General features: G+C 70.8%; 102 protein-coding genes, 2 tRNA genes and 1 pseudogene (1 of these 105 only partly in view). 47 read left to right on the top strand and 58 right to left on the bottom strand.

From position 1 onward, the window contains the following. Together MKK58_RS21080 and MKK58_RS21075 are read right to left on the bottom strand one after the other, a co-directional pair. On the bottom strand, positions 1-381 hold the 5' portion of the coding sequence (locus MKK58_RS21080) for a 3-oxoacid CoA-transferase subunit B (protein ID WP_243914511.1). It extends 279 nt beyond the left edge of the window; the window shows 381 of its 660 coding nt (coding positions 1-381); it begins with the start codon at positions 379-381; its stop codon lies off the left edge, out of view. A gap of 24 nt (positions 382-405) precedes the next feature. Continuing rightward, positions 406-1,134, bottom strand: a complete 729-nt coding sequence (locus tag MKK58_RS21075) for a CoA transferase subunit A (protein WP_243914509.1) — start codon at positions 1,132-1,134, stop codon at positions 406-408. A 372-nt stretch (positions 1,135-1,506) separates the two neighbouring features. Between MKK58_RS21075 and MKK58_RS21070 the strand changes: the two genes are divergently transcribed. Beyond that, the gene (locus tag MKK58_RS21070) at positions 1,507-3,366 is read left to right on the top strand and encodes an AsmA-like C-terminal region-containing protein (RefSeq protein ID WP_243914507.1); all 1,860 of its coding nucleotides are present in this window, start codon (positions 1,507-1,509) and stop codon (positions 3,364-3,366) included. A gap of 13 nt (positions 3,367-3,379) precedes the next feature. On the opposite strand, the gene MKK58_RS21065 is transcribed toward MKK58_RS21070, so the two are convergent. Genes MKK58_RS21065 through MKK58_RS21050 form a run of 4 tightly spaced genes read right to left on the bottom strand, consistent with a single transcriptional unit; the run spans position 3,380 to position 6,825 of the window. Then, positions 3,380-4,153, bottom strand: a complete 774-nt coding sequence (locus MKK58_RS21065) for an ABC transporter permease (protein ID WP_243914501.1) — start codon at positions 4,151-4,153, stop codon at positions 3,380-3,382. After that, positions 4,150-5,037, bottom strand: a complete 888-nt coding sequence (locus MKK58_RS21060) for an ABC transporter permease (RefSeq protein ID WP_243914500.1) — start codon at positions 5,035-5,037, stop codon at positions 4,150-4,152. Before MKK58_RS21060 ends, MKK58_RS21065 begins: the two co-directional genes overlap by 4 nt. Continuing rightward, positions 5,034-6,116, bottom strand: a complete 1,083-nt coding sequence (locus MKK58_RS21055; protein WP_243914499.1) for an ABC transporter ATP-binding protein — start codon at positions 6,114-6,116, stop codon at positions 5,034-5,036. Before MKK58_RS21055 ends, MKK58_RS21060 begins: the two co-directional genes overlap by 4 nt. A 16-nt stretch (positions 6,117-6,132) precedes the next feature. After that, on the bottom strand, positions 6,133-6,825 hold the full coding sequence (locus MKK58_RS21050) for a Crp/Fnr family transcriptional regulator (RefSeq protein WP_055952878.1): 693 nt from the start codon (positions 6,823-6,825) through the stop codon (positions 6,133-6,135). 181 nt (positions 6,826-7,006) lie between these two features. On the opposite strand from MKK58_RS21050, the gene MKK58_RS21045 reads away from it, so the two are divergent. From MKK58_RS21045 to MKK58_RS21020, 6 genes are all read left to right on the top strand, one after another. After that, entirely contained in the window at positions 7,007-8,881 is a 1,875-nt protein-coding gene (locus tag MKK58_RS21045) for an ABC-F family ATP-binding cassette domain-containing protein (RefSeq protein WP_243914498.1), read from the top strand. Positions 8,882-9,322: 441 nt separating this feature from the next. Further along, positions 9,323-10,306 (top strand): alpha/beta fold hydrolase, encoded by a 984-nt coding sequence (locus MKK58_RS21040; RefSeq protein ID WP_243914497.1) that lies wholly within the window; start codon positions 9,323-9,325, stop codon positions 10,304-10,306. A gap of 71 nt (positions 10,307-10,377) precedes the next feature. Next, positions 10,378-10,812 carry a GlcG/HbpS family heme-binding protein gene (locus MKK58_RS21035; RefSeq protein WP_243914496.1) on the top strand — a complete coding sequence of 145 codons (435 nt, stop codon included), beginning with the start codon at positions 10,378-10,380 and terminating at the stop codon, positions 10,810-10,812. Between the two features lie 4 nt (positions 10,813-10,816). Further along, positions 10,817-12,418, top strand: a complete 1,602-nt coding sequence (locus MKK58_RS21030; protein WP_243914495.1) for a peptide ABC transporter substrate-binding protein — start codon at positions 10,817-10,819, stop codon at positions 12,416-12,418. Then, the gene (locus MKK58_RS21025; protein WP_243914493.1) at positions 12,415-13,338 is read left to right on the top strand and encodes an ABC transporter permease; all 924 of its coding nucleotides are present in this window, start codon (positions 12,415-12,417) and stop codon (positions 13,336-13,338) included. The genes MKK58_RS21030 and MKK58_RS21025 overlap by 4 nt, the downstream gene beginning before the upstream one ends. Next, complete coding sequence (locus MKK58_RS21020; RefSeq protein ID WP_243914490.1) at positions 13,335-14,417, top strand: ABC transporter permease; 1,083 nt, start codon at positions 13,335-13,337, stop codon at positions 14,415-14,417. Before MKK58_RS21025 ends, MKK58_RS21020 begins: the two co-directional genes overlap by 4 nt. A 3-nt stretch (positions 14,418-14,420) precedes the next feature. On the opposite strand, the gene MKK58_RS21015 is transcribed toward MKK58_RS21020, so the two are convergent. Then, positions 14,421-14,714, bottom strand: coding sequence for a hypothetical protein (locus tag MKK58_RS21015; RefSeq protein WP_243914488.1), 294 nt, complete (start codon positions 14,712-14,714; stop codon positions 14,421-14,423). A gap of 131 nt (positions 14,715-14,845) precedes the next feature. Here MKK58_RS21015 and MKK58_RS21010 point away from each other — a divergent pair, with 131 nt between their 5' ends. Next, positions 14,846-16,336, top strand: a complete 1,491-nt coding sequence (locus MKK58_RS21010; protein WP_279578488.1) for an MFS transporter — start codon at positions 14,846-14,848, stop codon at positions 16,334-16,336. 97 nt (positions 16,337-16,433) lie between these two features. Then, positions 16,434-16,739: a hypothetical protein gene (locus tag MKK58_RS21005; RefSeq protein WP_243914486.1), complete on the top strand. Its 306-nt coding sequence runs from the start codon at positions 16,434-16,436 to the stop codon at positions 16,737-16,739. Between the two features lie 4 nt (positions 16,740-16,743). Here the strand turns inward: MKK58_RS21005 and MKK58_RS21000 are convergent, their stop codons facing one another. Further along, the gene (locus tag MKK58_RS21000; RefSeq protein WP_243914809.1) at positions 16,744-17,196 is read right to left on the bottom strand and encodes a nucleoside deaminase; all 453 of its coding nucleotides are present in this window, start codon (positions 17,194-17,196) and stop codon (positions 16,744-16,746) included. A 193-nt stretch (positions 17,197-17,389) separates the two neighbouring features. Between MKK58_RS21000 and MKK58_RS20995 the strand changes: the two genes are divergently transcribed. From MKK58_RS20995 to MKK58_RS20980, 4 genes are all read left to right on the top strand, one after another. Continuing rightward, positions 17,390-17,593, top strand: coding sequence for a CsbD family protein (locus tag MKK58_RS20995; RefSeq protein ID WP_056474959.1), 204 nt, complete (start codon positions 17,390-17,392; stop codon positions 17,591-17,593). 719 nt (positions 17,594-18,312) lie between these two features. Then, positions 18,313-20,238 (top strand): pseudouridine synthase, encoded by a 1,926-nt coding sequence (locus MKK58_RS20990; RefSeq protein ID WP_243914808.1) that lies wholly within the window; start codon positions 18,313-18,315, stop codon positions 20,236-20,238. Then, positions 20,235-20,792, top strand: a complete 558-nt coding sequence (rsmD, locus tag MKK58_RS20985; protein WP_243914484.1) for a 16S rRNA (guanine(966)-N(2))-methyltransferase RsmD — start codon at positions 20,235-20,237, stop codon at positions 20,790-20,792. Before MKK58_RS20990 ends, rsmD begins: the two co-directional genes overlap by 4 nt. Before the next feature lie 59 nt (positions 20,793-20,851). Beyond that, positions 20,852-21,985: a spore photoproduct lyase family protein gene (locus MKK58_RS20980; RefSeq protein ID WP_243914482.1), complete on the top strand. Its 1,134-nt coding sequence runs from the start codon at positions 20,852-20,854 to the stop codon at positions 21,983-21,985. On the opposite strand, the gene MKK58_RS20975 is transcribed toward MKK58_RS20980, so the two are convergent. After that, a complete protein-coding gene (locus MKK58_RS20975) occupies positions 21,973-22,395 on the bottom strand; it encodes a winged helix-turn-helix transcriptional regulator (RefSeq protein ID WP_243914481.1) in 423 nt (140 codons plus the stop codon). The genes MKK58_RS20980 and MKK58_RS20975 overlap by 13 nt on opposite strands. A gap of 76 nt (positions 22,396-22,471) precedes the next feature. Here MKK58_RS20975 and MKK58_RS20970 point away from each other — a divergent pair, with 76 nt between their 5' ends. After that, complete coding sequence (locus tag MKK58_RS20970) at positions 22,472-23,083, top strand: FMN-dependent NADH-azoreductase (RefSeq protein ID WP_243914480.1); 612 nt, start codon at positions 22,472-22,474, stop codon at positions 23,081-23,083. 494 nt (positions 23,084-23,577) lie between these two features. On the opposite strand, the gene mutL is transcribed toward MKK58_RS20970, so the two are convergent. Continuing rightward, positions 23,578-25,512, bottom strand: a complete 1,935-nt coding sequence (gene mutL, locus MKK58_RS20965) for a DNA mismatch repair endonuclease MutL (protein ID WP_243914479.1) — start codon at positions 25,510-25,512, stop codon at positions 23,578-23,580. A 68-nt stretch (positions 25,513-25,580) separates the two neighbouring features. After that, positions 25,581-26,609 carry an SIS domain-containing protein gene (locus tag MKK58_RS20960; protein WP_243914476.1) on the bottom strand — a complete coding sequence of 343 codons (1,029 nt, stop codon included), beginning with the start codon at positions 26,607-26,609 and terminating at the stop codon, positions 25,581-25,583. A gap of 266 nt (positions 26,610-26,875) precedes the next feature. Here MKK58_RS20960 and MKK58_RS20955 point away from each other — a divergent pair, with 266 nt between their 5' ends. After that, complete coding sequence (locus tag MKK58_RS20955; RefSeq protein WP_243914474.1) at positions 26,876-28,609, top strand: outer membrane beta-barrel protein; 1,734 nt, start codon at positions 26,876-26,878, stop codon at positions 28,607-28,609. 27 nt (positions 28,610-28,636) lie between these two features. Here the strand turns inward: MKK58_RS20955 and MKK58_RS20950 are convergent, their stop codons facing one another. The 5 genes from MKK58_RS20950 to MKK58_RS20930 form a co-directional block, all read right to left on the bottom strand. After that, positions 28,637-29,245: an AprI/Inh family metalloprotease inhibitor gene (locus MKK58_RS20950; RefSeq protein WP_243914472.1), complete on the bottom strand. Its 609-nt coding sequence runs from the start codon at positions 29,243-29,245 to the stop codon at positions 28,637-28,639. Between the two features lie 151 nt (positions 29,246-29,396). Continuing rightward, a complete protein-coding gene (locus MKK58_RS20945; RefSeq protein WP_243914470.1) occupies positions 29,397-30,641 on the bottom strand; it encodes a cytochrome P450 in 1,245 nt (414 codons plus the stop codon). Beyond that, positions 30,638-31,960, bottom strand: coding sequence for an NAD(P)/FAD-dependent oxidoreductase (locus MKK58_RS20940; protein WP_243914468.1), 1,323 nt, complete (start codon positions 31,958-31,960; stop codon positions 30,638-30,640). Before MKK58_RS20940 ends, MKK58_RS20945 begins: the two co-directional genes overlap by 4 nt. Further along, the gene (locus MKK58_RS20935) at positions 31,957-32,223 is read right to left on the bottom strand and encodes a ferredoxin (protein WP_243914466.1); all 267 of its coding nucleotides are present in this window, start codon (positions 32,221-32,223) and stop codon (positions 31,957-31,959) included. Before MKK58_RS20935 ends, MKK58_RS20940 begins: the two co-directional genes overlap by 4 nt. Positions 32,224-32,323: 100 nt before the next feature. Continuing rightward, positions 32,324-33,112, bottom strand: coding sequence for a DUF3750 domain-containing protein (locus MKK58_RS20930; RefSeq protein WP_243914464.1), 789 nt, complete (start codon positions 33,110-33,112; stop codon positions 32,324-32,326). Positions 33,113-33,288: 176 nt separating this feature from the next. Between MKK58_RS20930 and MKK58_RS20925 the strand changes: the two genes are divergently transcribed. Together MKK58_RS20925 and MKK58_RS20920 are read left to right on the top strand one after the other, a co-directional pair. Next, on the top strand, positions 33,289-35,427 hold the full coding sequence (locus MKK58_RS20925) for a TonB-dependent receptor (RefSeq protein WP_409565283.1): 2,139 nt from the start codon (positions 33,289-33,291) through the stop codon (positions 35,425-35,427). 117 nt (positions 35,428-35,544) lie between these two features. After that, positions 35,545-35,808: a hypothetical protein gene (locus MKK58_RS20920; protein ID WP_243914461.1), complete on the top strand. Its 264-nt coding sequence runs from the start codon at positions 35,545-35,547 to the stop codon at positions 35,806-35,808. A 94-nt stretch (positions 35,809-35,902) separates the two neighbouring features. Here the strand turns inward: MKK58_RS20920 and MKK58_RS20915 are convergent, their stop codons facing one another. Both MKK58_RS20915 and MKK58_RS20910 read right to left on the bottom strand, forming a co-directional pair. Further along, positions 35,903-36,277 (bottom strand): DUF6481 family protein, encoded by a 375-nt coding sequence (locus MKK58_RS20915; protein ID WP_243914459.1) that lies wholly within the window; start codon positions 36,275-36,277, stop codon positions 35,903-35,905. Positions 36,278-36,489: 212 nt separating this feature from the next. Further along, positions 36,490-36,699, bottom strand: coding sequence for a cold-shock protein (locus MKK58_RS20910; RefSeq protein WP_243914457.1), 210 nt, complete (start codon positions 36,697-36,699; stop codon positions 36,490-36,492). 592 nt (positions 36,700-37,291) lie between these two features. On the opposite strand from MKK58_RS20910, the gene MKK58_RS20905 reads away from it, so the two are divergent. Together MKK58_RS20905 and MKK58_RS20900 are read left to right on the top strand one after the other, a co-directional pair. After that, complete coding sequence (locus MKK58_RS20905; protein WP_243914804.1) at positions 37,292-39,211, top strand: autotransporter assembly complex protein TamA; 1,920 nt, start codon at positions 37,292-37,294, stop codon at positions 39,209-39,211. Then, positions 39,211-43,581, top strand: coding sequence for a translocation/assembly module TamB domain-containing protein (locus tag MKK58_RS20900; protein ID WP_243914456.1), 4,371 nt, complete (start codon positions 39,211-39,213; stop codon positions 43,579-43,581). Before MKK58_RS20905 ends, MKK58_RS20900 begins: the two co-directional genes overlap by 1 nt. A gap of 49 nt (positions 43,582-43,630) precedes the next feature. On the opposite strand, the gene MKK58_RS20895 is transcribed toward MKK58_RS20900, so the two are convergent. After that, positions 43,631-43,831 carry a hypothetical protein gene (locus tag MKK58_RS20895; protein ID WP_243914455.1) on the bottom strand — a complete coding sequence of 67 codons (201 nt, stop codon included), beginning with the start codon at positions 43,829-43,831 and terminating at the stop codon, positions 43,631-43,633. A 126-nt stretch (positions 43,832-43,957) separates the two neighbouring features. On the opposite strand from MKK58_RS20895, the gene MKK58_RS20890 reads away from it, so the two are divergent. Continuing rightward, positions 43,958-44,461 (top strand): peptide deformylase, encoded by a 504-nt coding sequence (locus MKK58_RS20890; RefSeq protein ID WP_243914453.1) that lies wholly within the window; start codon positions 43,958-43,960, stop codon positions 44,459-44,461. A gap of 86 nt (positions 44,462-44,547) precedes the next feature. Continuing rightward, positions 44,548-44,973 carry a hypothetical protein gene (locus MKK58_RS20885; protein ID WP_243914452.1) on the top strand — a complete coding sequence of 142 codons (426 nt, stop codon included), beginning with the start codon at positions 44,548-44,550 and terminating at the stop codon, positions 44,971-44,973. A 319-nt stretch (positions 44,974-45,292) separates the two neighbouring features. Here the strand turns inward: MKK58_RS20885 and MKK58_RS20880 are convergent, their stop codons facing one another. The 10 genes from MKK58_RS20880 to MKK58_RS20835 all read right to left on the bottom strand — a co-directional run bounded on the left by MKK58_RS20880 (position 45,293) and on the right by MKK58_RS20835 (position 51,390). Then, positions 45,293-45,502, bottom strand: a complete 210-nt coding sequence (locus MKK58_RS20880; RefSeq protein ID WP_243914451.1) for a hypothetical protein — start codon at positions 45,500-45,502, stop codon at positions 45,293-45,295. Positions 45,503-45,662: 160 nt separating this feature from the next. Continuing rightward, positions 45,663-46,337: an HAD family hydrolase gene (locus MKK58_RS20875; protein WP_243914450.1), complete on the bottom strand. Its 675-nt coding sequence runs from the start codon at positions 46,335-46,337 to the stop codon at positions 45,663-45,665. A 74-nt stretch (positions 46,338-46,411) separates the two neighbouring features. Continuing rightward, positions 46,412-46,696, bottom strand: a complete 285-nt coding sequence (locus MKK58_RS20870) for a hypothetical protein (RefSeq protein ID WP_243914447.1) — start codon at positions 46,694-46,696, stop codon at positions 46,412-46,414. Positions 46,697-46,930: 234 nt separating this feature from the next. Then, entirely contained in the window at positions 46,931-47,374 is a 444-nt protein-coding gene (locus MKK58_RS20865; RefSeq protein ID WP_243914446.1) for a DUF2934 domain-containing protein, read from the bottom strand. An 83-nt stretch (positions 47,375-47,457) separates the two neighbouring features. Next, positions 47,458-47,718 carry a hypothetical protein gene (locus MKK58_RS20860; RefSeq protein WP_238281508.1) on the bottom strand — a complete coding sequence of 87 codons (261 nt, stop codon included), beginning with the start codon at positions 47,716-47,718 and terminating at the stop codon, positions 47,458-47,460. A gap of 105 nt (positions 47,719-47,823) precedes the next feature. Beyond that, positions 47,824-48,225, bottom strand: a complete 402-nt coding sequence (locus tag MKK58_RS20855; RefSeq protein WP_243914444.1) for a hypothetical protein — start codon at positions 48,223-48,225, stop codon at positions 47,824-47,826. Beyond that, positions 48,222-48,773 carry a hypothetical protein gene (locus MKK58_RS20850; protein ID WP_243914442.1) on the bottom strand — a complete coding sequence of 184 codons (552 nt, stop codon included), beginning with the start codon at positions 48,771-48,773 and terminating at the stop codon, positions 48,222-48,224. Before MKK58_RS20850 ends, MKK58_RS20855 begins: the two co-directional genes overlap by 4 nt. 99 nt (positions 48,774-48,872) lie before the next feature. After that, positions 48,873-49,328 (bottom strand): hypothetical protein, encoded by a 456-nt coding sequence (locus tag MKK58_RS20845; protein ID WP_243914438.1) that lies wholly within the window; start codon positions 49,326-49,328, stop codon positions 48,873-48,875. Positions 49,329-49,375: 47 nt separating this feature from the next. Then, positions 49,376-50,647, bottom strand: coding sequence for a class I SAM-dependent RNA methyltransferase (locus MKK58_RS20840; protein ID WP_243914437.1), 1,272 nt, complete (start codon positions 50,645-50,647; stop codon positions 49,376-49,378). Further along, a complete protein-coding gene (locus MKK58_RS20835) occupies positions 50,644-51,390 on the bottom strand; it encodes a TlyA family RNA methyltransferase (RefSeq protein WP_243914436.1) in 747 nt (248 codons plus the stop codon). The genes MKK58_RS20840 and MKK58_RS20835 overlap by 4 nt, the downstream gene beginning before the upstream one ends. Positions 51,391-51,633: 243 nt before the next feature. On the opposite strand from MKK58_RS20835, the gene MKK58_RS20830 reads away from it, so the two are divergent. Further along, positions 51,634-53,181 carry a CHAD domain-containing protein gene (locus MKK58_RS20830; RefSeq protein ID WP_243914435.1) on the top strand — a complete coding sequence of 516 codons (1,548 nt, stop codon included), beginning with the start codon at positions 51,634-51,636 and terminating at the stop codon, positions 53,179-53,181. Between the two features lie 21 nt (positions 53,182-53,202). Here the strand turns inward: MKK58_RS20830 and rlmB are convergent, their stop codons facing one another. Further along, complete coding sequence (gene rlmB / locus MKK58_RS20825; protein WP_243914434.1) at positions 53,203-54,030, bottom strand: 23S rRNA (guanosine(2251)-2'-O)-methyltransferase RlmB; 828 nt, start codon at positions 54,028-54,030, stop codon at positions 53,203-53,205. Between the two features lie 159 nt (positions 54,031-54,189). Between rlmB and MKK58_RS20820 the strand changes: the two genes are divergently transcribed. Further along, positions 54,190-54,265: transfer RNA gene (locus MKK58_RS20820), tRNA-Glu, on the top strand. A gap of 497 nt (positions 54,266-54,762) precedes the next feature. Here MKK58_RS20820 and MKK58_RS20815 read toward each other — a convergent pair. Then, on the bottom strand, positions 54,763-56,133 hold the full coding sequence (locus MKK58_RS20815) for an FAD/NAD(P)-binding protein (protein ID WP_243914433.1): 1,371 nt from the start codon (positions 56,131-56,133) through the stop codon (positions 54,763-54,765). A 302-nt stretch (positions 56,134-56,435) separates the two neighbouring features. Here MKK58_RS20815 and MKK58_RS20810 point away from each other — a divergent pair, with 302 nt between their 5' ends. The 5 genes from MKK58_RS20810 to MKK58_RS20790 are packed head-to-tail and all read left to right on the top strand — an operon-like array spanning position 56,436 to position 61,285. Beyond that, positions 56,436-57,656: an acyl-CoA dehydrogenase family protein gene (locus tag MKK58_RS20810; RefSeq protein ID WP_243914432.1), complete on the top strand. Its 1,221-nt coding sequence runs from the start codon at positions 56,436-56,438 to the stop codon at positions 57,654-57,656. A 26-nt stretch (positions 57,657-57,682) separates the two neighbouring features. Further along, positions 57,683-58,786, top strand: a complete 1,104-nt coding sequence (locus tag MKK58_RS20805) for an LLM class flavin-dependent oxidoreductase (RefSeq protein WP_243914431.1) — start codon at positions 57,683-57,685, stop codon at positions 58,784-58,786. Beyond that, the gene (locus MKK58_RS20800) at positions 58,786-59,742 is read left to right on the top strand and encodes an ABC transporter substrate-binding protein (RefSeq protein ID WP_243914430.1); all 957 of its coding nucleotides are present in this window, start codon (positions 58,786-58,788) and stop codon (positions 59,740-59,742) included. The genes MKK58_RS20805 and MKK58_RS20800 overlap by 1 nt, the downstream gene beginning before the upstream one ends. 29 nt (positions 59,743-59,771) lie before the next feature. Continuing rightward, positions 59,772-60,308 (top strand): cupin domain-containing protein, encoded by a 537-nt coding sequence (locus tag MKK58_RS20795; protein ID WP_243914429.1) that lies wholly within the window; start codon positions 59,772-59,774, stop codon positions 60,306-60,308. A 14-nt stretch (positions 60,309-60,322) separates the two neighbouring features. Further along, the gene (locus tag MKK58_RS20790; protein ID WP_243914426.1) at positions 60,323-61,285 is read left to right on the top strand and encodes an aliphatic sulfonate ABC transporter substrate-binding protein; all 963 of its coding nucleotides are present in this window, start codon (positions 60,323-60,325) and stop codon (positions 61,283-61,285) included. Positions 61,286-61,349: 64 nt separating this feature from the next. On the opposite strand, the gene MKK58_RS20785 is transcribed toward MKK58_RS20790, so the two are convergent. Both MKK58_RS20785 and MKK58_RS27010 read right to left on the bottom strand, forming a co-directional pair. Continuing rightward, on the bottom strand, positions 61,350-61,634 hold the full coding sequence (locus MKK58_RS20785; RefSeq protein ID WP_243914424.1) for a hypothetical protein: 285 nt from the start codon (positions 61,632-61,634) through the stop codon (positions 61,350-61,352). A 107-nt stretch (positions 61,635-61,741) separates the two neighbouring features. Next, positions 61,742-62,860, bottom strand: coding sequence for a helix-turn-helix transcriptional regulator (locus tag MKK58_RS27010; RefSeq protein WP_243914422.1), 1,119 nt, complete (start codon positions 62,858-62,860; stop codon positions 61,742-61,744). Positions 62,861-63,133: 273 nt separating this feature from the next. Here MKK58_RS27010 and MKK58_RS20775 point away from each other — a divergent pair, with 273 nt between their 5' ends. Continuing rightward, on the top strand, positions 63,134-65,386 hold the full coding sequence (locus MKK58_RS20775) for a Hint domain-containing protein (protein WP_243914420.1): 2,253 nt from the start codon (positions 63,134-63,136) through the stop codon (positions 65,384-65,386). Between the two features lie 50 nt (positions 65,387-65,436). On the opposite strand, the gene MKK58_RS20770 is transcribed toward MKK58_RS20775, so the two are convergent. Further along, a complete protein-coding gene (locus MKK58_RS20770; protein WP_243914418.1) occupies positions 65,437-66,702 on the bottom strand; it encodes a D-serine ammonia-lyase in 1,266 nt (421 codons plus the stop codon). A gap of 38 nt (positions 66,703-66,740) precedes the next feature. Further along, the gene (locus MKK58_RS20765; RefSeq protein ID WP_243914417.1) at positions 66,741-67,205 is read right to left on the bottom strand and encodes an Lrp/AsnC family transcriptional regulator; all 465 of its coding nucleotides are present in this window, start codon (positions 67,203-67,205) and stop codon (positions 66,741-66,743) included. A 156-nt stretch (positions 67,206-67,361) separates the two neighbouring features. Here MKK58_RS20765 and MKK58_RS20760 point away from each other — a divergent pair, with 156 nt between their 5' ends. Further along, on the top strand, positions 67,362-68,372 hold the full coding sequence (locus MKK58_RS20760; RefSeq protein ID WP_243914416.1) for a 1-aminocyclopropane-1-carboxylate deaminase: 1,011 nt from the start codon (positions 67,362-67,364) through the stop codon (positions 68,370-68,372). Between the two features lie 6 nt (positions 68,373-68,378). On the opposite strand, the gene MKK58_RS20755 is transcribed toward MKK58_RS20760, so the two are convergent. Then, positions 68,379-69,287 carry a LysR family transcriptional regulator gene (locus MKK58_RS20755; RefSeq protein WP_243914415.1) on the bottom strand — a complete coding sequence of 303 codons (909 nt, stop codon included), beginning with the start codon at positions 69,285-69,287 and terminating at the stop codon, positions 68,379-68,381. Between the two features lie 154 nt (positions 69,288-69,441). Between MKK58_RS20755 and MKK58_RS20750 the strand changes: the two genes are divergently transcribed. The 6 genes from MKK58_RS20750 (at position 69,442) to MKK58_RS20725 (ending at position 77,648) form a co-directional block, all read left to right on the top strand. After that, positions 69,442-70,968: an ABC transporter substrate-binding protein gene (locus tag MKK58_RS20750; RefSeq protein ID WP_409565281.1), complete on the top strand. Its 1,527-nt coding sequence runs from the start codon at positions 69,442-69,444 to the stop codon at positions 70,966-70,968. Positions 70,969-71,195: 227 nt separating this feature from the next. After that, the gene (locus MKK58_RS20745; protein WP_243914414.1) at positions 71,196-72,110 is read left to right on the top strand and encodes an ABC transporter permease; all 915 of its coding nucleotides are present in this window, start codon (positions 71,196-71,198) and stop codon (positions 72,108-72,110) included. Further along, on the top strand, positions 72,107-73,060 hold the full coding sequence (locus MKK58_RS20740) for an ABC transporter permease (protein ID WP_243914413.1): 954 nt from the start codon (positions 72,107-72,109) through the stop codon (positions 73,058-73,060). The genes MKK58_RS20745 and MKK58_RS20740 overlap by 4 nt, the downstream gene beginning before the upstream one ends. 42 nt (positions 73,061-73,102) lie before the next feature. Beyond that, positions 73,103-74,524 carry a M20 family metallopeptidase gene (locus MKK58_RS20735; protein WP_243914411.1) on the top strand — a complete coding sequence of 474 codons (1,422 nt, stop codon included), beginning with the start codon at positions 73,103-73,105 and terminating at the stop codon, positions 74,522-74,524. Positions 74,525-74,526: 2 nt separating this feature from the next. Continuing rightward, entirely contained in the window at positions 74,527-76,137 is a 1,611-nt protein-coding gene (locus MKK58_RS20730) for an ABC transporter ATP-binding protein (protein WP_243914409.1), read from the top strand. Positions 76,138-76,235: 98 nt separating this feature from the next. Next, on the top strand, positions 76,236-77,648 hold the full coding sequence (locus MKK58_RS20725) for an FAD-binding oxidoreductase (RefSeq protein WP_243914408.1): 1,413 nt from the start codon (positions 76,236-76,238) through the stop codon (positions 77,646-77,648). A gap of 28 nt (positions 77,649-77,676) precedes the next feature. On the opposite strand, the gene MKK58_RS20720 is transcribed toward MKK58_RS20725, so the two are convergent. The 21 genes from MKK58_RS20720 to MKK58_RS20620 form a co-directional block, all read right to left on the bottom strand. Beyond that, positions 77,677-77,838, bottom strand: coding sequence for a hypothetical protein (locus MKK58_RS20720; protein ID WP_243914407.1), 162 nt, complete (start codon positions 77,836-77,838; stop codon positions 77,677-77,679). After that, on the bottom strand, positions 77,835-78,899 hold the full coding sequence (locus tag MKK58_RS20715) for a phytoene/squalene synthase family protein (protein ID WP_243914406.1): 1,065 nt from the start codon (positions 78,897-78,899) through the stop codon (positions 77,835-77,837). The genes MKK58_RS20720 and MKK58_RS20715 overlap by 4 nt, the downstream gene beginning before the upstream one ends. Beyond that, positions 78,892-80,418: a phytoene desaturase gene (locus MKK58_RS20710; RefSeq protein WP_243914405.1), complete on the bottom strand. Its 1,527-nt coding sequence runs from the start codon at positions 80,416-80,418 to the stop codon at positions 78,892-78,894. The genes MKK58_RS20715 and MKK58_RS20710 overlap by 8 nt, the downstream gene beginning before the upstream one ends. Before the next feature lie 55 nt (positions 80,419-80,473). Further along, complete coding sequence (bchO, locus tag MKK58_RS20705; protein WP_243914404.1) at positions 80,474-81,379, bottom strand: alpha/beta fold hydrolase BchO; 906 nt, start codon at positions 81,377-81,379, stop codon at positions 80,474-80,476. A gap of 10 nt (positions 81,380-81,389) precedes the next feature. After that, entirely contained in the window at positions 81,390-83,129 is a 1,740-nt protein-coding gene (locus MKK58_RS20700) for a magnesium chelatase subunit D (protein WP_243914403.1), read from the bottom strand. Then, a complete protein-coding gene (gene bchI / locus MKK58_RS20695; protein WP_279578486.1) occupies positions 83,126-84,292 on the bottom strand; it encodes a magnesium chelatase ATPase subunit I in 1,167 nt (388 codons plus the stop codon). The genes MKK58_RS20700 and bchI overlap by 4 nt, the downstream gene beginning before the upstream one ends. 55 nt (positions 84,293-84,347) lie before the next feature. Further along, a complete protein-coding gene (hemA, locus tag MKK58_RS20690) occupies positions 84,348-85,565 on the bottom strand; it encodes a 5-aminolevulinate synthase (protein ID WP_243914402.1) in 1,218 nt (405 codons plus the stop codon). 105 nt (positions 85,566-85,670) lie between these two features. Further along, the gene (gene puhE / locus MKK58_RS20685) at positions 85,671-86,486 is read right to left on the bottom strand and encodes a putative photosynthetic complex assembly protein PuhE (protein ID WP_243914400.1); all 816 of its coding nucleotides are present in this window, start codon (positions 86,484-86,486) and stop codon (positions 85,671-85,673) included. Between the two features lies 1 nt (position 86,487). Beyond that, positions 86,488-87,525, bottom strand: coding sequence for a magnesium-protoporphyrin IX monomethyl ester (oxidative) cyclase (gene acsF, locus MKK58_RS20680; protein WP_243914801.1), 1,038 nt, complete (start codon positions 87,523-87,525; stop codon positions 86,488-86,490). Between the two features lie 47 nt (positions 87,526-87,572). Further along, entirely contained in the window at positions 87,573-87,872 is a 300-nt protein-coding gene (locus MKK58_RS20675; RefSeq protein WP_238277135.1) for a hypothetical protein, read from the bottom strand. Then, positions 87,872-88,471 carry a photosynthetic complex assembly protein PuhC gene (puhC, locus tag MKK58_RS20670; RefSeq protein ID WP_243914397.1) on the bottom strand — a complete coding sequence of 200 codons (600 nt, stop codon included), beginning with the start codon at positions 88,469-88,471 and terminating at the stop codon, positions 87,872-87,874. The genes MKK58_RS20675 and puhC overlap by 1 nt, the downstream gene beginning before the upstream one ends. Positions 88,472-88,475: 4 nt before the next feature. Next, entirely contained in the window at positions 88,476-89,153 is a 678-nt protein-coding gene (gene puhB / locus MKK58_RS20665) for a photosynthetic complex putative assembly protein PuhB (RefSeq protein WP_409565289.1), read from the bottom strand. Positions 89,154-89,188: 35 nt separating this feature from the next. Beyond that, positions 89,189-89,965 carry a photosynthetic reaction center subunit H gene (gene puhA, locus MKK58_RS20660; protein ID WP_243914395.1) on the bottom strand — a complete coding sequence of 259 codons (777 nt, stop codon included), beginning with the start codon at positions 89,963-89,965 and terminating at the stop codon, positions 89,189-89,191. Positions 89,966-89,977: 12 nt separating this feature from the next. Beyond that, positions 89,978-91,396 carry an MFS transporter gene (locus MKK58_RS20655; RefSeq protein WP_243914394.1) on the bottom strand — a complete coding sequence of 473 codons (1,419 nt, stop codon included), beginning with the start codon at positions 91,394-91,396 and terminating at the stop codon, positions 89,978-89,980. After that, positions 91,393-92,094 (bottom strand): magnesium protoporphyrin IX methyltransferase, encoded by a 702-nt coding sequence (bchM, locus tag MKK58_RS20650; RefSeq protein WP_243914392.1) that lies wholly within the window; start codon positions 92,092-92,094, stop codon positions 91,393-91,395. The genes MKK58_RS20655 and bchM overlap by 4 nt, the downstream gene beginning before the upstream one ends. A gap of 14 nt (positions 92,095-92,108) precedes the next feature. After that, positions 92,109-93,002 (bottom strand): ferredoxin:protochlorophyllide reductase (ATP-dependent) iron-sulfur ATP-binding protein, encoded by an 894-nt coding sequence (bchL, locus tag MKK58_RS20645; protein ID WP_238277080.1) that lies wholly within the window; start codon positions 93,000-93,002, stop codon positions 92,109-92,111. Beyond that, complete coding sequence (locus MKK58_RS20640) at positions 92,999-96,709, bottom strand: magnesium chelatase subunit H (RefSeq protein WP_243914390.1); 3,711 nt, start codon at positions 96,707-96,709, stop codon at positions 92,999-93,001. Before MKK58_RS20640 ends, bchL begins: the two co-directional genes overlap by 4 nt. Next, positions 96,684-98,228, bottom strand: a complete 1,545-nt coding sequence (gene bchB / locus MKK58_RS20635; protein WP_243914388.1) for a ferredoxin:protochlorophyllide reductase (ATP-dependent) subunit B — start codon at positions 98,226-98,228, stop codon at positions 96,684-96,686. Before bchB ends, MKK58_RS20640 begins: the two co-directional genes overlap by 26 nt. A 4-nt stretch (positions 98,229-98,232) precedes the next feature. Next, positions 98,233-99,510 (bottom strand): ferredoxin:protochlorophyllide reductase (ATP-dependent) subunit N, encoded by a 1,278-nt coding sequence (locus MKK58_RS20630; RefSeq protein ID WP_243914387.1) that lies wholly within the window; start codon positions 99,508-99,510, stop codon positions 98,233-98,235. Next, a complete protein-coding gene (bchF, locus tag MKK58_RS20625; RefSeq protein WP_243914386.1) occupies positions 99,507-100,010 on the bottom strand; it encodes a 2-vinyl bacteriochlorophyllide hydratase in 504 nt (167 codons plus the stop codon). The genes MKK58_RS20630 and bchF overlap by 4 nt, the downstream gene beginning before the upstream one ends. Positions 100,011-100,198: 188 nt before the next feature. After that, positions 100,199-100,684: a hypothetical protein gene (locus MKK58_RS20620; protein ID WP_243914385.1), complete on the bottom strand. Its 486-nt coding sequence runs from the start codon at positions 100,682-100,684 to the stop codon at positions 100,199-100,201. Between the two features lie 54 nt (positions 100,685-100,738). Between MKK58_RS20620 and MKK58_RS20615 the strand changes: the two genes are divergently transcribed. The 10 genes and pseudogenes from MKK58_RS20615 to MKK58_RS20570 form a co-directional block, all read left to right on the top strand. Beyond that, positions 100,739-101,203, top strand: a complete 465-nt coding sequence (locus MKK58_RS20615; protein ID WP_243914384.1) for a B12-binding domain-containing protein — start codon at positions 100,739-100,741, stop codon at positions 101,201-101,203. 73 nt (positions 101,204-101,276) lie between these two features. Then, positions 101,277-102,725 carry a transcriptional regulator PpsR gene (gene ppsR, locus MKK58_RS20610; protein ID WP_243914383.1) on the top strand — a complete coding sequence of 483 codons (1,449 nt, stop codon included), beginning with the start codon at positions 101,277-101,279 and terminating at the stop codon, positions 102,723-102,725. Positions 102,726-102,829: 104 nt separating this feature from the next. Continuing rightward, positions 102,830-103,711 carry a chlorophyll synthase ChlG gene (gene chlG, locus MKK58_RS20605; RefSeq protein WP_243914382.1) on the top strand — a complete coding sequence of 294 codons (882 nt, stop codon included), beginning with the start codon at positions 102,830-102,832 and terminating at the stop codon, positions 103,709-103,711. Beyond that, complete coding sequence (locus MKK58_RS20600) at positions 103,711-105,057, top strand: BCD family MFS transporter (protein ID WP_409565288.1); 1,347 nt, start codon at positions 103,711-103,713, stop codon at positions 105,055-105,057. Before chlG ends, MKK58_RS20600 begins: the two co-directional genes overlap by 1 nt. Before the next feature lie 21 nt (positions 105,058-105,078). Continuing rightward, positions 105,079-106,311: a geranylgeranyl diphosphate reductase gene (locus tag MKK58_RS20595; RefSeq protein ID WP_243914378.1), complete on the top strand. Its 1,233-nt coding sequence runs from the start codon at positions 105,079-105,081 to the stop codon at positions 106,309-106,311. Beyond that, entirely contained in the window at positions 106,308-106,805 is a 498-nt protein-coding gene (locus MKK58_RS20590) for a TspO/MBR family protein (protein ID WP_243914377.1), read from the top strand. The genes MKK58_RS20595 and MKK58_RS20590 overlap by 4 nt, the downstream gene beginning before the upstream one ends. 5 nt (positions 106,806-106,810) lie before the next feature. Then, the gene (locus MKK58_RS20585; RefSeq protein ID WP_243914376.1) at positions 106,811-107,116 is read left to right on the top strand and encodes a hypothetical protein; all 306 of its coding nucleotides are present in this window, start codon (positions 106,811-106,813) and stop codon (positions 107,114-107,116) included. Positions 107,117-107,165: 49 nt separating this feature from the next. After that, positions 107,166-108,749 carry a c-type cytochrome gene (locus MKK58_RS20580; protein ID WP_243914371.1) on the top strand — a complete coding sequence of 528 codons (1,584 nt, stop codon included), beginning with the start codon at positions 107,166-107,168 and terminating at the stop codon, positions 108,747-108,749. Between the two features lie 114 nt (positions 108,750-108,863). Continuing rightward, positions 108,864-108,940: transfer RNA gene (locus MKK58_RS20575), tRNA-Arg, on the top strand. A 222-nt stretch (positions 108,941-109,162) separates the two neighbouring features. Next, positions 109,163-109,561, top strand: a pseudogene (locus MKK58_RS20570) (transposase); the annotation flags it as partial. Positions 109,562-109,610: 49 nt separating this feature from the next. Here the strand turns inward: MKK58_RS20570 and MKK58_RS20565 are convergent. Then, positions 109,611-110,423, bottom strand: a complete 813-nt coding sequence (locus MKK58_RS20565; protein ID WP_243914369.1) for a FadR/GntR family transcriptional regulator — start codon at positions 110,421-110,423, stop codon at positions 109,611-109,613. 235 nt (positions 110,424-110,658) lie between these two features. On the opposite strand from MKK58_RS20565, the gene MKK58_RS20560 reads away from it, so the two are divergent. Further along, positions 110,659-111,600, top strand: a complete 942-nt coding sequence (locus tag MKK58_RS20560) for a dihydrodipicolinate synthase family protein (RefSeq protein WP_243914367.1) — start codon at positions 110,659-110,661, stop codon at positions 111,598-111,600. Positions 111,601-111,885 lie beyond the last annotated feature (285 nt).

The following is a 111,885-nucleotide window of genomic DNA, read 5'->3' as shown; positions in this document are numbered from 1 at the left end:
GCCCATGCCCTTCACCATCTTGCCCGGGATCATCCAGTTGGCCAGATCGCCGTTCTCCGCCACCTGCATGGCGCCGAGGATCGACAGGTTGATGTGCCCGCCCCGGATCATCCCGAAGGACTCGGCCGAGGAGAAGTAGCTGGTGGTCGGCAGCGCGGTGATCGTCTGCTTGCCGGCGTTGATGAGGTCGGCGTCCTCCTCGCCCTCGTAGGGGAAGGGGCCCATGCCGAGCATGCCGTTCTCGGACTGCAGCTGCACCGACATCCCGTCCGGAATGTAGTTCGAGACGAGGGTCGGGATGCCGATGCCGAGGTTCACGTAGAAGCCGTCCTGCAGCTCTCGTGCGGCGCGCTCGGCCATCTGTTCGCGGGTCCAGGCCATGATGGTTCTCCTTGAGCTCGGCTCTCAGACGGCGGCGACGGGCACGGCGGGCTCGCCGCGCTTGCGGGTGGTGCGCTGCTCGATGCGCTTCTCGCGCACCGGCACGTGGACGATGCGCTTCACGAAGATGCCGGGGGTGATGATGGTGTCGGGGTCGATCTCGCCGGGCTGCACGAGGTGCTCGACCTGGGCCACGGTGATCCTGGCGGCGGTGGCCATCATCGGATTGAAGTTCCGCGCCGTCTTCCGGTAGATCAGGTTGCCCTCGGTATCGCCCTTCCAGGCATGCACGATGGCCAGATCCGCGAACAGGCCACGCTCCATCACGTACTCTTCGCCGTCGAATTCGCGCACGTCCTTGCCCTCGGCGATCAGGGTGCCGACGCCGGTCTTCGTGTAAAAGGCCGGGATACCGGCGCCACCGGCGCGGATGCGCTCGGCCAGGGTGCCCTGGGGGTTGAACTCGATGGCGAGCTCGCCGCCGAGATACTGCCGGGCGAATTCCTTGTTCTCGCCCACATAGGAGGAGATCATCCGGGCGACCTGGCGGGTCTCCAGGAGCTTGCCGAGGCCGACGCCGTCGATGCCTGCGTTGTTCGAGACCACCGTGAGGTCCTTCACGCCCGAGTCGCGGATCGCATCGATCAGCGCATCCGGGATACCGCAGAGGCCGAAGCCGCCGCACATGATCATCATGCCGTCCTTCAGCACGCCGGACAGCGCCGACGCTGCGTCCGAATGTACCTTCTTCATGGAAGCCCTCCTGTCCCGTCTTCGTCTTCGTCCGCGCGACCGTCACGTGAAAGCCGGGTCCTGCCAAGCCCTTGCGGCAGTGCAACGGTTACATTTCTCGCGCCGCCGCATGCCGATCGGCAGGATCGTGCCGGATCGTCCCGGCCCGTCTTTGCGCCGGTCCCGGCCTCCCGCACAAGCCGTTCGAGCGATCTCGCCCGTGGATGGCGATTCCGTGCGAACCGGCCTCGGGGAGACAAGCGGGCGCGCCCGGGATATCAGGAGAGTGATCGCCGGGCCTCTCCCGCGCCGCCGCGGCCATGCCGCCGGGCGCCTCGTCCCCATCGACGATCGCGCGGACCATCGCGCGGGTGGGTTGCCGGATGGAGTGGAATGCCGCTGCGCCGCATCATAACAGGCTTCGGTTCCGCGGCGCTCGCGGCCGGCCTCATCTGCGCCTGCCTGCCCTGGTCGGTCGCCCTGCCGGACCTGAACCGGTTCGTAGCGCGGGACCTCGCGCGCGCCTACGGCGTCGTGCTGAACGCAGCCGACGCCGTCGAGATCACGCTCCTGCCCCTGCCCCGCCTCGGCTTTCGCGCCGTACGCCTGACCTCGGGCAGCCCGGAGGGGCCCGTCCTCGCGGAGGGCGGAGCCCTCTCGCTCCAGCTCAACGTCGTCGCCCTGCTCGCCGGGCGCATCGACGTGAACACCATCGCGTTGGACGGCGCCACGATCCGGCTGCCGACGGGGGCCGGGGACACCCGCTGGGCCGAGCCGGTCCGTCTGCTCGAGGCGCGCCTCGGGACGGACGGATCCGCGCATCCGCGCCGGATCAGCATATCCCGCGCGGTCGCCACGGGCAGCGACCCGCGGGACGGCACGCCGCAGACGGCCCGTGACATCGATCTGTCCTTGTCCTGGCCGCACTGGAGTTCTCAGGCTGACCTCAGCGGGCGCTTCTCCTGGAACGCTGGGCCGGCCCGGTTCACGGTGACGGGCCTGCGCCCGGTCGACCTGCTGGGCGGCGATGCCAGTCCGTTCGCCCTCACGGCGAGCTGGGCGGCGGGCAACCTGGCGGCCGAGGGCAATGGCCGCATCGACGCAGACGGCATCCGGATGACCGGACGGGGCACGTTCCTGACGCGGTCCCTGCCCGAGACCCTCGCCTGGGCCGGGGGGGCGGTCGCCCTCGCGCCCTTCGTGGAGGGGTTCGGCCTCGATGGCAGCTTCGAGGTGGACGGCCGCCAACTTCTGCTGCCCAACGTCCAGGTGACGTTCGGAGCCAACCGGCTGGAGGGCGCCGGATCGGTCGACTTCGACCGGAACCGGCCCGCGATCCAGGCGACGCTCGCCGCCGAGAGCCTGAACCTCGCTCCCGTCCTCGCCGACGTGCTGCGGATGTTCGGCCTCGATGCCGGCGAAGGGGCGGGTTCCGACTGGCGGACGCGAAGCCTCGCCCTGGCGCCGCTCACGGGCGGCGACCTCGACTTGCGGCTCTCGGCGGGGGCTGCGCGCTTCGGACCGATCCTCACCGAGGATGTGGCTGCGAGCGTCCTGGTACGGGCCGGGAACATCGAGGCCGCCCTGAATCGCGCGACCCTGGCGGCCGGGACCCTGAAGGGTCGCCTCGCCCTCACCGCCTCCCCGGCCGATCCCGCGATCACCGAGATGCGGGCCCAGGGTGCGTTCGACGGACTCGACCTCGCCGCGTTCCTCGGAACGCTGCGCCAGGAGAACGGGGTGGCCGGTCGGGCCCAGGGGCAGTTCATGGCCGAAGGCTCCGGCGAGACCGCGGAACGGCTCCTGAGCCATGTGGGCGGGCACGCGGCCCTCGGCGTCGAGGGCGGAACCCTCGTGGGGGTCGACCTCGCGGAGGCCGTCCTTCTCCACGGGGCTCCCGTGCGCCGGGCCGGACGCACGGCCTTCGAGCGCGCGACCCTGAGCCTGCGCTTCACGGACGGCGTCGGTCAGGTCACCGAGGGAACCCTCGAAGGACAGGCCCTCTCCGCCTCTCTGCGGGGTCGGGTCTTCCTCCCCGACCGACGCTGCGAGGCGGTGGCGGAGGTGGTGGCGCGGAGCCCGGCGACGGAGGCCGCGCGGGCGAGGCCGACACGGTTCCTGATCGGCGGCCCCCTCGACGACCTCGCCGTGCGCGGCGTGTCCGCTGACGCCGAACCGGGCTCGCGCGGTGGATCGGTCCTGGCGCCGAACGCCCTGAGGCTCCCGACCGCCGCCCGCGCCTACGCGCCTTGAGCCCGGCGGGCCCTCAGGCCACGCCCCTGCGCCCGGTCAGCCACGAGGCGGTGAGCACGATGGCGGTGACCGTGCCGACGAGGAGCGTCGAGGCGGCGTTGATCTCCGGGTTCACCCCGAGCCTGACCTGGCTGTAGAGCCGCATCGGCAGGGTCGTGGCGCCGGGCCCCGAGACGAAGCTCGCGATGACGAGATCGTCGAGGGAGAGAGTGAAGGCGAGGAGGAAGGCCGCCGCCAGGGACGGAGCGATCAGCGGCAGGGTGACGGTGGCAAAGACCCGGGCGGGATTCGCGCCGAGATCGGCCGCCGCTTCCTCCAGCGACCGGTCGAGGCCCCGCAGGCGCGCCCCGACGATCACCGCCACGAAACCGAGCCCGAGGGTGGCGTGGGCGACCACCAGGGTGAGGAGGCCGCGATCGAGGCCGAAGCCGACGAAGAGCAGCAGCAGCGACAATCCGGTGATCACCTCCGGCATGACCAGGGGCGCGTAGATGAGCCCGGTGAAGAGCCGGCGGCCGGCAAAGCGCCCGCCCCGGTCGAGGGCGAGCGCCGCCAGGGTCCCGAACATTGTAGCGAGAGCGGAGGATGCGAGCGCCACGATGAGGGAGACCCCCGCCGCCTCCCGCAGGGGAACGTCGGCGACGAGCACCCCGTACCAGCGCGTCGAGAACCCACCCCAGACCGTGACCAGGGCCGAGGCGTTGAACGAGTAGATCACCAGGATCAGGATCGGCGCGTAGAGGAAGCCGAGGCCGAGAATCAGGGCGATGCGGTCGAGGGCCCTCACCGGCTGGGCTCCTTCGCGGTCGCCTCGCCATCGCGGAAGAGGATCAGCGGGCCGACCACCAGGACGAGGACGAGGATCGCCACCGCGGAGGCAAGGGGCCAATCGCGGTTGGAGAAGAACTCGCTCCACAGCACGCGCCCGAGCATCAGGGTGTCCGAGCCGCCGAGGAGATCCGGAATGATGAACTCGCCGACCATCGGAACGAAGCAGAGCAGCGCTCCGGCCGCCAGTCCCGGGCGGGCGAGCGGCAGGGTCACGCTCCAGAACACCCGGGCGGGCCCGGCGCCGAGGTCGGCCGCGGCCTCGGGCAGGCGTGGATCGAGCTTGGTCAGCACCGCGTAGAGCGGCAGCACCATGAAGGGCAGGTAGGCGTAGGTCAGCCCGATCAGCACCGCCCCTTGGGTGTTCAGGATCTCCAGGGGCTGCGCGATCAGCCCGAGCTTCATCAGCCCGGCGCTGAGAAGTCCCTCCGGCTTCAGGATCGCGATCCAGGCGTAGATCCGGATGAGGAAGCTCGTCCAGAAAGGCACGATGAGGAGCGCGACCAGGAGCGGCTGCCAGCGCTCGCGCGCGCGCGCCATCGCCAGGGCGATCGGTGTGCCGATCAGCGCCAGGATCGCGGTGGCGATGGCCGCGAGCGTCACCGAAGACAGGGCGGCGTCGCGGTAGAGGGCGTCGCTCGCCAGCGTCTCGAAATTGGTGAAGTCGAGGGCCTCGAGGAAGCTGTCCCAGCCCTCGATCCCCGCGCTCCAGTCGAGCACCGGCAGGTAGGGTGGCTGCGCGGTGGCCGGGGTCGACAGGCTGATCTTCAGGGTCAGGATCACCGGCATCAGCACGAAGGCCGCGAGCCAGAGGGCGGGCAGGACCGGGAGCAGCCGCCTCATGTCGCCGCCGGCATCAGCCAGGCCCGCTCCGGCGGATAGGACAGGTGGACGCTCTCGCCGACGCCGGGGCTCTCCGCATCCGCGGGCGCGCTCACCCGCCAGACCGATCCGTCGGCCATGCGGACGTGGAGCCGGATGCGGTCGCCGAGATAGGTCGTCTCGACCACCTGTCCGGGCAGGGCCGGTTCGTCCCCGGACGGGGCGCGGGCCAGCGCGATCCGTTCGGGCCGCAGGGCGATGACGCCTTCCCCGTCCGCGGCGCCGAGGGCGCGCAGGGGGCCGAGGGCGGTGTCGAGGCCGGCGAGCCCGCCGGGCTCCCGCCCCAGCACCCGGCCGGGGATGAGGTTCACGTCGCCGAGGAGCCCGGCGACGAAGCGGCTGGCCGGGCGCTCGTAGAGGCTCGCCCCGTCGCCGATCTGCACGAGGCGGCCGGCCTCCATCACGCCGATGCGGTCGGCCAGCGCCAGGGCCTCGGCGGGGTCGTGCGTGACCACGATGAAGCTTGTGCCGAGGCGCCGCTGCAGGGCGCGCAGCTCCCCTTGCGTCTCCTCGCGCAGGGCGCGGTCGAGGGCGCCCAGCGGCTCGTCGAGGAGGAGCACCTGCGGGGAGCGCGCGAGGGCCCGGGCCAGGGCCACCCGCTGGCGCTGGCCGCCCGAGAGGGTGTCGGGCCGGCGCGGGCCAAACCCGTCGAGGCGGACCAGGCGCAGGAGCTCGTCCACCCGCGCCTGGCGGACCGCACGCCCGAGGCCGGAGAGGCCGTAGGCGATATTGGCGGCCACGCTCATGTGCGGGAACAGGGCGTAGGACTGGAACATCATGTTGACCGGCCGGCGATGCGGCGGGTCCATGGTGATGTCCGCGCCGCCGAGGTGGATCGTGCCGGCGCTCGGGGTTTCGAACCCGGCGATCAGGCGGAGCAGCGTGCTCTTGCCGCATCCCGAGGGCCCGAGCAGGCAGACGAACTCGCCGGGCTGCAGGGTCAGGTCGAGGTCGGCCACCGCCACGTGCGTGCCGAAGCGCTTGCCGAGGCCGGCGCAGGTGAGCAGGCCGGCCGGGCCAGGAACAGGCGTCGACGCCATGGCGGGTGCCGGGCCCTCAGCTGTCCTCGCGCAGGGCTTCCGCCACGCGGGCCTCAAGGAGGTCGGGCCGGCGGATCACCAGGGCGCCCCGCGTCCGGTCGATGAGGCCGTCGGCGGCCATGACGGTGAATTCCCGCGTCACCTGCTCGCGGCGGCAGCCGATGCGGGCGGCGAGCACGTGGTGATAGGGCGGCGGGGTCACGACCCGTTCGCCGTCGCCGCCGGCGCGGGGGACCGACAGGCGCAGCAACTCGGCATAGAGCCGGTGGCGCAGGTCGAGGAGCGCGTGCTCCATCAGGCGGGTGTTCAGTTCGCGCACGCGCTTGGCCAGCAGGCGGAACAGCCGGTCCGCGATGGCCTCGGAGGCGAAGATGATCTGCCGGAACACGGGGGCGGGCACGACGCAGACCTCGCCGCGGGTCAGCGCGGTCACGTTGGCCGAGCGGCCGATGCCGTCGAGGGCCGCGAGTTCGCCGAAGAAGGCGCCGCCGCGCATCTCGCCAAGAATCACTTCCTTGCCAGATTGCGACCGGTTGAGGATGCGCACCTCGCCGGAGGCGAGGAAGTAGACGTCCGTGGAGACGTCGTCGTAATCGACCAGCACCTCGTTCTCGTCGAAACGGCGCCAGTGGCAGCGCGTCTCATAGACGGACAGCTCGATTCCCGGCTCCTTGAAGAACGGGATTGTCGTCAGCCGTCCTGTGGTCACGCGTCCCGCCCCCTTCGCAATGCGACAGTGATCGATACGCCGCGCAATTCCTGGGTCAAGCTTTCACGACCGCTCGGCCGCCGATAGGCGTGGATGCGAGGTCCGCGCCAACGTCCGGCACCGGCCCAGGGCACCTCACCGGGCGCTTGCCAGTGAGGCCCCGACCCCGCACAAGCGCGCCATGCTCCGCGTCAACGATCTCACCTATCGCATCGGCGAGCGCCTGATTCTCGATGGCGCTACCTTCGTCATCCCGGACCGGGCCCGCGTCGGCCTCGTCGGGCGCAACGGCGCCGGCAAGACCACGCTGTTCAAGGCGATCCTCGGCGAGCTGCCCACCGAGGGCGGTACGGTGTCGATGCCCAAGGGCATGCGCATTGGCGCGGTGGCCCAGGAGGCGCCGGCCGGCCCCGAGACCCTGCACGCTGTGGTGCTGGCCGCCGATACCGAGCGCGCGCGCCTGATGGCGGAGGCCGAACACGCCGACGGCATCCGGCGCGCCGAGATCGAGACCCGGCTGGTGGATATCGAGGCGCATTCCGCCCCCGCCCGCGCGGCGGCCATTCTGCACGGCCTCGGCTTCGACGCGGAGGCGCAAGGCCGCCCCTGCTCGGACTTCTCCGGCGGCTGGCGCATGCGCGTGGCGCTCGCCGCCGTGCTGTTCTCCGAGCCCGACCTGCTACTCCTCGACGAGCCGACCAACTACCTCGACATCGAGGGCACCATCTGGCTCTACGACTACCTGGAGCGCTATCCCCGCACGGCCGTGATCATCAGCCACGACCGCGACCTCCTCGACGAGTGCGTGGACCACATCCTGCACCTCGACCGGGGCAAGCTCAGCATCTACCGGGGCGGCTACACCAGCTTCGCCCGGCAGGTCGCCGAGAAGCGGGTGCTCCAGGCCAAGGCGAAGCAGAAGCAGGACGCCGAACGGGCGCATCTCCAGAGCTTCGTCGACCGCTTCAAGGCCAAGGCGACCAAGGCGCGCCAGGCCCAGTCCCGCGTCAAGCGCCTCGCCAAGATGGAGATCATCGCCTCTGTGATCGAGGACGACGTGCCGGCCTTCCGGCTGCCGAGCCCGGAGCGGCCGCTCTCCCCGCCCATCGTCGCGATGGAGCGGGTGCAGGCGGGCTACCCGGACCGGATCGTGCTCTCGGGGCTCAACCTCAGTCTCGCCCCCGACGACCGGGTGGCGCTGCTCGGCGCCAACGGCAACGGCAAGTCGACCTTCTGCAAGCTGATCGGCGGGCGCCTGCCCCCTTTGAGCGGTGAAATGCGGCGCTCTGGGAAAATGGAGGTCGCCTACTTCGCCCAGCATCAGCTCGACGAGTTGCGCCCGGCCGAGAGTGCCTATGCCCATGTCCGCGACCTGATGCCGGACGTGCCGGAATCCAAGGCGCGCGCGGCGGCCGCCCGCCTCGGCTTCTCGGGCACCAAGTCCGAGACGCCGGTCTCGCAGCTCTCCGGCGGCGAGAAGGCGCGCCTGCTGATGGGGTTGGCCGCCTTCAAGGGGCCGCACCTGCTCATCCTCGACGAGCCGACGAACCACCTCGACATCGAGAGCCGGCAGGCCCTGGTGGAGGCGATCAACGACTACGAGGGCGCCGTCATCCTGGTGAGCCACGACCGCTTCCTGGTGGAGGCCTGCGCAGACCGGCTCTGGCTCGTCTCGAACGGCAGCGTGAAGGCCTTCGACGGCGACATGGACGATTACCGCCGCTACGTCCTCGCCGGGCCGGAGCGCGAAGCCCAGACAAGCGCGGCCGAATCGACCGGCGGCGCCAAGGCGGTGGAGCGCCGCTCCAATGCCGACCTCCGCGTGGCGCTGGCGCCCCTGCGCAAGAAGCTCGAGGGCGTAGAGGCGCGGATGAAGAAGCTCGCCGACGCCATGGCCAAGATCGACGCGGCTTTGGCCGACGGCACCGCCTTCCAGGCCAACCCGGCCAAGGCCGGCGAACTGATGAAGATGCGCTCGGACGCGGCCACGGCTCTGGAGGCCGCCGAGGAGGAGTGGCTGGAACTCAGCGGCGAGATCGAGGGCGCCACGGCCTGAGCGAGGTCAAGTCGCTTCCCGTGGTCCAGCGATGGTCCACAAGAATGCCCCATGTTCGAGAATCCGCGCCCAGCACGCCGTCATCCCGGGGCCGCGCAGCGGAGCCCGGGATCCAGAAACGCAGGTGGCGCAAGACTTTACGCTGTCGGCGGCTCTGGATTCCGGGCTCGCCTTCGGCGCCCCGGAATGACGGTGCGGTGTCGGCTGCCTTTCCGGTGATGGGCGCTACGCAGGCATCCCCCCTCAGACTGCCGAGGCTGGCGGAACCACCCCCACTCCTGACCTCTCCCCGCAAGGGGGAGAGGGACGCGTTGCGGTCTCGGTAAAGCCGGAGCGCTTATCGTACGGCGTCACGAGCCAACGAACCCGCGATCCCCGAATCGGAAACATCCCACGCGTCAGGGCGTTTCCGACCGCGCGCAACTCGAGGGGACCAAGACGATGCCCGATGCCTACCGCCGCCGGCTCGGGCCCCTGCTGGCGCTGCTGCCGTTCGGCGCCGCCGGCGCCTGGATCGCCTATAGCCGCCTCGGCATCGATCACCATCGTCGGATGCCGCCTCCCCTGCCCGGCCGCCAGGAATGTCTCAGCAGCGACGCGGGTGGGCTGACGTTCTACGCGAGCGGACCCGAAGCGGGCGTACCGCTGCTGCTGATCCACTCCGTTAACGCGGCGGCCAACGCCTACGAGGTCCGGCCGCTCTATCTCCACTATGCAAAGGTGCGTCCGGTCTATGCCCTCGACCTGCCGGGCTTCGGCTTCTCCGAGCGCAGCGACCGGGTCTACACGCCGGAACTGATGACGGCGGCGATCCGCGCCATGACGGCCGAGATCCGGCGGAGGCATGGGGGCGCCGCCATCGACGCGGTGGCCCTCTCCTTGTCGGCCGAGTTCCTGGCCCGGGCCGCCATCGAGCGGCCGGGCGATTACCGCAGCCTCGGGCTGATCAGCCCGACCGGGTTCGACAAGCGCTTCGAGCGTCGCAACCCCTCCGGCAGCGACACGGCCCGGGCGATCGCCGCCAATCCCCTCTGGGGCCGGGCGCTGTTCGATCTCCTCGTCAGCCGCCCGAGCATGCGCTTCTTCCTGGAGAAGACCTGGGGCTCGCGCGCCATCGACGAAGGCCTGCTCGAATACGACCAGATCTCGGCCCACCAGCCCGGGGCGGAGTTAGCGCCGTTCTCGTTCCTGGCCGGACACCTCTTCGCCACCGAGACGGGCCGGGTCTATCCTCGCCTCGACCGGCCGGTCTGGATGCTTCACGGCACCCGGGGCGACTTCGTCGATTACCGCCACGCCGACCGCTTTCGTGGCGACCCGGGCTGGACCATCGACGTACTGGAGACCGGCGCCTTCCCGCATTTCGAGCGCCTGCCCGAGGTCGCGGCCCGCTACGACGCCTTCCTGGCGCGGCTGGGGCGCTGAGCCCCTGGCCGCTCGCGCCGCGCCGGGTTAGTCGAGGGGCACGCCCGCTCGCAGAAAAACCCGGAGCCCCGATGTCCGACCTCACCCTCGCCGCCGCGCAGACCATCGTCGCCACCGCCCTGGAGACCGCCCGCGCTCACAAAATGAAACCGCTGGCGGTGGTGGTTTACGATGCGCGCGGCGCCCTCAAGGCGATGGGCGCCGAGGACGGGACCTCCCTGCGCCGGGCCGAGGTGGCCATGGGCAAGGCTAATGGCTGCCTTGCCCTCGGTCTCGGCGGCCGAGCGATCCACAAGCGGGCCGAGGAGCAGGCCTATTTCGTCGCCGCAATCAGCCACCTCGCCGGCCCCGCCGCCCTGGTGCCGGTGCCGGGCGGCGTCCTCATCCGCCGGGGCGAGGCCGTGATCGGCGCGGTCGGCATCTCGGGCGACACCTCGGACAACGACGAGCTCTGCGCGGTGGCGGGCATTGAGGCGGCCGGGCTCACCGCGCAGACCGGCGCCTGAGGCGATGCTCCGCCCGCATCGGCGCCACTGCCTCGTCGGCGGGGCGGCGCTCCTGGCCGCCGGTGGCGTCGGCCGGGCCGCGGCCGCGCCGGCCGATCTCTACCGGCGCGGCAACGATGCGGACCCCGAGACCCTCGACCCGCACAAGTCCTCGACGGTGGCCGAGGCGCATATCCTGCGCGACCTCTACGAGGGCCTGCTCACCTACGACAATCACGGCGCGATCATCCCGGGGGCGGCCACCACCTGGACCGTGTCCGAGGATCGCCTGACCTACGAGTTCACCCTTCGGGCCGACGGGCGTTGGTCGAACGGCGATCCGGTGCGCGCCGCGGACTTCGTCTTCGCCCTCCGGCGCATCCTCGCCCCCGCCACGGCGGCGAAGTACGCCGAAATCCTGTTTCCCCTGAAGAACGCGCGCTCCGTCAACCAGGGCGCGCTGCCGCCCGAGGCCCTCGGCGTCGCGGCCCCGAACGAGCGGCGCCTCGTGCTGACCCTGGAGCAGCCGACGCCCTACCTGCTCGAACTCCTGACGCACCAGACCTCGCTGCCGGTGCATCCGCCCTCGGTGGCGCGCCACGGCGACGCCTTCGCCAGGGCCGCCAACAGCGTGACCAACGGCCCCTACCGCCTGCGGGAGGTGGTGCCGAACGACCGCATCACCCTGGAGCGCAACCCGCATTTCCATGCGGCCGCCACGGTTGCGATCCCCCAGGTGGCCTTCCTGCCGACGCCGGACCTGTCGAGCGCGGTCCGGCGCTACGCAGCCGGCGAGATCGACTCGCTCGCCGACCTGCCGGGCGACCAGATCGCCTCGCTCCAGGCGCGCTTCGGGACGCAGGTGGTGCTCGGTCCCGCGCTCGGGCTCTACGCGCTCGCGGTGAACACCCGCAAGGCGCCCTTCGACGACGTGCGGGTGCGGCGCGCCCTCTCCCTGGTCATCGACCGCGAATTCCTGGCGAGCAAGCTCTGGGGCGAGACCATGGAGCCGGCCTACGCGCTCTGCCCACCCGGCCTCGACCATTACCGCACGCCCCCCGAGACCGCCGGGCGCGAGGTCCTGCCGATCGACCGCGAGGACGAGGCCCGGGCGCTGCTGGCGGCGGCCGGCTTCGGCGAGGGCCGGCCCCTGCGCGTTGAGTACCGGTTCAACACCAGCGACAACAACCGCAACACCGCGCTCGCCATCGCCGACATGTGGCGCGGGATCGGCGTCGTCACCCGCTTCGTCTACACCGACGCCAAGACCCACTTCGCCTATCTCCGCGACGGAGGCGACTTTGACGTGGCGCGCATGTCCTGGATCGCCGACTATTCCGACCCGCAGAACTTTTTGTTCTTGCTGGAAAGCGGCAATGACGGGCTGAACCCCGGTCACTACAGCAACCCCGCCTACGACGCCCTAATGCGCCGGGCGGCGGCCGAGCGCGACATCGCCCGGCGGGCCGACCTCCTCTACGAGGCCGAGGCCGTCGTGGTCACCGAGCTGCCCTGGATTCCGGTGATGCACACCCGCTCGAAGGCGCTGATCGCCCCGCGCCTTGCCGGCTACCACCCGAACCTGCGCAACGCCGCCCCGACGCGCTTCCTGAGGTTGACCGCGTGATCGGCTTCGTCCTGCGCCGCCTCGCCCAGGCGATCCCGACCCTGTTCGCCGTGGTCACCGTGAGCTTCTTCCTGATCCGGCTCGCGCCGGGCGGGCCCTTCGACCTGGAGCGGCCCCTGCCGGCAGCCGCCATGGCGAACCTCGCCCGCGTCTACGGCCTCGATCAACCCCTCCCCGTCCAATACCTGCGCTATCTCGGCGCCCTGCTCACCGGCGATTTTGGACCGTCGTTCTCCTTCCGCGACCTCACCGTCGGCGACCTGTTCGCCCGCGGCCTGCCGGTTTCGATGATGCTCGGCGCCCTCGCGCTGGCGCTCGCCCTGGTGCTCGGCATCGGCCTCGGCGCGCTGGCGGCCTTCCACCGGGGCGGCATGGTCGACCGCCTCGTCGGCCTCACGGCGGGGCTGACGCTGGCGGTGCCGACCTTCGTGGTGGCACCCCTGCTGCAGATCGTCTTCGGCCTGACCTTACGCTGGCTCCCCGTCGGCAGCTGGGAGAACGGCGCGCCGGCCAACCTCGTGCTCCCGGTCATCACCCTGGCGTTGCCCCAGGTCGGGGCGCTTGCCCGGCTCACCCGCGCGTCCTTGGGCGAGGTGCTGGCCGCCCAGCCCATCCGCACCCAGCGTGCCATGGGTCTTCCGCCCCACCGCATCGCCCGCCACGCCCTGCGCGGGGCGCTGCTTCCGGTGGTCGCGATCCTCGGGCCAACGGCGGCCGCCCTGCTCACCGGATCGGTGGTGGTGGAGACGATCTTCGGCCTGCCCGGCATCGGCCGCTACTTCGTCGATGGGGCGCTCAACCGCGACTACACGCTAATAATGGGCACCGTCGTCCTGGTGGCGCTCTTCGTCATCGCCCTCAACCTCGTCGCCGACCTCCTCTCCGCGCTCCTCGACCCGCGCCTGCGGGCGGCCCGGTGAGGCACGCCCTCGCGCGCCTTACCCGCAACAGGGGCGCCCTGGCGGCCCTCGCCGTCCTGGCGCTGGTCGCCCTTGCCTGCCTCGTCGGACCCCTCCTCACCGGCCACGATCCCGCCAGGATCTATTCCGACCTCGTGCGCACCGCGCCCTCGCTCCGGTCCCATCCGCGCCCCGAGGCCATCGCCCCGGCGGTGGAGCGCCTCGCCTTCCGGATGCGGGCGACGGCCGAGGCGATCCGGGTCGAGGACGGAATCCTGCGCGTCACCCTGTCGGCGCCCGCGCCGATCAACGAACGGGCCCTGAGCTACCTGCCGCGCTCGGACCTGTTCGGCCCCGCCACGGTCGTGGCGCGGGAGGCGGAGGGACGCCGCCTCGCCGTCCAGGCACCGGTGCGGCGGCTGTATTTTCCCCTCGGCACCGACGTACTCGGACGCGACCTCCTCAGCCGCAGCCTCGTCGCCGGCCGGATCTCTCTCTTGATCGGCCTCGTCGCCACCGGCGTCGCCCTCCTCATCGGCGTCACCTATGGGGCGGTCGCGGGCTATGCCGGCGGACGGGTCGACGCGGTGATGATGCGCTTCGTCGACGTGCTCTACGCCCTGCCGTTCGTGTTCTTCGTCATTATGCTGCTGGTGTTCTTCCGAGCCGGGCTAGGGCTGATCCTCATCGCCATCGCGGCTGTCGAATGGCTCGACATGGCCCGGATCACCCGGGCGCAGACCCTGTCGCTGCGCAATCGCGATTTCGTGCGCGCCGCCGAGGCGCTCGGCCTCTCGGCCGCCGCGATCCTGCGCCGCCACATCGTGCCCAACACCCTGGGGCCCGTCACGGTGGCGGCGACCCTGCTGGTGCCCCGGGTGATCCTGCTGGAGAGCTTTCTCTCCTTCCTGGGGCTGGGCGTGCAGGAGCCGGCCACGAGCTGGGGCGCCCTCATTGCAGAGGGCTCGCGCGCCATCGAATCTGCGCCCTGGATGCTGGCGGCGCCAGCGGGATTTCTCGTCGCGACGCTGGTGGCCCTGAACGTGCTGGGCGACGGCCTCGCCGATGCCCTCGATCCGCGCCTGTCCGCTGGTCGCTGAGACTCAGCGCGGTCCGGCGAGGCCGGGATAGACCACGCGTACCATGCGGCGCTCGTCGGGGATCTCCGTGGCCGGCCGGCCCTTCGGCTCGGGCTGACCGATGGAACTCGTCGTCGCGACGTCGCTCGCCCTCAGGCGCCAGGCATCGTGCTCGCGCGCGCCGGGCGGCGGTCGGACCGGGCCTGCGCCGTCCGGAATGGTCCGCGCCTGGATGAGCACGACCATGCCGAAGGTCAGGATCGCGGTAGATCCGAGAATCGCGGGCAGGTTGGGAAGAAGATCGGTCAGGCGTGGCATCGAGGCGGCATCCGGCAGAGGCCACACAGTCGAGCGCAGTTCGCTTAACCGAGGCGCGAAGCTTGGCGGAACCCTCACAGTGTCCGGAGGTTTGCCAACAACTGTCGCGAGGCACGGTTAACGAGGATTCGATGGCAACCAAGGCCGTGACGAGCGCAAGCGCAGGTGCGGGAGGCTCCGCGCCGGAGCGGGTCCCGATGGGCACGGTGATCGACACCGACATCTCGGCCCGGCTCGACCGTCTGCCCTGGGGGCGTTTCCACGTCCTCGTCATCGTGGCACTCGGCATCACCTGGGTGCTCGACGGCCTCGAGGTGACCCTGGCAGGCTCCCTGGTTGGCGCCCTGCGGGCCGAGCCCATGAGCTTCACCGAGTTCGACATCGGGCTCGCGGCCAGTTCCTACCTCGTCGGTGCCGTGACCGGAGCGCTCGGCTTCGGCTGGCTCACCGACCGCATCGGCCGCAAGAAGCTGTTCTTCATCACGCTGGCGCTCTACCTCGCCGCCACCGCCGCCACCGGCCTGTCCTGGAACATCTACAGCTTCTGCCTCTTCCGCTTTCTCACCGGCGCCGGCATCGGCGGCGAGTACACCGCCATCAACTCGACGATCCAGGAACTCGTGCCCGCCCGCGTGCGCGGCTGGACGGACCTCGTCATCAACGGCTCGTTCTGGATCGGGGCGGCGATGGGCTCCTTCCTCTCCATCGTCGTGCTGCGCCCGGGAATGATCGACCCGGCCTGGGGCTGGCGCATCGCCTTCTTCGTCGGCGGCGGCATCGGTCTCGTCATCCTGCTCCTGCGGACCTGGATTCCCGAAAGCCCGCGCTGGCTCGCCACCCACGGTTACGTGGCGGAGGCCGACCGCGTCGTCACCAGCATCGAGAAGCGCTTCACCGACGAGGGCCATACCCTGCCGCCCATCGACGAAGCCAAGCGGATGAAGCTGAGGACCCGCAGCCACACACCCCTCAAGGAGGTGTTCGGCACCATGCTGGTCGGCCACCGCAAGCAGACCCTGGTGGGCCTCGCCCTGATGGTGGCGCAGGCGTTCTTCTACAACGCCTTGTTCTTCACCTACGCGCTCGTGCTCCAGCGGTTCTACAACGTGCCGGGCGACCATGTCGGCTGGTACCTGCTGCCCTTCGCCCTGGGCTCTTTCCTCGGTCCGCTGCTTCTGGGCCGCCTGTTCGACACGATCGGCCGCCGCCCGATGATCGCCTTCACGTACGGCATCTCGGCCGTGCTGCTCACCATCACGGGCTACCTGTTCAAGATCGACGTGTTCGGCCCCGTTGGCCAGACGGCGGCCTGGATGGTGGTGTTCTTCTTCGCCTCGGCGGCCGCGAGCGCGGCCTACCTCACCGTCGCGGAGACCTTTCCGCTGGAGATCCGGGCCCTTGCCATCGCGGTGTTCTACGCCCTCGGCACCGGCATCGGCGGCGTCTCCGGCCCGCTCCTGTTCGGCGCCCTGGTGGAGACGGGCTCGCGCGACAACGTGCTGATCGGCTACCTGATCGGTGCCGCCCTGATGGCTGTGGCGGCGGTCGTCGGCGGCCTCTTCGGCACGGCGGCCGAGGGCAAATCCCTGGAGGACGTCTCGAAACCCCTGGCGGCGGCGTAGAAACGCGCTGCCTGGTGCCGGCAAAGCTTGAAACCGCCGGGGATGGTTCGTGTTGATCCGGGCAAAACCCTGTCACGCCCATCCCCGGAAGGACATCATGCGGATCATTCCCACCACGCTCGCGCTGGTCCTGGCCAGCGGCTCCCTCGCGCTCGCACAGGGCAATGCCCCGGCCGAGATCAAGCAGCCCGGCCCACCGCGCATGACGCAGTCCGGTGTCACCGGCGAGCCGGTGGTGAAGCCCGGCGGCATCGACAATGGCGGTCCGGGCTCGATCGGTACCGTGGCGCCGGGGGCCACGGGCGCCTCCAGCGTCTCGAACAATTCCGGGGCCTCCGGTAACGCCGAGCAGAACCAGAAGCCGATCGGCAACACGGGCGGCGGTGGCGGCGGCGGAAGCTGAGGCGTCAGTCTTCGCGGCGCGCGGCGAAGAACGCGCGCAGGAGGCCGGCGGCTTCCGCCTCCCGGAAGCCGCCATAGACCTCCGGCCTGTGATGACAGGTCGGCTGGTTGAACACCCGGGACCCGTGCTCCACCGCCCCGCCCTTCGGGTCGGAGGCGGCGAAGTACAGGCGGCGGATGCGCGCGAATGCGATCGCGCCCGCGCACATCGGACAGGGTTCGAGGGTCACGTAGAGGTCGCAGCCGTTCAGGCGCTCGTCGTCGAGGGCGGTGCAGGCCGCCCGAATCGCCAGGATTTCCGCATGGGCCGTCGGGTCGCGCAGGGCGCGCGGGCGGTTGTGCGCCACGGCGACGACCCTGCCGTCCTTCACCACCACGGCCCCGACCGGCACCTCACCCTCCGCCGCCGCGCGGCGCGCCGCCGCGAAAGCGAGGCTCAACGGATCGTCGGGCTCCATGGGCGAGACGGGAGGGTGCGAGGCCGGCGCGGACATACCCGCGTTCTAGCCCGGCGCGCGAACGCCGGAAACCGACGGCTCTTCGTGTCTGTATGTTACGGGCCGGAACATCGCACCGACGTGGCCGTTGGGAAGGGCACTGCGGCCAAGTCGAACGACGTCGACGCCGCCAACCATGGACGAGGAGCGCACGATGAGCAGCACCACCGACAAGATCAAAGGTCTCGCCAACGAGGCCGTCGGCAACGTCAAGCAGGGCATCGGCAACGTCACCGACAACGACAAGCTCAAGGCCGAGGGCAAGGCCCAGGAGCTGAAGGGCGAGACGCAGAAGACCGTGGGCGATGCCAAGGACGGCGTGAAGAACGCCGCCGACACGGTGAAGAGCAAGCTCTGAGCACGATTTCCGGAGTCTGAGCTCCCGAAACGGCGAGTGGGAAAGGCGGCGCGAGCCGCCTTTTCGCGTTTTTCCGTGAAACGACGGGGGTGCCGCGACGCATTCGCGCGGGATCACTCGCAACACGGCCTGCGCTCTGTTATGGGGCAGGCATGACCGACAAGACTGACGACACGATGGGCGGGGCCGCGGACGCACCTGCCAAGAAATCCCGTTCGAAGACCAAGGCGCCTCCGAAGATTCCGGCTTCAGCGCCGGTGGCTGCCGCGGCTGAGACCGTGGAGCCGGCCGTACTCGAAGACGAGGCGGTGAAGCCCGCCAAGGCTGCGACGAAGACGAAGGCCGGATCGGCCAAGTCGATCACAGCCAAGTCCGAGGTGGTGAAGTCCACCGCTGACAAGCCCGAAGTCGCCAAGCCCAAGACGGCCAAATCCAAAGCGCCCAAGGTTGAGGCGCCCAAGTCGGAGGCCGGCGACGTCGCGTTCGATCTGGCGCCGGTCGAGGCCGCGAAGGCCCAGGCCCCCGAACCTGCGGTACCCGAGCCGAAGGCGCCCGCCGCGAAGCGTGCCCGGACCAAGACCGCCCCCGAAGCGCCCGAACCACAGGTCTCCGAGGCGCCGGCCGCGAAGCCCGAGCCGTCCGAGCCCTGGGCTCCGGCCACGGATGCGGGCATTCCCGGCAACTCGGCCGAGGAAAAGCCGAAGGTCCGCCACGCCGCCATGCCGCGCGCCGCCCTGCCCCGTGGGGGCGATGCGCCCCTGCGCCGCAAGCCTCCCGCGAAGGCCGCGCCGGCGGCGGAATCGGTTGGGAGCGCCCCTGCCGGGGCCTCCTCGGCGGACGGCGCGACGCCCGAGGGCGACCGCATCGCCAAGGCGATCGCCCGCGCCGGCATCGCCTCGCGCCGCGACGCCGAGGCGATGATCGAGCAGGGCCGCGTAACCCTGAACGGCCGGGTGCTGACCTCGCCCGCCATCAACGTCACCCCCGACGACCGGATCACCGTCGACGGCGAGCCGCTGCCCGCCCGCGAGCGCACCCGCCTGTGGATCTACCACAAGCCGCGCGGCCTCGTGACCACGGCCCGCGACCCCGAAGGCCGCCAGACCGTCTTCGACAACCTGCCCGAGGATCTGCCCCGCGTCGTCGCCATCGGGCGCCTCGACATCAACACCGAGGGGCTGCTCCTCCTCACCAACGACGGCGGCCTCGCCAAGGTCATCGCCCACCCGGATACCGGATGGCTGCGCCGCTACCGCGTGCGTGCCCATGGCGACACCAGCCAGGCGGAGCTCGACAAGCTGCGTCGCGGCGTGACCGTCGACGGCATGGATTACGGCCCGGTCGAGGCGACCCTGGACCGCGCGTCCGGCGACAACCTCTGGCTGACGCTTGGCCTGCGCGAGGGCAAGAACCGTGAGGTCAAGGTCATCCTCGAGCATCTCGGACTGGCGGTGAACCGGCTGATCCGCCTGTCGTTCGGGCCGTTCCAGCTCGGCGACCTCGAAGCGGGGCTCGCCGAGGAGATCCGCACCAAGGTCCTCAAGGAACAGCTCGGCCCGGCCCTCTCGGAGCAGGCCGGCGTCGATTTCGAGAGCCCGGTGCGCGAGCCGATCGCGCCCTTCGGTTCGCCCAAGCAGCAGGCCAAGCAGCCCGCCCGCAGCGCCTCGGCCGCCCAGCGCCGCGAGCCGCGCGGCTATGACGACGAGGGGTCGCGCGGCGGAAGCCGACCGATGGCACCGGCCAAGCCCGCCAGGGTGCCGACCGGTGGCAACAGCGCCGGCCCGCGCCGCTCCGTCTGGCGCGCCGAGGACGAGGCCCGTCCGGAGGATGCGCCGCGCCGGGTGAAGATCCCGCGCCGGGGCGCCGACCCGAAGGCCGAGCGCGAGGCCGCGGCCGCACGTGGCCGCGAGCGCGTCGGCGCGATCAGCACGGGCGAGCGCCGCGTGCTGGTGGAGCGCCTGAAGTCGAGCCCGCAGGAGCCGGCGCCCGCCCCGCACCGCCGCGACAGCGCGGCCCGCGCGGAGGCCCCGGCCCGCACGGTTCGGCAGGCCGACGACCGTCCGGTGCGGCGTGGTCCCGACGCGGGGCGCCCGCCCCGCAGTTTCGCCGATGCGGGGCGTCCGCCCCGGAGCTTCGGCAATGAAGGGCGGCCGCCGCGCCGCGATGAGGACCGCCCGCGCGAGGACGGCGCCGAACGTCGTGGCCCGCCGCCCGGCAGCGAGGATCGTCCCCGCGGCCCGTTCCGGACCCAGGCCAGCCGCTTCACGGGCGAGGAGCGCGGCGGCCGGAGTTCGGCCCACCGTGGCGACCGGTCCGACGGAGCGCGCGGCGACAAGCCGAGCGGATTTCGTGGTGACAAGCCGAGCGGTTTCCGCGGCGGCGAACGGACCGGCGGCTTCAAGGCCGGCGGAGCCCGGCCGGAGGGCGATCGCGGCGGCTTCAAGGGCGCCGGCAAGCCGGGCGGCTTCAAGGCCGGTGGCTTCAAGGATGGTGGTAAGCCCGGCGGGGCCGGCAGGTCCGGCAAGCCCGCTGGGGCGGGCAAGCCCGGCGGCTTCAGCCGGGGCGGTGCGGGCGGCGGCAAGCCCGGCGGCTTCAACAAGCCCGGCGGCGGCGCGGGCCGTCCGCCGCGCGGCGGCAGCCGGTGAGGATCGTCGGCGGCGATCATCGTGGTCGCCGCCTCGCCACCCCGAAGACCGACGCGATCCGTCCGACCTCGGATCGCCTGCGCGAGGCAATCTTCAACGTCCTGGCGCATGCCTATGACGACGCGGTCGTCGGCGCACGGGTGCTCGACCTGTTCGCCGGCACCGGCGCGCTCAGCTTCGAGGCCCTGTCGCGGGGCGCGGCCTACGCCCTCCTCGTCGACGAGGGCGCGGAGGCGCGGGCGCTGATCCGCGAAAACATCGAGGCCTTCGGTGCGGAGGGCGCGACCCGGCTGTTCCGGCGCGACGCCACCCGCCTCGGTCCCGCCGGCACCAGCGGCACCTTCACCCTGGTGTTCTGCGATCCACCTTACAACCGCGACCTCGCGCCGGCCGCGTTGACCAGCGCGGCGGAAGGCGGCTGGCTCGCCCCCGGCGCCTTGGTGCTGGTCGAGGAAGCGGCCAGCGTCCAGGTCGCCCTGCCGGCGGGCTTCACGGCGCTAGAACGCCGTGTCTACGGCGACACCGCCCTGGCCTACGCGCGCTACGGCGCCTGAGCGCCGCGAAAGCCGCGCGTGGCGGGGACCCCCGGGCCGTCCCGCCGCGTTCCCCCGGCATGGTCCTCGAAGACGCCCTCACGGATCCCCACGCCGCCGAGCCGGTCGATGCCGCCCCAATCGATGCCCCGCGCGAAACCCGCCTCTGGCGGCCGCGCCGCGTCGTGGTGACGCCGGCCGCCCTAGAGCAGCCCCACGGCCGCGCGATGGTGGCGCGTGCCGAAGGCCTCGGCCTCGCCGTCGAGCGCCTTAAGAGCAATCGGATCCCCGCCACGCGGGACGCCGATCCGCGCCAGGCCTACCGCGAGGCCAAGGCGACCCTCGCCATCGTGGTGGCGCCGCCAACCAAGCTGAAATTGCAGCCGATCCCGCCGAGCGCGGACTGGCGCTTCGATCTGGCCGAGGGCTGCCCGGCCCACTGCCAGTATTGCTACCTGGCCGGGTCCCTGTCGGGGCCGCCGGTGACGCGGGCCTACGCCAACCTCGACGCGATCCTGGGCAATCTCGACGGCTATCTCGGGAACGGCAACGTCACCTCGGCGCAGGCGGCGCGGGCGCGGGAGGGCACGACCTTCGAGGCCTCCTGCTACACCGACCCGCTGGGCATCGAGCACCTGACCGGCTCGCTCTCGGCGGCGATCACGCATTTCGGGGCCTGGGACGCGCCCGTGCAGCTGCGCTTCACGACGAAGTTCGCCGCCGTCGCGCCGCTTCTCGCCCTGCCCCATCGCGGACGCACGCGGGTGCGCGTCTCGGTGAATGCCCGGGCGGCCGCCCGGTACGAGGGTGGCACCGCCAGCCTCGACGCACGCCTCGACGCCCTCGGCGCCCTTGCGCGGGCCGGCTACCCGGTCGGGCTCACCATCGCGCCGATCATGCCCGTGCCGGACTGGCCACAGGCCTACACGGACCTCCTTCGCGCGGCTTCCCGTGCCCTCCAGGGCGTACGCGACCTCGACCTGACGGTCGAACTCATCACCCACCGCTTCACGCCGGGCTCGAAGGAAGTTCTGCAGGGCTGGTATCCCGGCTCCGACCTGCCGATGCGCGAGGCCGAGCGCACCCGCAAGCTCACCAAGTTCGGCTCGGTGAAGTACGTCTATCCAGGTGACCTCATGCAGGCCATGCGGGAGACGATCAGCGCGGCGGTCGCGCGCGAGCTTCCCGGCGCCCGCCTGCTCTACTGGACCTGAGCTTCGCGCGTCTCCGGCGCTGCGTCCGCGCCGTCGAAGCGGGCACGGGCGTGCTGGATCGCCGGCAGGTTCGCGAAGGCCCATGCGCCCAGCGCCTGGACGGGGGCCTGCAGGGAACGGCCGAGGGCGGTCAGTTCATAATCCACCCGCGGCGGAATCGTCGGAGTGACGGTGCGCGTAACGAGTCCGTCGCGCTCCAGGCCCCGCAGGGTGAAGGTGAGCATCCGCTGCGAGATGCCTCCGATCAGACGCTTCAACTCATTGAAGCGGCGCGGTCCGTCCGTCAGCGTCATCACCACGAGGATGCTCCACTTATCGCCGATCCTCCCCAGCACCGTGCCGACCACCCGGCAATCGCCCGGGCGGTGTACGCGGTCCGCCGCAGTGTCGTCGCTGTGCCCCGGTTCCACGTATGTGCCTCCTTGCGCCGCTGCCGATCTGCTCATCTATAGCCACTCGGTACACTTCTGATACCGGGGACCCAACATGAAGCTCCTGCACGTCGACGGCAGCATCCTGGGCGATCATTCCGTCAGCCGCGCCGTCTCGGCCGCGATCGTCGCGCACCTGAAGGCCGGAGTGCCGGCTCTCGCGGTGACCTACCGGGATGTCGCCGCGCAGCCGATCCCGCACCTCTCGGGCGCCTACCTGGCAGGCCAGCAGCCCAACGCTACGAACACCTCCGACATCCAGAACGACGTGGAGCTCGGCCGCACGGTCCTGTCCGAGTTCCTGGCCGCCGACATCGTGGTGATCGGCGCGCCCCTCTACAACTTCACGATCTCGTCTCAGCTCAAGGCCTGGATCGACCGGATCCTCGTGGCTGGCCAGACCTTCAAGTATACGGAGAAGGGCGCGGTCGGCCTCGTGCCGGAGAAGCGCGTCATCGTCGCCGTGGCGCGCGGTGGGCTCTACGGTGAGGGCTCTCCCAGCGCAAAGGTCGAGCATGCCGAGACCTATCTGCGCGTCGTCCTCGGTTTCATCGGCGTGACGAACCCCGAATTCGTGATCGCGGAGGGCATCGCCCTCGGTCCGGAGGCCCGCGAGAAAGCCCTCGCAGGGGCGCTCGAGGCCGCCGGAAAGATTCCGCCGGCCTGAGGCCGCCGGACCGATCGCCGGCAGCTCTCATGTCGTGACCGAAAAAGAGCGAAGCGATTTTCCGCTCTGAGGTCCGGATAAGACCGAAGTCGTTTCCCGGATAACAGCGATCCGAAACGCCGTTTTCCGGGATAACAGCGAAGCCTCGAAAATTACGCCCTTCGTCAGGCTTTTTCCGACGCCCTCGCGCCCTGCGCAAATATCAGCATCCAGAATAACATCGAAGCGATGCCTCCAGGAGTACCGAATAAGAGAGAAGCGAATTCGGTTGGCTTCCAGGCCAAGGGTGAGCCGATGGCATGGCCCACGTCAGCCTGCCCTCAGCCGGTATTCCCGATCTCTTAGGCCATGGCGAGCCAACCGGCGTAACGCTCGAACTCGGTGCAAAGGGGTTGCGCTTGCGGGAATGACCCTGACGAGAGAGCCGAGAGACTGTCCGTCGCCAAAGGGCTGGTCATCCGCGGGTGGCTTCAAACCCGGGTTCGGCTGGCATCTCAGCGGCGGCCGAACAGCCGCTCGATGTCGTGCAGCTTCAGCTCCACGAAGGTCGGGCGGCCGTGGTTGCAGGTGCCCGCGAGGGGGGTCGCCTCCATCTCGCGCAGGAGGGCGTTCATCTCCTCCGGCCGCAGGCGCCGCCCGGCCCGGATCGAGCCGTGGCAGCTCATGCGCGAGAGGATCGCGTCGAGGCGGCGGCCGAGGGGGCCGCCGCCTTCGTCGGTGCCGTCTGGGCTGTCATCCTCGAGCCCGCTCGCGGTGAGCGCGTCGAGGATGTCGGTGACGAGGTTGCGGATTGAGGCGTTGGCCAGGGCGGCGGGCACCGCGCGGACCAGCACGGCGCCGCTGCCGAAGGCCTCCAGGGTCAGGCCGAGCCGGTCGAGGTCGGGGGCGGCGGCCACGAGGCGCTCCGCGTCCCCCGGCGCCATCTCCACCACGTCGGGAATCAGTAGGCCCTGGCGGGCGATGCCGCCGCGGGCCCGTTCGCCCTTGAGGCGCTCGTAGACGAGGCGCTCATGCGCCGCGTGCTGGTCCACCAGCACGAGGCCGTCGGCGGTCTGGGCCACGATGTAGGTCTCGTGCAGCTGCGCCCGCGCCGCTCCGAGGGGATGCGCCACGGCCTCGGCGAGTTCGCCCTCGGGGAGCGCCCGCAGATCCGCCGAGGGGGCCGCGAAATCGTGCCGGAAGGCCGCCTGGGGCGCCTCGGCGAGGCCCGCGAAGGCGGGAGCGCGCGGCGCGGAGACGTAGCCGGACGGCGCCGCGACGGACGGCCATCCCCGGGGTTGCGCGGCGTTCGGCGCCGGGTAGGCGCTCGCACCCGAATGCACGGCGTAACCCGATCCGGGCAGGCTTGATGTGGGGAGGCTCGCCGGGCGCAGGGCATCCAGGGTGCGGGCCGCCCCCGTGGTCGAACCGCGCAGGCCCGCCTGCCGCAGGGTCTCGTGGATCGCGCTGACGATGAGCCCCCGGATCAGGCCGGGGTCGCGGAAGCGGACCTCCGTCTTGGCCGGGTGCACGTTGACGTCGACGAGGGCTGGGTCGCACAGGATCGCGAGCGCCAGGACCGGGTGCCGGTCCGAGCTCATCGTGTCGGCATAGGCGCCCCGCACGGCCCCGAGCAGCAGGCGGTCGCGCACCGGACGACCGTTCACGGTGAAGTGGATCTGGTTGGCGTTGCCCCGGTGGTAGCTCGGCAGCCCGATATGCCCGGCAAGCGCGAGGCCCTCGCGCGCCATGGCGAGCGGCGCCGAATTGGCGGCGAAATCGGTCCCGAACACCCCGGTCAGCCGGCGCAGGGTCGCCGCACTCCCCGTATCGGCCTCGGCCGGGAACACCTGCGGGGGCCCGCTCTCGGAGCGCAGGACGAGGCGGATGCCGGGCTGGGCCACCGCGAGGCGCCGCAGGATGTCGCCGATGGCGGCGGTCTCGGCCCGGTCGGACTTGAGGAACTTGAGCCGTGCCGGCGTCGCGCAGAACAGGTCAGCCACCTCGATGCGGGTGCCGCGTGCGCTGGGCGCGGGGCGGACCTCGCCTTTCACCCCGGCATCCACCGTGAGGGTGGCGCCGGTGTCGGCATCCGCCGTCCGGCTCGTCAGGGTCAGCCGGGCCACGGCGCCGATCGAGGGCAGCGCCTCGCCGCGAAAGCCCAGCGTGTCGATCCGGGTGAGGTCGCCGCCGGGCAGCTTCGAGGTGGCGTGGCGCTCGACCGCGAGGGCGAGGTCGTCGGCGCTCATGCCGGCGCCGTCATCGACCACGCGGATGAGGCGGCGCCCGCCCCCCTCGATGGTCACCTCGATGCTGCGTGCGCCCGCATCGATGGCGTTCTCGACGAGTTCCTTGACGGCGGAGGCCGGCCGCTCGACGACCTCGCCCGCCGCGATGCGGTCGACGAGGATTGGATCGAGGCGGCGGACGGGACGAAGGGGCGTGGCCATACCCGCTCGAGTATAGGAGGCCCGCTCCCCGCCCGAAAGGCTGCCGGCACGAACCGCCGGGGAAAGCTCTAGGCGACGCCCGAGCGCAGCAGGTCGTGGTAGTGGACGAGGCCCACCGGGCATTCGTTCTCGACGACGATCAGAGCGGTGATCTTCATCGATTCCTGGATCTCCAGGGCCTTGGCCAGGAGCGTCTCGGGGGCGACGGTGCGGGGCCGTGCGCTCATCAGCGCCTCGACGGCCAGGCTGTCGAGGTCGGTGCGGAAGACGTTGCGGCGCAGGTCGCCGTCCGTGAGGATGCCGGCCAAGCGCCCGTCGGCCTCCACCACAACCACCGACCCGAAGCCCTTGGCGTCGATCTCCGCGATGGCCGCGCGCATCGGCGTGCCGCGCGCCACCGAGGGCAACTGGGCGCCCGTGTGCATCACCTCGCGGACCTGGCGCAGGGAAGCGCCGAGGCGCCCCCCCGGATGGTAGATCGAGAACTCGCGGGCGGAGAACCCGCGATGCTCCAGTAGCGCCACGGCCAGTGCATCCCCCAGCGCCAGCTGCATGGCCGTCGAGGTCGTCGGCGCCAAGCCGTTCGGACAGGCCTCGCGGGCCTTCGGCAGCGTCAGGCAGACATCCGCCTCGCGCCCGAGCGTCGAGCCGGCATTGGCGGTGATCGCGATGAGGCCGACGCGGTAGCGCTTGGCGTAGGCGATGATGTCGGCGAGTTCCGTGGTCTCGCCCGACCAGGACAGGGCGACCACCACGTCCTCCGGCTGGACCATGCCGAGATCGCCGTGGCTCGCCTCGGCCGGATGGACGTAGAGGGCGGGGGTTCCGGTGGAGGCCAGCGTCGCGGCGATCTTGCGCCCGACATGCCCGGACTTGCCCATGCCGGTGAGGATGGCGCGGCCCTTCGCGCCGGCGATGCGCGCCACGGCCGCGGTGAAGGCCTCGCCGAGGCCGTTGCCGATGGCCTCCATCAGGCAGGCGAGCCCGTCGCGCTCGGTCTCGATGGTGCGCAGGGCCGATGTCACGGCCGCGGAATGCGTGCTCGCGACCGCGGCGAGGTGCGGGCGCTGTGCCAGTGCTTTGTCTGCTGGAGCCATTCCGGGCCCGTATCCTTCGTCTGGTCGCGGGCCGCGCGGCGACCCGGAAAGGAAGGGCTATGGCGCCCGAATGTGGTCGGATGGCGGCTCCGCCCCGCGCGCCGGACGGCGTCGTGGATCGGTCGCCGGCCGGCGTTGACACCCCATTAACCGTGCCGGTTGTAGCCCTGTTAACCATGGCGGTTTCGCTCATCCGGAGCGGAGCGTCCGACGCTTGACGTTCCGATGCGCCGGAAGGCGCCAAGCACAGCGGAAAGACCCGATCCGTGACGCGCTCCGCGCCCAATCCAGGATGGCCGAACCGGAGCCTCGCCGGGCTCGCGGTGACGGCCGCCCTGGTTATCTCGCCGGGCACGCTCCGCGCACAGACCCAGTTCCCCTTCAGTTCCGGCCGGGACGCGCGACCCGACGAGGCCATCCCCGGCGCCAATCCGTTCCTGGCGAACGGCCTGCGCGGCAACACCTTCACGGCCCCGGGCACGACGGGCACCGACGCCACGCGAAGCGACGCCTCGGACAGCCCGACCTCCGGCGAGAACACGGGTGCCCGCGCCCCCACCCGGGCCCTCGCGGGGGCCCGATCGGGCAGTGCCACCGTCTTCAGCGGCACCAGCGGCGCCAATAACCGGGCGCCGACCAACCTGCTGCGCCAGCGCGCGGCGCCCCCGCGCCGGCTCGGCTCGGCGACCGTCCGGCCCACCCGCGCAGTCACGCAGACGAACGCCTACGACCTGCGCCTCACCCCCGTTGTGCGCAACCCGGTCGTGGGCGTGCCGTTGCCGACGCTCCTGCCGGCCGCCGGCGTGCAGACGCCCGGCTTCTTCCTCGGTACGGCCCTGCGCCGGCCGCTCGCCATCGACGAGGCCTATGCGCCGCTGGGGATCAAGGTCGGTACCTTCACGGTCCTGCCGGCGGTCCAGCAGAGCGTCGGCTACGACAGCAATCCGGACCAGATCAACAACCGCTTCGCCAAGCCTTCCCTCGCCCTGCGGACCGACGGCGAATTGCTCTTCCGCAGCGACTGGTCGTCGAGCGAGTTGAGCGGCGATCTGCGCGGCGGCTACAGCGATTATCCCGACAACACGGGCGCGAGCCGTCCCAACGGCGTGGGCGCCACGCGGCTGCGCGTCGACGTCAACCGGGACACGCGCATCGACGTGGAAGGACGTTTCCTCCTCGACACGCAGCGCGCCGGGACGCCCGACCTCGCCGCGGCCGTCACCAGCCGGCCGCTGGTGTCCACCTACGGCACCACGTTCGGCGTCACGGAGCGCTTCAATCGGCTGCAGGTGTCCGTGCGCGGGCTCTTCGACCGGTCCGATTTCGAGGACGCCCAGCTCGCCGGGGGCGCCATCCTGCGCCAGAGCGACCGCAACCAGAACCAGTTCGGCGTGCAACTCCGGGCCGGCTACGAGATCTCACCGGTGATCACGCCGTTCGTCGACGTGCTGGCCGACAACCGCATCTACGACATGCGGGTGGATTCCACCGGGATCCGACGTGATTCCGACGGCGTGACCCTGTCGGGCGGCGCGACCTTCGCGCTGGCCCGGTTCGTGACCGGCGAGGTCTCCGTCGGCCTGCAGCACCGGACCTACGTCGATCCGAGCCTGCGCGACCTCACGGCACCCGTCGTCAACGCAGCCCTGACCTGGATCGCCAGCCCCCTGACGACGGTGCGCTTCAGCGCCCTCACGGGCGTCACCGAGACCACGGTGGTGGGATCCAGCGGTGTCCTGACCCAGTCGGCCACGCTGGAGGTTCAGCACGACCTCCTGCGCAACCTCTCGCTCATCGGCGGCATCAGCTTGCTCTCGAACGACTACGACCGCGTCAACATCAACGAGCGCGGTTTCTCGGCCACCGCGCGCCTGGATTACCGCTTCAACCGCTGGCTCGCCATGCGCGGCAGCTACATCTATCAGCGCCTCGACAGCTCCGTGTCGGGGTCGAGCTTCCACGCCAACACATTCCTGCTGGGTCTGCGGATCAACCCCTGACCGGCGTGACCGGATCGCTCCGGCGGCTCAGCGCACCATCGCCAGAGAGGCGCCGGACTTCGAGAGGGCGCCGTCGAGGGCTCCGCCGCCCTGGCGCAGACGGGCCGTGACGGTTCCGCCCGGCTGGTAGAGGTAGACCTCGCCGTCGCGGTAGTCCCAGGCCGTGACCTTGGCGAGGTCCTTGTTCGGGCAGCTGGACGCGCTGGCTTTGTAGAGATCGAGGGCGGGCGCGCTCGACAGCGAGACCTTGCAGCTCGCCCCGGTTGCATCCTTGGCGTTCCATGTCCCGACCACGGAGGAGCGGCCGCTGGACACGATCGGCGGCGGGGGCGGGGCCACCGGCGCGATGGTGGGGGCGGGCTCGGGGGCGATCACCGGCGTGGCGGGGCCGACGGCGACGTCGGCGCCCACCGGCGGGGAGAAGTCCGCCGGTGCGGCCGTGGCGCCCGGCGGGGGCGCCAGGGGCGCGGAGGTCACGGGTCCCGACGGCATGGCCGGGGCGATCGGCTCCAGGGAGGCCTGCGGGCCCGGGGCGGCGCGGCCCCGCACCGGCCCGTCGAAGCGCTGGGAGGCACAGGCGCCGAGGCCGGCGGTGAGCGCGAGGATAGCGGCTGTCGACAGGAGCGAACGCGGCATCGGCGGCAAATTCCGAACTGGGGTCGGGGCTGATGCCCCTCGTTCGGGTCTGCCTCACCGGCAATTGCGCTGGCCGCAAGGCAACGTGTGGCGCGTTCACGGGAATCCGCTGTCGCGAACCGCGTTTGCGCGCCGGTGTGGCGCCCGCGCCTCAGGGATCGATGCCGTCGATGGCGAGGCGCAGGTGCTTGGGACCGCGCAGGGCCGAGCCCGGCCGGTAGGGCGGCGGGTCCGCGATCAGGCGCGGATTCCTCAGCCGGCGCGCCAGCGCCACCAGGGCGGCCTCGACCTCGAAGCGGGCCAGGGGGGCCCCCACGCAATAGTGCAGGCTGCCGCCGAAACCGAGGTGACGGTTGTCGGTCCGGTCGGGATCGAAGCGCTCCGGTTCGGCATAGACATCCGGGTCGCGGTTGCCGGCCGCGAGCATCAGCACCACGGGCGCGCCCTCGGGAATCGTCACCTCGCCGTGCGGGATCGGGCAGAGTGCCGTCCGGGTCCGGAACTGCACCGGAGGCTCGTAGCGCAGCAATTCCTCGACCACGCGCGGCGCGCGCTCCGGGTCCTCGCGCAGGCGACGCAGTTCCTCCGGGTGGCGCAGGAGCGTGAGCATGCCGTTGGTGATCAGGTTCACCGTGGTCTCGTGGCCGGCGACCAGCATGAGGATCGCGGTGGCGATGAGGTCGAAATCGCCCATGCGGGGGGCGCCGTCCGCGCCCTCGCCCGCCAGTCCCGTCAGCATGTCGTCCTTCGGGTCCCGGCGCTTCTGCGCGATCAGGCCCTTCATGTACTCGGAGATGACGTCGAAGGTGCGGCTGTTCTCGGCCCGGGCCTCGTCGTTCTGGAGGTTGTCGGGCTCCAGAGCTGTAGCGAGCTGCGTCGCCCAGCCGTGGAATTTCTCCTCGTCCTCCGGCGGCACCCCGAGGAGTTCGCAGATGATCGTCACGGGCAGCGGGTAGGCGAGATCGTCGACGATATCGATGGCCCGCGCGTCGCCCAGTTTGTCGAGGATTTCGTCCACCAGTTGGTGCGAGCGCGCGCGCATCGCCTGGACCCGCTGATGCGTGAACTGATGCATCACGGCGGCCCGCAGGGTGTCGTGGTCGGGCGGGTCACGGAAGATGAAAGGCCGGTGCGTGTCCGTGATGTAATCGCGCACGGGCTTCACGAGCCAGTCCTTGAGCGGATTGCCGGTCTTCGGCCGGTCGGCCGGCGGTAGGGTCTCGGAACTCACGCGCGGATCGTGCAGCAGGCTGCTGATCGCGGCGTGGCTCGCCGCCACGTAGGTGCCGTCCTCCTGTCGTGAGACCGGGCATTCCCGCAACGCCGCGAGGAGCGGGTACGGGTCCGGCCGGTTGGCCTCGTCCTTGATCTGGGCGAACAGGGTGTCGTCGCTCATCGTTCGTCCTTGCCGGTCCGCGCGGCATCGCCGGGTCTGGAGCCGTGGGGTTCGGGAAAGCCCGGCGCGAACACCGTGAGGGGGCCCGCATCCACGCCGCCGGCGTCGGGTGGGAAGGGAGCGCCGGCTGCGATCCGCTCGGCATAGGCCGGGAGCCAACGCGCGCAGTCGAAGGAGACCGCCGCGATGCAGCGCCCCGCCTGACCGTAGACGGCGAGGAAACGGCCCTCCTTGGGGTCGCCACGCGCGATCACCACACCGTCCGCGCCCTTGGTCAGCCCCACCGACTTGATGGTGATCCCGCCCTGGCTCGACCAGAAGGCCGGGACATCGGCGTAACGCGCCGGTTCGCACCCCGCGAGGAGACGGCCCGCGTGCTCCCCCTGCGCCACCGCGTGGCCCCAATGCTCCAGGGCGATGCGGTGTCCGGGATAGAGCGGATGCGGAAAGCGCGCCACATCGCCGGCCGCCGCGATGCGGGTGTCGGGTTGCTCGTCCTCATCGAGGACGTAACCCTGAGCATCGCAGTCGAGCCCCCCTTCATCGAAGGCGAGGCCGGAGCCGGCGAGCCAGCCGGTGTTGCGCAACGCTCCAAGCGCAACCACGACGAGGTCGGCCGGAACGGCACTGCCGTCCGCGAGGCGGGCGCGCCGGACCCGGCCTGTGCCGTCGTCCTCCAGGGCCTCGACCTTGGCATTGCAGCGGATCGTGACGCCGCGGGTCTCGTGCAGCGTCTGAACCACCGCGCCGAGATGCGCGCCGAGCACGCTCGCCAGCAGGGCCGGGCCCGTCTCCACCAGGGTGACGGGCAGGCCGAGGTCCCGGCACGCGGCCGCGACCTCGCAGCCGATGAAGCCGCCGCCGATGACGAGAACCTGGGTTGGCCCTGCCGCGAGATCGCGGCGTAGTGCCTGCGCGTCGTCCCGGCCGCGCAGGGTATGCACTCCCGCCAGCCGGCCCTCGGCAGAATTCGGCCAGGCCCGCGCCGAAGCGCCTGTTGCGATGAGGAGGCGGTCGTAAGCGATGGTCTCTCCGCCCCCCAGGGTCACGATGCGCCTCGTGCGGTCGAGGCCGATGGCCGGGGCGCCGAGGCGCCAGTCCGCGTCGAGCGCGACGAGGTTCGGCAATCCGGTGGCATCGGGAGCGACCGCACCGGTCAGCACCGCCTTCGACAGGGGCGGCCGGTCGTAGGGGCGGTGCGGCTCGGCCCCCACGATGGTCAGCGGGCCCGCGAAGCCCGATCGGCGCAGACTCTCGGCGCCGCGCAGGCCTGCGAGTGAGGCCCCCACCACCACGACACGCGCTTCCGAACCGATCATCGGCGCGAAGTCCCGGTGTTCTCGACGCGGATCGCCTGGACCGGGCAGGCGATGCGGGCACGCTCGATGTCGGCGCGCGCGCCCGTCGAGGGCGCGGGATCGTAGTGAAGGGCCTCGCGCCCCTTCAGGACGAAGTGGTCCGGCGCCGCGTAGCAGCACTGGGCATAGGCCTGGCAGAGGTTGAGGTCGACGGTGACCCTCAGGCCAGCGGCGGAGGGCGCCGGGCTCGAGCCCGTCACGGATGGTGCGGAATTGTCGGACATGCCAAGCGGAATGTCGGCGCTCCGCCCAAAGTTCCGCTCCGGCAAAGGGCCCGCTCCGGGGCGGAAGGTCACGGGTGGTGAACGGAGCGAGCTCGCATGGTCATCCCCCCTGCCGCTCGTGCACCGGCTCCCAGTCCGGCCCGATCCGCCCCCAGCCGGGCAGCTTCAGGGCGGGCCGGCGCAGGTCGAGGCCCGCCACCAGCCCCAGGACGTTGACTTCGACCCCCTCGACCCAGCCGACGGTGAGGCCCGCATAGCCACCGAAACCGAGGCGCAGGCCCGTGCCGCTCGGCGTCCGCTCGAGAAGACGCCCGGGCGGCGTCCAGTCCTTGCCGAGGGCGGTCGGGGGCAGCGTCGCCACGGCATCCGGGATGCCGGCGAGGACATGGGCCGCGAAGGTGTTGGAGTTCGGCCCCGGCCAGACGCTGTAGGAACCGGGCGCGCGGTGCGGATAGGCGGCCACGGCTGTTTGGATACCGGGGATCGCCCGGGCCGCCGCCGTACCGTCGAGGGCGAGCACCGTCTCGGGCAGGTTCCCGAACCAGCGCCCGTCGGCGGCCCAGCCGTCCGTGCGCACCGGCAGACCCCAGCCGACGACGTCGTAGCGGGTGTAGCGCGCGGCGCCCGCGGGCTTGATCACGATCCAGCTGTGATGCGCGAAGATCCCGCGCCAGCGTCCGACCCGAGCCGCGTAGACCCGGACCAGGGCCGGATCGCCGGGCACCGGCGTCTTCAGGATCCCGGTGCTCGACCAGTCTGCCGCCGACCAGTCGGGGGAACGTCCGTCGCGCGCCAGCCACCAGAGCGCATGGGTGCCGAGTGGCAGCAGGAACAGAACCAGCAGGACGAAGAGGATTACGCGCAGGGCGAGGAGGAACAGGGCCGACATTCAAGTTGGATGTCGGTGGGCGGGGAGCATCCAGCAAGCGGTGCAACCGTCGCAGGCGCCGTAGGTGGTGCGCCGCCGCAACAGCCCCGGGAGATCGAGCAACGGACCAGCGAGCGGTATTGTAATACTATAACATGTGCGCAAAGAAACATTATAACGTGTTTGTGCGAGGCGTGATGCGGGTTCTGCGACGGAAGGGGATCTGGGCCGGAGCCGCGCTGGCGGGCATCGGTTTCGCGGCGATGCCGGCGAAAGCGCAACGGGCGGAAGCGACCCTGGAGGAACTCAGCGTCACCTCCCCGAGCCCCATCGTCACGCGGCCGGGCTCCGGACCCGCCGCCGGGCCGCCCGTCGGCGTCCTGCCGGTGGTGACGAACACGTTTTCCCCCGTGACGGTAGTCACCGCCGAGCAGATCGCCCGCGACCAGCCGCGCACGCTGGGCGATGCCCTGTCCGATCGTCCCGGCATCTCGGCCTCGACCTACGCGCCCGGCGCGGCGAGCCGCCCGATCATCCGCGGTCTCGACAACAACCGGGTCCGCATCCAGGAGAACGGCGTCGGCATCCAGGACGTGTCGGAGTTGGGGGAGGACCACGGCGTCCCGATCAACCCGCTGGTCGCCAACCGCATCGAGGTGATCCGGGGGCCGGCTTCCCTCCGCTTCGGCTCGCAGGCGATCGGCGGCGTGGTCAGCGCCGAGAACAACCGGGTGCCGACCTACATCCCCGCCAACGGCGTCTCGGGCTCGGCCACCACCGGGTTCTCGTCGGTGGACAACGGCCGCCTCGGCGCCGTGACAGTGGATGGGGGCTCCGGCAACGTGGCGGTCCATGCCGACGGCTTCCGGACCGCGGCCGACAGCTACGCCATTCCCGGCGGCATTCAGCGCAACTCCGCCAACGAAAGTCAGGGCGGCGCGGTGGGCATGTCATTCATCGGCGATCGCGGCTTCGTCGGCCTGTCCTACAGCCATTACGACGCGCTCTACCAGATTCCGGGCGGCGAGGCCGCCGAGAGCCGCACCCGCCTCGATCCCCGCCAAGATCGGCTGCTGGCCCGGGGCGAGTACCGCCCCCTCGACGGCCCCATCGCGGCCGTGCGCTTCTGGCTCGGCGGCTCGATCTACCGCCACGACGAGACCGGCCTCGGCGAGGACGGGGTCGACGGCATCCGCGCCACGTTCAAGAACCGCGAGGCGGAGGGGCGGATCGAGTTCCAGCACGTGCCCGTCGCCCTCCCCTTCGGCACGCTTACCGGCGCCCTCGGCGTCCAGGCCGGGCGGCGTACCCTCGGCACCGCGGGCGAGGCCGGCGGCTTGCTGGCGCCGACCGATTCACGCAGCAACGCCGTCTACCTGTTCGAGGAACTGGCGCTTGGCGGCGGCCTGCGCCTGCAGGCGGCGGGTCGCATCGAGGGCGACCGTTCGACGGGCACCGCCACGGCTTTCCCGGGCGACTACCTGCCCGTGGAGGGCGAGGAGCCCCTCGCCTTCGGGCGCCGCCGGAAGTTCGCTCCGAAGAGCGTCAGCTTCGGCGCCCTGCAGGACCTGCCCTACAGCTTCGTCGCCAGCCTGAACGGCTCCTTCGTCGAGCGCGCGCCCACCGCCTTCGAGCTGTACTCGCGCGGTGCGCATGACGCGACGGAGACCTTCGAGATCGGCGACGCCAACCTGAAGAAGGAGCGTGCGCGGACCGTGGAGGCCAGCATCCGCCGCGCGGAGGGGCCGCTGCGCCTCGACGCGACGGGCTACTACACGCGCTACACCGGGTTCATCTACAAGCGCGACACCGGCATCCGCTGCGGCGATGACTTCGCGTCCTGCGGCAGCGGCGACGAGTTGCAGCAGATCGTCTATTCGCAGCGCAATGCGACCTTTTACGGCGCGGAGATCGGTGCGCAGCTCGATCTGATCCCGGTGGGCAACGGCTTTGCCGGCCTTGACGCGCAGTACGATTTCGTGCGCGCCCAGTTCGACGACGGCACCTTCGTGCCGCGCATCCCGCCCCATCGCCTCGGCGGCGGCGCCTTCGTGCGCGCTGACGGGTGGTACGCCCGGGTGAACCTGCTTTACGCCTTCGCCCATACGGAGACCGCACCGATCGAGACGGTGACACCGGGCTTCGACGACCTGCGCGCGGAGGTGAGCTACACCAAGCCCCTCGATCCGGGTGTCTACGGCATGAGCGAGGTCACTCTCGGCCTCCAGGGCCGCAACCTCCTCGACGACCGCATCCGCAACTCGGCCTCGTTCAAGAAGGACGAGATCCTCCTGCCCGGACGCAACGTGCGCCTCTTCCTCACGGCGCGTTTCTGAAGTCCGGTCGGTCCACCTGGGTGATGGAAAAGATAAAGGCCGACGCCGAGCGCCAAGCGTGCTAGAAGAACTCAACCCCGCACGAGCCCGTGCCTTGGGCAACTCCAAGAGGCCCCAGTGGCAAACGCGTTCAAGAGCGGTGCGTCCCAATCGCGCTCAACCAACGACTTCAACGAACGCGCCAAGCAGCTCTCCGAGCGGCTCGGTGCGATCGAGAAGCCGATCCAGATGAAGCGCGGAAACGCGCCGCGCCGGACCTTCAAGTCGGGTCCCCGCCCCGAGGGCGAGACCGCCGAGCCGGTCGAGGCTCAGACCGAGGGGCATGAGGCCGCCGAGGGCGAGGGCGAGGACGCCGCGTCCGAGAACCGCACCGAAGCCTGATCGGCGCGCACAACATGAAAGGGCCGACGAATCCCGTCGGCCCTGCTCTCGATTCCACATTGTCTCAGGGCGCCCTTCGATGGCGCACCGCCCTTCAGCGACGTGCCTTGGCCTTGCGGGCCGCGTAGCGCGCGTCGCGGGCGGCCTTCTTCTCGGCGAGTTCGGCGGCCTTCCGCTCGGCAGCGGCCAAGGCCTCGGCCTCCTCGCGGGCGATCTGAGCGGCGAGTTCCGCCTCCTCACGCGCGCGTTTTTCCTCGGCTGCAGCCTTCTCGGCGGCGATCCGGGCGGATTCCCGCTCGCGGGCACGCTCTTCGCGGGCGCGGGCGATCTCGGCGCGGGCCTGCGCCTTGGCGATCATCTCCGGGTCATCGGCCGGAGGACGGGCCTTGAATTTTTCCAGCAGCATCTGCTTGGCGCTGAGGGAGTTCTTACGGCGGTCGTCGAAATTCCTGTAGTCGAAGGCGCCCATCTGACCTTTCTCATGTGGTGTGTCGCCCGCATCCGGCGTTGAGCACGCGCGGCATGGGGCCGTGGGAGGAATCAGGTTTTCGGCTGGTCTAGTCTCGCAGCAGCCCAATGCCTGACTGCCTGCCGGGAATCAACAGAAGCCGCCCTTCGGCGAGCGGCTTCCCAGAGATTGTTGAAACGATGCCTCAGCTCCGGGGCATCGCTGGACCGCGATCAGGCGGACTGAAGATTGCCGGCCGATTGCTTGCCGGTGCGGCGATCGTTCTCGATCTCGTAGGAGACCTTCTGACCCTCGATGAGGTTGCGCAGGCCGGCGCGCTCGACCGCGGAGATATGGACGAACACGTCCTTGCCGCCGTCATCCGGCTGAATGAAGCCGTAGCCCTTGGTCTCGTTGAACCATTTCACGGTGCCCGTGCTCATGGTGGTATCCTCCTCGAAGTGTCGTCTCACCAGCCACCGCTTGCCCGTGGCCCGCGTCGAAACGCGCGGCCATCCGTGGCGCAGGGTCGTCGGAATGGGATGGGATCGAAGCCACGCCCGCCACGACGGTCTGCTGGGCAGTCCTGACGAACGACACGTGGGCAACCCGGATGCGGACCGGCCATGATGCGATGGTGATAATTTGGGAATCCTGCGATGCGGGGACAAGGCGCCAGCCCCGGTCGGGTTCCGCGTGGGCGTGCGAAACGACACGGATTGGGCGCACGCGTCACGTGGGCATCCGCGGGATGGCCCTGTGCGGAAGGCCCTGGCAGGATGCCCGCCAAGGTTGCGACCCTGGAGCGTGACCGTTAGTCTGAAAGCCGACACATTTGCGCACGACTGGACTTAACGGCTTGGACACGGCCCGGCGGGATCATGCGCGCCGGGACCAGGACGGGGATCGCATGACCAAGTTCACGACGCGACCGGCCTCAGACCGGATCGCCCATTCGTGAGGCGGATTCGGGGGCGGGTCCACAACACGTCGATCCTGAGGCTCGCGCGCGCCGCGTGGCCGGTCGCTGCCGGTCTGGCCGGCGGCGCGGTTCCGGTCGCGCCGGCTCTGGCGTTCGACCTCTTCGGGCTGTTCGCCTCCGAGGAGGAGCCGCCGGCGCCGAGCGCCGGTGCGCTGCCCTACACGGTTAAGTTCCAGGGAGTCGACGACGAGGACGTCCTGCGCGCGCTCCAGGACACCTCGACCCTCCATCGGCTTCGGCAGGAGGCCCCGCCGGACGGTGAGGGCCTGGTGCGCCGCGCCGAGGCCGATCTGCGCCGCCTGGCCGACGTGCTCTCGGGATACGGCTACTACCAGGGCCGCGTCGCGATCCGGATCGACGGCGTCGCGCTGGCCGGCGAGCCCAGCGTCATCGTGGCCGCTCGCGCGGCGGAGGCGTCGCGTGGGCGCGCCCTCGTGCCGGTGAAGGTCGTGGTCGAGCCGGGTCCCCTCTACACCCTGCGCTCCATCGCGGTGCGCGATCCGCGGGGAACCGCTTTTTCGGAGGAGATCCTGCCCGAGCGTTTCACGCGCGTGGGTGAGGACGTGCCGGCTCGCTCGGCCACCGTGCTGGCCCGCGAGGCCCGGATCGTCGACCGCTTCCGGTCCCTCGGGCATCCCTTCGCCAAGGCCGTCGCGCGCGACCCCGTCGTGGACGACGCGGCCCACGTCATGGACGTGACCTACACGGTCGATCCGGGACCGATCGCGGGCCTCGGCGAGGTGGCGGTGCGCGGCACGAAGGACATCGACCCGGCGGTGGTCCGCTCCTTCATCTACGCGGAACCGGGCGACCCCTACACGCCCAAGGCCGTCTCGGACATCCGCCGCTCCGTGGCCAAGGTTGAAGGCCTCGGCTCCATCCGCGTGCGCGAGGGCGAGGCCCTGGACGGCGCGGGCAATCTGCCGATCTTCGTGGACGTCACCGAGCGCGAGAAGAACCTGATCGGCGTCTCGGCCCGCTTCTCCACGGTCGATGGGCCGGGAATCCGGGCCTATTACGCCAACCGCAACCTGTTCGGGGGCGGTGAGACCCTGCGGGTCGACGCGGACATCTACTACCTCGGCAACGACCTCTACGCGAAGCAGCGCAAGGCCGCCGGCATCGATTCGAACGGGCTCGGCGGCCGGCTCTCCGCCACCTTCGTCAAACCGGCCCTGTGGGGCACCCGCAACGACTTCATCGCCAACGTCTTCGCGGGCCGCGAGGCGCAGCAATCCTACGTCAGCGACGCGGCCGGCGGGACGGTGGCCGTGCGCCACCGCTTCTCGGACACGTTCTTCGCGCAGGTCGGCGTGGACGGTCAGGCCGGGCGCTCGCAGGATGCGCTGGGCAAGGTCGATTACCGTCTGATCGGCGTGCCGGTCTCGGTGTCCTACGATTCCACCGACAACCTGCTCGACCCCACCGAGGGCGTGCGGCTGACCGCTTCGGCGACGCCCTATGCGGGCTTCCTCGGCTCCGACCCGTCGATCTTCGTCGCCAAGGCGCAGGGCTCGACCTACTACGCCTTCGACGACGAGGGCCGCTACATCCTGGCCGGTCGCCTCGGCTTCGGCTCGATCTCGGGAGCGAATCTCGAGGATATCCCGGCCAACATCCGGTTCTTCGCCGGCGGCGGGGGCTCGGTACGCGGCTTCCCCTACCGGACGCTCGGGCCGCGCGGACCGTTCAACCTGCCCATCGGCGGGCGCAGCCTGCTCGAAGCCTCGGTGGAGGCGCGCATCAAGGTCACCGACACCATCGGCGTGGTGCCGTTCATCGACGCCGGCACGGCCTTCGCCGGCAGCCTGCCCGATTTCGACGAGCGCATCCGCTACGCGGTCGGCCTCGGCCTGCGCTACTACACCGGGATCGGCCCGATCCGCGTCGACGTCGCCTTCCCGATGGACCGCATCAAGGGCAATCACGAGCGCCCCGTGGCCCTGTACATCAGCCTGGGACAATCCTTCTGATGGGATTTCGGACCGCACTGAGCCCCTGGGTATCGCCCTTCCCCCGTCTGCGGGGGAAAGCCCGGCTCGCCGCCGCCGTCCTGTGCGTGTCCGTCTTGGCGACCGGTCCGGCCACCCGCACCCGCGCCGACGACGGCGAGAAGACGGTGCTCGGCGGCCTGCTCTCGAAGGCGCTGTCCACGCCTGGCTCCCGCGTCGCCATCGGAGCCGTCGACGGCGCCCTCTCCTCGGACGCCACGATCCGCGACGTGGCCATCAGCGACGCCAATGGCGTCTGGCTGAAGCTCGACCGGGCGCGCCTCGTCTGGCGCCGTCTCGCCCTGCTCTCGGGCCGGCTCGAGGTGGAGACCCTGGAGGTCGGCCGCCTCGAAGTCATCCGGCGGCCCCTCCCTGCCCCGGTCTCGGCCACTCCGGAGCCCGACGGTTCGCTGCTACCGGACCTGCCGGTCAAGGTCGAGGTCAAGGCGTTCAAGCTCGCCGAACTCGTGCTCGGCGAGGCCCTGGCCGGGCAGCCTGCGCGCCTGTCCGCCGCCGGCCGCGCCCGCCTCGGCGCGCCGGCCGAGGGGCTCGACCTCGACCTCAGCGTTCAGCGCCTCGACGCGCAGGGCCGATTCGGCGCCCGCCTGCTGTTCGTGCCGAAGGGTGAGACCCTCGAACTCAAGGCCACCCTGGTCGAGCCAGCCGGCGGCCTGCTCTCGAAGGCGGCGAACCTTCCCGGCACGCCCCCGATCAATCTCGATCTCGACGGGCGCGGCACCCTGGACGCCTGGAATGCCCGCCTCGATTTCGACGCCGGGCCGGAACTCGGCGCCAAGGGCTCGGCCCGGATCTCGCGCATCGGCAGCGAGCGGCGCCTCGCCCTCGATCTCGCCTCGCGCATCGAGGCGCTGCTGCCGGGGCCGGCGGCGGCGATCTTCTCCGGCACCACCAAGCTGGACGGCGGCCTGCGCTTTGCCGACAGCGGCGCCTTCGGCATCGATCGGCTCGAACTCGCCTCCCGCACCGCGCGCCTCGACGCGCGTGGAACGCTCAGCGCCGATCGCGTCGCCGACTTCCTGGTCTCCGCCCGGGCCGTGCCGACCGAAGGCGGTGTGACGCGCGCGGCGGATGCCGAACTCGACAGCCTGGTCTTCGATGGCACGCTGAAGGGGGCGATCGCCCGCCCCACCGTGAACGGAACCCTGAAGGCCGCCGGCCTGCGGGCCGACGGCAGCGCCCTGGAACGGATCGAGGCCGACATCGCGATGCTGCCGGCCGGGCCGGAGCCGAGCGCTGCCCGCTTCGCCCTCTCGGCCAACGCGAAGGTGGATGGCCTGCGTCTCGCCGACCCGGCCCTGCGTCGGGCGATCGGGACGCGGGCGGCCCTGACCTTCCGGGGAACGCTTCAGCCGGACGGCGTCGTCGAGGTGGCCAAGCTCGACCTCGACGGGCCGACCGCGCGGGCCTCCTACGCGGGCAAGGTCGGACAGAACACGCTCACCGGCGTCCTCGACGCCGCGCTCCCGGACCTGACGGCCTTGTCCGAGTTCGCCGGCCGGCCGCTGGCCGGGGCCCTCACGGCGCGCGCCGGCTTGAGCGGCGATCCGGCTCGCAAAGCGGTGACCGCTGATGTCGATCTGCGCACGAGCGGCCTCTCCCTCTCCGTGCCCGCCCTCGATCGAACACTCGGCAACGCTCCGCGCTTCAGCGGCCGTCTCTCGCAGGTCTATGACGGCTACGCCTTCGAGGGCGCCCGCTTCGAGGGTGCCGAGATCGTCGGGCGCCTGGAGGGCCGCGCCACCGCCCGCATCGCCGATGCCAAGCTCGTCGTGGACCTCAAGGACCTCGCGACCCTCGATCCGAAGCTCGCCGGCCGCGCCCTCCTCGACGGGCGCCTCACCGGCACCCTGGAAAAGCCGGACCTCACCGCGACGCTCACCGCTTCCGTGGCGCGCGCGCTGGGGCGCCCCATGCGCGATCTGCGGATCGAAACCGCCGTGAAGGACCTCACGGGCGCCCTCGACGGAACCCTGCGCCTGTCCGGCGATGTCGCGGGCAAGCCCCTGCACGGCGACGCGCACCTCGCCCGTCCTACGCCGGACGCATGGCGTCTCGACCGGCTGGCGTTCCAACTCGGATCGGTCGCGATCAACGGCGATGTGGCCCTGGATGCCCGCACCCTCCTGACGCAGGGGGCCCTGACCCTGTCGGCGGGCAACCTCGACGATCTCTCGCCCCTCGCACTGACACCATTGGCCGGCGCCCTCGATGCCGCCGTGACCTTGTCCCGCGACGGTGGCCGGCAGGATGCGGCGATTCGTGCGAAGGGCGGATCCCTGCGCGTCGGCGAAATCGGTCTGTCGCGACTCGATGCGGACCTCACGGGGCGCGATCTGACCGGGCGGCCCGTCATCGACGGCCGTGTGAACGCCGACCGGCTCGTCGCCGCCGGCCAGAGCCTGGACACCATCCGCCTCGCCGCCACCGGTGCGCCGAACGCCAGCGACATCACGCTCTCGGCCAAGGCGCGCGGGTTCGACCTCGACGGCGCGGCGCGCCTCGTGCCCGGCGAGCGGACCCGGATCGACATCGCGCGGTTCTCCGCCGCACGCGGCGGCGACCGGCTGGCGCTGGCGGGACCCGCGAGCGTTACCCTGGATGCCGGAAGCGCGCTGATCGAGAACCTCGTGGTGGCCGCCGGCAGCGGGCGTGTCAGCCTCTCGGGACGGGCCGGCCGCGACCTCGACCTCAAGCTCGGCATCCGCAGCCTGCCACTGGCGCTCGCGCGGATCGCCTCTCCCAGTCTGGCGCTCACCGGCACCCTCGACGGCGATGCCGACCTGCGCGGTTCCGCGAGCCGGCCGGAGGGCCGCTACGCCTTCACGGTGGCGCGGCTCGTCACGCCCGAAACGCGCAAGGCCGGCCTTCCGCCGATCGAGGCGCGTGCCAGCGGCACGGTCAGCGAGGGCCGCGCCGGGATCAACGGACGCGTCTCGGCCGGGCGCGGCGCGGAGATGACCGTCTCCGGTTCGCTGCCCGTCGCGGCGGGCGGCGCCCTCGCGGTGAAGCTGCGCGGCACCCTCGACGCCGCCTTGGCCAACAGCCTCCTCAGCGTCGGCGGCCAGCGCGTGGCCGGGCGGATCGCCCTCGATGCCGGTGTGACGGGAAACCTCGCGGCGCCGCGGGCCGAGGGTGTCGCCACCCTCACCGGCGGGTCCTTCACCGACCCGCTCCAGGGCATTCGCCTCACCAACATCGAGGGCCGCGTCACCGGGCGCGGCGACACCCTGGTGGTGGAGCGCCTGACGGCGCAGACCCGCAACGGCGGTGTTCTGCGGGGCGACGGCCGTGTGGCCCTGGAGCCCGCCGCGGGTTTCCCCGGCACCATCCGGGTCACTGCCGAGCGGGCCGAACTCGTCTCCAGCCCGCTGATGACGGCCGTGGCCAGCCTGAACCTCGCCCTGACCGGGCCGCTCGCCCGCACGCCGAAGGTTGCGGGACGGATCGATCTCGTCTCCGTCGACGTCTCGGTGCCCGACCGGCTGCCCGCCACCGTACAGCCCCTGCCCGAGATCCGCCGGGTCAACACCCCGCCCGACATCCGCGCCCGCCTCGACGCGCGGGCGGATCGCCGCGCCAAGATCGCGGCCCTCGGGCGCAAGGGTCGGAAGGCCGCGCCGCCCTTCGATGCGACGCTGGATGTCGCGGTGAACGCGCCGAACCGGATCTTCGTGCGCGGGCGCGGAATCGATGCGGAACTCGGCGGATCGCTGCGTCTGACCGGCTCTTCGCGCGATCCCGTGGCCACGGGCGATTTCAAGATGCGGCGCGGCCGCCTCAGCGTCGTCGGCCAGCGGCTCGACTTCACCCGGGGGCGCCTGACCTTCGGCGGCGAGATCGCCACGCCCGAGCTCGACTTCATCGCCGAGACCAAGGCCGCGGAGGTCACCGCCCGCATCGCGGTCACCGGTCCGGCCAACCAGCCGAGCTTCCTCCTCACCTCGGACCCCAGCCTGCCGCAGGACGAGGTGCTGTCGCGCCTGCTGTTCAAGAAGGCGTCCGGCGGCCTCTCGCCGTTCCAGGCGCTGCAGCTCGCACAGGCCGTGGCCCAGTTCTCGGGCGGGGCCGGCGGCGTCGACGTGTTCGAGCAGGCGCGCAAGGGGCTCGGCCTCGACAGCCTCGACGTCTCCACCGGCGCCAGCGGCGGACCGGCGCTCGGGGCCTCGCGCTACCTCAGCGACCGGCTCAGCGTCGGTGTGAAAGCGGGCGCGAAGCCCGCCGACACGGCCGCGACGGTGGATTACGACGTCACGCGCCGGATCAAGATCCAGGGCGAGGCCGGCAGCGACGGCCGCACCGCCGTCGGTGTCGGCGCCGAGTGGGAGTATTGAGCTTGGGTTCCGCCCGCCGCAGCGCGAGCCGGGCGGGCGGCACGCGTCGTCAGCGCATCAGCCAGAGGGATTGGCCGAAGCTGCTCAGGGGGCCGTGAAAATGGGTCACCAGAACGATCGCCCAGAGCGTGCACAGTACTGTGGCGAGGCTGAGGAGGATGACCTCCCCGGATTCACGCCCAGATTCGCGAAAGTGCCGGCTCGGGCTGGCCACGACCTCTCGGTTGCGCTTGGAATGACGATCCGTCATTGCGTCTCCTAATCGGGTTGGCTTCGTACGAGGCGCCGCAAGGCCCGGGCCAAGCCGGCCGTGGCCCCGTCTCTCCGCCCCAATCCTCGCGGGCTCGTGACCGCTCGAACCCTCGGAACGTCAACGGTGTCCGACTCATCCCTGCTGCTCTACCCCGACCCGCGCCTGCGTCTGGTTGCGGCGCCCGTCGAGCACTTCGACGATGGACTCGAGGGGGCCGTGCGGGACCTCGAGGCCGTGATGCGGGCGGTCTCGGCCCTCGGCCTGACGCTCCCCCATATCGGCCGCCTCCAGCGCGTGGTGACCCTGCGCATGGAGCCGGGCGATCCGATCACCGTCTATGTCAACCCTGAGATCGTCTGGGCGTCACCCGAAATCGGACCCCAGACCGAGGGCAGCGTCTCGATGCCGGGCATCATGGACGTGGTCGAGCGCGCCGCCGAAGTCCGGGTGCGATACCGCGATCTGTCGGGCGACGTGCGCGAGGAGGAGGCGGAGGGGTTCCGCGCCGCCTGCCTCCAGCACGAGATCGACCAACTCGACGGCATCTTCTGGATCGACCGCCTCTCGCGGCTGCGCCGGGACCGGGCGATCAAGCGCTTCGCCAAGCTGCGGCGCGTCGAGGGCTGAGCGCCATTCCCCTTCCCCCGGTGGTGCCCTAGAATCCGCGAGGTTCGTCGCGGCCGAGCGAAACGGCATCGCGACAGGGATGCCAGATGTCTCCGCTTCGCTTCCTCGGGCTCGTCCCGCTCCTCGCGGCCTGTATGCCGGCCGTGGCATCCGCCGCTCCGGCCCCGAACCCGATCATCGGGTGTCCCTCCCTGGTCAACCTGCGCATCCTCTTGCGACAGACCAAGTCGGACATACCCGCCGCGGCGGCGCTGCTGGGCAGTGACGGCACGGACCACCTGGGCTGCACGGTACTCGCGCGCGAAGCGGTGACGGCCCTTCAGGAACACCTGACGCTGAACGGCAACGCCTATGACTGCCTCACCCTGCGCAGTACCAGCGTCTGCCACTGGGTCGTGGCCGGCGCGGTGAACCTCAGCGAAGCTCCGCCGAAGGCGCGTGGCGACAAGGGCCGACCGACCGAGAAAGCGGCCCCCGAGAAGGCGCCCGCGCAGGAGAAGGCACGTCGATGAGGACGAGAATTCCGGTGATCCTGAGCGCGATCCTAGCGGCGACGTCAACTCGTGCAGAGGCGCCCGCGGTGATCGCCTGCGAAACGCTGGTGTCGCTGCGTGTCCTCATGGCGGCCGGAGGGCATGATGCCATGGAGGGCGTCCTGCCCCGGCATCCAGGCTGCCGGACAATTTCCAGGGATCGCATCGGAGCGCCCGAACACCGGGCGATGGTGGGCGGGGCACCCTTCGAGTGCCTCGCGGTGGCCGGCGAAAAGGACTGCGCCTGGGTTGTCCCCTGAGCCGCCTGGGGCCTTGGTCGACCCCAGGGTGAAGCGGATCAGACGCTCAAGGGGGCGCCGATGCGAGCGCGCAGCACGTGCCGGAGATTCTCGTTGGCGGAGGCGTCCGCGTCGAGGGCCGCCATCAGGCGCAGCAGCCGGCTGATCGGCGTCGTGCGGTCCTGGACCGCCGACTGGATCTGCACCTGGAGCGGCGGCTGCTCGCCAATACACTCCGACTTCAGGTTCGTTTGGGCCGGCTGGGGCATGGTCCGCGGATCCGAGACGTGATCATGCGCGATCACGGGCGGCTCGCTACGCCATCGGATGCGCCCACGCCAGAGTTTTTTGCCATCTATCCATAGCCGGCACGCAATCCTGCCCTGCGGGCGGGATGAAATACCCATTCCTGTGGACGATCCGCGCGACTTAAACGGCCAGGGGCGAATCGCCGAAGCTGGCGTGAAGATCCTGAGGGTCCTGGTAGATCGCGATGCAGCCAGCACCCTTGAGGTCCGGCTCGGGGAAACCGCCACACCGCACGCCGATGGTGCGCAGCCCGGCCCGCATGGCCGCCTCGGCGTCGTAGGGCGTATCGCCGATCACCAGGACAGCATCCGGCGCGATCGGCGCGAGCTTCTTGAGCGCCGCCTCGAAAATGTCCGGGAACGGCTTCGAGCGCTCCACGTCGTCGGAGCTCACGACGGCATCCACGAGACCCGTGATACCCAGCAGTTCCTGATAATGCTCGACCTCCTCGGCCTTGCCGGAGGAGCCCAGCGCCACGGTGAGACCCTGCGCGCGCAGGTATCGGAACAGTTCGGGGACGCCCGCGAAGGGCTTCACCCGAGACAGGTAATCGCGCTTGAACAGGTCGGAACGGTAGGCTTCGATCTGCTTGCCCTCCCGTTCCACGCGCTCCGCGTCGAGGAAGACCGGCAGCAGCTGTTCGCCGCCCTTGCCGATCTGGCTGCGCGCATCGGCGTGGGACACCGCGACGCCGAAATGCGCGAACGCGTCGACCCAGGCCTGGGCATGCAGGTCCACGCTGTCGAGCAGCGTTCCGTCGATATCAAAGATCACCGCCTGGACGGTCTTTGCCATGGTCTGATCCCGAGCCCTGTACGGTGCTGCCCGGGCAAACGGCCGGTGCGTCCTGCTGTTCCGACGTCAGCCGATCAGCGCGGGAAGATGTGGAGGCCGTCGTCGGGCAGGAGATTGCGGGCGGGGCCGCCCGTCTGCTGGCCGCGTCCCTGCTGATAGTAAGGCAATTCGGGGCGGCGGTCGTTGTCGCTGCCGGAATCGTATTCCCAGTTGCGGCTCCAGGGCGCGCGGCCGCCGACGCCCCCGGTGGCATCCACGTCGAGGACCAGGGGCGCGCCGCGATACGCAGGGCCCGCCACCGCGCCGATGGGCAATCCCGCCAGGCTGACGGCCAGAAGGGTGGAGATCGTGGTCCTCATGGGAGCCTCTCGCGGATCGACGGGCGCGCCGCCATCAAGGGTGGCCGCGCCGAATCACTCTGCGCCGACAACGGCCAAGGTGCTGCTTCGTTCCGGGACGGGACAAGCCGCAGGGGCCAACGGAAAAGCCCGCGCCTCGGGTCTCGAGGCAGCGGGCTTTGCAGATTCGATTCGACGTGATCGGCGAAGGCCGCCGCGCGTCCGCGCGCCGAGACCTTCGCCAGACGGGCAAGCCTAGTGGACGCTGGCGACGGCCTCGGCGCGCGGACGCGCGGCGGCCTTCGGTGCCCGGGCCTTGGCGGCCGGCTCGGCCTTCACCGAAGGGGTCTTGCCGGCGGGGGGCTTGGCCGCGACCGACTTCGCAGACTTTGCCGGCTTCGGCGTGACGTCGGCCGAGGCCTTGGCGGCGGCGGACTTCACCTTGGTCTCGACCGTCGCGGTCACGCTGCGGGTCCGGCTCGGCTTCGCCTTCAGCGACTCAGCGAGAACCTGGGCGGGGCTCGGCGCGAGCGTGATGTCCGGCGCGGCGGTCTGGACATGCAGGGGCGCCGGGGTCAGGCTCGCCTGCAACTCCGTCTCGGCCTGAAGCCAATGGGCCTCGGCCCGGCCAAAGATGCGGCCTTCGCCCTCCCAGATAAAATAGGCGCGTTCCCGCACCTGTTGCTCGCGTTGAGTCATCACACGCTCCTTGTCCTTGCGGTCCGATCGTTCGGCCAAAGGATGAAAGCTCGTGGTTAAGAGGTGGTTAAGGAACTCCGGCGCTATCGCTTCGACAGGCGGCGGACATTCGCCCTGACCTTGCGCCGGTAACCGGCCACGACGCGGGACGTGGAACCGCCCGTGGCGATGAGCAGGGCGGCCTCGTTGGCCGCCATGATCTTCTCGGTGACCATCCGCTGCGCCTCGGCCTGTGCGGCGCTGCCGCCGAGCGAGAACATCGCCAACCGCATCCCGATCACCTGCTGCGATTCCATGGCGAGCAGCGTCGCGTCCATGCTGAGCTTCAACCACGAACCGAACATGCAGGGGGATTCCGAAGGTGGTATGGCGGGAGGGCGATGCCGGGCAGCCCGCGTCCGTCGCGGCGCGGGCTGCATCTTGGGAGAGATCGGCCGGCCAGGCGATCTTCAGTCGAACAGACGGTTCTTGGCGCCGGAGCCGCCGAGGCTGATCTTCTTCGTGCCCGAGCCGCCGAGGCTGATCTTCTTGGGCGGCGCGGCGGCCGGGCTCGGCGTCGCGGGCCGGGCGGGCTTGAGGCGGGACTGGCCGTAGACGACCGAGCCGATCTCGTCGGCGACCCGGACGAGGTCCTCGCGCTCGCATTCCCGCGCCACGCGCAGGCCGAGTTGGTGCATGTGGCTCTTGCCGTAGAGGTAGACCGCGAGGCGCGCCCGCGTGGTCGTCGACATCGCCGCCAGGATCTCCGGCAGATCGTCGGCGTCGGCCCGGTAGACCTGTCCGAGGAGATCGAGGGAAACCGGGCAGTCCGGATCGGGAACGGCGCCACTGGTCGGGTGGGACTGCGTCATGGGGCGTCTGCCTGTGCGAGGGGCTGGATCGGTGCGGCCGGGGGACCGGCCGCGGGGGTGGCGACGCCGTCCGCGGGCGGGGCGGACGGGCTCGGTGGGAGCTGCGCTGGGACGGGCTCTGCCGGGCGCGATACCGGAATGCAGCCCGTGCAGACCGACGCGATGGCGATCCGGGACCGCGCCTCGGCACGCTGCCAAACCGCTTCGCTGCGCGCCCGGGCTGCCCGGATGATCTCCTCATCCGAGGAACCCGCACTGCCGAGACCGGCGGGCGTATCCCCCGCCGGGCGGATGCGCAAGAACAATGGCTCCTGCGCCGAGGCGCCATCGACCGTCCCGATGGTCGACACGATGGCAAGCACGAATACGGCGATCGCCGGAGCGGGGCGGATGGGATGCGGCATCGGCTCCTCGGCAGGATCGGCGGTGGGGCGCTCCCAGGGAGCGTGAGGAGAGATGAAGCTTTCCCGGAACAGGGTTAACACGACCTGAAGCGAACGCGATGCCGCAGCGGCACGGCGTCGGATCGACGGCGTGTTGCGCTGCACCTAGACGCGGCGCCATGGAACCGAACGTCTACCTCCTCATGGCGGCCGCCCTCGCCTATTCCGGCTACATGCTGATCGCAATGCGGTCCTGATCCCGTTTCAGCGGGAATCGTCCTTGTCGATCACCGCGCAGGCGGTGACCGGGCTCCCGCTGGAATTCGACAGCGAACAGGTGACCAGGGCGTTGCCCGCATCGACGTTGCTGTGCCGCGTCGTCACGGCGGCCTCGCGGGCCTTCTGCCCGGCCGCCGCGATCACGTCGGCCGCGATCCCCGTGGTGGCATGGCCGGCGCGGCCGAACAGCGGGAAATAGGCCTCCGGCAGGGGCGTGCCGCGGAACTGCACGCCCACGGCGGAGAGCTGCCCGCACGCCAGCGTCATCCCGATGCCGTCGCTCGCCTTGAGTTCGGCGAAGTCCGCCGTCCGCTTCACGAGGGTCGCCTGGGTGCCGGCGACCACCCGATCGATCAGATCGCCGCAGGCATCCGCTCGGGCGGGACCGGAGAGGGCGAAGAGCCCGGCGACGAGGCCGGAGGCGAGGATGAGCGCGCGCATGAGCCATCACCTAAGGGCCGTGCGCGCTTTGTCGAGCTTGGGCCCGTTCAGAGCCGCTTGCGCGGCGGGCGCGGACGCCGGAACACGCCCACCACCTCGACATGCCCCGAATAGGCGAACTGATCGATCGGCGTGACCGTCTCCAGGGTGTAGCCGCCGGCGATCAGCGTGGCAGCATCGCGGGCGAACGTACCGACGTCGCAGGCGACCCCGATGACCAGGGGCACCTTCGATTCGGCGATCCGCGTCGCCTGGGCGCCCGCACCCGCCCGGGGCGGATCGAACACCACGGCGTCGTAGGTCTCGAGTTCGAGGGGCAGCAGCGGCCGCCGGAACAGGTCGCGCCGCTCGGTGGTGACCTGACGCAGGCCCGGTACGGCGCGGACCGCCCGGTCGAGGCTCGCGAGAGCGGCGGCCTCCCCCTCCACCGCGTGCACGTCGCGGGTGCGCGCCATCGCGAGGGTGAAGGGCCCACTGCCGGAAAACAGGTCGACCACGCGCTTGGTCTTCTTGTCGAGGGCGGCCACGACGGCCTCGGCCAGCACGGCCTCGCCGGCCGCCGTGGCTTGGAGGAACCCCCCGGCCGGCGGCACCAGCCGCAGGCCCGAGGTCGTGATCGCGGGCGCCCGGCGCTCCACCAGAACCTCCCCGTGAAGGCTGAGCCGGGCAAGGTCGAGGTCGCTCGCCAGCCGCACCAGAGCGGCGCGCACGCCCTCCGCGGCCGGCCCGTGGCCGCGGATGTCCACGTCGAGCCCGGCCTCGGTGGCCGTGAAGCCCACGTCGAGGGGCTTGCGGCCGTGCCCGAGGGGGGCACTCAGCGCCTCCGCGACGGCGGGCGCCCGGTGCAGGTCCGGCACGGTGATGGGGCATCGGTCGATCGCGACGAGGTCGTGGCTGCGGGCGGCCATGAGCCCGGCCTCGGCCCGGCCGTCCCTGGCGCGCACGTGCAGCGTGAGGCGTCGGCGGCCCTCCCCGCGCGCGTCGACCAGCGGCGCCGGTTCCACGGCGAGGTGCGCCTGGGACAGCGCCTGGACGAGTTGGCCGTGCTTCCAGGCCGCGTAGGGCTCCGGCGCGAGGTGCTGCACGGCGCAGCCGCCACAGGTCCCGAAATACGGGCAGAAGGGGTCGATCCGCTCCGGCGATGCGCGCTCGACGGCGACGAGTTGCGCCCGCACGCCCGCACGCCGCACCGTGACGCGCTCGCCCGGCAGCGCCAGCGCCACCGCGGTGCCGTCCTCGGCCATGCCGTCGCCCCGCGCGCCGAGGCGGCGGATCTCCAGGGTTTCGGTCGGGACAATTTCGGTCGGGGTTTCGGTCATGGTCGGGAATCCAGGCGCGCCCCGATCAGGAACTCGCGGTTGCCGTCGCCGCCGGTGACGGGCGACGGGATCAGGCCGAGGATCGTCATCCCCGAACCGGCGATGAAGGCGGATAGCGCGTCGCAGATCTCGGCGTGGATCTCCGGGTCGCGCACGATCCCGCCCCGGCCGATCCGTTCGCGTCCCGCCTCGAATTGCGGCTTGATCAACGCCGCGAGGACGGCCCCCGGGGCCAGCAGGGGCAGGATCGCCGGCAGAACGAGGCGTAGCGAGATGAAGCTCACGTCGATCGCGCAGAGGGCCGGCGCGATCGGGATCGCATCCCGGTCGAGGCTGCGGGCGTCTCGACCTTCCAGGGAGGTCACGCGCGGGTCGCCCCGCAGCGTGGCGTGGAATTGCTCGCGCCCGACATCCACGGCGTAGACATGCGCGGCTCCCCGCGTGAGCAGCGCATCGGTGAAGCCGCCGGTGGACGCCCCGACATCGAGGCAGACCAGGCCCGCCGGATCGATCCCGAACGAATCGAGGGCTGCCACCAGCTTGAGGCCGCCCCGTGAGACGAAGGGGTGCGGCGCGCGGGCGCTGATGCGCGCGTCGCGGGCCAGAAGGTCGGAGGGGCGCGTCACCGGACGGTCGTCGGCCTGCACGAGGCCTGCCGCGATGGCCGCTTGCGCCCGTGCCCGCGTCTCGAAATGACCCTGCTCGACCAGCAGCCGATCGGCCCTGAGCCGCTCCCGATTCATCGATACGCCCAACGAGACTGCCCGAACCCGGCCGTGGCCGGTGCCCTGCGCTACACCACAACGCCCGCGCGGCGAACGAAAATCGTGAAGATTTCGGTCGCCGAAGGCCGGAGCGCTGCTCCATACAGGACGGGAACGCGGCTGACTCCGCGCGGAACGGTTGCGCTCCCTCCGGTTTTCCCCGGTTCGCGGGCCGTTCGATCCATCGAGGCCGGCGGATCAGGCCGACGAGCAGGACGAGACATGGACGCGCCACGGGAAATCGAACTGAAACTGCAATGCGAGGGCGCCGACCTCGCCGAACTGGCCCGCCATCCGTTCCTGCATTCCGCGGAGCCCGAGCAATCGGCGTTCCTGACCTCGACCTACTACGACACCGCGGCGGGTGATCTGCGCACGGCCGGTCTCACCCTGCGGGTCCGCCGCGAGGGCGAGGCCTATCTCCAGACGGTCAAGGCCGCCTCGACCGGAGCCGGCCTGTTCGATCGGTCCGAATGGGAGGGGCCTGTCGACGATGCGCAGCCCGATCTCGCGCGACTGACCGACACCCCGGTGCCGGCCCTCCTCGACGCGGCGTCCGACCCGACCCTGGTGCCGCTGTTCTCCACCCTGGTGGAGCGCCGGAGCCGCGCGATCGCCTACGGGGCCTCGCGCATCGCGGTGGCATTCGACCAGGGCCGGATCGAGACGCCGAACGGTGACGCGCCTCTGTGGGAGCTGGAGCTCGAACTGGCGGAGGGCCGGCCGGAGGATCTTTTCACCCTGGCGCAGGCCCTGGCTGAGACCGTCCCCCTGCGCCTAGGCGCCCTGAGCAAGAGTGCCCGCGGCTTCGCCCTCGTCGACGGCACATTCCGGCGCCCGAGCAAGGCTGGCCCCGTGCAGCTCGCGCCAAAGGACACGGCGGGCGACGCCTTCCGGGCGATCGCCCAGGCCTGCCTCGGGCAGCTGCGCCGGAACGAGGACGTGTTCCTGCACAACCACGATCCGGAGGCGCTGCACCAACTGCGCGTCGCCCTGCGTCGCCTGCGTTCGGCCTTCACGCTGTTCAAGCCGGTGCTCGCCCAGGATTCGACGGCCGCACACCTGCGGACCGAGATCAAGCGCGTGACCGACCCGTTCGGGCATGCGCGCAACCTCGACGTCTTCCTGGCCGAGACGTTGCCGGCGGAGATCGCCAAGCGTCCCGACGAGCCCGGCCTGGAGGACCTGCAGGCCCGCCTCGAGGCCGAGCGGACTCGCGCTTACGACGCGGTGCTCGCCATCCTCGAATCGCAGGAATGGCGCAGCCTGATCCTCGACCTCGCCGGCTGGCTGGAGAGCGGCGCGTGGCGCACGCTGCAGGACGCGACCGAGCGTGACAGGCCCGCCGAGGCTTATGCGGCGGACGTACTGGACCGCGCCCGCAAGCGCATCGCCAAGCGCGGACGTCACCTCGACCGTCTCGATCCGGAGGCGCGCCACGAGGTCCGGATCGAGGCGAAGAAGCTGCGCTACGGCGCCGATTTCTTCGCGAGCCTCTTCGCGGACAAGAAGGCACGCAAGCGCCACAAGGCCTTCGCGGCGGCTCTGTCTGACCTGCAGGACCACCTCGGCGCCCTGAACGATCAGGCCACCGCCCACACGGTGCTGGCCAGCCTCGTCGTCTCGCCGGATCATCCCCCGGTGGCGAGCGAGACGCTGTTCGCGGCGGGTCTGGCGGCCGCCGACAACGAGGCCGATGCACGCAAGCTCCTCAAGGCCGCCGCCGAGGCCCATGGCGACCTCATGGACGTGAAGCCGTTCTGGCGCTGACGGCTCGGTGACGCGTAGCTCTCAGCCCCGGGGGCTGAGGGCATAGAGGGTGATGGCGGCGGCGTTCGAGACGTTGATGCTGCGGATCTCGCTGCTGAACGGGATGCGGGCCAGCACATCGCAATTGTCGCGGGTGCGCTGGCGCAGGCCCTTGCCCTCGGCGCCCAGCACGATCACCGCCGGCCGCTTCGGACCGATGCTGTCGAGGGCGGTATCGGCGTCCGAGTCGAGGCCGATCCGGGTGAAGCCGCGCTTACCGAGATCGACCAGGGCATCCGACAGGTTGCGCACCACGATCAGGGGGACGTGCTCCAGGCCGCCGGAGGCGGATTTGGCGAGGACGCCGGTTGCATTCGGCGAATGCCGGGCTGTGGTGATGATGCCCGCGACCCCGAAGGCGGCGGCCGTGCGCACGATGGCGCCGACATTGTGGGGATCGGTGATCTGGTCGAGGGCCAGAAGCAGAACGTCATCGCCCAGGTCGTCGAGGTCCGGCCCCGGCAGCGGGTCGGCCTCGAGGTAAAGGCCCTGGTGCACGGCGTCCGGCCCGAGCAGGGCGTTGATGGCGCTGGGACGCACCATCTCGGGGTCGATCCGCAGGGTGCCGATCTCCTCGGTGAGCCGCGCCATGGCGTTCTCCGTCGCGAGGAGGCGATGCAGCTTGCGCCCCTCGTTGGCGAGGGCCTGCGCCACGGGATGCCAGCCATACAGCACCACGTGGTCGCCGGAGGCGGCCGCGACGCTCGCGGCGCCGCGCTGGTTCTGGGCCGGCCCGCGCCGGAAGGGCCCGCGCGCGAAGCCGGGTTTGGTCGTCCTCGGGCCCGGCGGGCCGTCGCGTCGCGTCGTCATGAATTTCAAGTCCGCTGTCCGGCCGCCACGGAAAGGGCGGGCGCGCCGATGGAACTCCCGACAAACCGGCCGCGGCCAGGTTCGTCAAGCGGCAAACGAGTTGCCCGAACCCCGTTGCCCCGGCGAAGGAAGCCGCATATAGAACCCCTCGCCGCAGCAGCGCCCTTCGTCTAGCGGTCCAGGACGTCGCCCTTTCACGGCGAAAACACGGGTTCGATTCCCGTAGGGCGCGCCACAAAGCCTTAAGTGGCTGTGACGGCCGAAGCTTCAGAAATCAGTGTGCTTTCGGCTTTGTGCTCGTACCAAAATCGAGTGCAAACCGTGTCACGGCTCTCCTACGTTGTCCGTGTGCCGAGCGGGGTCTTCGCTTCCGCCGGGTGATCCCCCCTGCCCTCCGACCCCTGTTGCCCGAGCCTTTGCGCGGGAAGTCCGTGTGGAAGGTGAGTTTTCGCTCGATGGATTACGCCAGGGTGAAGAAGGCGCCCCCTCCGATCTGATCGCAATGCTCTGCGGACTTCGAGGCCGCCGAAAGGGCAAGGCGCGGCGAGGGGGCCCCGCCACCATCCTCCGTGCACCGAGCGGTCATGCCCGCGGTTGAGGAGGTTGTGGCTGACGAGTTGGCGCGTCTCCTCGTAGGGGATGCAAAAGAAGGCCGTCAGCCCTTCGATGCGACGGACCTCGGGGCCACCCCCGGCGCGGTCGGGCCGCCTCCAGACCGTTCCGCAGATCCTGTCAGGCGGGGGCGAGATATCCGGCGACCGCGGCGGCGAGGCCGACCGAGGCGTCGCGGATGTCGGGCACGGCGATGCACTCCCAGAGCGTGCCGCGCAGGAGCGGGCCCATCGCCCAGAGGGGCGCATCGGTCCCGCGCAGCCGCCCCTCCGGGGCCGCGTCGAGGCCGAGGCCGAACGGCCCGGGCCGGACGAGGCCGCGGGCCAGCAGGTTGCGCACCAGGGGGTCCCGCGTCTCGGCAAGGCGGCTGAAACCCGTGGCGTCCAAGATAGCCTGGACCGCGAGCGTGCAGGTGTTGCCGCCCCCGCGTGGCTGGAGCGTGACCAGGGCCCCGGCCGCGTCGTCCGCGACGGCGCGGATGCGCCCGGCCCGGAGGACCAGGGTGCCGCGCGCGATCTCCTGCGCGACGGTGTCGGCGGCCGGTGGCGCCGTGCGGTGGCGGTGCACGTCCCAGTACGGGCGCAGGTGGCGCAGGAAGCGCGCCTGCTCGGCCCGGGGCAGACCCGTCCAGAGTTCGTCCGTGATGGGGCGCAGGGCGTCGACCACGCTGCGCCAGTCGGTGCCGGCCCGGTGCGCGGCGGCGATCTCGGCGCGGCCCCAGGCGAGGAGCTTCCGGACAGAGGCGCGGGTCGCCGCGTCGAAGCACGGGCGCGGCCCGGCCGGCACCGGCGCGTGCGGTTTCGGCACGAGGCCCCGGCGGGACACGGCGACGATGCGACCGCCAAAGCCCTGGCGGCGCAGGGTCGCGACCGCATCCATCATGGTCAGGCCTGTGCCGACGATGAGTACGTCGCGGGCGGGATCGAGGTCGGTGAGCGCCCCGGCGTCCCAGGGATCGCGCTGGTGCCGGCTCTGCGCGGCGACGGGGCCGGGTAGGTTGCCCATGGCGAGGATCGCGGCCGAGACGGGACGGCGCGTGCCGTCCGCCGCGTGGGCGACGAGGCCGCCCGGGCGGGGCTCCAAGTCGCTCAGATTCTCGCGCACGACCCGCAGGCGCGCGCCGGCCCCCACCTCCAGGCGGGCGAGGTGCTCGGAGAGATAGCGCCCGTAGAGCCCCCGCGCCGCGAAGGTGCCGGCCGGCGTGCTGCGGATGCCGGCGCGCTCGGCCGCATCGAACGCCGTGCGGGCGAGCCAGTCCGCGAAGTCCTGCGGCCGCTCGGGATCGGCGCTCATCTGCGTCGCGCGCAGATTGAGCAGGTGGTCCGGGTTCGCTGTTCCGTAGGCGAGGCCCCGGCCGGGTGGATGGGCGCGCTCGTAGAGCAGCACCGAACGGTCGGGCGGCAGCGCGCGCAGCAACTGCGTCGCCGCCATCAGACCGCTGAAGCCGCCCCCCACCACCAGGACGGGATGGGGCCCCTCGATCGCTGTCATCGCGTGTGCTCCATGTCCGGTCGGTCCTGATCTGGCGCGTCCTGAGCTGCCGCGACCCTGATCGTCGATCCGTGGCGCGGCCCTCGGGAGCGTTCGTTATAGAGAACAAGACGACGGGGGGAAGGCGCTCCCGACATGGTCGTGCGGAGTATCTTGAATACGACAGAACGGTCATCGGGGGGTTAATACCCCTGAACCGCAAGATAATCCTCGTCGCTGACGCAAGCGTGAAAGACTATTCCCCGAGCGCTAGTTCTAAAAAAAGAACGTTCCCGTTGACTCGGGGTGCAGCCGGCGGGACGATGCGCGCGCTTTCTCCCCGGATGTTTTCGTCCCCGGGTCCCCTCCCCCGGTCACCTTCGAGCCGTCCCATCCCGACGTTTCCCGCATCCCATCAGCGCGACTCGGTCCTGCGCGACCTCGCCCGGCTCTTCGCCGAGCGGGCGGCCGGGCATGACCGCGCGGGGCGCCTCGCACAGGACAACATCGCGGATCTGCGGGCGGCGGGCCTGATGGGGCTGACCGTGCCGGAGCGTCTCGGCGGGGCCGGTGCCAGGCTGGCGCGGGCGGCCGAGGTCATCGGCACGCTCGCGCAGGGCGATCCCTCCACCGCCCTGGTGCTGACCATGCACCTCATCCAGCACGGGCTGATCCATCGGCGTGGGGCCTGGCCCCCTGCCCTCGCCGACCGGGTCGGGCGCGCAGCCGTGAGCGACGGCGCGCTCATCAACGCCCTCCGGGTGGAGCCCGAACTCGGCACGCCCGCGCGCGGCGGACGCCCCGCGACCGTGGCACGGGCGACCCCGGAGGGCTGGCGCGTCAGCGGGCGCAAGATCTACTCCACGGGCTGCGAGGCCCTGGCCTACGGCCTCGTCTTCGTGGCGACCGACGAGGCCGCGCCGCGCGTCGGCAATCTGCTGGTGCCGATGAACGCCCCGGGCCTGCGTATTGTCGAAACCTGGGACCACCTCGGTCTGCGTGCCAGCGGCAGCCACGACGTCGTCCTCGACGATGTCCTCGTGCCCGCCGACCATGCCGTGGATCTGCGCGCGCCCGAAGGCTGGGGCGCGCCCGATCCGGTCCAGCAGGCCTGGAACGCCGTGCTGCTCGCCGCCCTCTACGACGGGGTGGCGCGGGCGGCGCAAGACTGGTTCACGGCCTTCGCGCAGGAGCGCCGGCCGGGCAGCCTCGGCCAGAATCTGGCGGCCCTGCCCCGTTTCCAGGAGGCCGCGGGCGAGAACGCCCGGCTCCTCGCCCTCGACGCCCGCCTGATCCGCGCCCTCGCAGAGGAGACGGATCGCGGGCAGCCGCCCTCGGTGCAGGATTCCGGCTTCCTGAAGCTCACCGTGACGGAGAACGCCGTCGCGGTGGTGCAGCGCGCGGTGGAGCTTGCCGGCAATCCCGGCCTGTCGCGGGCCAACCCGCTGGAGCGGCACCTGCGCGACGTGCTGTGCGGGCGCATCCACTGGCCGCAGGGCGATGCCGTGCGCGCCGCCGCCGGCCGGGCCGCCCTCGGCCTCTGACCGAACCCTTGAGCGAAGGAGATCCCATGCGCTTTCCCAGCCCCGACGCGATCGAGTTCATCGGTTTCGCCGCCCCCCGCTACCAGTCGGAGACCCACGCGCCGGAAGGCCCGGCCATCGACCGGGATTACCTGCGCCTCATCGCCCAGGCCCACGAATGGGGCGGGTTCGACCGCATCCTGGTGGCGTTCTACGCCACCGCGCCCGACGCGCTCCTGCTCTCGGCACAGATCGCGGCGGTGACGGACCGCATTGGCCTGATGATCGCCCACCGAACCGGCTTCACCGCCCCGACCGTGGCTGCGCGCCAGTTCGCGACCCTCGACCAGCTCACGGGCGGGCGCGTCGCCATCCACGCGATCAGCGGCGGCGACGACCGCGAGCTCGCCCAGGACGGCGACCACCTCACCAAGGACCAGCGCTACGCCCGCACCGACGAGTTCCTGACGATCGCCCGTCAGGTCTGGACCGCCGCGAGTCCCTTCGATTTCGCCGGCGCGCATTACCGGGTTGAGCGTGCCTTCTCCGAGGTGAAGCCGGTCGATGCGCGCGGCATCCCGGTCTTCTTCGGCGGCGCTTCACCCGCCGCCATCGCAGTAGCGGGCCGCCACGCCGACACCTACGCCCTCTGGGGCGAGAGCCTGGATCAGGTTCGCGAGGCGATTCGGACGGTCCGCGCGGCGGCGGCCCCGCACGGGCGCGACCCGCGCTTCAGCCTGTCGTTCCGGCCGATCCTGGCCGACACCGAGGAGGCCGCCTGGGCGCGGGCGGAGGACATCCTGGCCCGCACCCGCGCCACCCGGGCCGCGCAGGGGCTCGGGCCCGCGGCCGCTCCGCAGAACGAGGGCTCACGCCGGCTGCTGGCGGCGGCCGCGCAGGGGAACCGCCTCGACGCGCGCCTCTACACCGCCATCGCGCGGGAGACCGGGGCCTCGGGCAACTCCACGGCCCTCGTGGGCACGCCCGAGCAGGTCGCCGAAGCCTTGCTGGCCTATCACGACCTCGGGGTGCGCACCTTTCTGATCCGTGGCTTCGACCCGCTGGAGGACGCCATCGCGTATGGCCGCGACCTCATCCCGGCCGTCCGCCGGCTGCTGGCCCGGCGCGGCTCCCGAGCGGAGGCGGCGTGATGCGGTTCCGCCGCGCGGTCCTCGCGCTCCTCGCCCCGACTCTCTTGGCCCTGACCGGGCTCGCTCGCGCCGACGAGACGGTGTTGCGCGTCGGCGACCAGCGCGGCAACGCCCGCGCGCTGATGGAGGCGGCCGGCGTGCTGGCCGACCTGCCCTACCGCCTCGACTGGAGCGAATTTCCCGCCGCCGCCCCGCTGCTGGAAGCGCTCAATGCCGGGGCGATCGATGCCGGCGGCGTGGGCGACGCGCCCTTCACCTTCGCGGCCGCCGCCGGGGTGCCGGTGAAGGCGTACCTCGCCTTCCGCAACCGGCAGGACGGCCTCGCGATCCTGGTCGGAAAAGATTCGCCGATCCGGGCCGTCTCCGACCTGAAGGGGAAGAGCATCGCCACGAATCGCGGCTCCATCGGCCATCAGGTCGTGCTCGCGGCGCTGGAAGAGGCGGGCCTGCCGGCGAGCGCCGTGACCTTGCGCTTCCTGCCGCCGGCGGATGCCAAGATCGCCCTCGCCAGCGGCAGCGTCGACGCCTGGGCGACCTGGGAGCCCTACACCTCCACCGCCGAGCTCGCCGGCCTCGCCCGGGTGGTGCGCGACGGCAACGGCATCACCCCGGGCCTGAGCTTCGCGGTGGCGAGCGATGCGGCGCTCAAGACCAAGCGGGCGCAGCTCGCCGATTTCGGCCGGCGCCTCGTGGCGGCGCGGGACTGGGCCCTGAAGGACCCCGCCCCCTACGCCGCCGTCTGGTCGAAGCTGATCGGCCTGCCCGAGGCGGTGCCCCTGCGCTGGTTCGCGCGGGCCCAGTACCGCGCCGTGCCGGTCGACGACGCCGTGATCGCCGACGAGCAGCGCAACATCGACCTCTACGTGCGCGCCGGCCTCATCCCGGCGGCCCGCGCGCCGAAGGCCGAGGCGATCCTCGATCGCAGCTTCGAACCGGGCGCGGCTGCGGTACGATAGGCCGCAACCCCCAGCGCGAGAGGCGATCCATGCACGGCGACCACGACCATCCCCACCCGCACGACGATCATGCCCACCACCCCGACGACCACGCGCACGCGGCCCCGGCCGAGCGCTGGAAGCACGACGGCGTGCGGGTGATCCCCGGCGACAAGCTCGACGCCAACACGCCCCAGACGCCGGGCATGTTCCGGCAGGCGGCGATCAACCATGCCCGCGTCGGCGCCCAGAAGATCTGGGCCGGCACCGTGGCGATCGCCCCGGACGCCAAGACCGGCGTCCACCACCACGGTGCCCTGGAGAGCGTGATCTACGTGGTCTCGGGCCGCGCCCGGATGCGCTGGGGCGACCGGCTCGAATACGTGGCCGAGGCCGGCCCCGGCGACTTCATCTTCGTGCCGCCGTTCGTGCCGCACCAGGAGATCAACGCCGATCCGGACCAGCCCCTGAACTGCGTGCTGGTGCGCTCCGACAACGAGGCCGTGGTGGTCAACATCACCGATGTCGAGCCCGTCGAGCGGCCCGAGACCGTCCACTGGGTCGACCCGATCCACAAGCATCCCTGACGAGACAAGACGCCATGATTCATCGCCGCCACGCCCTGCGCGCCGCCGCCGGCTTGAGCCTCCTCGCTTTGGTGCCCGACGCCGGGTGGGCCGCCGATGCGGACAGGCTCCGCATCGGTTTTCAGAAATCCTCGACCCTGATCGCCCTGCTCAAGGAAGATGCCGCCCTGGAGAAGGCCCTGGCGCCCCTCGGCGTTACGGTCTCCTGGCACGAGTTCACCAGCGGCCTGCCGATCATGGAGGCGTTGAACGCCGGGCAGATCGACGTGTCGGCGGATGTCGCCGACACCGTGCCGATCTTCGCCCAGGCCGCCCAGGCGCGGATCACATACATCGCCCAGGAGGCGGCCTCGCCGACGGCGCAGGCGATCCTGGTCGCGGCCGATTCGCCGATCCGGTCGGTGGCCGACCTGAAAGGCCGCAAGGTGGCGGTGACCAAGGGCGCCGGCAGCCACTACCTGCTGCTGGCGGCTCTCGCAGCGGAGAAGCTCTCCTTCAAGTCGATTCAGCCCGCCTACCTCACGCCCTCGGACGGCCGCGCGGCGCTCGCCAGCGGCAGCGTCGAGGCCTGGGTCGCCTGGGACCCGTTCCTCTCTGCGGCCGAGCGGCAGACGGGCGCCCGGACCCTGCGCGACGGCACCGGCCTATCCCAGTACAAACGCTATTACCTGGCCTGCGCCGACTACGCGACGCGGCGCGCCGACGTGCTGGCGATCCTGTTCGGCAAGCTGCGCGAGACCGGCGCCTGGGTGAAGGCCGACCCGGAGGCCGCCGCCGCCCGCCTCGGCGCTCTGTGGAAGCTCGACCCGGCCATCGTCGCCCAGGCGAACGCCCGGCGCAGCTACGCCGTGGAGCCGGTGACCCGCGAAGGCCTCTCCGAGCAACAGACCATCGCGGACGCCTTCCGCACCGAGGGCCTGCTGCCCCGCCCCGTCGACGCCGCGGCGCTGCCGATCTGGGCGCCCCCGTCCCTCTGAAACGGCCGCCCCTCTGAACCGGAACCGCGGTCGCTGCCCTGCTCGCAGATTCGTCGTACGCAGCTTAGGCGACGGCCTGCGGGGCGAGAAGGCCCTCGACGAACCGCGTGGCCGGCCCCGACAGCGCGGAAAAATTGCGGGCGTAGAGGTTGAGGGCGCTCACCGCCCAGGCGTCGGTGAGTTCGGCCGCATGCCGGTGGCGCTCGCCGAGGGCCCGGAAGGCGCCCTCGGCCATCACGCCGATGCCGCATTCGATCATCCGGCCCATGGCCGAGAGGCTGGCGGCCTCGACCCGCTGGCGCAGGGCGCGCCGGGCTTCGCGGGCGACGCGGTTGAGATGGATCTGCACCGTGCTGCTGCCGCGGATGCCGACCCTTCACGCGTTAACGGCTGACCCGGTGGCGTGGTTGATCGCCCATGCCGGAATCGGCGCATGAGCCGGCCGCACGGACCCGATCAAGCGCTCAATCCCGCGATCATCCGGATGAGTTCGGCCTGCGTGCGGGCGCCACATTTCCGGAAGACGTGCTTCAGGTGGGTCTTCACGGTCGAGCCCGCGACCCCGAGGGCGTCCGCGATGGCGTCGACGCCGGTCAGGCGCAACATCGCCTCGACCACCCGGATCTCGCTGGCGGTGAGGTGATGGCGCCGGGCGAACGATTCCAACGGACTGACGACGGCCTGTGACGGGGAGCGCACGAAGATCGCCGCGACCGCGCCCTGTGCGACGCCCGTGCTGCCGAGGCGTTCGTCGGAGAGCGGCAGGACCGTGGCCGTCCAATGGCCGTCGGCCGCGTCCGAGAGCGGGATCGCGTGGTCGTCGCCCGGATTTCCGTCGCGCTCGCCGATGGCGCGCAGATGCTCGAAGACGGCGCGGTCGGCGACGGTCGAGGTCGCCCGCACGCGCCCGCCGACCTCGCGAAGGAGGCGTCCCTCCTCGATCATCCGCCGGCCGCGGGCGTTGGCGAGCAGGAGGCGCCCGGTTTCGGAGACGAGGAGCACACCGGCCTCGACGTGGTCGAGCGCCCCGGTCAGCGCAGCCTCGCGCCGACGGCCGTTCACGAAGAGCCGACCGATCGCCACGGAGCGCAGGAGGTGTGGGGCGAGCAGGGCCATCCGGTAGCGGGCCGCCGGCTCCATCGGCTTACCCTGCCACTGGACCGTCAGGAAGGCGCCGCGGGTCGCGTCCCGCTCAAGGACGACGCCGAGGGAGTCCGTCATGCCCTGCGGCGCCAGCCATTCCCGATGGAAGCGGGTCCCCTGCATCTCCGCGTCGGGCACCATGTCGCTCGCCGAGACGACACCCCCAACGGGATGGAAGGCGAATGCGGGAAACAGCGGGTTCAGGGCGGCGTAGCGATCCTCGTAGAGCCGGGTGTAGTGCGGGTCGTCGTTGAACCGGAACAGGGTGTCGACGTCCGGCTTGAGTGCGTCGTGCCAGTACATCAGCGCCTGATCGCCGCCGACGAACAGGCAAACGCTCTCGATGGCGCCGGACCAGTCCTTCGGATCCACCGCGGCGTCGTAGATCCGCGCGATGACGGCGGAAAGGTCCGCGGGATCCGGTTCGTTCACGATCACCTCCGACAGGCACTACGGCGCGACAGGCCCTGGGTGGCCGAATTACAACACTGACGCCGCGCCGCTTCGCATCCTCCATTCGGTGGACGTCAGCCCCCGGACCGGACTGCAAGGTGTGGGCCGCGTGATCGGCTCACCCACGACGCGTGCCGGCAGCCGATCCGATCGATCGGCGGCCGTCGATCGCGTCGTCGATGTCACGACGCAGTCCGCCCGGCCCAGCTTTCGAGCGTGATCGCTCCCGGTTTCTCAGGCGAGGTTCATTTAATGGCCATCACCCGCGCTTCGACGGATTTCGAGGGAAACCAGGCCAACAACGGGAGCGGCGGTGCCTCCCTCTCGGGCGACGGCAACCTCGTCGCCTTCAGCAGCAACGCCACCAACCTCCGGGTTCCGAGCGGAGTCGTCGGCGTCGTCGTCAAGAACGCGGTGACAGGCGAGTTCGTGCTGGCTTCGAGCACAACCGACGGCCGGTCCTTAAGCGGAAACTCTTTTGCTCCATCGCTGGCCGCGGACGGCAGCGCCGTGGCCTTTGCGACCGACGGAAGCGAGATCGTTGACCAACCGAGCAATCTGCAGATCGCGGTCAAGAATCTGTCGAACGGCGACATCTCCGTTGTCACTGCGGCCGCCAACGGCACCCAGGGCAATGACGACAGCGGTGCCAATCCGTCGATTTCGGGCGACGGGCGCCTGGTCGGGTTCTCGAGCCTGGCTACGAACCTCGTCGGGGGCGACACGAACGCGACCATCGATATCTTCGTGAAGAACGTCGCGACCGGCGCGATCACACGCGCCTCGACCGCCGCCAATGGAACCCAGGGCAACGGCGCCAGCAACGTCCCGTCATTGGCCGGCAACGGGGGCAGCGTCGCCTTCCAGAGCGACGCCACCAACCTCGTGGCCGGCGACACCAACGGCACCACGGACATCTTCGTTAAAACGTTGGCCACCGGCGCCATCGTCAGGGCCTCGACCGCCGCCAACGGCACCCAGGCCAACGGCGCCAGTTTCAGCCCCTCGGTATCGCGCGACGGCAACCTCGTCGCCTTCGAAAGCACCGCCAGTAATCTCGTGGCGGGCGACACCAACGGCCGGAGCGACGTCTTCGTCAAGAACCTGACTTCGGGCGCCATCACCCGCGTCTCCACCGGCACCGACGGCACCGAAGGCAACGCGGAATCCGGAAACGCCCGGATCTCGGCCGACGGAACCAAGGTCACCTTCACGAGCCGCGCCGGCAACCTCGTGCCCGGCGACAGCAACATCGTCTCCGACGTCTTCGTGAAGGACCTGACCACGGGCACCCTGACCCGCGTCTCCGTCAACGCCTCCGGTACGCAGGGCAACGCGGCCAGTAGCTTCGGCGCGTTGTCGTCCGACGGCAGCCGCATCGCCTTCCAGAGCAACGCCACCAACCTCGTGCCCGGCGACACCAACAACGCCGGCGACGTGTTCGTCGCCGACACGGTCTGCTACGCCTCCGGCACCCGCATCCGGACCATCACCGGCGAGGTCGCGGTCGAGGCCCTGCGGGTGGGCGACTTCGTCGTGACCGGATCGGGCACCGCGCGCCCGATCCGCTGGATCGGCCACCGGACGCTCGACCTCCGCCACGATCCGCAGCCCGGCCTCGTCATGCCGGTGCGCATCGCCGCGCATGCGTTCGGGCCCGGACAGCCGGCCCGCGACCTCACCGTCTCGCCCGCCCACGCCCTCTGCGTCGCGGTCGACGGGGCCGAGGTGCTGATCCCGGCCATGCGCCTCGTCAACGGGACCACGCTCACCCGGGTCGCGGTCGAGAGCGTCACCTACTGGCACATCGAACTCCACAGCCACGACATCCTGCTCGCCGAGGGACTGCCGGCCGAGAGCTACCTGGATTGCGGCAACCGCAGCTTCTTCGCCAACGCCCCCGTCACCGAGCTGCGGGCGGTGCCGGACGTGCGCCCCGACGGGCCGTTGCCGTTCTGCCGGCCCTTCCACGAGGACGGCCCGGTGGTCGAGGCGGTGCGGGCGCGGCTCGAGGCGCGGGCGCGGGCGTCGGGCTGGCAACTCGATGCGGCGCCCGCCCTGGACCTGCATCTCGTCGCCGACGGCCGGGTGATCCCGGCCGCGCTGGACGGCCTGACCGCCCGCTTCGACCTGCCGGCGCCGGCGCGCGACGTGCGCCTCGTCTCGGGCAGCAGCGTCCCGGCCGAGGTGATCCGGGGTTCGGCCGACGACCGCCGCCTCGGTGTGATGATCCGCAGCCTCGTCCTCGACGACGGCGCGACGGGTGCCCGCAGCGTGGCGCTCGACGACCCGCGCCTGTCGTCGGGCTTCCACGCGCTGGAACGCGACGGCGCCGGTCTGTCCTGGCGCTGGACCGACGGCGCGGCGGTGCTGCCGGCGGCCTTGTGGGCGGGCTGCCGCGGCGCGCTCCGCCTGGAGGTGGCTCTGGGCGGCACCCCGCTGCCCCGCTGGGTCGCGCCTGCCCCGGATGCGGAGGCGAAGGGCGGGCTCCGGCACAGTGCCTGAGCCCCCTGCCACGCGAGTCATCGCGGCGGGTCTCGAGCGGCGGATTTCGATCAACAGGACGCCGCGTCGAGCGCCGCCTGGAACTCCGCTTCCGGCAGCAGGGACCCGCCGGTGGTCCAGACCACGTGCGTGCCGCTGCTGGCGTCGGGTCGGGCCGCGAGGCTCGGGGCCACGGCGGCGAAGGCCGCTGCCGCCGAGGGTTCGAGGCGCAGGGCGGCGCGGTCCCAGAGGTCGCGCACCCAGCGGAAGAGGGCGGCGTCCTCCACCGTGACCACCGCATCGATCAGGGCACCCACCGTGCCGGCGACCAGGAGCGAGGCCTGCGAGACCGCGAGCCCGTCGGCCGCCGTGCGGTTGTCGAGGCCGATGGCGTAGACGTCGACCGGGCGGTCCAGGCCGGCGGCGAGCTGCACCAGCATGCAGGGGGCCGCCACCGGCTCCACGAAGATGCAGCGCACGGCGTCGCCGTAGAGGAGCTTCAGGCCGAGCGTCACGCCGCCCGGCGCGCCGCCGACCCCGCAGGGCAGGTAGACGTGGAGCGGGTTCTGCGCGTCCACCGTGACGTTCGCGGCCCGCAGCTGGCGCTCGAGGTCGAAGGCCGCCGCCGCGTAGCCGAGGAACAGGTCGACGGAGCTCTCGTCGTCGACGAAATGCGCGTCGGCCCGTCCCGCGAAGGCGCCCCGCGCCGCCGTGACGGCGCTGCCGTAATCGCCCGCATGCTCGACCACGCGGGCGCCGAGATCGCGCAGGCGCCGCTTCTTCCAAGCCTTGGCGTCGTGGGACATGTGGACCTCGACCTGGATGCCGAGGGCGCGGGCCATCACCCCGACGCTGAACCCGAGATTGCCCGTGCTGCCCACCGCCACGGTATAGCCCGACAGGGCACGGGCGATCTCGGGGGTGGCGAGCCGCGCATAGGAATCGCCGAGGCTCAGCCAGCCGGCCCGCAGGGCGAGCGCCTCGGCATAGACCAGCACCTCGTAGACCCCGCCGCGTGCCTTGATGCAGCCCGTCACCGGCAAGTCGTGGTCGGCCTTCACCCACAGGGCCGCGTCGGCGCCGCCGCTGACATGGGCCGCAACCTCCGGCGCTAGCCGCAGCAGCGCGGAATCGATCCGTCCGCTCTCCAGGTCGGGGAACAGGGCCTTCAGCAGCGGGTCGAAGCGGCGCCAGCGCGCCTCCGCCGCCTGGACGTCGGGAAGGCCGTAGGCGAGCCCGGGCAGCACCTCGGCGGCCGGGCGGCAATGCGGATTGAGCCAGACCGTCGGCCGCCCCGCGCGCACCGCCTCCGGGATGCCTGAAAGCTGATCGGACATGGGCGGCGTCCCTTCTCGGATGGTGGATGCGGGCGCGCTCAGATGTCGAGGGGCGCGTCGTCGACGACCTCCTTCATCACGAAGAAGGTCCGGGTCTGGCGCACCCCCGGCAGGGCGATCAGCGTCGCGCTGTGAAGGCGGTTGAAATCCGCCATATCGGAGACGCGGATCTTGAGGAAGTAGTCGAAATCGCCGGCCACCAGATGGCAGTCGAGCACCATCGGCATGGCGCGCGCGGCGGCCTCGAAGGCCGCGAAGCTCTCGGGCGTCGAGCGGTCCAGCACCACGCCGACCATGACCAGAGAGCCGCGCCCGACCTTCTCGGGCGCCACCTGCGCCCGAACCCCGCGCACGTAGCCCTCGTCGAACAGGCGCTGGATGCGGCGATGGCAGGTGGCCGCGCTGGTGTTCACCCGCTTAGCGATCTCGGCATTGCCCATGCGCCCGTCCGCCTGGAGCAGGCGCAGAATCTTCAGGTCCATCCGGTCGAGACCTTCGGGCATGGAAGATCCTTTCGTTGAGTGGGCATCTCGCGAAATCCTGAGGCGCCTGACGGCGCCCGGCAAGCCGGAACGCAAAAATCGAGCCCCAACTTCGAGAGCACCTTTCGCGGGCTCTTTGCTAGCTTTTCCGGACTGACCACCGAGGACCCCTAGCCCATGCTGTCGAAATTCGAGCGCTATCCCCTCACCTTCGGCCCGACCCCGATCGAGCACCTGCCGCGCCTCACCGCGCATCTGGGCGGCGACGTGCTGATCTACGCCAAGCGCGAGGACTGCAATTCCGGCCTCGCCTACGGCGGCAACAAGCTGCGCAAGCTCGAATACATCGTGCCGGACGCCATCGCGAGCGGCGCCGACACCCTGGTGACCATCGGCGGCGTGCAGTCCAACCACACCCGCATGGTGGCGGCGGTGGCGGCCAAGATCGGCATGAAGTGCCGGCTGATCCAGGAGGCCTGGGTGCCGCACGAGGACGCCGTCTACGACCGCGTCGGCAACATCATGCTCTCGCGCATCATGGGCGCGGAGACGCAGCTCGTCGACGACGGCTTCGACATCGGCATCCGCGAGAGCTGGACGAAGGCCCTGGAGGACGTGAAGGCCAAGGGCGGCAAGCCCTACGCGATCCCCGCCGGCGCTTCGGTGCACAAGTTCGGGGGCCTCGGCTTCGTGGGCTTCGCGGAGGAAGTTCGCGCCCAGGAGGCCGAGATGGGCCTGCACTTCGACTACATCGTGGTCTGCACCGTCACGGGCTCCTCCCATGCGGGCATGGTGGTGGGCTTTGCCGCCGACGGGCGCGCCCGCAACGTCATCGGCATCGACGCCTCCTGCACCCCGGCGCAGACCAAGGCGCAGGTGCTGGAGATCGCCCGGAACACCGCCGAACTGATCGGCGCCCCGGCGATCACGGCCGACGACATCGTGCTCAACGAGGACTACGCCTACCCGGTCTACGGCGTGCCCTCGAAGGAGACCGTCGAGGCCATCCGCCTCTCGGCCCGCCTGGAGGGCATGATCACCGACCCCGTCTACGAGGGGAAGTCGATGCAGGGCATGATCGACCTCGTGCAGAAGGGGTTCTTCCCCAAGGGCTCGCGGGTGCTCTACGCCCATCTCGGCGGCGCTCCGGCGCTCAACGGCTACAGCTACACCTTCCGGAACGGCTGAGCTGTGTTAGAGGCCGCCGGGCTCGATCGGCGGCAGGGCCGCCACCAGCTGCCGCAGGAAGGCCTGGACGGCGTGCGGCAACCGGCGGTCGCGCATGACCTGGACCTGGATGCCGCGCATCAGGCTCGCCCGCGAGCGCACCGGGATGCAGACGAGTTCGCCGAGCCGCACCGGCGTCTGCACCGTGAGGGCCGACATCAGCGCCAGCCCCTTCGTCCGCCGGACGAAGGGCAGCAGCGCGGAGAAGATGTTGGCGGTCAGCGTCGGCTCGATGACGATGCCCTCCGCGAGGCAGGCCGCGTCGAAGACCCGCCGGGCGGTGGTGTCGAGGGTCGGCACCGCGATCGGGTAGGCCTGGAGGTCGCTGAGCTGGATCGAGGGCCGGCGCGCCAGGGGATGATCGGGGGCGCTGAGCGCCACCATCTCCACCGCGTTGTCGTACGCGACCGCGACGAGGCTCGATGGGGCGAGCGCGAAGGTGATGCCGATATCGGCATCGCCCGCCGCCACCACGTGCGTGACCTGGGCGGGAGGCAGCATCTGCACCTCGAAGCGGATACCCGGATGGGCGGCGTGGAACTCCGCGATCGCGTTCGGCAGAAGATCCAGGGCGAACCCCTCCGAGGTGGCGATGCGGATGAAGCCGCGCGCAAGCCCCTGCAATTCCTGGATTTCGGCCGCGACCTGCTCGGCCCGGATCAGGGTCTGGTGCGCGTGCGCGGCCAGAAGCTCGCCCGCCGGGCTCGGCACCATGCCGCGCGGACGCCGCTCGAACAGAACGCAGTCGAGTTCGGCCTCGAGATTGGCGATCTGCCGGCTGATTGCCGAGGCGGCGACGTTCAGTTGCGCCGAGGCCGAGGTGATCGACCCAGTTCGTGCAACCGACAAGAAGTAACGCAATCCTGAGTGGTTCATGACGACTGACCTTTGCCGTTTAGGCACGGCAGCAATCGCGAAATTCTACTTGTTGCGATGCAAAATGCACAACACCATGGCAAGACGAAAAAAGCGGCAGTTCGATGCGCCCGGCGGTTCGCCGGGGCGTGAACGGGCGAGAAGGATCGGAATGATGGCGAGACAGAGCTCAGTCGCGCGCGGAGCGCTCACCCTGCTGATGCTGGCGACCAGCGTCCCGGCACTCGCAGGCAAGGCCAACGACACCCTGGTCTACGCCTCCGACACCGAGCCGGAAAACGTCAGCCCGTATCACAACAGTGCCCGCGAGGGGGTTATCCTCGCCCGCAACGTCTGGGACACCCTGCTCTACCGGGACCCGAAGACCGGCGCGTACCAGCCGATGCTGGCCACCGCCTGGAAATGGGTCGACCCCGTCACCCTCGACCTGACCCTGCGCGAGGGCGTGACCTTCCACAACGGCGACCCGTTCGGGCCCGAGGACGTCGCCTTCACCTTCAATTACGTGCTGACGCCGGAAGCCCGCACGGTGACGAAGCAGAACGTCGACTGGATGAAGTCGGCGGAGGTGGTGGATGCCCGTACGGTCCGTATCCACCTGAAGACGGCCTTCCCGGCGGCGCTCGAATACCTCGCCGGTCCGACCCCGATCTTTCCCGCCGCCTACTTCAAACGCGTCGGCCTCGACGGCTTCGCCAAGGCGCCCGTGGGGACCGGCCCCTACCGCATCACCGCGGTGGAGAACGGGCGCGGCGTGAAGATGGAGCGCTTCGCCAAGTACTGGCCCGGCAGTCCGATCGGTTCCCCGAAGATCGGCAAGCTCGAATTCCGTGTCATCCCCGACGCCGACAGCCGGATGGCCGAACTCGTCACCGGCGGCATCGACTGGATCTGGCGCGTGCCGAGCGACCAGGCCGACCAGCTGAAGGCTGCGCCGAACGTCGCGGTGCTCAGCGCCGAGACCATGCGGGTCGGCTTCCTGCAGTTTGACACCCTGGGGCGGGCCGCCGCCAACTCGCCCTTGAAGGACGTGCGCGTCCGCCAGGCGATCTCCTACGCCATCGACCGCAAGGCCATGGTCGATAACCTCGTGCGCGGCGGCAGCCGGGTGATGAACGCGGCCTGCTTCATCGACCAATTCGGCTGCACCGACGAGGGCGTGCCGCGCTACGGTTACGATCCGGCCAAAGCCAAGGCGCTCCTCAAGGAGGCGGGCTATCCGGATGGGTTCGAGATCGATCTCGGCGCCTATCGCGAGCGCGACTACGCGGAGGCGGTGATCGGCTACCTGCGCGCGGTCGGCATCAAGGCGCGCCTGAACTACCTGCGCTATGCGGCCCTGCGCGACCTGATCCGCGGCGGCAAGGTCTCGATCGCCTTCCAGACCTGGGGCTCGTTCTCGGTGCTCGACGTCTCGGCCTTCACAGGCGTGTACTTCAAGGGCGGCGACGAGGATTTGACCAAGGACCCGGAGACCATCGCGGCCCTCCAGGCCGGCGACGGCGCCACCGATCCGGCGCTGCGCAAGGCGAAGTATTCGGAAGCCCTCAAGCGCATCGCGGGTCAAGCCTACGCGCTGCCGATGTTCTCGTACTCGACGAACTACGCCTTCACCACGGACCTCGCCTTCACGGCGCAGCCCGACGAACTGCCGCGCTTCTACGCGGCGTCGTGGAAGTGACGGTCGATGGTGTGCGGTGTCGCTACCCGTCGGTTGGAGTCATGGCGCGGGTCCCCTCTCCTGAAAGGAGAGGGACAGGGTGAGGTGCGTGACCTCTCCGGAGATGGACCACACCTCTCCCCAACCCTCTCCTTTCAGGAGAGGGAGCCCTGCGCGACCAGCACAGCCGTGTCGATTCATCAGGATTCGGACGAGACAACGCTGCAACCGAACGAAGGAACCCGGCCATGCTCAGGTTCATGATCCAACGAAGTCTGGTCGCCCTGGCGGTCGCCGTGACGGTGTCGGTGGCGAGCTTCATGCTGCTGCACCTCTCCGGTGATCTCGCCACCGCCATCGCGGGGCCGGAAGCGACCTCCGTGCAGGTGGAGGCGATCCGGACCCAGTACGGGCTCGACCAGCCCCTCCTGGCGCAGTTCTTCGCCTGGGCCGCCCGGGCGATCCGGCTCGACTTCGGAAACTCGTTCTACTTCCGCGAGAGCGTGATCGACCTGCTCGCAGCGCGCATGCCCATCACCCTGTTCCTCGGATTGGTGGCCCTGGCCGTGGCACTCTTCGTGGCGATCCCCCTCGGGGTGCTCGCCGCCGTCAAGCGCGACACCTGGATCGACCGGGTCGCCCTCTCGGTCTCGGTGCTGGGGCAGGCCATGCCGAGCTTCTGGTTCGGCCTGACCCTGATCATGATCTTCTCGGTGAACCTGCGCTGGCTGCCGGTCTCGGGCAACACGACCTGGAAGCACTTCGTGCTGCCGGCGATCGCGCTCGGCTACTACGCCATGCCGGCGGTGATGCGGCTCACCCGCAACGGCATGCTCGAAGTCCTCGCGTCGGATTACGTCCGCACCGCCCGCGCGAAAGGTCTCCCACCGCGCAAGATCCTGATCCGGCATGCTTTGCGCAACGCCGTCATCCCGGTGATCGCGCTCGCCGCCGTGCAGTTCGGCTTCATGCTCGGCGGCTCCATCGTGATCGAGGCGGTGTTCTCGCTCCAGGGCCTCGGCCAACTCGCCTGGGAATCCATCGCCCGCAACGACTTCCCCGTGGTGCAGGCGATCGTGCTGGTGCTGGCGATGATCTACATCGCCCTGACGCTGGCCGCCGATCTGCTCAACGCCTTCCTCGATCCCCGGCTGCGCCAATGACCCTCCAGCCCTCCGCTTCCCCGATCTCCGCCGGCTTGCCCGAGACGCCGACGACCCTCCCGGTCGACACCGCGGCGCCGCTCCCCGCCGCCCGCTCGCCCACCGCCCTGGCGCTGCGGCGCGGCCTCCACCACGGCGGCTTCCTCATCGGCGCCGGTCTCCTCGGAGCCATCGTGCTCTGTGCGCTGGCCGCCCCGCTGATCGCCCCGCACGATCCCTACGCGCAGGACGTCTCCCGGCGCCTGATCCCGCCGATCTGGCAGGCCAAGGGCAACTGGGACCACGTGCTCGGCACCGACAAGCTCGGGCGCGATTATCTCAGCCGCCTGATCTACGGCAGCCAGATCTCGCTGCTCATCGGGATCGCGGCGGCCGCCATCTCGGGCGTCATCGGCACCACGCTCGGCATCTGCGCCGGCTATTTCGGCGGCCGGGTCGACGCGGTGGTGAGCTACGTCGTCACCACGCGGCTGGCCATGCCCGTCGTCCTGGTGGCGCTCGCCATGGCGTCCCTCGTCGGCGGCTCGCTGAAGGTGGTGGTGCTGGTGCTGGGTTTCCTGCTCTGGGACCGCTTCGCCGTGGTCACCCGCGCGGCGGCCCGGCAGATCCGCGACCAGGACTTCATCGCGGCAGCCCGCGCCACCGGGTTTTCCCCGGCCCGCATCCTGTTCCAGGAGGTTCTGCCCAACATCCTCAACGCGCTGATCGTGGTGGCGACCCTGGAGATGGCGCACGCCATTCTGCTCGAAGCCGCCCTGTCCTTCCTCGGCCTCGGGGTGCAGCCGCCCCTGCCCTCCTGGGGCCTGATGATCGCCGAGGGCAAGCCGTACATGTTCTTCCAGCCCTGGGTCATCACCATCCCGGGCGTCGCCCTCCTGGTCCTCGTCCTGGCGATCAACCTGCTGGGCGACGGCATCCGCGACGTCACCGCCCCCGAGGGGCGGCGCTAAGCGCCGCTCCGTATCCGACCCCACCCCATCCCGAGTGCAGCCATGTCCCGACACGATGCGATCGCGCGCGCCGCGCGCCACTACGACGAGGGCGGTTTCCTCAAGGTCCTGCAGGATGCCGTCGCCCGTCCCACCGAGAGCCAGACCTCGGGGCAGTTGCCGAAGCTGCGCGCCTATCTCGCCGACTTTCTCGTGCCCCTGATCGCGCCGCTGGGCTTTGCCAGCCGCATCCTCGACAACCCGGACGGCACGCACGGGCCCTTCCTCGTCGCCGAACGGATCGAGGGGGCCGACCTGCCGACGGTCCTGATCTACGGCCACGGCGACACCGTGCGGGGCTACCCCGAGCAATGGCGCGAAGGCCTCGCCCCCTGGTCGATCACCATCGAGGGCGAGCGCTGGTACGGGCGCGGCACAGCCGACAACAAGGGCCAGCACATCCTCAACCTCGGGGCGCTGGCGGCGGTGATGGAGGCGCGCGACGGGCGCCTCGGCTTCAACACCAAGCTGCTGATCGAGATGGGCGAGGAAGCCGGCTCGCCGGGCCTGCGTGACCTCTGCCGGGCGGAAGCCCGGGCCCTGAAGGCCGACGTGCTCATCGCGTCGGACGGCCCGCGCGTCAGCGCCGAGCGGCCGACGATCTTCCTCGGCTCACGGGGCGGCTACACCTTCGAGATGCTGCTGGATCTCCGCGAAGGCGCCCACCATTCCGGCAATTGGGGCGGCCTGCTGCGCAACCCCGGCACGGTTCTGGCCAACGCCATCGCCTCCCTCGTCGACGGGCGCGGCACCATCCTGCTCGACGCCCTGCGCCCGCCCGCGATCCCCGACAACGTCCGCGCGGCGCTGGCCGACATCGCCGTCGGCACCGATCCGACCGCGCCGGCGATCGACGCGGACTGGGGCGAGCCCGGCCTGACCGCCGCCGAGCGGGTCTTCGCCTGGAACACTCTCGAAGTGCTGGCCTTCAAGACCGGCGACCCGGACGGCCCCCTCAACGCGGTGCCGCCCACCGCCAAGGCGACGCTCCAGTTGCGCTTCGTCGTCGGCACCGACTGGGAGGCGATCCTGCCGGCCCTGCGGGCCCATCTCGACGCGCACGGCTATCCGATGGTCGAGGTCCGCGCCGCCCGCACCGAAGTCTTCCGCGCGACCCGGCTCCCCGTGGAGGACCCTTGGGTCGACTGGGCGCTGGCGTCGATCGCCGAGAGCACCGGCAAGCGTCCGGCCCTGCTGCCGAATCTCGGCGGCTCGCTGCCCAACGACGCCTTCTCGGAGATCCTCGGCCTGCCCACCCTGTGGGTGCCCCATTCCTACCCGGCCTGCCTCCAGCACGGCCCCGACGAGCACCTCCTCGGCCCGCCCTCGCGCGAGGCCCTGATGCTGATGGCGGGCCTGTACTGGGACCTTGCCGAGACCGGGCCGGCGGTGCTGGCCCGGCGCGAAGCCCTCAAGGGAGCCTGAGCATGAGCGAGCCCGTCGTCCGCATCCGGAACCTCACCCTGGCGCTGCCGAAGGGCTCGGACCGGCCCCACGCCGTCGAGGACCTCTCCCTCGATCTGATGCCGGGCAAGATCCTCTGCGTCGTCGGCGAATCGGGTTCGGGCAAGTCGATGAGCGCCTACGCGCTCACCGGCCTGCTGCCCCGGGCCCTCAAGCCCGTCGGCGGCGAGATCCTGTTCGGGGGCCAGGACCTCCTCACCCTGGACGAGCGCGGCTGGCGCAACCTTCGCGGGCGCCGCATCGCCATGGTGTTCCAGGAGCCGATGACGGCCCTGAACCCGGTCATGCGCATCGGCGACCAGATCGCCGAGATGTTCGAGGCGCACGGGTTGCTCACGCCCGCCGAGCGGAAGGCCCGCGCCATTGCGCTCGCCACCGAGGTCGGCCTGCCCGACCCAGGTCAGATCGTGCGCGCCTATCCGCACCAGCTCTCCGGCGGCCAGCGCCAGCGCGCGATGATCGCGATGGCGCTCGCCCTCGAACCCTCGATCCTCGTCGCCGACGAGCCGACCACGGCGCTGGACGTCACCACCCAGGCGCAGATCCTCAAGCTGATCCGCGACCTACAGCGGCGGCGCGGCATGAGCGTCCTGTTCATCACCCACGATTTCGGCGTGGTGGCCGACATCGCCGACCATGTCGCCGTGCTCCAGCGCGGCCGGCTGGTGGAGCAGGGCAGCGCCGAGGCGGTGCTGAAGGACCCGCAGCACCCCTACACCAAGGCCCTGCTCGCGGCGGTGCCGAGCCTGGTGCCGCCGGGGCGCGCTTCCCGCGAGGCCGCGCCCCTCGCCCTCTCGGCCATCGGCCTGACCAAGACCTACACCAGCCGTGCCGGCCTGTTCGGCAAGCCGCGCGTGGTCGCGGCGGTCAAGGAGGTGGCTTTCGACGTCCGGCGCGGCGAAACCCTCGGCCTCGTCGGCGAATCCGGCTCCGGCAAATCCACCACCGCCCGCCTGGCGATCCGGCTGATCGAACCCGACCGGGGGACAGTGCGCCTCGGCAGCCTCGACTACACGGCTCTCGGGCCACGCGCCCTGCGCGATGAGCGCAAGCGCATCCAGATGATCTTCCAGGACCCGTTCGCGTCCCTCAACCCGCGCCGCACCGTCGAGCAGATCATCACCGCCGGTCCGATCGCGCACGGTACGCCGCGCCACGAGGCCCGCGCCCGGGCCCGCGAACTCCTCGACCTCGTGGGTCTCTCCCCGAGCGCCGCCGAGCGCTACCCCAACGCCTTCTCGGGCGGCCAGCGCCAGCGCATCGGCATCGCCCGGGCGCTGGCCATGGAGCCCGACGTGCTGGTGGCCGACGAGGCGGTCTCGGCCCTCGACGTCTCGGTCCAGGCGCAGGTGCTCGACCTCCTGGAAGACCTGAAGCAGCGCCTGAACCTCGCGATGCTGTTCATCACCCACGACCTGCGCGTCGCCGCCAAGATCTGCGACCGCATCGCCGTGATGCATCGCGGCAGCATCGTCGAGATGCGTCCGACCGCCGAACTGTTCCGCGCACCCGAGCACGCCTACACGCGCGATCTTCTGGGCGCGGTGCCGGGATTGCTGGCCGGGCGGGCCTGACACTTAGGACAGGTTGACAGGTCGGCGCTTCCTTTCCGGGTCAGGGCGCGACATGGTCCGTCCCCAAGGCCGGCCCCAGCACCGAAGAGCCCTGACCCATGTCGGAATTCGACGACCTGACTCCGTTCCTGGCGCTCCTCGGGGAGAGCGGCGTCCTCAGCGATCCCGCGATGACGGCGCGCTACACCCGCGACCAGCGCGACCTGATGCAGGGCGAGACCCCGGCGGTGCTGCGCCCGCGTAGCGTCGAAGAGGTTCAGGACCTCGTGCGGCTCGCCCGCCGCCACGGCTTCGGCCTCGTGCCGCAGGGCGGCAACACCGGTTATGTCGGCGGGGCGACGCCGGAGCCCGGCCGGCGTCAGCTCGTCGTCAGCCTCGAGCGGATGACGGGAATCCGCGCCGTCGACCCCCTGAACTTCACCCTGGCCTGCGACGCAGGGTGCATCCTGGCGGATGCGCAGCGGGCGGCGGACGCCGAGGGCCTGTTCCTGCCCTTGAGCCTCGGGGCGGAGGGAAGCTGCCGCCTCGGTGGCAACCTCGGCACCAATGCGGGCGGCCTGCAGGTGCTGCGCTACGGCATGGCCCGAGACCTCGTCCTCGGCCTCGAAGTGGTGCTGCCGGACGGAACGCTGTTTTCCGACATGCGGACCCTGCGCAAGAACAACGTCGGCTACGACCTCAAGCAGCTCTTCATCGGCGCGGAAGGGACGCTCGGCATCATCACGGGCGTGGTGCTCAAGCTCTGGCCGGCGCAGGGGCAAAGGGCGACGGCCTGGCTCGAACTCGCAGAGGGCGCCCCGATCCCCGAGATGGCCGCCCTGGTGCGCCGGGAGACCTCGGACCTCGCATCAACCTTCGAGCTGATCTCGGCCTCCTCCCTCGGTCTCGTGGCCGAGATGCGCGGCGCCGAGACCGGCCTGAAGGCGGGCCCCGGCGGCGCCGTGCTCCTCGAACTCACCGCCTCCTCGGAGCGGATTCCCCTCGACGACGTGCTGATGGGTTGCCTGGAGACGCTGATGGAGCGCGGCTGGGTGGAGGACGCGGTGTTGGCCCAGTCGGAGGCGCAGCGCCGGGCCTTCTGGGCGGTGCGCGAGACGATTCCCGAGGGGGAGAAGCATGCCGGCGGCTCGGTGAAGCACGACATCGCGCTGCCGGTCTCGCGCCTGACAGATTTCCTCGACCGGGGCGCCGCGCTCCTGGCCGAGCGGATGCCGGCTGTGCGCCTCTCCGTCTACGGCCATGTCGGCGACGGCAACCTGCACTACAACCTCGTGGTGCCGGCCGGCCGGGACCGCCTCGACTTCACCCGCGCGGTCGAGGCCGGTTTCGCCCACGAGCTCTACGCCGCCGCGATCGAACTCGGCGGCAGCTTCAGCGCCGAGTACGGCATCGGCCGGTTCAAGCGCGACCTGCTGGTGCGCTATTCCGATCCCGAGCGCCTTCGCCTGATCGAGACGGTGAAGCGCTCCCTCGATCCCGACGGGATCATGAATGCGGGCGCGATGCTCTGACCGGCGCGCCGCCGAAGCGAAGCCGGGCTCAAGGTTGCTCGGGCGGCTGAGACGCTTCCGCCCGTGCGGCAGCCTCGGCCCGGTCGCGGCGGATGCCGCGCCTCAGGACGATCAGCTGCCAGATCGCCAGCCCCAGGGCGAGGGCGAAGACGAGGCCGATATCGAAGGCGGCGAACAGCCCGTCGCTCACGGATTCGCCGTGGCGGCGCCCTCGCGCTCGCGCAGAGCCTCGATCAGTTCGAGAACCCGGACCGCCTGTCCGGCGACGTCCCACCAGGGCCGGGACGCGGGCACGGGGCGGTTCTGGACGGCCTCCACCAGGAAGGCCGTCTCGGCCAGCGGCGGGTCGGCGCGGCCCGGCCGCACCGGCGCCGGCACCAGGGCGCGCCCCAGGAGTGCTGCCTTGCGGCGGCCGGCGACGCGGGCACGGGTCGCGACGGGGTCGAGGCCGCCGCGCTCGATCTCACGGCCGATCTCGGCATAGATCAGGCGCGCCGCGCGGATCGCCGGCCGGCAATCTAGGGGCAGGCCGGACAGCCCGGCTTCCGAGCGCGCATAGAGCCCGTCCGCCACCGCGAGGAGGCGCACCACCAGGCCCTGGAGGGCGGGGCCGGCGACGGGCTCGACCAGGAACGCGGCCGGATCGATGCCGGCCTCCCGCATCCAGGCCAGGGGCAGGTAGAGCCGCCCGGCCCGGGCATCCTCGCCGATGTCGCGGGCGATGTTGGTGAACTGCATGGCGACGCCGAGGTCGCAGGCCCGCGCCAGGATGGCGGGGTCGCGCACCCCCATCAGCACCGTCATCATGGCGCCGACGCTGCCGGCCACCCGCGCCGCGTAGGCGGTGAGGTCCGACAGGGTCTCGTAGCGCCGCCCCTGCGCGTCCCAGGCCAGGCCCTCGATCAGGGCCGCCGGCAGGGCATGCGGCAGGTGGTGGGCGGTCACGAGGTCGGCCATGGCCCGGTCGGCGGGGGCGTCGCAGGGCGCGTCCTCGTAGATCCGGGAGAGCCGCGTCGCGAGGCGCGCCAGCGCGGCAGGCCGGTCGCGCCCGTCGACCTCGTCGATGGCGTCGTCGGAGAGGCGGCAGAAGGCGTAGAGCCCGTAGGCCGGGCGCCGGACGCGGGCCGGCAGCAGCGCGGAAGCCGCGAAGAAGCTGCGCGATCCGTGCCGGATCGCGGCGCGGCAGGCCGCGTGGTCGGCCGCGTCGGCGTGGGGAATCGCCCAGAGGGGCGGCCGGCTGGAGTCAAGCATCGACGCGGGCATCCGGCACCACCGTATCGAGAACCTTGGCCGAGGAGAGCACGCCGGGCAGACCCGCGCCCGGATGGGTGCCGGCCCCGACGAGGTAGAGGTCGCGGACGACCGAGGACGCGTTGTGCGGCCGGAACCAGGCGGACTGGGTCAGCACCGGTTCCAAGCCGAAGCCCGAGCCGCGGAAGCTCAGGAAATCGGTCTCGAAATCCGCCGGTGTGGTGACCCGCGAGGTCACGATCGACCCCAACAGGCCGGGCATCACCGTGGCCTCCAGGTGATCCGCGATGGCCTGCCGGTAGGGCTCGGCGAGGCGCGACCAGTCCTGGCCGCCCGCGAGATTGGGGACGGGGGCGAGGACGTAGAAGCCGTCGCAGCCGGGCGGGGCGAGGAGCGGGTCCGTGGCGGTGGGCCGGTGCAGGTAGAGGCTGAAATCCGGTGCCAGCACCTTGCGCTCGAAGATGTCGGCGATGAGTTCGCGGTAGCGCGGCCCCATCAGGATGGTGTGGTGGGCGATGTCGGGGAATTTGCGGTCGGTGCCGAAGTACCAGACGAACAGCCCCATGGAGGAGTGCGCGGCCTTCAGCTTGGCCCGGCGCCAGGCCGGTCCCTGCCCCGCCAGCAGGGTCAGGTAGGTGTGGGCGGAATCCGCGTTCGAGACCACGATGTCGGCGGCGATCCGCGTTCCGTCCGTGAGGCTCACGCCCCTGGCGCGCCCGTCCGCCACTTCGATGCGGGCGACCTCGGCGCCGCAGCGCACGGCGCCCCCCTGGCCGGCGATCAGGCCGACGAGGCCCTCGACCAGCCGCCCGGTCCCGCCCATGGCGAAGTGGACGCCCCAGCGCCGCTCCAGATGCGCGATCAGGCAGTAGATCGCACTCGCCCGGAACGGCGAGCCACCGATCAGCAGCGGGTGGAAACTGAAGACCGTGCGCAGGCGCTCGTCGCGGATGTAGCGGGCCACGAGGTCGTAGACCGAGCGGTGGCCGCCGAGCCGCAGCAGGGACGGCATGATCCGCAGCATGTCGGAGACCGACGAGAAAGCGACGTGCCCGAGTTCCTCGAAGCCGACCCGGCAGATCGCGGCGCTGCGCTCCATGAACTGCTCGTAGCCGGTCACATCCTCGGGCGAGAACCGGGCCACCTCGGCCCGCATCGCCTCCGGGTCGCCGCTGTAGTCGAAGGTCGCTCCGTCGGAGAAGCGGATGCGGTAGAACGGCAGCATCGGCGCCAGGGTGACGTCGTCGGCCATGCGCCGCCCGCACAGAGCCCACAGTTCCTCGAACAGGAACGGGGCCGTGACGATGGTGGGGCCGGCATCGAAGGTGAAACCGTCCTGACGATGCACGCGGGCCCGCCCCCCGGGCTGCTCCAGTCGCTCCAGCACCGTCACCCGGTAGCCGCGCGCGCCGAGCCGCACGGCCGCCGCCAGCCCGCCGAACCCGCTGCCGATCACCACCGCGTGCGGCAGGTCCGGCATCCTGGTCGCTTGGCTCGGCGCGTCGGCGAGTGTCAACATAAACTGACACTATCCAGTGAAACCTTGTTTGCGCAAGTCCGGAATCGCGGCGGGTTCAGAGAGCAGTCGACGGCTCGGCCAGGGCCGTCTCGGCGGCCTCGAGGATGAGCGCGGCCACCCGCTCGGGCGCCTCCTCGTGCGCCAGATGCCCGAGGTTGCGCAGCAGGCTCACCCGGGCGTTCGGCAACCGGTCCGCCAGCGTGAAGGCGGTCTCGGGGGCGATCGCCTTGTCGTCACCGCCCACCACCAGGAGCACCGGAACCCGCAAGCCCTCGATGGCCCGGTCGAGGCTCGCCAAATCCCAGTTCGCCATCATGCCGAGCGCCCCCGCCACGTGGCCGGGACAGCGGAACAGGCGGCGATACAGCTCAAGGGCGCGGGCATCGAGGCGCGAGCCGGTGCCCCGGATCAACCGCTCGACCGCGGGCCGGTCGGCGCTCCAGGCGAAGATCCGCGGGGTGATCGGGTTGAGGAACAACGCCCGGGCAAGCCCCGGGAATAGCACGGAGGCGAGGCCCGGAAACGGCGTCAGCGCGCCGTTCAGGGCCACGAGCAGGCGGGGATTCAGGCCGTCGAGGCAGAGCCGAGCGAGGATCGCCGCGCCGGCCGAATGCCCGACCACGAGGGTGGGCGCGGCGCCGAGATGCTCCAGCAGGTCACGGATCGCCGCCGCCATGCCGGGCAGGGACAGGCGACCGGCGGGGAGCGGATCGGTGAAGCCGTGGCCGGGCAGGTCCGGCGCCACCACCCGGAAGCGCTCGGCGAGGCGCGGGGCGAGGCCGGCCAAGGAATGGGTCGCCGCCCCGGTGCCGTGCAGGAGCAGCAGGACCGGCGCCTCCGGCGGCCCCATCTCCTGCACGTGCCAGCGCAGGCCGGAGGCCTCCACGAAGCGGCTCGCCGCGCGGTTGGGCCAGTCGGCGCCATCGCGCTCCCACTGGGGTCGGTCGCTCGGCGCCGGCATAGTCGGTCCTCTACCCCACCGCGCGGATCGCGCGGCTCATGGCCGTCGCGTCGGCGTAGGGAAGCGGGAGATAGCGCGCACCCATCGCCTCGGCGAGGCGGCGGGCGGAATCCTGGGGCCGCGCGGCGGTGTCGATGAGGATGCTGCGGATGGCGTGCGCCCTCAGAAGGGCCGCCGCGTCCAGGGCGTCGGCACCGGCCTGTGCGCGGCCCGGCATGCCCGCGCGGGTCACGTTGGCGCGCCCGTCGGTGAGCACCACGAGGGTGGCGGCGCCCCCCGCCCGGATGACGGTGCGGGCCAGATCCGCGGCTGCGTAGAGGCCCGACGCGAGGGGCGTGCCCCCGCCCCCCGGCAGGGCCGCGAGGTCGCGCCGGGCCCGGGCGAGCGCGCGCGTCGGGGCCAGGACGATCTCGGCGCCGGTGCCCCGGAAGGCCACCAGGGCGACTCGGTCGCGCCTGATGTAGGCCTCCGCGAGGAGAAGCTCGACGGCGCCCTTGGCCTCGGCGAGGCGCTCCAGGGCGGCCGAACCGGAGGCGTCCACCGCGAAGATCGTGGTGGTCTCCCCCCGCTGGCGGAACCGGGTGATGCGGACGTCGCTCGCCCGCACCCGGAAGGCGGGGCCGGCCCCGCCCTCGGCCGCGCGCAGGCGCTGCCACGGCGCGGCGGCCCGCAAGGTGTCGATGAGGGCGAGGCGCCCCGCGCGGGGATGGCCCGGGCGCGTGCCGGCCGGGCGGCCGGAGCGGACGGACTTTAGGAGGGCGCCGGCCTTGCCCGCGCGCGGCGGCGGCGTGCGCGCCCCGGCGGCGGCGAAGCCGGCGAGGAGCCCGGCCGGAATCGCCGCCCGCGCGGCTTCGACCACGCTCTGCGCCTGCGCGTCCATCCTGCCGCCGGCCTCGGGGGTGTCGCCGTCTTCGGCGGTGCCATCTGGCTCGGAGGTGTCGCCGGCCTCGGCGGGATCGGGAGCCGCCTCGCCCGGGGCGGTCTCCGGCGGAGCCTCCCGGGTCTCCTCCGCGACCGGCGGCATCCGCATCGCCCGGGGCGCCAGGACGAGGCGCGCCGCCTCGCGGACATCGTCCCCGGCCAGCGTCGCCCGCCCTGCCTCGGCCGCAAGACGGTGCGCCACCCGCATGGCCAGGAGGGGCGCGCGCAGGGAGAGGATGCCGAGTCCGGCGGCCGCCCGGCAGAGATCCGCCACGGCGGCGTCCACCGGACGGGCCTCGTCGACCTCGGACGGATCGCGATCGTCGAACGCCCCGCGGGTCTCCCCCAGGGCGATTCCGGTGAGGTCGAGATGGAAGGCGAGGCGGTCGGCGAGGGCGTCGGGTACGCGCTCGTCGTCGCCCGTGCCCTCGTCGAGCAGGATCAGGCCGAAACGCGCGGGCGCGCCGCCGGGGACCCGGCCGGTATCCAGGGCTCCGGCGAGGCGCGCGGCGGTGCCGGGCGTCAGGCGCTCGGCCATCGGCACGACCAGGAGGCCGCCATCGGCCTCGGACAGGAGGCCGGCCTCGGTCACGGGGCGGCCGGCCGCCAGGGTCGCGGCGAGGTCGATTCCACCGAGGAGGCGGTCGTCCGGGATGCCGGCCGGCATACGGCGCAGGGGTGTACCGGGGCGAAGCCGCCCGCGCAGGTGATCCAGCCACAGATCGCGCACCGGCCCCGCGCCGGCCCGGATAACGACGCCGCCGCAGCCCACGGGATCGGCGGCGGTCAGGTCCGCGACCCGCAGGGCACGGGACCAGGGCGTGCTCATAGCGCCAGGACGTCCTCCACCGCACGGGCGACCCGCGCGGTGGAGCCGGACTCGTCGAGGGGGTTGCGGCGCAGGCGGTGGCGCAGGGCCGAGGGGGCGATGCGGGCGAGGTGGTCGAGGTCCACCGTCTCGGCGCCCTCGTAGGCGGCGAGCGCCCGGGCCGTGCGCATGAGGGTGAGTTCGCCGCGCAGGCCGTCGGTGCCAAGGGCCAGACAGAGTCGGGCCGCGGCCTCCAGGGTGGCGTCGGGAACGCTCAGGGCGGGCAGGCGCGCGCGGGCGGCCGTGAGGGTCCGGCGGATGGCGCGGTCGGCCTCCGCGTAGGCGGCGCAGAACCCCGCCGGGTCGCGCTCGTAGGCGTCGCGTCGCCGGACCACGTCGATGCGGGTCGGCAGGTCGGTGGGGGTCGTCACCTCGACGGCGAGGCCGAAGCGGTCGAGGAGTTGGGGCCGCAACTCGCCCTCCTCCGGGTTGCCGCTGCCCACGAGCACGAAGCGCGCCGGGTGGCGCACGCTCAGGCCCTCCCGCTCCACGGTGTTGACGCCGGAGGCCGCCACGTCGAGGAGCAGGTCGACGATGTGGTCGTCGAGAAGGTTGACCTCGTCGATGTAGAGGAAGCCGCGATTGGCTCGCGCCAGCAGGCCCGGCTCGAACGCTTTCTCGCCCCGGGTCAGGGCCCGTTCGAGGTCGAGGGCGCCGACCACGCGGTCCTCCGTGGCGCCCAGCGGCAGGTCCACCACCGGCACTGGGATCGCATGGGCCTTGCGCGCGCCGGATGCCCCGGCGCAGTGCGGGCAGCGCCCCGGCGGTTCGGCCGGATCGCAGGCATAGGGACAGCCCGCCACGGCCGCCATCGGCGGCAGGAGGGCGGCGAGGCCCCGGATTGCAGTGGACTTGCCGGTGCCGCGATCGCCGAACACCAGCACGCCGCCGACGGACGGATCGACGGCCGCGATGAGGAGCGCGCGGCGCATCTCGTCCTGGCCGACGATGGCGGAGAACGGGAAGGTCGGCGGCCCGTCGTCGGGGCGCTCGGCCGGCGCGTCGTGCGCCAGCGGCCCCGCGATCTCGATGCTCCTGCCCGCCGGACGGCGCGGCTTGCGCCCGCCAGGGTGCGCCTCCGGGGGCGGTGAGGCCATCGGTCGGATCGATCCGTTGATCGGCATGGGGCCTCCTCGGACAAGTCGGTTCGGCACGGACGGCGCCGCCCGGCCGCCGGCGCTACTCGGCGGCGGCGCGCTGCACGCCCATCCGGCCCCAGATGGTGCTGAGCGCGTCGACGAGGTGGGCGATGTCGTCGTCCGAGTGCAGCGGCGAGGGCGTAATGCGCAGGCGCTCGGTCCCGCGGGGCACGGTGGGGTAGTTGATCGGCTGGACGTAGATGCCGAACTCGTCGAGCAGGGTGTCGCTGATCGCCTTGCACAGCACCGGGTCGTAGACCATCACCGGCACGATGTGACTCTCGTTGGACAGGTAGGGGATGCCGGCGGCATCGAGCCGGGCCCGCACCGTGGCCGCGCGGTCCTGGTGGCGAGCACGCTCGGCCCCACTGGCCTTGAGGTGGCGGATGCTGGCGGCGGCACCGGCGGCCACGGCGGGTGGTAGCGAAGTTGTGAAGATAAAGCCCGAGGCGAAGCTGCGCACGAAGTCGCAGAGCTTGGCCGAGCCGGTGATGTAGCCGCCATGCACTCCGAAGGCCTTGCCCAGCGTCCCCTCGATGACGTCGAGGCGATGGGCGAGGCCGTCGCGCTCCGAGATGCCGCCGCCGCGCGCGCCGTAGAGGCCGACCGCGTGGACCTCGTCGAGATAGGTGAGCGCGCCGTGCGCCTCGGCCACGTCGCAGATCTCCGCGATCGGGGCGATGTCGCCGTCCATCGAATAGACCGATTCGAAGGCTACGATCTTCGGGCGGGATGGATCAACGAGGCGCAGCTTGCGGTCGAGATCCTCGGGGTCGTTGTGGCGGAAGATGTGGCGCTCGGCGCGGGCAGCCTTGATGCCCTCGATCATCGAGGCGTGGTTGCCCGCGTCCGAGAAGATCGCGCAGCCGGGCATCTGCGACCCGAGGGTGCCGAGGGCCGCCCAGTTCGAGACGTAGCCGGAGGTGAACAGAAGTGCGGCCTCCTTGGCGTGAAGGTCGGCGAGCTCGCGCTCCAGGAGCACGTGGTAGTGATTGGTGCCCGAGATGTTGCGGGTGCCGCCTGCCCCGGCGCCGCAGCGGTCCAGGGCCTCGTGCATGGCGCCGAGCACGCTCGGATGCTGGCCCATGCCGAGATAATCGTTGGAGCACCAGACCGTGACGGGGCGCGTGCCGGCCGGCGTGTGGTGGGTGGCGTGCGGGAAGCGGCCCGCCTGCCGTTCGAGGTCGGTGAAGACGCGGTAGCGTCCCTCGCGATGCAGGCCGGCCAAAGCAGAGCCGAAGATCTCTTCGTAGTTCATGCCCGTCCCCTTCCCTCGTTGGACGGCGGGCTTTTCGAGCCCGCTCGCGTAGTCTGCCGCGCTGGCGGCGTGGTTTGAGCCGATCCGCGGATGCGGAGCGGTCATTCAGTGGCCCTCGGCGTCACTGCGCGCCGCGACTGGCGACGGCACCGCGCCGCGATCGGAGATCTTCGGCAGGCTCCATTGCCAGAGCGCGGCCGAGGGCAGCGGCAGCATGAGGAAGCCGTGCTCCAGGGTGGCCAGCGCCATCAGGGTGGCGAGGATGCTGAGGCCCGCGACCTCGTGGGCCGTGATGCCCTCGGCGAGTGCGGCCAACACCAGCGCGGCGGTGGCGAGGCCGGCCGCCGTCACCGAGACCGGAAAAAGCGGGTTCATGGCGCGCACGCGCAGGTAGCTGCCGAGATAGGCGAGGTGCTCGGGCAGGAACTCGGCGTTGAGGTTGCGCACCCCGAGGAACAGGTTGAGACGGGCCGAGAGGTTCATCCCCCACAGGACGAGGTAGGTCCACAGGGCGAAGAGATTCGGCTGGCCCCAGGTCAGGACCAGGATCGCGAGGCCGCCCGCGACGATGGCCGCCTCGTGCCAGAGGCTGGTGGCCGCCGCCGCCCGGAAGCGCGCGAAGCCCTCGGCACCGGGCGGGCAGGCCCGGGTGCGCGGGCCGGAGACGAAGCCCATGTAGTAGCTCATCTCCTGCCAGCCCCAGACCACCAGGGCCGCCGTGAAGGCGACGTAGGCGCTTCCCGCGCTGGCATCCCCGGCCGAGGCGCCGATGGCCCAGAGGGCCAGGGCGAGGACGCCCGTGCCCGCCGCCATGCTTACACCGTGCGTGGCGCGCGGGCGATGGTCAAGGAGCAGGATCACGCCGGTGGAGAACCACCAGACCAGCACCGCGTAGAGGGCGGGAAGCGCGTAGGCCGCCATCCTACCAGACCGGCTCGAGGCGGATCTGCGCCGGCATCGGGTTGTCGAGGGTCGGCAGGGCGTAGAGCCGGGCGAAGTTCACCGCCGAGGCGGCGATCCAGAACCCGTGCTTGAGCTTGCCGAGAACCCCGCCCTGCGCCTTGGCGTCGGCGATCCCGATGGAGCAGGCGAGGAGCCGGTCCAGAGCCTGCTTGAAGCGTGGGTTCTCGAGGTCCAGCGTCAGCGGGAAGGTCTGCTTCGAGATCTCGGAGGTGATCCGGAAGACCTGGAAGTCGTAATCGCTCGGATCGACGCCGAGCGCCTCGTGGAAGGCCGGGCGGCAATGGTCACGGACATACATGGTCGCGAAGACCGCGAGCAGGAAGAACTTGATCCAGTAGCGGTTGACGCCCGAGGTCAGCTTCGGGTTGGCGCGCATGAGGAGCGCGAAGGCCTCGCCGTGCCGGAACTCGTCGTTGCACCACTTCTCGAACCACTTGAAGATCGGGTGGAAACGGCGATCCGGATTGCGCTCCAGTTCGCGGAAGATGGTGATGTAGCGGGCGTAGCCGATCTTCTCCGAGAGGTAGGTGGCGTAGAAGATGAACTTCGGCCGGAAGAAGGTGTACTTCTTCGATTTCGTCAGGAAGCCCAGATCCACGCCGATGCCGAAATCCTTCAGCACGTCGTTGATGAAGCCGGCGTGGCGCGCCTCGTCGCGGCTCATGAATCCGAACAGCTCACGGATATCGGGGTTCTTGGCACGCTTCCTCATCTCGGCATAGAGCACGCAGCCCGAGAACTCGGCGGTGATCGACGAGACCAGGAAGTCCATGAACTCCTTGCGCAGGGCCGGGTCGAGCCCGGACATGTCGAGGTCGAATTCTTCGTTGCGGGTGAAGTGGCGCTTGTTCGGATCGGCGCGCAGCTCCGCGATGAGCTTGTTCCACTCGGCCCGCACGGGCTCCACGTCGGTGCGGTCGAGTTCCTCAAAATTGGTGGTGTAGAAGCGTGGGCTGAGGAAGGTGGTTTCCTGAGCGGCCTTGGTCCCCTCGTTCATGGGGAATTTGGGTGCGAATTTCGGGGTGGGCTGCTGGATCGCTGCGGTCACAGGCGCCTCCTCTCGGAAAAGCTGACTTCGTAGAGTTCGGTGAGTTCGAGGTGGCCCGCGAGCTTCGTCCAGAGCCGTTCCAGGCGGCCCGCACGGGTCACGGTGGCGGTGCGCTGGACGACGAGGCGCTCGCCGTAGGGCACGGAGGTCGGGGCGTCGTGCACCTGCACGGCGTCGCCGGGCTCGATCTCGAAATTGGCGTCGAGGACCACGTGTGCGTGCAGACTTTCCGAGGTCTGCTCGATCTCGACGGTACAGGGGACGTCGACGGTGCGGCGTCCGTTCAGCCAGGCCATCATGGTGCGGCTCCCATCGCGCCCTTCGCCGAATTCCTTACCGGTTCGGCGTTCATGGGCGCTGTGCCACAAGACCCCGGAATACCGTCCGCTGGCAAGGCGGTCCGGCACACATCCTGGGCGGGCATGGGTTCGGAGGGCGGGGATCCGGCGGGCAGCAACCGGGCGAAGGCGGCGTAGTTCGAGGGGCCGAAAGCGCCGAAATCCACGCTGCGGCCGGTCAGCGAATCGTCGAGGCGCAGGGAGCCGTCGTCGAAGCGCGTCAGCCGGAACGGCACCTCGCGGGAGAGGCCGGCACGCAGGCGCCCCTGCGCGAAGCCCCGCAGGGTGGCGCGGATGAAATTGTCCTCCCCCGGCCGAACCGTCGCGACGAGATCGCCGCGCTCCGCATCCCGCAGCGCGATCGAGCCGTCCGCAGCGTCGTCCACACGCAGGGCGAGGCTCTGGACCGGACGGGCCGGCTCCATCCGGGTCAGGCCGACGCTCTCGACGCGGCCGACCGTGATGGCCAGGACCACGAAGCCAACGAGGAGGCCGACTCCGGCGACGAGGCTCCGCGAGGTGCGGCCGGCGGTGCGTGCGAGGGGATGCGGGTTCATCGGATCAGCTCGCGGTGGCGAGGCGAGGGCCGGGGGCCACGCGCGGCCGCAGCACGACGGGACCGGCCACCTCCTCCGGCACCGCTCGATGGGCCGCCAGCGCGCGGGCCAGAATCTTGGCCACCTCTTTGCCATCGGCGACCGTGCGCAGCATCGGCTCGGGGCGGTTGACGTGCCAGGGCCTGGCATGGGGCCAGAGATGGAGATAGGCGACGCGGTTGCCCGGGCGAAGGCGCAAGGGAAGGTCGGCGCTGCCGTCACGGTAGAGCCGGCACTCGGCCGCTTCCACCAGGGCGAACGGCAGGTTCAGGGTCATCGGCAGGGCGATGCCGACGCGCATCACCACGCGGCGGTTGGTGATGGTGTAGGTGGTGGTGCGGGCCGAGAGCCAGCCGAGGAGGCCCAGGAGCAGCAGCGCGCCGGTGCCGATCGCCAGGGTGGGCAGGGCGAGCGAGACGGCCTCTAGGGCCTGTCCGGCGAGGGCCGCCGGCAGCGCGGCCCAGAGGGCGAGGCCGGCGAACCAGAGACCCACGAGGGTCAGGTGCAGCGCCCGGAAGGCGACGCCGAAGCCGCAGGGGCGGCCCTGCCAGAGAATGTGCTCGCCGGCCGGCAGCGGCGCCGGCAGGCCCGGCGGGGCGTCGAAGGCGTTGGCGGGCAGGTGGGGCCCGGAGCGTTTGGCCAGGGGGCGCTTGGCGCGGGAGGGTTTGGCGAGACGGCTCACAGGATGGCCTCCTGGCGCGTGGGGGTGGCGTAGAGGGTGCCGCCGCCGAAGAAGGCCATGATCCGCTCCTCCTCGTTAAGGGTGACCGAATCCGGGTCCTTGGTGGTCGGAATGTCGGCGAACTGCTGAGCGAGCAGGGCTTCGCAGGTCACCCTCTGCGAGAAGCGGCCGGTCCGGCAGAAGGTGGCGGGCATCAGCACCCGGCGCCCGCCCGCCCCGAGTTCGACCTCGTAGTAGCGGACCATGGATTCACCCCGGTCGACCCAGAGGTCGCTCACCGTGCCGGCCACCTGCCGGTCGGCGCCGAAGACCGACATGCCGATGGGGTTCGGGCCGAGCTCGTGGACCACGAAGTGGTCTGCGACCCGCAGGGGCACGATGCGCTTCTCGCGGTCCCAGGTCTCGTCGTGGCTGTCCTCGCGGTCGGCGTAGGAGCCGGGGCCGATGGCGTCGTGCAAGCCGTCCGTGTCGGGCTCGAGGGGGGCCCCCGGCCAGACCTCGTTCTTGTGGCCGCGGTAGTTCCAGGGGGTGCGCTCGCCGCGCTGGGGGGCGTACTTCACGTGGCCGTTGGAGAGCAGGAACTCCTTAGGCGACGGGATCAGGAACGGGTCCGGCGGCATCGCCCGGCCGCGGGCGGCCTCGGATTCGAGCGGGTAGCCCTCGCGGCGGTCCTCGCGGCGCAGGTAGAAGACCAGGCCGGCGAAGAAGATCCAAAACGCGTAGAGGACGACCTGTGCGACGTCGACGTAGCCCGTGATTTCACCTCTCGGCATGGCCGGTCTCCTTCAGGCTGAGCGGGGCAGGGATCGAGGCAGATGCGTGCGGCTCTCGGCGCGCACGAGCGGGCCGATGGCCAGCAGCGTCGCGAACAGCAGCGCGATCTCGATGTGGTAGACGATGAGGTATCCGGTGGAGGGCAGGTTCAGCGCCTCGCCGAGATGTCCGGATTCGGCGAGATGCGCGCCGAGATCCCGGAGGATGCCGCTCGCCGCGATGGCGAGGCCGGCGGCACTCGCCTGAACGGCGCCCCAGGCCCCGAGGGCGAGGCCCGTATCCTCCGGCCCGGCCTTGGCCATGGAGGCCGTCAGCGTGCCGTGGGCGAACAGACCGCCGCCGAGGCCGATCAGGGCGACGCCGACCGCGAACAGCCGGGCGGAATCCAGCGGCGCGGCGAAGACCACCGCCGAGAAGGCCGCGATACCCACGACCGCCCCGGAGGCCGCGACCCGAAAGGCGTCGCCACCCCGGTCGAGCCAGCGCGCGGCCACCAGCAGGCCGATGCCGCCGCCCGCCGCCAGCAGCGCGGTCAGGGCCGTCGTGGCGGCCACCGGCAGGTGCAGGATCTGTCCGCCATAGGGCTCCAGCAGGATGTCCTGCATCGAGAAGGCGGCGGTGCCGAGCCCGGTGGCGACGAGGCGGCGGCGCGCCCGCCCCTTGCCGGCGTAGAGCGCCCAGGATTCGGAGAAGGACTGACGGGGCAGGTTGCGGGCCGTGCGGCTGGGCGAACGCGGCTCCTGCTTCCACAGGGCGATGCCGTTGAGCACGACGGTGACGAGGGCCGCGCCTTGGATCACCTTGATCAGGCGCAGGGCCGAGAAGTCGGCCAGCAGCAGTCCGAAGACGACGGCGCTGACCACCATGCCGACGAGCAGCATGGCGCAGAGGAGCGCGACGACGCGGGGCCGGGCATGGGCGGGGGCGAGGTCGGTGGCGAGCGCCAGGCCCACGGTCTGGGTGGTGTGGAGGCCCGCACCCACCATCACGAAGGCGAGCGCGGCCGCCACGTGGCCGGGCCAGGCCGGGCCGGTGGTGTCGCCCGACAGGATCAGCAGGGCGAAGGGCATGATGGCGAGCCCGCCGAACTGCAGCAGCGTGCCGAACCAGATGTAGGGCACCCGGCGCCAGCCCAGCACCGAGCGGTGCGTGTCCGAGCGGAAGCCGACCAGCGCGCGGAACGGCGCGAAGATCAGCGGCAGGGACAGCATCACGGCGACGATCCACGCCGGCACCGCCAGTTCGACGATCATCACCCGGTTCAGGGTGCCGATGAGCAGCACGGCCGCCATTCCGACAGTGACCTGGAACAGGGCGAGCCGCAGCAGGCGCCCCATCGGCAGCTCGACCGTCGCCGCGTCGGCGAAGGGCAGCATGCCGGGGCCGACACGTTGGAGGGCCCGGGCCATGGAGGCGCCGAGGCGGGTCATGAGGCCCGCCGGAGTTCGAAGGCCTGCGAGAGGTAGAACCCGCTGTTCACCCGGTGCGCCCGTTCGATCCGGACGCCCGACAGGGCCGGCTCGGCCGCGACCCGCCGGCGCAGGTCCGCCTCGCCCACCGGAACGATGGCGGGTGCCCGGTCGCCGCGCGGGAAGACGCGTCCGGCCATGTGCATCAGGGTCAGGAGCGGCGTGCGCGGGGCCACGGTGAACAGGATCGCGGCGTCGGTGCGATCCGCGAGCGTCGCCAGGGCCTGAACGATGTCCGGCGTGGCGTAGTGGATCAGCGAATCCATCGACACGACGTAGTCGAAGCGGCCGAGACCGGAATCGAGCATGTCGCCGACCCGGAAATCGATGCGCCCCGGGCCGGACAGGATCGTGCGCTCCTGCGCGAGGTCGATGAGCGTCGGCGAGACGTCGATGGCGACGACCTCGGCGCCGCGTCGCGCCGCTTCCAGGCTGAGCGCCCCGGTGCCGCAGCCGGCATCGAGCAGGCGCTTGCCCGTGAGGTCGGCGGGCAGCCAGGACAGGAGATTGGCCCGCATGGCGTCGCGCCCGGCCCGCACCGTGGCGCGGATCTTCGAGACCGGCGCGTCCGAGGTCAGACGGGCCCAGGCCTCGACGGCGGTGCGGTCGAAGTAGGTGGTGAGCTGCGAGCGGCGAGCGGCGTAGCTGTGCGAGGTCATGGTGGGGCGCCCGCTCAATCGAAGCCGAGGAATTCGAACAGGTCGCGGTCCTTCATGGGGATCGCGTTCAGCGGCTTGCCCCCGGCCCAGAGATGAGCCGCGAGCCGCATGTACTCGGTGGTGACGGCGAGGAGTTCGGGCGTCTCCTCCATCTCGAACAGCGTCGCTTTCTTCAGGCGCGAGCGTCGGACCACGTCGAGGTCGGGGAAGTGGGCGATCCGCTCCAGGCCGGTCGCCGCGTTGAAGCGGTCGATCTCGTCGGTCTTGGCCGAGCGGTTGGCGATGACCCCGCCGAGACGCACCGGATAGTTCTTCGCCTTGGCGTGGATCGCCGCCACGATCCGGTTCATGGCGAAGATCGAGTCGAAGTCGTTGGCGGTGACGATCAGGGCCTGGTCCGCGTGCTGGAGGGGCGAGGCGAAGCCGCCGCAGACCACGTCGCCTAGCACGTCGAAGATCACCACGTCGGTGTCCTCGAGGAGATGGTGCTCCTTCAGGAGCTTGACCGTCTGACCGACGACGTAGCCGCCGCAGCCGGTGCCGGCGGGGGGGCCGCCGGCCTCGACGCACATCACGCCGTTGTAGCCCTCGGCCACGAAGTCCTCGACGCGCAGTTCCTCGGAGTGGAACTGCACGGCCTCCAGGGCATCGATCACGGTCGGGGCGAGGCGCTTCGTCAGCGTGAAGGTCGAATCGTGCTTCGGATCGCAGCCGATCTGCAGCACGCGCTTGCCGAGCTTGGAGAAGGCGACCGACAGGTTCGACGAGGTCGTCGACTTGCCGATGCCGCCCTTGCCGTAGACGGCGAAGACCTTGGCGGTGCCGATCTTCAGGTTCGGGTCGAGTTCGACCTGAACACTTCCCTCGGGCCGGCGCGCGGCGACCGGATTGCGGATGGCGATGTTCATGCGGCGACCCCTGCGGTGATGCCTTCGACGCGGTCTTCCAGTTCCTCCTCGGCGCGGTCGAGCGCGTCGCGCGTCTCCGCGTCGGGGGTCCAGAAGCCGCGCTGGTGCGCCTCGATCAGCCGGTGTGCCACCTTGGCCGAAGCGGTCGGGTTGAGGGCCGCCATGCGCTCGCGCATGGCGGGGTCGAGGACGTAGGTCTCGGTGATGCGTTGGTAGACCCAAGGGGCGACGCCGTTGGTGGTGGCCGACCAGCCGAGGGTGTTGGTCAGGTGCGCCTCGATCTGGCGCACGCCCTCGTAGCCGTGGCCGAGCATGCCCTCGGTCCATTTCGGGTTGAGCATCCGGGTGCGGGTCTCGAGGCTGACCTGCTCGGTGAGCGAGCGCACCACGCCCTCGCCGCGGGTCTGGTCGCTGATGAAGATCGGCACGGCCTCGCCGCGGGCCTTGGCGACGGCGCGGCCCATGCCGCCGAGGCCGTCGAAGTAATGGTCCACCGAGGTCACGCCGACCTCGACGGAGTCGAGGTTCTGGTAGGCCAGATCGACGGTGGCGAGCACCGCCCCCATCAGGGCACGCTGGGGGCTCGCCACGCCGGTGCGACCGTAGGCGAAGGACTTGCGCCGCGCGAAGGTCTCGGAGATCTCGTCGGCATCCTCCCAGCGGCCGGATTCGACGAGCTGGTTGACGTTGGCGCCATAGGTGCCCTCCGCGTTCGAGAAGACCCGGAGTGCTGCGGTCTCGAGGTCGATGCCGTGCTCGGCCTGGAGCGCCAGGGCGTGCTTGCGGACGAAGTTCCACGCCACCGGCTCGTCGGCAGTTGCGGCGAGGTAGGAGGCCTCCGCCAGGAGCCGGGTCTGCAGGGGCAGGAGATCGCGGAAGATCCCCGAGAGGGTGACGACCACGTCGATGCGAGGGCGCCCGAGGGTCTCCAGCGGGATCAGGGTGGCGCCGCTCAGGCGGCCGTAGCCGTCGAAGCGCGGAGCCGCGCCGATGAGTGCGAGCGCCTGGGCGATGGGGCCGCCCTCGCTCTTCAGGTTGTCGGTGCCCCAGAGCACGAGGGCGATGCTCTCGGGCAGCGCCGCGCCCTCGTCGCGATAGCGGGCGAGCAGGCGCGCGGCTTGGCGGGTGCCGTCGGCGAGCGCGAAGGCGGACGGGATCCGGTAGGGGTCGAAGCCGTGCAGGTTGCGGCCCGTGGGCAGGATATCGGGGTTGCGCAGGAGGTCGCCGCCCGCAACGGGGGCGATGAAGCGGCCGTCCAGCGCCCGGAGCAGGCCCTGGATCTCGTGATCCTGTGACAACAGGCGGTCCGTCTCGCGTAAGCGCGCGAGGGCGGCGCGGTTCGGTTCGGTCGCGGCGAGTTCGCTCAACGCCAGGGCCGCATCGAGGGTCGCGCCGGCCAAGAGGGCGTCGAGGCCGGCCCGGGCGGGGGCGAGGCCGTGGGTGGCTTCGGCCAGCGCCAGCAGGATGTCGACCCGCTGGTCGGGCGGTGTCCCCTGGCCCACCACGTGAAGGCCGTGGGGGATCAGGCTGTGCTCCAACTCGTGCAGGGCCGCGCCGAGGCGATGGACGTGGCCGGCGAGGTCGGCGGTCCAGATGGGCTCCGCGGCCACGAGATCGAGGCCGGCTCCTTGCGCCTGGATCAGCTCGGCCAGATCCCGGCGCTCGGCCACCGCCTCGGGCTCCAGGGCGCGCCAGCGCTCGATCGAGGCCTTGAGGTCGATCAGCCCGCGATAGAGGCCGGCCTGGGCCAGGCTCGGGGTCAGGTAGCTCACCAGGGTCGCGGCGGACCGGCGCTTGGCTAGCAGGCCCTCCGAGGGGTTGTTGGCCGCGTAGAGGTAGACGTGGGGGAGCGCCCCGATCAGGCGCTCGGGCCAGCAGGCGCCGGACAGGCCGGTCTGCTTGCCGGGCATGAATTCGAGCGCCCCGTGGGTGCCGAAATGCAGCACCGCGTCGGCGCGGAAATCCTCGCGCAGGTAGCGGTAGAAGGCCGAGAAGGCGTGGGTGGGGGCGAAACCGCGCTCGAACAGGAGGCGCATCGGGTCGCCCTCGTAGCCGAAGCCGGGCTGCACGCCGACGAAGACGTTGCCGAACTGGGCGCCGAGCACGAAGATCTGCGACCCGTTGCTGTTCTGGCGCCCGGGCGCCGGACCCCACTGCGCCTCGATCTCGGCCAGATGCCGCTCACGCCGGACGTGATCGTCGGCGGGAATACGGTGATGGACGTTGGCGGGGGTGCCGAACCGGGTCGCGTTGCCGGCGAGTACGGCGTCCCGCAGGGCGTCGATGCTTTCGGGCAGATCGACCACGTAGCCCTCAGCCTTCATCGCCGAGAGAGTGTTGTGGAGCGAGTGGTAGACCGACAGGAAGGCGGCGGTGCCGATGCTGCCGGCATTGGGCGGGAAGCCGAACAGCACGATTGCGACCCGGCGCTCGGCCCGCGCCTTGCGCCGAAGGGCGACGAGGCGCTCGATGCGCGCGGCGAGCATGTCGGCCCGCTCGGGGTGCACGACCATGTCGCGGGCGGATGAGCCCAGCGAGCGGCTGGAGCGGCCACCGAACACCATCGGAGCGGTCGCGCCGTCGAGTTCGGGAATCGCCACCATCATGGTGGCCTCGACCGGCGAGAGGCCCCGGTCGGACGCCTCCCACTGCTCGAGGGTCTGGAACTCGAGGGCATGGGCGGCGAGGTAGGGCACGTCGAGTTCGGCGAGCAGCGCCTGAGCACCAGCGGCATCGTTGTAGGCGGGGCCGCCCACCAGGGAGAAGCCCGTGAGCGAGACCAGGGCATCGATGGTGGGGCGGCCGTCGCGGCGGAAGAAGGCATCCACCGCCGGGCGGTTGTCGAGGCCACTGGCGAAGGCCGGCACCACAGCGAGGCCGCGCGCCTCCAGGGCGGCGATGACGCCGTCGTAATGGGCGGTGTTCCCGGCAAGCACGTAGGAGCGCATGACGAGAAGGCCGACGCGGCCCTTCACGGGGCCGGCGGGTGCGGGCACCTTGGAGACGTCCTCGCCGATCCGGCCGGCCATGCGCGGATGGTAGAGGCCGGTCTCGGGGTAGCTGAGCGGCGCCGGAGCGGCCGCGATCCGGCGCCAGCCCTCGCGCGGACCGGCCGCGTAGCGCCCGGCGAGAAAGCGCACCAGGTTGGCGATGTTCTCGTCCGAACCCGAGAGCCAGTATTGCAGGGTGAGGAAGTAAGCCCGCACGTCCTGAGCCGAGCCCGGGATGAAGCGCAGGATCTTGGGCAGCTTCCGGATCATCGCCATCTGGCGGGCGCCGTTGCCCTGTGCGCCGGGCTTGCCGCGCAGCTTCTTCAGGAATTCGAGGGCGCCCCGCTTGGTGCCGTCCATGTCGAAGCGCCCGAGGCGGGTGGTCTTCACCACCTCGCTGGCCGAGAGGCAGCCGATCATCGCGTCGCAAAGCGGGCGCCGCGCCAGCAGGGCCGGCAGGATGGCGCGGACGTGCTCGTCCATGAACAGCATGGTGGAGATGACGATGTCGCCCCGCGCGATGTCGGCCCGGCAGGCCTCCAGGGCGGACGGGTCCGTGTCCCAGGCGGCGGCCGCGTGGAAGTCGAGGACGAGGCCGGGCAGGTCGTGGGCGAGCCTCTGGCGAGCGCGCTCCAGGGCGCTCGCCACATGGTTGTCCATCGTCACGAGGACGACCCGGAGCGCCGGGCGCTCAGCGTCCGAAATGCGCTTTGGCATCGTACAATGTCTCGACAGTGATGAGCGGCAGGGCACGTTCCCGTGCGAAGCGCTCGGTGTTCGCGCGGGCTTTTCCCCGCACGAAGAACGGGATCTTCTTCAGTTCCTTCTCGGCGTCGGTCGCCCAGGTCAGGAGGATCGGGTCGATCGACGCAGGTACGGGGGCAGCCTCGACGGCGACCGGCGCCTCGACGCCGTGCCGGGGCAGGTGCGAGGGCGCGGCCGCGCCGTGGAACTCGGCATCCTCGCGGAACATCCCGAGAAGGTGTTCTTCGAGGCCCATCATCAGGGGGTGGACCCAGGTGTCGAACAGGACGTTTGCACCCTCGAATCCCATCTGCGGCGAGTGGCGGGCGGGGAAGTCCTGCACGTGGATCGGCGCCGAGATCACCGCGCAGGGCAGCCCGAGGCGCTTGGCGATGTGGCGCTCCATCTGGGTGCCGAGCACGAGTTCCGGCTGCGCCGCCTGGATGGCCGCCTCGACGTCGAGATAATCGTCGGTGATCGTGGCCTCGATGCCGTGGAGCGCGGCTTCGGCCCGGACCTCGCGGGCGAATTCGCGGGTGTAGGTGCCGAGACCCACCACCTTGAAGCCGAGTTCGGTGGTCGCGACCCGGGCGGCGGCCAGCGCGTGGGTGGCGTCGCCGAAGATGAAAACCCGCTTGTCGGTCAGGTAGGTCGAATCGACCGAGCGCGAGTACCAGGGCAGGCGCGAGGGGGCGCCGGCGAGGACGGGCGCGGGATCGACGCCCGCGATGGCCGCGACCTCTTCGACGAACCGGATGGTGGCCTGGACACCGATCGGCACGGTCTCGATCATGGGCTGCCCGAAGGTCTTCTGCAGGTGCAGGCCGGCGGCCCGCGCGATCTCGGGATAGAGGATCACGTTGAAATCCGCCGCGCCGAGGCGTCCGAGATCGGCCGGCGTCGCGCCCAGCGGCGCGATCACGTTCACGTCGATGCCGAGCGCCCCGAGGATCTTGGTGATCTCCGCGAGATCGTCGCGGTGGCGGAAGCCCAGCGCCGTGGGGCCGAGGACGTTGCAGAGCGGGCGGCGATCCGCGCGCGGCGTGGCGTTACCGGCGGCCAGGGCCCGGACGAGGCGGTAGAAGGTCTCCGAGGCGCCCCAGTTCTCCTTCTTCTGGTAGGCCGGGAGTTCGAGGGGGATCACCGGGATCGGCAGGTCGAGGGCGCGGGCGAGGCCACCCGGATCGTCCTGGATCAGCTCGGCGGTGCAGGAGGCGCCAACGATCATCGCGTCCGGGCGGAAGCGCTCGTAGGCTTGTGCCACGGCATCCTGGAAGATCGCGGCGGTGTCGGCGCCGAGATCGCGGGCCTGGAAGGTGGTGTAGGTCACAGGTGGGCGGGCGTCGCGCCGCTCGATCATGGTGAAGAGCAGGTCGGCGTAGGTGTCGCCCTGAGGGGCGTGCAGCACGTAGTGCAGGCCCTTCATGGCGGTGGCGATTCGCATGGCGCCGATATGAGGGGGGCCCTCGTAGGTCCAGAGCGTGAGTTGCATCGGCTCAGACCTCCAGCCGGGCGCGGCGCTTGAGCGGGCGCGCGAAGAGTTCGGCGAGGTCTCCGGCCTGGTCGTAGCCCTGGATGGGCGTGAACAGCAGCTCGATCGACCACTTGGTGGCGAGGCCCTCGGCCTCCAGCGGGTTGGCGAGGCCGAGGCCGCACACCGTCAAGTCGGGCTTGGCCGCCCGGCAGCGATCCATCTGGACGTCGAGGTTCTGGCCCTCCACCACCCGCGTGCCGGCGCGCAGCAGCGCCAGTTCCGGCGCGTGGTGCTGGCGGTGCAGGTAGGGCGTGCCGACCTCGATGAGCTCGGCGCCCATCTCCCGCGACAGGAAGCGGGCGAGCGGTAGTTCGAGCTGCGAATCGGGAAAGAAGAACACGCGCTTGCCCGTCAGCCGCTCGCGATAGAGGTCGAGGGCCACGGCGGCGCGCGCCCGGCCCGGAGCCGTGACGCGCTCGAAACGCTCCGCCGAGACGCCGAAGGTCTCCGCGGCGGCCTTCAACCACGCCGTAGTGCCCTCGGCGCCGAGGGGGAACGGGGCGGCGATCCGCGTGGCCCCCCGAGTCTCCAGGACGCGCGCGGTATCGGCGAGGAAGGGCTGGGCGAGGAGATAGCGGGTACCGACACCGAGCGCCGGCAGGTCCCCGGCCCGGCGCGCGGGCAGGAACGCCACGTCGGCAATGCCGAGATCCGCGAAGATCCGGGCGAACTGGTCCTCGACCACGTCGGCGAGCGCGCCGACTACGAGAAGCGAGGGCGCGGCGGCGGCTGCCGCCGCCGGCATCTCGGGCACGAGGGCGGCGAGGCAGGCATCCTCCCCTTGCGTGAACGTCGTCTCGATGCCGCTGCCGGAATAGCTCAGCACCCGCACGTCGGGATGGAAGCTGCGCGACAGCCGCTGGGCCGCCCGCGGCAGATCGAGCTTGATCACCTCCGAGGGGCAGGAGCCGACGAGGAACAGCAGCCGGATGTCGGGTCGGCGCTCGATCAGGCGGCGCACCACCCGGTCGAGTTCCTCGTTGGCGTCGACGAGGCCGGCGAGATCCCGCTCGTCGAGGATCGCGGTGGCGAAGCGCGGCTCGGCGAAAATCATCACCCCGGCGGCGGATTGGATGAGGTGAGCGCAGGTGCGCGAGCCGACCACCAGGAAGAACGCGTCCTGGATCTTGCGGTGCAGCCAGACGATGCCGGTCAATCCGCAGAACACGGCCCGCTGGCCCCGCTCCTGGCGGATGTCGCAGCCGGTCTGAAGGCTGGGGAGCGGCGCGTGGGCGTTCATCGCGCGGCCTCCGCGACGAGTCGGGCCGGCATGGCCTCGAGCCGGGCGGCCCGGAGCTTCAGCACGAACTGCGCGGCGTTCACGGCGTAGGCGGCGTAGGCCGCCAGCGCCAGAACCATCAGGCCGGCTGTGTCGAGGGCGCCGGTGGCGAGCGCCGCCAGATAGGCGGTGTGCAGGGCCAGCACCAGCATGCTGACCATGTCCTCCCAGTAGAAGGCCGGCGCGAAGAGGTAGCGCCCGAATACGGCCTTTTCCCAGATCGAGCCGGTGACCATGATCGCGTAGAGGACCAGGGTCTTCACGACGACGGAGAGGTTGGCGGCGAAGGCGCCCTCCCCCGTGGAGAGGGTGCGCAGGACGAGGCCGAGGCTGACGGCGAACACGAGGAACTGAAGCGGGGCCAGGATGCCCTGGACCAGGGTCCAGCGGGTGGCGTCGCGGCGGGCGCGCTGGTCGGCGTCGTAGAGGGGACGTCTGGCCTTGTCCGGTCTCCGGATCATGCTGTGCCCCCTTTCTGGAGACCGTTCGACTGGGTCGGTCGGTCTCGTTGAACAGGAGGTTAGGAACCCCTCACAGGAGTGTCAAGCTGGCTTTACGTCAAAACGAATTTACATCTTCGATGCAAAATAGTTATAGAATTTGCATTGATAAAGCAGCCTCGCGGCGTATCGTGCGTCCGGTACGTGCATCACGTCCGGCAGTTTCCCCGGTCGCCGATGGCGGTAAGGCGCGCAACGTATAAAATCCGGAATTCGACACGCAAGATCGAATCGATCGTCACGCCGTCAGAGACATTGGGGAGGGACCAATGGATGATGTGAGGCAATTCGGTGATTGCTTGCACTACGAGATATCCGGCCGGGATCTCAGCGAACTCTTTGACATGCATGTCGGGTCGAAACAGGTCGATGTCCGCCGTAAGCTGAGCCTCCAGAAAGATCTCGCCTCCATCGTCGAGGCGGAGATCATTCCGAGGCTGATGCTGGCCCATCGGGCGGAACCGGTTGTATCGGAATGCAATATACTTCCGGACGCCGAGCAGATCGCGGCTTTCGCCGATCTGATGCTCGCGCCGGGCGAGGATGGCCTCGAGAATGGCCTCGCCGAACTCCTTGGCGGCGGACTCGCCCTCGACAGCCTGCTCCTCGATCTGCTCGCCCCGACGGCCCGGCACCTCGGGACCCTCTGGGAGGAAGACATTTGCGACTTCGTGGAGGTGACGCGCGCCATGGGGCGCCTGCACCGCGTCATGCGCGACCTCACCCAGCGCTTCGGCTGCGAACCGCGCGATGGTTCAGAGGGACGCAGCATCCTCCTGCTGCCCTGTCCGGGAGATTCTCACAGCTTTGGTGTCGCGGTGGTGGAACGCTTCTTCGTGGCCGCCGGATGGGACGTTTCGTGTCCCGGCTCCCGGCCGGACGGCGAGCTTCAGGTGCTGACGCGGGAAAGCTGGTTCGACGTGGTGGGCCTCTCCCTCGCCAGCGAGGTCCTGCTTCCGAAGGTGGCGGAGACCATCGCGGCGCTGCGGCGGCATTCGCGCAATCCCGCGATCCGTGTGATCGTGGGCGGCGCGGCCTTCGCTGGGAGACCTGATCTCTTCCGGGAAATAGGGGCCGATGCGACCGCCGCCGATGCCCGAGAAGCGCCCGCCCTTGCCGAAAGCCTGCTTGATCTGCCGGCCAGACCCTGCTGAAAGACAAACCCCTACCCGAGTCGGCCTGCCTGACCGAACTGTCCTGCTCGCTCAACTCAAGATCTGGTGATCCGTGGCCAGCTTGGCGCTTCCCGCCGCGAGCCAAGCGCTTGCGGCCCTTCAAAAGTCTCTCGGCCCTCTCGACGCGCAGGCGGTCGGGCTGCTGGTTGCCGCCGCGACGGATCTTTCCCTGGTCATCGACGGCGAGGGCGTGATCCGGGACGCGACCTTCGGCAATTCGGACCTCGCGGGCGAGGGCTGCGAGACTTGGCTCGGCCGCCCCTGGATCGATACGGTCACGGTGGAGAGCCGGCCGAAGATCGCCGCCCTCCTCAAAGACGCCGCTCCCAACGCCGTCACGCGGTGGCGCCAGGTCAACCATGTCTCGCCCACCGGCACCGACCTGCCAGTGCGGTACGCCGCCATGCGGCTGGCCAAGGATGGGCAGATCCTGGTGCTCGGGCGCAACCTACGCGCCATGGCCTCCCTGCAGCGGACCCTGACCGAGACGCAGCAGGCCCTCGAGCGCGATTACCTGCGCATGCGCGGCGCCGAGACCCGCTACCGCCTGCTGTTCCAGCTCGGCTCGGAACCCGTTCTGGTGGTGGATGCGGGCACCCGCCGCGTCACCGAGGCCAATCCGGCCGCCGCGCGCCTGATCGGCCGCGCGGACAAGCGCATCGTCGGGCAGGATGCGGTGGAGTTGTTCGACGCCAGCAGCCTGCGCGACCTCGAATCGCTCTTCGCGGGCCTGCGCGTCACCGGTCAGGCCACCGACCTGGAAGCCCGCCTGGGTCACGGGCGCGGAGCGGTGCGGGTCGCCGCCTCCCTGTTCCGGCAAGACAATTCCACGAGCGTGCTCCTGCGCCTCGCCTCCGCCGAAGTGCAGGAGGCGGATACGGGGCCGATCCGAACCGGCGCCCTCGACGTGATTCGGAGCCTGCCCGAAGGCTTCGTCGTCACCGATCCGGGTCGGCGCATCCTCACCGCCAATCCGGCCTTCCTCGATCTGGTCCAGCTCGCCACCGAGGAGCAGGTCCGGGGTCAGCGCCTCGACCAGTGGCTCGGCCGTGAGGAGACCGAGGCAACCGCCCTGTTCACCACCCTGGCGCAGCACGGCTCGGTCCGGCACTTCCCCACCCATATCCGGGGAACCTATGGAACGCTCGAAGAGGTCGAGGTCGCCGCCGTGTCGGCGGGCGGCTCGGGGCAGGCCTACCTCGGCTTCACCTTCCGGGCAGCGCCGCGCCGGGCCGCTGTGCCTACGGGCGGACGGGACCTGCCGCGCTCCGTCGAGCAGATGACCGAACTCGTCGGCCGCGTCTCGATGAAGACCCTCGTGCGCGAATCGACCGACCTGATCGAGCGCCTCTGCATCGAGGCGGCGCTCCGCATCACCCGCGACAACCGCGCCTCGGCGGCGGAAATGCTCGGCCTCAGCCGTCAGGGGCTCTACGCCAAGATGCGCCGCTACGGCATCGGCGATCTCGATGCGCCCGACCTCACCGACGACCTGGCCTGACGCGGGCGCCCCTCAGACCCCAATGGCGGTTCCGGGAGGATGCTCAGACGGTGCTGATGTAAATCAAACTTGACACTTCGCGGCGTTAATTTAGCGTCGGCTTCATGGCAACGCCCGCACCCAGCGCCCTCGTCGAGCTCCTGAAGCCGATCACTTGGTTCGCGCCGATGTGGGCCTTCACCTGCGGAGTGGTCTCCTCCGGCGCCTCGCCCACGGGGCAATGGCCAGTGATCGCCGCCGGGGTGATCCTCGCGGGTCCCCTGGTCTGCGCGACCTCGCAGGCGGTCAACGACTGGTACGACCGCCACGTCGACGCCATCAACGAGCCGCACCGGCCGATCCCCTCGGGGCGGATGCCGGGCCGCTGGGGTCTCTACGTCGCCGCGGGCTGGACCGGGCTCTCCCTCATCGTCGCAGCGGCCCTCGGACCGTGGATCCTGGGCGCGGCCCTGTTCGGCCTGGTGCTGGCCTGGATCTACAGCGCGCCGCCCCTGCGGCTGAAGCGGAACGGCTGGTGGGGCAACTCGGCGGTCGCCCTCTGCTACGAGGGCCTGCCCTGGTTCACCGGCGCCGCCGTGATGGCCGCGGCGGTGCCGGACGGGCGCGTCCTCCTGGTGGCGCTGCTCTACTCCGTCGGCGCCCACGGCATCATGACCCTTAACGACTTCAAGTCGGTGGAGGGCGACACGCGCACCGGTATCCGGTCCTTGCCCGTACAGCTGGGCACGCTCGGCGCCGCGCGCCTCGCCTGCCTCGTCATGGCTCTGCCCCAGGTCGCCGTCATCCTGGCCTTGTTCGCCTGGCAGCGCCCCTGGCACGGCGCGCTCATCGGCGCGCTGCTCCTCGGGCAGTTCGTGCTGATGCGCCGGCTCCTCGCCGAGCCGCGCGGACGCGCCGCCTGGTACAACGGCACCGGCACCACGCTCTACGTCCTCGGCATGCTGGTGGCGGCCTTCGCCCTGCGGCCCCTGGTGGGAGGCCCATGATGGCGACGCTTCCCTTCGGCTGGGCCGCCATCGTCCGCCTCGGCCTCGTGCAGACGGCGCTCGGCGCTGTCGTGGTCCTGATGACCTCGACCATCAACCGGGTGATGGTGGTGGAGCTTGCTCTGCCGGCCATCGTGCCCGGTGGCCTCGTCGCCCTGCACTACGCGGTGCAGGTGCTGCGCCCGCGCTGGGGCTACGGCTCGGACAGGACGGGGCGGCGCACGCCCTGGATCGTCGGCGGCATGGCGGCCCTGGCGCTGGGCGGCTTCGGCGCGGCGGTGGCCACAGCGCTCACCGAGACGCATCAGGCCGCCGGCCTCGCCCTGGCTGTCCTGTCGTTCCTCACGGTGGGCATGGGCGCGGGGGCCGCCGGCACCTCGCTCCTCGTGCTCCTCGCCACAGGCGTGGAGCCACGCCGGCGCGGGGCGGCGGCCACGATCGTCTGGGTGATGATGATCGCGGGCTTCGCCATCACGGCGCCCATCGCCGGCCATTTCCTCGATCCGTTCTCCGGCGCCCGGCTGGTCGCGGTCTCCGGCACGGTCTCGCTCCTCGCCCTCGCGGTGGCGCTCCTCGCGGTGCGGGGGATCGAGCCGGCGCGCGGCGCACCCGACCGGAGCGAGGACGCGGCGCCCAAGCCCCCCTTCGGGGAGGTGCTGGCCCGGGTCTGGGCCGAGCCCGATTCGCGTCGGTTCACAATCTTCATCTTCGTGGCGATGCTGGCCTACAGCGCGCAGGAGCTCATCCTCGAACCCTTCGCGGGCCTCGTCTTCGCGATGTCGCCGGGCGTCACCACCAAGCTCGCCGGTCTCCAGCACGGGGGCGTCCTGGCCGGCATGCTGACCGTGGCGGGGCTGACCATGGGCATCGGCGGCGCGGTCCTCGGATCCCTCAAGCTGTGGACGACGCTGGGCTGCCTCGGCTCCGGCGCGGCGCTCCTCGGCATCGCGGGCGGCGGCCTGATCGGCGCGGACTTCCCCTTGCGCGTCCCGGTCTTCGCCCTCGGCCTGTTCAACGGCATCTTCGCGGTGGCGGCCATCGGCTCGATGATGGCGCTGGCGGGGGCCGGCGGCGAGGCCGAGCGCGGCACCCGCATGGGCGTGTGGGGCGCGGCCCAGGGACTCGCCTTCGGAGCCGGCGGCTTCCTCGGGACCGTCGCGGTCGATCTGGCCCGCCTCGTCACGCCCCGCGCCGTCGATGCCTATGCGGGCGTCTTCGCGGTCGAGGCCGTGTTGTTCGTGGCCGCCGCCGCCCTGGCGCTACGGATCGCCCACGCGCCCGCCACGCAAGTTCCGCGCGCCCGGCGCGCCGTCTCTGCCTTCGGGACTCCCCTGTCCGCCCGATGATTCCACGAGCGAGGTGACGTCATGTCGAGAGGTCTCGAGAGCCCGGCCGTTCGAACCGATGCGCCCGTGAACGGGACCGGGCCGGAAACCTACGATGTCGTAGTGGTGGGCGGCGGTCCGGCCGGCGCTACGGCGGCCACCGACCTCGCCCGCGGTGGGCGGCGCGTCCTCCTCCTCGACAAGCCCGGCCGGATCAAGCCCTGCGGCGGCGCGATCCCGCCGCGCCTGATCCGCGACTTCGCGATTCCCGATCATCTCCTCGTGGCGCGCATCCGCTCCGCCCGCATGGTTTCCCCGAAGGACAAGCGCGTGGACATGCCCATCGGCGACGGCTTCGTCGGCATGGTGGACCGCGCCGATTTCGACCCCTGGCTGCGTGCTCGCGCGGCGGAGGCCGGGGCGGTCCTGCGGGCGGCGAGCTTCCGCCACATCGAGCGCGACGGGGACGGCGCCACGGTGCACTATCTGGAGGACGGCTTTCCGAGGGCCGCCCGCGCCCGCCTCGTCATCGGGGCGGACGGCGCGAGTTCCTCGGTCGGCCGGGCCGAGATTCCCGGTCACGCCACGATGCGGCAGGTCTTCGCGTATCACGAGATCGTCAAGTTGCCCGAGACCGGCGACCACGATGTCGAGGCGACCCGCTGCGATGTCTATTACCAGGGGAAGCTCTCGCCGGATTTCTACGCCTGGGTCTTCCCGCACGGCGATACCGTGAGCATCGGCACCGGCAGCGCCCGCAAGGGCTTCTCCCTGCGCGGCGCCATCCGGGACCTGCGAGCCGCCACGGGCCTGGAGGCCGGTGAGACCGTTCGCCGCGAGGGCGCCCCCCTCCCCCTCAAGCCGCTGAAGCGCTGGGACAACGGCCGCGACGTCCTCCTGACCGGGGATGCGGCCGGCATCGTCGCCCCCGCCTCCGGCGAGGGCATCTACTACGCGATGCTCGGCGGGCGCCTCGCGGCCGAGGCGGCCGAAACCTTCCTCGTCACCGGGCGGGCGAAGGCCCTCGCCGAGGCGCGGCGGCGCTTTATGCGCCTGCACGGCCGCGTCTTCCTGATCCTGCGGATCATGCAGGGCGTCTGGTATCGCAACGACGGCCTGCGTGAGCGCTTCGTCTCGATCTGCCGCGACCGCGACGTGCAGCAGCTGACCTGGGATTCCTACATGAACAAGGAACTGGTTCGGGCGAAGCCGGTGGCGCACGCACGGATCTTCTTCAAGGATCTCGCCCACCTGTTCCGCTGGGTCTCGCCGTGAACGCCGCGCTGATGGGCGACTGGGGTCCGCCCGTGGTCGCGGCTGGAGTCGCCGTGATGGTGGCCCTGGCCGGCGGCCTCCTGACGACGACCGGGCCCTGGTATCACGCCCTGCGGCGCCCCTCCTGGAAGCCGCCGGACTGGGCCTTCGGCCCGGTCTGGACGACGATCTTCACCTTGACGGCGATCTCGGGCGTGATGGCCTGGAACGCCGATTCGGGTCTGGCCTCCCGCACGGTCCTCGTCGTGATCTACGGGATCAACGCGGTTTTCAATATCGCGTGGAGCGGATTGTTCTTCCGCATGCGCCGGCCGGACTGGGCACTTCTCGAAGTTGTGTTCCTCTGGGTCTCGATCGCGGCGCTGATCCTCGTCACGGCACGGGTTTCCGGTCTCGCCGCCACCTTGCTGCTGCCCTATCTCGTTTGGGTCGGGATCGCCGCGTGTCTCAACAGGGCGATCGTCCGGCTCAACGGGCCCTTCCGGAGCGCCTGACCCCGATGGAATCGCTGTTCGCCGGCGGACGCATCATCGACGCGATCCTGGTCCTCGTCGCAATCGAGGCCGTGGTTCTGTCCCTGATCCTCCGGCGACGCGAGACGGCCCTGCCTCCCTATCTGTGCAACCTCGCCTCGGGGGCCGCGCTGATGCTCGCCCTGCGCGGAGCGCTCACCGGTGCGCACTGGACCGCGATCGCCGGGTGCCTCGCCCTGTCGGGGCTGGCCCATGGTGGCGAGATGGTCCTGCGCCTCGGCGGCCGCCCACATCCAGGAGCGACGCCCGTCCGACTCGATCCGCACGCCTGACGTTCCGCACAGAGCTCACGCCACCAGACCCGAAGCACGGAGAGACGCCATGAGGAATCGCCGCACCGCTCTCCGCCTGGGAGCCGCGCTCACGTTCGGCTTCGGGGTCGGGGCCGCCTCGGCCCAAACCGTCGCGTCACAGGATGCGGACCTGATCAAGCGCGGCGAGTATCTGGCCACGGCCGGCGATTGCGTGGCCTGCCACACGGCGCCGGGCGGTAAGCCCTTCGCGGGCAATTACGTGCTGAATACGCCGATCGGCAAGATCCGCACCCCCAACCTGACGCCGGACAAGGAAACCGGCCTCGGCAACTGGAGCGCCGACGATTTCTACCGCGCTTTCCACGAGGGCATCACCAAGGACGGGTCCTATCTCTACCCGGCCTTCCCGTTCGCTTGGTACACCAAGGTCACGCGGGCGGATTCCGATGCGATCTTCGCCTACCTGAAATCCTTGCCGGCGGTACACGAGCCGCGCAAGGATTCCGAGATCCCCTTCCCGTTCAACATCCGCACCGCGCTCATCACCTGGCGCACGGCCTTCTTCACGGCGGGCGAGTTCCAGCCCGATCCGCAGGCCAGCGCCGAGGTCAATCGCGGGGGCTACCTCGTCGAGGGACTCGGCCATTGCGGCATGTGTCACAACGCCAACAAGATCGTGGGCAACAGCGGTCTGGCCGGCAAGCTCGGCGGCGGCGTCATCGACGGTTGGTACGCGCCCAACATCACCCCCGACGATCACACCGGCATCGGCGCCTGGAGCGACGATCAGGTGGTGACCTACCTCAAGACCGGCGCGGCGCCCGGTAACCTGCCGGGGGTGGCCGCCGGTCCGATGCGCCAGACCATCGAAGAATCCCTCTCCAAGATGACCGACGCCGATCTCAAGGCGATGGTCGCCTACCTGCGCACGCAGAAGGCCAAGGAGAGCTACAAGTCCAAGGACCTTCAGGCCTTCAACGCCGCCGGCGCCCCGGGGGCCGCGACCTACCTGAGCTACTGTTCCTCCTGCCACAAGCCGGACGGCAGGGGCGTGGAGGGCGCGATTCCCGCGCTCGCCGGCAACACCTCGGTCCAGGCCAAGGGACCCGAGACGGTGATTCGGGTCATCCTGGGCGGCCTCGCGGCTCAGAACGGCTACGCGCCGATGCCCGCCATCGGCGCCGGCATGACCGACCAGGAGGTCGCCGACGTCACCGATTACGTGCGCAACGCCTGGGGCAATGCCGCCCCGGTGATCGGCGAGCGCGGCATCGTGGCGACCGCACGCAAGGCGACGGAGACGATGCTGGCCGGATCCGCGCCCTGCGCCGAGATCGCGCAGCCCGAGATCGCGAAGGCGATCGCCGAATCCGGCGCCTCGCAGAAGCTCAAGGGCTTGGCCCAGGAAGACTTCATCCCCGTCATCAACACCCTGCTGCCCCCGATCAAGGCAGCGGTGCCAGGCGCCAAGGGCGACGACATCGTCAACGGCCTGACCACGGCGTTCTGTCAGGCGGGTCGCAACGATCCGGCCTACGAGAAGCTCGCCTGGCACGCGGTGATCGGAAGCTTCTCCAGCATTGTCTACAGCCAGATGAAGAACCCGGAGGTTCGGGCCTCCAAGGACGGCGGCGCGGTGCCGACGCCTTGACGGGGCCGGGTCCTGTCGGCGGCGTCGGCCTGCACGGGAAGGCAGGGCGGCGCCGCGGGCCGGAGACTCCTGATGACACCCGGAAACCGGGCTGCTAAATGGCTTCTGCCGCATGACTCCGTAGCTCAGCTGGATAGAGCAGCCGCCTTCTAAGCGGCAGGTCGTTGGTTCGAGCCCAACCGGGGTCGCCAGCCTTTTCAAGGACTTCGGTTTTCCCTGAGCGCCTGGCGCGTGATCAAGGACGACCGGAGGACGAGATCATGGTTCGCCAGGACCTCGCCCCGAGGGCTTGGAACTGGCTCGTGCCCGCGCCGCGATGGCTCCGTCAGCCTCGTATGTGCGTTTTGCGCACAGACCCGTCCTTGCCGGCCACCGCCGCGACGGGCACCATTCCGGCATAGGGCATAGGAGGTCGGCCCGGGACGGTCGGCCTCTCGCACCCCATGACGCCTCCCCGTGGTCATGCCCGTTGCACCACCTCGGCCATGGCCCAACACCTCGAAGAGATCTCCGCAACCGTCGCGCCCGGCGTCCACGCCGTGCTCCTGCTCGATCGGGCCGGCTGGCACACCACGAAGAGGCGGCTCGTTCCAGGCGACATCGCCTTGGTGCCTGTTCCGGGTCGCTCACCCGAACTCAACCCGGTCGAGAACCTCTGGCAAGTCGAGAACCTCTGGCAGTTCATGCGTGAGAACTGGCTCGGCAACCGGATCTTCCAATCCTATGCCGACATCCTCGACCCGTGCTGCGAGGCCTGGAACAAGCGCATCGCCCAGCTTTGGCGCATCATGTCCATCGGACTGCGCCAATAGGCGCATCGGTGCTGATCAACGAGGGTTGGTATTCGATCGCGGAAGAGTTTCACCAGCGCGGTTTTTCCCTCACGGGGGCCATATCGGAGTCCAGGAGCAGGCGGCCATCGAGCCGTCCTTTCAGATGCTGGACGAACTCGAAGGCTTCATCCATGTGCGCACGCATGCGCTTGCGAACGAGCTCGGCATCGCCGAGCCGCGCCGCCTCCAGAATGCCCGCATGACAGCGAACGTTCGCGCATCCGAACCGGGCGTGCTCTTCGTGCGGGGTATCCGTGCTGTAGACGACGAGCTTTCGCAGGAGTGCGTTGATGAACTCGCAGTTAAACCGAAGAAATGCGTTCGGGTTTGCGGACGCAAGGATGTCGTGAAAATCCAGATCGGTCTGCCTCTGGCTGACGATCGTGTCGATCCCCTCGGAATGAGAGCTGCACATCTCAATATTCTGGGCCAGCATTCGAAAATGCTCGTCCGTCAGGTAAGGGACGGCACCAGCCGCTAGTTCCGGTTCCAGAAGACGACGCGAGGCGTAAATGCCGCTCATGTCGATGTCCTTGAAGAACAGGTAGTTCTGCACGAACTGCACCGTTCGGTTCAGGGGGACCTCGACGAGCGTCGCGCCGCCGCGCGGCCCGGTACTGATCCGGACCAGACCTTGGACTTCAAGGGACTTGAGCGCCTCGCGGATCGTGCCTTTGCTGACGATGAAATGGTCCTGCAGTTCGCGCTCCGTCGGCAATCGGTCGCCGACACTCAGGTTCTTCTGCGTCATCAGCAGTTTGATATCTTCGGCGACCATGTCGGCCCGCTTCTGCGTCCGTACGCGTCGTCCGCCGGGCTGAAGGTCTGCTTTCTCACTCATCGAACGTCTTTCGCGCCTGCAGATCGTATCGTTCGGGGCCACCCGCTCACGCGGCCTAGCTGAAGGTTCCGGGGCTGCGTGGCAACAGCGCCAGTCCATGGGCCTGCCGAGAACATAGGCATCGTGCCGCCGAAATCGATTTGCTCCTCATATTTATCATGATAAATATGAGGAATGACGATTCGGTCATTGAAACGGGCGAACCGTTTTCGGCTCAGGTCATCCAGGTGCACCGATGGTTGATGTTTCCTCCGAGGGCGTTCCGGTTTGGGCTGCGATCCATACGCCGTTCACGAAGACCGGCGCCGTCGACGACGACGGGATTCGATCCAATGTCCGTCGCTACATCGAGCTCGGCTTGGCTGGGGTCTTCTGTAACGGCCTGATCGGCGAGGTCTGGGCGCTCACGGTCGCGGAGCGTCGGCACGTTCTCGAGACGATCCTCGACGAGGCCTCGGGGCGGCTCAAGGTTTCCGTCGTCGTGACGGCGACCTCGATCCCGGAGACGCTGGAATTCGGGGCGCACGCCAAGTCGGTCGGCGCCGACAGTGCCGTCCTCATGGTCCCGACCTCAGGGCCCCGCTCCTCCCTCCAGCAGGTTGCCTATTTCGAGTATGTCTGTCCTCGCCTGGAGATGCCGGTGGTGCTCTTCAACGCCGCGACGGCGGCCGGCAGTGCCCTCGATCCCGCCGCCTTCGCGCGCATCTCCACCCTGCCCAATCTGACGCTTCTAAAGACCACCGCGTCGGCGGCGGAGAACAATGCCCTGCGCAACGTCGCACGAAGGGGCGTCGCGGTATCCGATCCGCTGGAGGAGAATTTCCTCGGCAATTATCGCGACTTCGGGCAACGCGTGCTGTTTGCCGATCCGGAACCTTATCTCTACCAAGTCGGTGCGGCGCGACCGATCGCGGACTACATCGCTCATCTGGCCGGTGGCCGGACCGAGGAGGCCGAAGCTATGGCCGCGCGTCTCTCCGACATCCGCGCCGTCTTCAACGCCTGGGTCATGGACCCGCTGCGGCGGGGCCACATGCCTGGCGCCGCCGTGAAGGTCTGGTGCGACCTGATCGGCATGGCGGGCGGCTCGGTCCGTGCCCCCCTGACCCCCCTGACCGAGTCCGAGCGCGGCCGCCTCAGGGCGGATCTCGACCGCTGCGGTCTACTCACTGCCTGATCCCATCCAGGGCCCGAACACCGTGCGTCCGGCACACTCCGCGCGCGCATCCCGTCCGTTTCGACATCGCAGGAGAGCCCTATGACCCATCGGATCGATCGTCGTGATCTTCTCGCGCTTCTGGGCGCCGCCGGCACCGCGACTTGGCTAGTGCACTGACGCGGTCAGAGGATTCACGAGGCGGGCGATGCATGCGAGTCTGGGCAATGGCTCAGACCGTCTGCGTGCTCCTCGACGCCGCCACCCAGTCAGCGCTTGCCGCGATCGCCGGCGATCGATCCCGCC

Origin of the sequence: Methylobacterium sp. J-078, assembly GCF_022829285.1 — a bacterium.
Taxonomy (GTDB): domain Bacteria; phylum Pseudomonadota; class Alphaproteobacteria; order Rhizobiales; family Beijerinckiaceae; genus Methylobacterium.
Note: the sequence above shows the minus strand (reverse complement) of the source record. Positions and strands in the feature narration are given on the sequence as shown.

Coding starts and splice junctions, on each gene's coding strand:
- MKK58_RS21075 (WP_243914509.1), bottom strand. CDS start 1,134: ATGAAGAAGGTACATTCGGACGCAGCGTCGGCGCTGTCCGGCGTGCTG.
- MKK58_RS21070 (WP_243914507.1), top strand. CDS start 1,507: ATGCCGCTGCGCCGCATCATAACAGGCTTCGGTTCCGCGGCGCTCGCG.
- MKK58_RS21060 (WP_243914500.1), bottom strand. CDS start 5,037: ATGAGGCGGCTGCTCCCGGTCCTGCCCGCCCTCTGGCTCGCGGCCTTC.
- MKK58_RS21055 (WP_243914499.1), bottom strand. CDS start 6,116: ATGGCGTCGACGCCTGTTCCTGGCCCGGCCGGCCTGCTCACCTGCGCC.
- MKK58_RS21045 (WP_243914498.1), top strand. CDS start 7,007: ATGCTCCGCGTCAACGATCTCACCTATCGCATCGGCGAGCGCCTGATT.
- MKK58_RS21040 (WP_243914497.1), top strand. CDS start 9,323: ATGCCCGATGCCTACCGCCGCCGGCTCGGGCCCCTGCTGGCGCTGCTG.
- MKK58_RS21035 (WP_243914496.1), top strand. CDS start 10,378: ATGTCCGACCTCACCCTCGCCGCCGCGCAGACCATCGTCGCCACCGCC.
- MKK58_RS21030 (WP_243914495.1), top strand. CDS start 10,817: ATGCTCCGCCCGCATCGGCGCCACTGCCTCGTCGGCGGGGCGGCGCTC.
- MKK58_RS21015 (WP_243914488.1), bottom strand. CDS start 14,714: ATGCCACGCCTGACCGATCTTCTTCCCAACCTGCCCGCGATTCTCGGA.
- MKK58_RS21010 (WP_279578488.1), top strand. CDS start 14,846: ATGGCAACCAAGGCCGTGACGAGCGCAAGCGCAGGTGCGGGAGGCTCC.
- MKK58_RS21005 (WP_243914486.1), top strand. CDS start 16,434: ATGCGGATCATTCCCACCACGCTCGCGCTGGTCCTGGCCAGCGGCTCC.
- MKK58_RS21000 (WP_243914809.1), bottom strand. CDS start 17,196: ATGGAGCCCGACGATCCGTTGAGCCTCGCTTTCGCGGCGGCGCGCCGC.
- MKK58_RS20995 (WP_056474959.1), top strand. CDS start 17,390: ATGAGCAGCACCACCGACAAGATCAAAGGTCTCGCCAACGAGGCCGTC.
- MKK58_RS20990 (WP_243914808.1), top strand. CDS start 18,313: ATGCCGCGCGCCGCCCTGCCCCGTGGGGGCGATGCGCCCCTGCGCCGC.
- MKK58_RS20980 (WP_243914482.1), top strand. CDS start 20,852: ATGGTCCTCGAAGACGCCCTCACGGATCCCCACGCCGCCGAGCCGGTC.
- MKK58_RS20970 (WP_243914480.1), top strand. CDS start 22,472: ATGAAGCTCCTGCACGTCGACGGCAGCATCCTGGGCGATCATTCCGTC.
- mutL (WP_243914479.1), bottom strand. CDS start 25,512: ATGGCCACGCCCCTTCGTCCCGTCCGCCGCCTCGATCCAATCCTCGTC.
- MKK58_RS20960 (WP_243914476.1), bottom strand. CDS start 26,609: ATGGCTCCAGCAGACAAAGCACTGGCACAGCGCCCGCACCTCGCCGCG.
- MKK58_RS20950 (WP_243914472.1), bottom strand. CDS start 29,245: ATGCCGCGTTCGCTCCTGTCGACAGCCGCTATCCTCGCGCTCACCGCC.
- MKK58_RS20945 (WP_243914470.1), bottom strand. CDS start 30,641: ATGAGCGACGACACCCTGTTCGCCCAGATCAAGGACGAGGCCAACCGG.
- MKK58_RS20940 (WP_243914468.1), bottom strand. CDS start 31,960: ATGATCGGTTCGGAAGCGCGTGTCGTGGTGGTGGGGGCCTCACTCGCA.
- MKK58_RS20935 (WP_243914466.1), bottom strand. CDS start 32,223: ATGTCCGACAATTCCGCACCATCCGTGACGGGCTCGAGCCCGGCGCCC.
- MKK58_RS20930 (WP_243914464.1), bottom strand. CDS start 33,112: ATGTCGGCCCTGTTCCTCCTCGCCCTGCGCGTAATCCTCTTCGTCCTG.
- MKK58_RS20925 (WP_409565283.1), top strand. CDS start 33,289: ATGCGGGTTCTGCGACGGAAGGGGATCTGGGCCGGAGCCGCGCTGGCG.
- MKK58_RS20915 (WP_243914459.1), bottom strand. CDS start 36,277: ATGGGCGCCTTCGACTACAGGAATTTCGACGACCGCCGTAAGAACTCC.
- MKK58_RS20910 (WP_243914457.1), bottom strand. CDS start 36,699: ATGAGCACGGGCACCGTGAAATGGTTCAACGAGACCAAGGGCTACGGC.
- MKK58_RS20900 (WP_243914456.1), top strand. CDS start 39,211: ATGGGATTTCGGACCGCACTGAGCCCCTGGGTATCGCCCTTCCCCCGT.
- MKK58_RS20895 (WP_243914455.1), bottom strand. CDS start 43,831: ATGACGGATCGTCATTCCAAGCGCAACCGAGAGGTCGTGGCCAGCCCG.
- MKK58_RS20885 (WP_243914452.1), top strand. CDS start 44,548: ATGTCTCCGCTTCGCTTCCTCGGGCTCGTCCCGCTCCTCGCGGCCTGT.
- MKK58_RS20880 (WP_243914451.1), bottom strand. CDS start 45,502: ATGCCCCAGCCGGCCCAAACGAACCTGAAGTCGGAGTGTATTGGCGAG.
- MKK58_RS20875 (WP_243914450.1), bottom strand. CDS start 46,337: ATGGCAAAGACCGTCCAGGCGGTGATCTTTGATATCGACGGAACGCTG.
- MKK58_RS20870 (WP_243914447.1), bottom strand. CDS start 46,696: ATGAGGACCACGATCTCCACCCTTCTGGCCGTCAGCCTGGCGGGATTG.
- MKK58_RS20865 (WP_243914446.1), bottom strand. CDS start 47,374: ATGACTCAACGCGAGCAACAGGTGCGGGAACGCGCCTATTTTATCTGG.
- MKK58_RS20860 (WP_238281508.1), bottom strand. CDS start 47,718: ATGTTCGGTTCGTGGTTGAAGCTCAGCATGGACGCGACGCTGCTCGCC.
- MKK58_RS20855 (WP_243914444.1), bottom strand. CDS start 48,225: ATGACGCAGTCCCACCCGACCAGTGGCGCCGTTCCCGATCCGGACTGC.
- MKK58_RS20845 (WP_243914438.1), bottom strand. CDS start 49,328: ATGCGCGCGCTCATCCTCGCCTCCGGCCTCGTCGCCGGGCTCTTCGCC.
- MKK58_RS20840 (WP_243914437.1), bottom strand. CDS start 50,647: ATGACCGAAACCCCGACCGAAATTGTCCCGACCGAAACCCTGGAGATC.
- MKK58_RS20835 (WP_243914436.1), bottom strand. CDS start 51,390: ATGAATCGGGAGCGGCTCAGGGCCGATCGGCTGCTGGTCGAGCAGGGT.
- MKK58_RS20830 (WP_243914435.1), top strand. CDS start 51,634: ATGGACGCGCCACGGGAAATCGAACTGAAACTGCAATGCGAGGGCGCC.
- rlmB (WP_243914434.1), bottom strand. CDS start 54,030: ATGACGACGCGACGCGACGGCCCGCCGGGCCCGAGGACGACCAAACCC.
- MKK58_RS20815 (WP_243914433.1), bottom strand. CDS start 56,133: ATGACAGCGATCGAGGGGCCCCATCCCGTCCTGGTGGTGGGGGGCGGC.
- MKK58_RS20810 (WP_243914432.1), top strand. CDS start 56,436: ATGCGCGCGCTTTCTCCCCGGATGTTTTCGTCCCCGGGTCCCCTCCCC.
- MKK58_RS20805 (WP_243914431.1), top strand. CDS start 57,683: ATGCGCTTTCCCAGCCCCGACGCGATCGAGTTCATCGGTTTCGCCGCC.
- MKK58_RS20800 (WP_243914430.1), top strand. CDS start 58,786: ATGCGGTTCCGCCGCGCGGTCCTCGCGCTCCTCGCCCCGACTCTCTTG.
- MKK58_RS20795 (WP_243914429.1), top strand. CDS start 59,772: ATGCACGGCGACCACGACCATCCCCACCCGCACGACGATCATGCCCAC.
- MKK58_RS20790 (WP_243914426.1), top strand. CDS start 60,323: ATGATTCATCGCCGCCACGCCCTGCGCGCCGCCGCCGGCTTGAGCCTC.
- MKK58_RS20775 (WP_243914420.1), top strand. CDS start 63,134: ATGGCCATCACCCGCGCTTCGACGGATTTCGAGGGAAACCAGGCCAAC.
- MKK58_RS20770 (WP_243914418.1), bottom strand. CDS start 66,702: ATGTCCGATCAGCTTTCAGGCATCCCGGAGGCGGTGCGCGCGGGGCGG.
- MKK58_RS20765 (WP_243914417.1), bottom strand. CDS start 67,205: ATGCCCGAAGGTCTCGACCGGATGGACCTGAAGATTCTGCGCCTGCTC.
- MKK58_RS20760 (WP_243914416.1), top strand. CDS start 67,362: ATGCTGTCGAAATTCGAGCGCTATCCCCTCACCTTCGGCCCGACCCCG.
- MKK58_RS20755 (WP_243914415.1), bottom strand. CDS start 69,287: ATGAACCACTCAGGATTGCGTTACTTCTTGTCGGTTGCACGAACTGGG.
- MKK58_RS20750 (WP_409565281.1), top strand. CDS start 69,442: ATGGCGAGACAGAGCTCAGTCGCGCGCGGAGCGCTCACCCTGCTGATG.
- MKK58_RS20745 (WP_243914414.1), top strand. CDS start 71,196: ATGCTCAGGTTCATGATCCAACGAAGTCTGGTCGCCCTGGCGGTCGCC.
- MKK58_RS20740 (WP_243914413.1), top strand. CDS start 72,107: ATGACCCTCCAGCCCTCCGCTTCCCCGATCTCCGCCGGCTTGCCCGAG.
- MKK58_RS20735 (WP_243914411.1), top strand. CDS start 73,103: ATGTCCCGACACGATGCGATCGCGCGCGCCGCGCGCCACTACGACGAG.
- MKK58_RS20730 (WP_243914409.1), top strand. CDS start 74,527: ATGAGCGAGCCCGTCGTCCGCATCCGGAACCTCACCCTGGCGCTGCCG.
- MKK58_RS20725 (WP_243914408.1), top strand. CDS start 76,236: ATGTCGGAATTCGACGACCTGACTCCGTTCCTGGCGCTCCTCGGGGAG.
- MKK58_RS20715 (WP_243914406.1), bottom strand. CDS start 78,899: ATGCTTGACTCCAGCCGGCCGCCCCTCTGGGCGATTCCCCACGCCGAC.
- MKK58_RS20710 (WP_243914405.1), bottom strand. CDS start 80,418: ATGTTGACACTCGCCGACGCGCCGAGCCAAGCGACCAGGATGCCGGAC.
- bchO (WP_243914404.1), bottom strand. CDS start 81,379: ATGCCGGCGCCGAGCGACCGACCCCAGTGGGAGCGCGATGGCGCCGAC.
- MKK58_RS20700 (WP_243914403.1), bottom strand. CDS start 83,129: ATGAGCACGCCCTGGTCCCGTGCCCTGCGGGTCGCGGACCTGACCGCC.
- bchI (WP_279578486.1), bottom strand. CDS start 84,292: ATGCCGATCAACGGATCGATCCGACCGATGGCCTCACCGCCCCCGGAG.
- hemA (WP_243914402.1), bottom strand. CDS start 85,565: ATGAACTACGAAGAGATCTTCGGCTCTGCTTTGGCCGGCCTGCATCGC.
- puhE (WP_243914400.1), bottom strand. CDS start 86,486: ATGGCGGCCTACGCGCTTCCCGCCCTCTACGCGGTGCTGGTCTGGTGG.
- acsF (WP_243914801.1), bottom strand. CDS start 87,525: ATGAACGAGGGGACCAAGGCCGCTCAGGAAACCACCTTCCTCAGCCCA.
- MKK58_RS20675 (WP_238277135.1), bottom strand. CDS start 87,872: ATGGCCTGGCTGAACGGACGCCGCACCGTCGACGTCCCCTGTACCGTC.
- puhC (WP_243914397.1), bottom strand. CDS start 88,471: ATGAACCCGCATCCCCTCGCACGCACCGCCGGCCGCACCTCGCGGAGC.
- puhA (WP_243914395.1), bottom strand. CDS start 89,965: ATGCCGAGAGGTGAAATCACGGGCTACGTCGACGTCGCACAGGTCGTC.
- MKK58_RS20655 (WP_243914394.1), bottom strand. CDS start 91,396: ATGACCCGCCTCGGCGCCTCCATGGCCCGGGCCCTCCAACGTGTCGGC.
- bchM (WP_243914392.1), bottom strand. CDS start 92,094: ATGACCTCGCACAGCTACGCCGCTCGCCGCTCGCAGCTCACCACCTAC.
- bchL (WP_238277080.1), bottom strand. CDS start 93,002: ATGAACATCGCCATCCGCAATCCGGTCGCCGCGCGCCGGCCCGAGGGA.
- MKK58_RS20640 (WP_243914390.1), bottom strand. CDS start 96,709: ATGCCAAAGCGCATTTCGGACGCTGAGCGCCCGGCGCTCCGGGTCGTC.
- bchB (WP_243914388.1), bottom strand. CDS start 98,228: ATGCAACTCACGCTCTGGACCTACGAGGGCCCCCCTCATATCGGCGCC.
- MKK58_RS20630 (WP_243914387.1), bottom strand. CDS start 99,510: ATGAACGCCCACGCGCCGCTCCCCAGCCTTCAGACCGGCTGCGACATC.
- bchF (WP_243914386.1), bottom strand. CDS start 100,010: ATGATCCGGAGACCGGACAAGGCCAGACGTCCCCTCTACGACGCCGAC.
- MKK58_RS20615 (WP_243914384.1), top strand. CDS start 100,739: ATGGGGCGCCTGCACCGCGTCATGCGCGACCTCACCCAGCGCTTCGGC.
- chlG (WP_243914382.1), top strand. CDS start 102,830: ATGGCAACGCCCGCACCCAGCGCCCTCGTCGAGCTCCTGAAGCCGATC.
- MKK58_RS20600 (WP_409565288.1), top strand. CDS start 103,711: ATGGCGACGCTTCCCTTCGGCTGGGCCGCCATCGTCCGCCTCGGCCTC.
- MKK58_RS20595 (WP_243914378.1), top strand. CDS start 105,079: ATGTCGAGAGGTCTCGAGAGCCCGGCCGTTCGAACCGATGCGCCCGTG.
- MKK58_RS20585 (WP_243914376.1), top strand. CDS start 106,811: ATGGAATCGCTGTTCGCCGGCGGACGCATCATCGACGCGATCCTGGTC.
- MKK58_RS20580 (WP_243914371.1), top strand. CDS start 107,166: ATGAGGAATCGCCGCACCGCTCTCCGCCTGGGAGCCGCGCTCACGTTC.
- MKK58_RS20565 (WP_243914369.1), bottom strand. CDS start 110,423: ATGAGTGAGAAAGCAGACCTTCAGCCCGGCGGACGACGCGTACGGACG.
- MKK58_RS20560 (WP_243914367.1), top strand. CDS start 110,659: ATGGTTGATGTTTCCTCCGAGGGCGTTCCGGTTTGGGCTGCGATCCAT.